Annotated in this window: 105 protein-coding genes and 1 pseudogene (1 of these 106 cut by a window edge); 71 read left to right on the top strand and 35 right to left on the bottom strand. The window is 68.6% G+C overall.

Translation table 11 applies throughout. The features are described from left to right. The first annotated feature begins 319 nt into the window (after positions 1-319). Positions 320-1699: a hypothetical protein gene (locus tag Q0Z83_RS55260; RefSeq protein WP_317791576.1), complete on the top strand. Its 1380-nt coding sequence runs from the start codon at positions 320-322 to the stop codon at positions 1697-1699. An 11-nt stretch (positions 1700-1710) separates the two neighbouring features. Here Q0Z83_RS55260 and Q0Z83_RS55255 read toward each other — a convergent pair whose 3' ends face one another. After that, positions 1711-2544 (bottom strand): alpha/beta hydrolase, encoded by an 834-nt coding sequence (locus tag Q0Z83_RS55255; RefSeq protein ID WP_317791575.1) that lies wholly within the window; start codon positions 2542-2544, stop codon positions 1711-1713. Positions 2545-2620: 76 nt separating this feature from the next. Further along, positions 2621-3079, bottom strand: coding sequence for a PPC domain-containing DNA-binding protein (locus Q0Z83_RS55250; RefSeq protein WP_317791574.1), 459 nt, complete (start codon positions 3077-3079; stop codon positions 2621-2623). A 200-nt stretch (positions 3080-3279) separates the two neighbouring features. Here Q0Z83_RS55250 and Q0Z83_RS55245 point away from each other — a divergent pair, with 200 nt between their 5' ends. Then, positions 3280-3855 (top strand): GNAT family N-acetyltransferase, encoded by a 576-nt coding sequence (locus tag Q0Z83_RS55245; RefSeq protein ID WP_317791573.1) that lies wholly within the window; start codon positions 3280-3282, stop codon positions 3853-3855. A gap of 207 nt (positions 3856-4062) precedes the next feature. Here Q0Z83_RS55245 and Q0Z83_RS56045 read toward each other — a convergent pair whose 3' ends face one another. The 4 genes from Q0Z83_RS56045 to Q0Z83_RS55230 form a co-directional block, all read right to left on the bottom strand. Beyond that, the gene (locus Q0Z83_RS56045) at positions 4063-4623 is read right to left on the bottom strand and encodes a GNAT family N-acetyltransferase (RefSeq protein WP_396349879.1); all 561 of its coding nucleotides are present in this window, start codon (positions 4621-4623) and stop codon (positions 4063-4065) included. Positions 4624-4631: 8 nt separating this feature from the next. Further along, the gene (locus tag Q0Z83_RS55240; protein WP_317791572.1) at positions 4632-6134 is read right to left on the bottom strand and encodes a hypothetical protein; all 1503 of its coding nucleotides are present in this window, start codon (positions 6132-6134) and stop codon (positions 4632-4634) included. Between the two features lie 90 nt (positions 6135-6224). After that, on the bottom strand, positions 6225-6446 hold the full coding sequence (locus Q0Z83_RS55235) for a DUF397 domain-containing protein (RefSeq protein ID WP_317791571.1): 222 nt from the start codon (positions 6444-6446) through the stop codon (positions 6225-6227). 2 nt (positions 6447-6448) lie between these two features. Continuing rightward, a complete protein-coding gene (locus Q0Z83_RS55230) occupies positions 6449-7321 on the bottom strand; it encodes a helix-turn-helix domain-containing protein (protein WP_317791570.1) in 873 nt (290 codons plus the stop codon). Between the two features lie 562 nt (positions 7322-7883). Between Q0Z83_RS55230 and Q0Z83_RS55225 the strand changes: the two genes are divergently transcribed. From Q0Z83_RS55225 to Q0Z83_RS55150, 16 genes are all read left to right on the top strand, one after another. After that, positions 7884-8573, top strand: a complete 690-nt coding sequence (locus tag Q0Z83_RS55225) for a GNAT family N-acetyltransferase (protein WP_317791569.1) — start codon at positions 7884-7886, stop codon at positions 8571-8573. Between the two features lie 112 nt (positions 8574-8685). Further along, on the top strand, positions 8686-9513 hold the full coding sequence (locus Q0Z83_RS55220) for an SAM-dependent methyltransferase (protein WP_317791568.1): 828 nt from the start codon (positions 8686-8688) through the stop codon (positions 9511-9513). A 57-nt stretch (positions 9514-9570) separates the two neighbouring features. Next, positions 9571-9963 carry a hypothetical protein gene (locus Q0Z83_RS55215; protein WP_317791567.1) on the top strand — a complete coding sequence of 131 codons (393 nt, stop codon included), beginning with the start codon at positions 9571-9573 and terminating at the stop codon, positions 9961-9963. A gap of 233 nt (positions 9964-10196) precedes the next feature. Continuing rightward, positions 10197-11639, top strand: coding sequence for an SAM-dependent methyltransferase (locus tag Q0Z83_RS55210; protein ID WP_317791566.1), 1443 nt, complete (start codon positions 10197-10199; stop codon positions 11637-11639). 941 nt (positions 11640-12580) lie between these two features. Continuing rightward, positions 12581-12883 (top strand): hypothetical protein, encoded by a 303-nt coding sequence (locus tag Q0Z83_RS55205; RefSeq protein WP_317791565.1) that lies wholly within the window; start codon positions 12581-12583, stop codon positions 12881-12883. After that, positions 12883-15387, top strand: a complete 2505-nt coding sequence (locus tag Q0Z83_RS55200) for a sensor histidine kinase (protein WP_317797389.1) — start codon at positions 12883-12885, stop codon at positions 15385-15387. The genes Q0Z83_RS55205 and Q0Z83_RS55200 overlap by 1 nt, the downstream gene beginning before the upstream one ends. Beyond that, entirely contained in the window at positions 15384-15782 is a 399-nt protein-coding gene (locus Q0Z83_RS55195) for a roadblock/LC7 domain-containing protein (protein WP_317791564.1), read from the top strand. Before Q0Z83_RS55200 ends, Q0Z83_RS55195 begins: the two co-directional genes overlap by 4 nt. Next, complete coding sequence (locus Q0Z83_RS55190) at positions 15779-16414, top strand: GTP-binding protein (protein WP_317791563.1); 636 nt, start codon at positions 15779-15781, stop codon at positions 16412-16414. The genes Q0Z83_RS55195 and Q0Z83_RS55190 overlap by 4 nt, the downstream gene beginning before the upstream one ends. A 12-nt stretch (positions 16415-16426) precedes the next feature. Beyond that, positions 16427-17629 (top strand): ABC transporter substrate-binding protein, encoded by a 1203-nt coding sequence (locus Q0Z83_RS55185; RefSeq protein WP_317791562.1) that lies wholly within the window; start codon positions 16427-16429, stop codon positions 17627-17629. An 18-nt stretch (positions 17630-17647) separates the two neighbouring features. After that, complete coding sequence (locus Q0Z83_RS55180) at positions 17648-18466, top strand: methyltransferase domain-containing protein (RefSeq protein ID WP_317791561.1); 819 nt, start codon at positions 17648-17650, stop codon at positions 18464-18466. 318 nt (positions 18467-18784) lie between these two features. Then, positions 18785-19648, top strand: coding sequence for a branched-chain amino acid ABC transporter permease (locus Q0Z83_RS55175; protein WP_317791560.1), 864 nt, complete (start codon positions 18785-18787; stop codon positions 19646-19648). Beyond that, positions 19645-20646 (top strand): branched-chain amino acid ABC transporter permease, encoded by a 1002-nt coding sequence (locus Q0Z83_RS55170; protein ID WP_317791559.1) that lies wholly within the window; start codon positions 19645-19647, stop codon positions 20644-20646. Before Q0Z83_RS55175 ends, Q0Z83_RS55170 begins: the two co-directional genes overlap by 4 nt. After that, a complete protein-coding gene (locus Q0Z83_RS55165) occupies positions 20643-22235 on the top strand; it encodes an ATP-binding cassette domain-containing protein (protein WP_317791558.1) in 1593 nt (530 codons plus the stop codon). Before Q0Z83_RS55170 ends, Q0Z83_RS55165 begins: the two co-directional genes overlap by 4 nt. Next, on the top strand, positions 22232-23056 hold the full coding sequence (locus Q0Z83_RS55160; protein WP_317791557.1) for a tetratricopeptide repeat protein: 825 nt from the start codon (positions 22232-22234) through the stop codon (positions 23054-23056). The genes Q0Z83_RS55165 and Q0Z83_RS55160 overlap by 4 nt, the downstream gene beginning before the upstream one ends. A gap of 198 nt (positions 23057-23254) precedes the next feature. Then, complete coding sequence (locus Q0Z83_RS55155) at positions 23255-23932, top strand: hypothetical protein (RefSeq protein WP_317791556.1); 678 nt, start codon at positions 23255-23257, stop codon at positions 23930-23932. After that, entirely contained in the window at positions 23929-24816 is an 888-nt protein-coding gene (locus Q0Z83_RS55150; protein ID WP_317791555.1) for a hypothetical protein, read from the top strand. The genes Q0Z83_RS55155 and Q0Z83_RS55150 overlap by 4 nt, the downstream gene beginning before the upstream one ends. On the opposite strand, the gene Q0Z83_RS55145 is transcribed toward Q0Z83_RS55150, so the two are convergent. After that, a complete protein-coding gene (locus Q0Z83_RS55145; RefSeq protein WP_317791554.1) occupies positions 24813-25007 on the bottom strand; it encodes a hypothetical protein in 195 nt (64 codons plus the stop codon). The genes Q0Z83_RS55150 and Q0Z83_RS55145 overlap by 4 nt on opposite strands. 60 nt (positions 25008-25067) lie before the next feature. On the opposite strand from Q0Z83_RS55145, the gene Q0Z83_RS55140 reads away from it, so the two are divergent. The 7 genes from Q0Z83_RS55140 to Q0Z83_RS55110 all read left to right on the top strand — a co-directional run bounded on the left by Q0Z83_RS55140 (position 25068) and on the right by Q0Z83_RS55110 (position 31415). Continuing rightward, positions 25068-25349: a helix-turn-helix domain-containing protein gene (locus Q0Z83_RS55140; protein ID WP_317791553.1), complete on the top strand. Its 282-nt coding sequence runs from the start codon at positions 25068-25070 to the stop codon at positions 25347-25349. Continuing rightward, positions 25346-26257, top strand: a complete 912-nt coding sequence (locus Q0Z83_RS55135) for a hypothetical protein (RefSeq protein WP_317791552.1) — start codon at positions 25346-25348, stop codon at positions 26255-26257. The genes Q0Z83_RS55140 and Q0Z83_RS55135 overlap by 4 nt, the downstream gene beginning before the upstream one ends. 253 nt (positions 26258-26510) lie before the next feature. After that, positions 26511-27785, top strand: a complete 1275-nt coding sequence (locus Q0Z83_RS55130; protein WP_317791551.1) for an MFS transporter — start codon at positions 26511-26513, stop codon at positions 27783-27785. A gap of 287 nt (positions 27786-28072) precedes the next feature. Continuing rightward, positions 28073-28576 (top strand): hypothetical protein, encoded by a 504-nt coding sequence (locus Q0Z83_RS55125; protein WP_317791549.1) that lies wholly within the window; start codon positions 28073-28075, stop codon positions 28574-28576. Between the two features lie 71 nt (positions 28577-28647). Beyond that, complete coding sequence (locus tag Q0Z83_RS55120) at positions 28648-29532, top strand: hypothetical protein (protein WP_317791548.1); 885 nt, start codon at positions 28648-28650, stop codon at positions 29530-29532. Positions 29533-29623: 91 nt separating this feature from the next. Beyond that, a complete protein-coding gene (locus Q0Z83_RS55115) occupies positions 29624-30640 on the top strand; it encodes an SAM-dependent methyltransferase (RefSeq protein ID WP_317791547.1) in 1017 nt (338 codons plus the stop codon). Continuing rightward, positions 30633-31415 carry an SAM-dependent methyltransferase gene (locus tag Q0Z83_RS55110; RefSeq protein WP_317791546.1) on the top strand — a complete coding sequence of 261 codons (783 nt, stop codon included), beginning with the start codon at positions 30633-30635 and terminating at the stop codon, positions 31413-31415. Before Q0Z83_RS55115 ends, Q0Z83_RS55110 begins: the two co-directional genes overlap by 8 nt. A gap of 22 nt (positions 31416-31437) precedes the next feature. On the opposite strand, the gene Q0Z83_RS55105 is transcribed toward Q0Z83_RS55110, so the two are convergent. From Q0Z83_RS55105 to Q0Z83_RS55095, 3 genes are all read right to left on the bottom strand, one after another. Beyond that, on the bottom strand, positions 31438-33120 hold the full coding sequence (locus tag Q0Z83_RS55105; RefSeq protein ID WP_317791545.1) for an enoyl-CoA hydratase-related protein: 1683 nt from the start codon (positions 33118-33120) through the stop codon (positions 31438-31440). 206 nt (positions 33121-33326) lie between these two features. After that, positions 33327-33689: a hypothetical protein gene (locus Q0Z83_RS55100; protein ID WP_317791544.1), complete on the bottom strand. Its 363-nt coding sequence runs from the start codon at positions 33687-33689 to the stop codon at positions 33327-33329. 640 nt (positions 33690-34329) lie between these two features. Beyond that, the gene (locus Q0Z83_RS55095) at positions 34330-34851 is read right to left on the bottom strand and encodes a hypothetical protein (RefSeq protein ID WP_317791543.1); all 522 of its coding nucleotides are present in this window, start codon (positions 34849-34851) and stop codon (positions 34330-34332) included. A 725-nt stretch (positions 34852-35576) separates the two neighbouring features. Here Q0Z83_RS55095 and Q0Z83_RS55090 point away from each other — a divergent pair. From Q0Z83_RS55090 to Q0Z83_RS54945, 30 genes are all read left to right on the top strand, one after another. Further along, entirely contained in the window at positions 35577-36737 is a 1161-nt protein-coding gene (locus Q0Z83_RS55090; protein WP_317791542.1) for a DUF932 domain-containing protein, read from the top strand. Between the two features lie 115 nt (positions 36738-36852). Continuing rightward, a complete protein-coding gene (locus Q0Z83_RS55085) occupies positions 36853-37503 on the top strand; it encodes a GGDEF domain-containing protein (protein WP_317791541.1) in 651 nt (216 codons plus the stop codon). Positions 37504-37638: 135 nt separating this feature from the next. Next, positions 37639-38436, top strand: a complete 798-nt coding sequence (locus Q0Z83_RS55080) for a GP88 family protein (RefSeq protein ID WP_449701853.1) — start codon at positions 37639-37641, stop codon at positions 38434-38436. 44 nt (positions 38437-38480) lie between these two features. After that, positions 38481-39455: a DNA-processing protein DprA gene (locus Q0Z83_RS55075; protein WP_317791539.1), complete on the top strand. Its 975-nt coding sequence runs from the start codon at positions 38481-38483 to the stop codon at positions 39453-39455. 430 nt (positions 39456-39885) lie between these two features. Then, positions 39886-40827 carry a DUF4192 domain-containing protein gene (locus tag Q0Z83_RS55070; protein WP_317791538.1) on the top strand — a complete coding sequence of 314 codons (942 nt, stop codon included), beginning with the start codon at positions 39886-39888 and terminating at the stop codon, positions 40825-40827. A gap of 160 nt (positions 40828-40987) precedes the next feature. Further along, on the top strand, positions 40988-43111 hold the full coding sequence (locus Q0Z83_RS55065) for an ATP-binding protein (protein ID WP_317791537.1): 2124 nt from the start codon (positions 40988-40990) through the stop codon (positions 43109-43111). Positions 43112-43214: 103 nt separating this feature from the next. Further along, on the top strand, positions 43215-43718 hold the full coding sequence (locus Q0Z83_RS55060) for a DUF5983 family protein (protein ID WP_317791536.1): 504 nt from the start codon (positions 43215-43217) through the stop codon (positions 43716-43718). 256 nt (positions 43719-43974) lie between these two features. Further along, positions 43975-44646: a hypothetical protein gene (locus tag Q0Z83_RS55055; RefSeq protein WP_317791535.1), complete on the top strand. Its 672-nt coding sequence runs from the start codon at positions 43975-43977 to the stop codon at positions 44644-44646. Positions 44647-45190: 544 nt separating this feature from the next. Beyond that, positions 45191-46294: a DNA-processing protein DprA gene (locus Q0Z83_RS55050; protein ID WP_317791534.1), complete on the top strand. Its 1104-nt coding sequence runs from the start codon at positions 45191-45193 to the stop codon at positions 46292-46294. A gap of 258 nt (positions 46295-46552) precedes the next feature. Further along, a complete protein-coding gene (locus tag Q0Z83_RS55045) occupies positions 46553-46870 on the top strand; it encodes a hypothetical protein (protein ID WP_317791533.1) in 318 nt (105 codons plus the stop codon). A gap of 59 nt (positions 46871-46929) precedes the next feature. After that, a complete protein-coding gene (locus tag Q0Z83_RS55040) occupies positions 46930-47526 on the top strand; it encodes a hypothetical protein (RefSeq protein ID WP_317791532.1) in 597 nt (198 codons plus the stop codon). 295 nt (positions 47527-47821) lie between these two features. Continuing rightward, positions 47822-48769 (top strand): DUF4192 domain-containing protein, encoded by a 948-nt coding sequence (locus Q0Z83_RS55035; protein ID WP_317791531.1) that lies wholly within the window; start codon positions 47822-47824, stop codon positions 48767-48769. After that, positions 48766-49779: a hypothetical protein gene (locus Q0Z83_RS55030; protein ID WP_317791530.1), complete on the top strand. Its 1014-nt coding sequence runs from the start codon at positions 48766-48768 to the stop codon at positions 49777-49779. Before Q0Z83_RS55035 ends, Q0Z83_RS55030 begins: the two co-directional genes overlap by 4 nt. Positions 49780-49845: 66 nt before the next feature. After that, positions 49846-52020 (top strand): ParB/RepB/Spo0J family partition protein, encoded by a 2175-nt coding sequence (locus Q0Z83_RS55025; RefSeq protein WP_317791529.1) that lies wholly within the window; start codon positions 49846-49848, stop codon positions 52018-52020. Positions 52021-52252: 232 nt separating this feature from the next. Continuing rightward, positions 52253-52876: a hypothetical protein gene (locus tag Q0Z83_RS55020; protein ID WP_317791528.1), complete on the top strand. Its 624-nt coding sequence runs from the start codon at positions 52253-52255 to the stop codon at positions 52874-52876. Between the two features lie 117 nt (positions 52877-52993). Further along, entirely contained in the window at positions 52994-53848 is an 855-nt protein-coding gene (locus tag Q0Z83_RS55015) for a hypothetical protein (protein ID WP_317791527.1), read from the top strand. A gap of 134 nt (positions 53849-53982) precedes the next feature. Continuing rightward, the gene (locus tag Q0Z83_RS55010; RefSeq protein ID WP_317791526.1) at positions 53983-54459 is read left to right on the top strand and encodes a hypothetical protein; all 477 of its coding nucleotides are present in this window, start codon (positions 53983-53985) and stop codon (positions 54457-54459) included. Positions 54460-54781: 322 nt separating this feature from the next. Then, positions 54782-55705 carry a bifunctional DNA primase/polymerase gene (locus Q0Z83_RS55005; RefSeq protein WP_317791525.1) on the top strand — a complete coding sequence of 308 codons (924 nt, stop codon included), beginning with the start codon at positions 54782-54784 and terminating at the stop codon, positions 55703-55705. A gap of 306 nt (positions 55706-56011) precedes the next feature. Beyond that, a complete protein-coding gene (locus tag Q0Z83_RS55000) occupies positions 56012-56596 on the top strand; it encodes a hypothetical protein (protein WP_317791524.1) in 585 nt (194 codons plus the stop codon). A gap of 39 nt (positions 56597-56635) precedes the next feature. Then, positions 56636-56953, top strand: a complete 318-nt coding sequence (locus Q0Z83_RS54995) for a hypothetical protein (RefSeq protein ID WP_317791523.1) — start codon at positions 56636-56638, stop codon at positions 56951-56953. Between the two features lie 370 nt (positions 56954-57323). Next, complete coding sequence (locus Q0Z83_RS54990) at positions 57324-58028, top strand: hypothetical protein (RefSeq protein ID WP_317791522.1); 705 nt, start codon at positions 57324-57326, stop codon at positions 58026-58028. A 131-nt stretch (positions 58029-58159) separates the two neighbouring features. Further along, a complete protein-coding gene (locus Q0Z83_RS54985) occupies positions 58160-59077 on the top strand; it encodes a hypothetical protein (protein WP_317791521.1) in 918 nt (305 codons plus the stop codon). Then, positions 59077-59373, top strand: a complete 297-nt coding sequence (locus Q0Z83_RS54980; RefSeq protein WP_317791520.1) for a hypothetical protein — start codon at positions 59077-59079, stop codon at positions 59371-59373. Before Q0Z83_RS54985 ends, Q0Z83_RS54980 begins: the two co-directional genes overlap by 1 nt. 799 nt (positions 59374-60172) lie before the next feature. Continuing rightward, positions 60173-60580, top strand: a complete 408-nt coding sequence (locus Q0Z83_RS54975) for a single-stranded DNA-binding protein (protein WP_317791519.1) — start codon at positions 60173-60175, stop codon at positions 60578-60580. A gap of 77 nt (positions 60581-60657) precedes the next feature. After that, entirely contained in the window at positions 60658-61095 is a 438-nt protein-coding gene (locus Q0Z83_RS54970; RefSeq protein WP_317791518.1) for a single-stranded DNA-binding protein, read from the top strand. A gap of 372 nt (positions 61096-61467) precedes the next feature. After that, on the top strand, positions 61468-61629 hold the full coding sequence (locus Q0Z83_RS54965; protein ID WP_317791517.1) for a hypothetical protein: 162 nt from the start codon (positions 61468-61470) through the stop codon (positions 61627-61629). 87 nt (positions 61630-61716) lie between these two features. Beyond that, positions 61717-62262, top strand: coding sequence for a hypothetical protein (locus tag Q0Z83_RS54960; protein WP_317791516.1), 546 nt, complete (start codon positions 61717-61719; stop codon positions 62260-62262). Next, the gene (locus Q0Z83_RS54955) at positions 62259-62621 is read left to right on the top strand and encodes a hypothetical protein (protein ID WP_317791515.1); all 363 of its coding nucleotides are present in this window, start codon (positions 62259-62261) and stop codon (positions 62619-62621) included. The genes Q0Z83_RS54960 and Q0Z83_RS54955 overlap by 4 nt, the downstream gene beginning before the upstream one ends. A gap of 65 nt (positions 62622-62686) precedes the next feature. Then, positions 62687-63883 carry a tyrosine-type recombinase/integrase gene (locus tag Q0Z83_RS54950; protein ID WP_317791514.1) on the top strand — a complete coding sequence of 399 codons (1197 nt, stop codon included), beginning with the start codon at positions 62687-62689 and terminating at the stop codon, positions 63881-63883. Positions 63884-64010: 127 nt separating this feature from the next. Beyond that, the gene (locus Q0Z83_RS54945; RefSeq protein WP_317791513.1) at positions 64011-66329 is read left to right on the top strand and encodes a site-specific integrase; all 2319 of its coding nucleotides are present in this window, start codon (positions 64011-64013) and stop codon (positions 66327-66329) included. A 73-nt stretch (positions 66330-66402) separates the two neighbouring features. On the opposite strand, the gene Q0Z83_RS54940 is transcribed toward Q0Z83_RS54945, so the two are convergent. Beyond that, on the bottom strand, positions 66403-66906 hold the full coding sequence (locus Q0Z83_RS54940; protein ID WP_317791512.1) for a heme-degrading domain-containing protein: 504 nt from the start codon (positions 66904-66906) through the stop codon (positions 66403-66405). Then, positions 66903-67967 carry a Gfo/Idh/MocA family oxidoreductase gene (locus tag Q0Z83_RS54935; protein ID WP_317791511.1) on the bottom strand — a complete coding sequence of 355 codons (1065 nt, stop codon included), beginning with the start codon at positions 67965-67967 and terminating at the stop codon, positions 66903-66905. Before Q0Z83_RS54935 ends, Q0Z83_RS54940 begins: the two co-directional genes overlap by 4 nt. A gap of 57 nt (positions 67968-68024) precedes the next feature. Between Q0Z83_RS54935 and Q0Z83_RS54930 the strand changes: the two genes are divergently transcribed. The 10 genes from Q0Z83_RS54930 to Q0Z83_RS54885 all read left to right on the top strand — a co-directional run bounded on the left by Q0Z83_RS54930 (position 68025) and on the right by Q0Z83_RS54885 (position 77397). Beyond that, complete coding sequence (locus Q0Z83_RS54930; RefSeq protein ID WP_317791510.1) at positions 68025-69149, top strand: ROK family transcriptional regulator; 1125 nt, start codon at positions 68025-68027, stop codon at positions 69147-69149. 18 nt (positions 69150-69167) lie between these two features. Beyond that, positions 69168-69959 (top strand): SDR family NAD(P)-dependent oxidoreductase, encoded by a 792-nt coding sequence (locus Q0Z83_RS54925; RefSeq protein WP_317791509.1) that lies wholly within the window; start codon positions 69168-69170, stop codon positions 69957-69959. A gap of 354 nt (positions 69960-70313) precedes the next feature. After that, positions 70314-70778, top strand: coding sequence for a hypothetical protein (locus Q0Z83_RS54920; protein ID WP_317791508.1), 465 nt, complete (start codon positions 70314-70316; stop codon positions 70776-70778). Between the two features lie 686 nt (positions 70779-71464). Next, entirely contained in the window at positions 71465-72070 is a 606-nt protein-coding gene (locus Q0Z83_RS54915; protein ID WP_317791507.1) for a hypothetical protein, read from the top strand. 345 nt (positions 72071-72415) lie between these two features. Next, on the top strand, positions 72416-72838 hold the full coding sequence (locus Q0Z83_RS54910; protein WP_317791506.1) for a hypothetical protein: 423 nt from the start codon (positions 72416-72418) through the stop codon (positions 72836-72838). Between the two features lie 236 nt (positions 72839-73074). Next, the gene (locus tag Q0Z83_RS54905; protein WP_317791505.1) at positions 73075-73554 is read left to right on the top strand and encodes a hypothetical protein; all 480 of its coding nucleotides are present in this window, start codon (positions 73075-73077) and stop codon (positions 73552-73554) included. A 223-nt stretch (positions 73555-73777) separates the two neighbouring features. Continuing rightward, positions 73778-74236: a hypothetical protein gene (locus tag Q0Z83_RS54900; protein ID WP_317791504.1), complete on the top strand. Its 459-nt coding sequence runs from the start codon at positions 73778-73780 to the stop codon at positions 74234-74236. Between the two features lie 450 nt (positions 74237-74686). Beyond that, the gene (locus Q0Z83_RS54895) at positions 74687-75826 is read left to right on the top strand and encodes an FAD-dependent monooxygenase (protein ID WP_317791503.1); all 1140 of its coding nucleotides are present in this window, start codon (positions 74687-74689) and stop codon (positions 75824-75826) included. A gap of 538 nt (positions 75827-76364) precedes the next feature. Continuing rightward, positions 76365-76535 (top strand): hypothetical protein, encoded by a 171-nt coding sequence (locus Q0Z83_RS54890; protein WP_317791502.1) that lies wholly within the window; start codon positions 76365-76367, stop codon positions 76533-76535. A gap of 517 nt (positions 76536-77052) precedes the next feature. Beyond that, entirely contained in the window at positions 77053-77397 is a 345-nt protein-coding gene (locus tag Q0Z83_RS54885) for a hypothetical protein (RefSeq protein ID WP_317791501.1), read from the top strand. Positions 77398-77787: 390 nt separating this feature from the next. On the opposite strand, the gene Q0Z83_RS54880 is transcribed toward Q0Z83_RS54885, so the two are convergent. After that, positions 77788-78303 (bottom strand): hypothetical protein, encoded by a 516-nt coding sequence (locus tag Q0Z83_RS54880; protein WP_317791500.1) that lies wholly within the window; start codon positions 78301-78303, stop codon positions 77788-77790. A 211-nt stretch (positions 78304-78514) separates the two neighbouring features. Between Q0Z83_RS54880 and mobF the strand changes: the two genes are divergently transcribed. Together mobF and Q0Z83_RS54870 are read left to right on the top strand one after the other, a co-directional pair. Then, the gene (mobF, locus tag Q0Z83_RS54875; RefSeq protein WP_317791499.1) at positions 78515-82816 is read left to right on the top strand and encodes a MobF family relaxase; all 4302 of its coding nucleotides are present in this window, start codon (positions 78515-78517) and stop codon (positions 82814-82816) included. A 45-nt stretch (positions 82817-82861) separates the two neighbouring features. Then, positions 82862-83878, top strand: a complete 1017-nt coding sequence (locus tag Q0Z83_RS54870) for a hypothetical protein (protein WP_317791498.1) — start codon at positions 82862-82864, stop codon at positions 83876-83878. A gap of 234 nt (positions 83879-84112) precedes the next feature. Here the strand turns inward: Q0Z83_RS54870 and Q0Z83_RS54865 are convergent, their stop codons facing one another. From Q0Z83_RS54865 to Q0Z83_RS54765, 22 genes and pseudogenes are all read right to left on the bottom strand, one after another. Continuing rightward, positions 84113-84886, bottom strand: coding sequence for a GNAT family N-acetyltransferase (locus tag Q0Z83_RS54865; RefSeq protein WP_317791497.1), 774 nt, complete (start codon positions 84884-84886; stop codon positions 84113-84115). Between the two features lie 374 nt (positions 84887-85260). Then, positions 85261-86355 (bottom strand): hypothetical protein, encoded by a 1095-nt coding sequence (locus Q0Z83_RS54860; protein ID WP_317791496.1) that lies wholly within the window; start codon positions 86353-86355, stop codon positions 85261-85263. After that, complete coding sequence (locus Q0Z83_RS54855; RefSeq protein ID WP_317791495.1) at positions 86352-91046, bottom strand: coiled-coil domain-containing protein; 4695 nt, start codon at positions 91044-91046, stop codon at positions 86352-86354. The genes Q0Z83_RS54860 and Q0Z83_RS54855 overlap by 4 nt, the downstream gene beginning before the upstream one ends. Position 91047: 1 nt before the next feature. After that, entirely contained in the window at positions 91048-91818 is a 771-nt protein-coding gene (locus tag Q0Z83_RS54850; RefSeq protein ID WP_317791494.1) for a hypothetical protein, read from the bottom strand. After that, the gene (locus tag Q0Z83_RS54845) at positions 91815-93275 is read right to left on the bottom strand and encodes a hypothetical protein (protein WP_317791493.1); all 1461 of its coding nucleotides are present in this window, start codon (positions 93273-93275) and stop codon (positions 91815-91817) included. The genes Q0Z83_RS54850 and Q0Z83_RS54845 overlap by 4 nt, the downstream gene beginning before the upstream one ends. Positions 93276-94168: 893 nt before the next feature. Next, positions 94169-94645: a MarR family winged helix-turn-helix transcriptional regulator gene (locus tag Q0Z83_RS54840; RefSeq protein WP_317791492.1), complete on the bottom strand. Its 477-nt coding sequence runs from the start codon at positions 94643-94645 to the stop codon at positions 94169-94171. Between the two features lie 411 nt (positions 94646-95056). Beyond that, entirely contained in the window at positions 95057-96145 is a 1089-nt protein-coding gene (locus Q0Z83_RS54835) for a M23 family metallopeptidase (protein ID WP_449701873.1), read from the bottom strand. Further along, positions 96142-96636: a hypothetical protein gene (locus Q0Z83_RS54830; RefSeq protein ID WP_317791490.1), complete on the bottom strand. Its 495-nt coding sequence runs from the start codon at positions 96634-96636 to the stop codon at positions 96142-96144. Before Q0Z83_RS54830 ends, Q0Z83_RS54835 begins: the two co-directional genes overlap by 4 nt. Then, complete coding sequence (locus Q0Z83_RS54825; RefSeq protein WP_317791489.1) at positions 96633-96941, bottom strand: hypothetical protein; 309 nt, start codon at positions 96939-96941, stop codon at positions 96633-96635. The genes Q0Z83_RS54830 and Q0Z83_RS54825 overlap by 4 nt, the downstream gene beginning before the upstream one ends. Then, on the bottom strand, positions 96941-97255 hold the full coding sequence (locus Q0Z83_RS54820) for a hypothetical protein (RefSeq protein ID WP_317791488.1): 315 nt from the start codon (positions 97253-97255) through the stop codon (positions 96941-96943). Before Q0Z83_RS54820 ends, Q0Z83_RS54825 begins: the two co-directional genes overlap by 1 nt. Continuing rightward, positions 97252-97875, bottom strand: a complete 624-nt coding sequence (locus Q0Z83_RS54815) for a hypothetical protein (RefSeq protein ID WP_317791487.1) — start codon at positions 97873-97875, stop codon at positions 97252-97254. Before Q0Z83_RS54815 ends, Q0Z83_RS54820 begins: the two co-directional genes overlap by 4 nt. Further along, a complete protein-coding gene (locus Q0Z83_RS54810; RefSeq protein WP_317791486.1) occupies positions 97872-99734 on the bottom strand; it encodes a type IV secretory system conjugative DNA transfer family protein in 1863 nt (620 codons plus the stop codon). The genes Q0Z83_RS54815 and Q0Z83_RS54810 overlap by 4 nt, the downstream gene beginning before the upstream one ends. Then, positions 99731-101305: a hypothetical protein gene (locus Q0Z83_RS54805; protein WP_317791485.1), complete on the bottom strand. Its 1575-nt coding sequence runs from the start codon at positions 101303-101305 to the stop codon at positions 99731-99733. Before Q0Z83_RS54805 ends, Q0Z83_RS54810 begins: the two co-directional genes overlap by 4 nt. Next, positions 101302-102816 (bottom strand): SCO6880 family protein, encoded by a 1515-nt coding sequence (locus Q0Z83_RS54800; protein WP_317791484.1) that lies wholly within the window; start codon positions 102814-102816, stop codon positions 101302-101304. Before Q0Z83_RS54800 ends, Q0Z83_RS54805 begins: the two co-directional genes overlap by 4 nt. A 14-nt stretch (positions 102817-102830) precedes the next feature. Continuing rightward, positions 102831-104924, bottom strand: a complete 2094-nt coding sequence (locus tag Q0Z83_RS54795) for a hypothetical protein (RefSeq protein ID WP_317791483.1) — start codon at positions 104922-104924, stop codon at positions 102831-102833. 98 nt (positions 104925-105022) lie between these two features. After that, entirely contained in the window at positions 105023-105391 is a 369-nt protein-coding gene (locus tag Q0Z83_RS54790) for a hypothetical protein (protein WP_317791482.1), read from the bottom strand. Further along, on the bottom strand, positions 105391-106461 hold the full coding sequence (locus Q0Z83_RS54785) for a hypothetical protein (protein WP_317791481.1): 1071 nt from the start codon (positions 106459-106461) through the stop codon (positions 105391-105393). The genes Q0Z83_RS54790 and Q0Z83_RS54785 overlap by 1 nt, the downstream gene beginning before the upstream one ends. A gap of 847 nt (positions 106462-107308) precedes the next feature. Then, positions 107309-107410: pseudogene (locus Q0Z83_RS56040) on the bottom strand (IS5/IS1182 family transposase); the annotation flags it as partial. A gap of 586 nt (positions 107411-107996) precedes the next feature. Continuing rightward, the gene (locus Q0Z83_RS54780; RefSeq protein ID WP_317791480.1) at positions 107997-108536 is read right to left on the bottom strand and encodes a PLP-dependent aminotransferase family protein; all 540 of its coding nucleotides are present in this window, start codon (positions 108534-108536) and stop codon (positions 107997-107999) included. 63 nt (positions 108537-108599) lie between these two features. Beyond that, complete coding sequence (locus Q0Z83_RS54775) at positions 108600-109502, bottom strand: IS982 family transposase (protein WP_317791479.1); 903 nt, start codon at positions 109500-109502, stop codon at positions 108600-108602. Positions 109503-109576: 74 nt separating this feature from the next. After that, positions 109577-110167 carry a PLP-dependent aminotransferase family protein gene (locus Q0Z83_RS54770; protein ID WP_317791478.1) on the bottom strand — a complete coding sequence of 197 codons (591 nt, stop codon included), beginning with the start codon at positions 110165-110167 and terminating at the stop codon, positions 109577-109579. Then, a complete protein-coding gene (locus Q0Z83_RS54765) occupies positions 110164-111327 on the bottom strand; it encodes a cytochrome P450 (RefSeq protein WP_317791477.1) in 1164 nt (387 codons plus the stop codon). The genes Q0Z83_RS54770 and Q0Z83_RS54765 overlap by 4 nt, the downstream gene beginning before the upstream one ends. A gap of 202 nt (positions 111328-111529) precedes the next feature. On the opposite strand from Q0Z83_RS54765, the gene istA reads away from it, so the two are divergent. The 4 genes from istA to Q0Z83_RS54745 all read left to right on the top strand — a co-directional run. After that, on the top strand, positions 111530-112216 hold the full coding sequence (gene istA, locus Q0Z83_RS54760) for an IS21 family transposase (protein WP_317791476.1): 687 nt from the start codon (positions 111530-111532) through the stop codon (positions 112214-112216). A 174-nt stretch (positions 112217-112390) separates the two neighbouring features. Beyond that, positions 112391-113488: a tyrosine-type recombinase/integrase gene (locus Q0Z83_RS54755; RefSeq protein ID WP_317791475.1), complete on the top strand. Its 1098-nt coding sequence runs from the start codon at positions 112391-112393 to the stop codon at positions 113486-113488. Continuing rightward, on the top strand, positions 113485-113805 hold the full coding sequence (locus tag Q0Z83_RS54750; RefSeq protein WP_317791474.1) for a helix-turn-helix domain-containing protein: 321 nt from the start codon (positions 113485-113487) through the stop codon (positions 113803-113805). Before Q0Z83_RS54755 ends, Q0Z83_RS54750 begins: the two co-directional genes overlap by 4 nt. A gap of 251 nt (positions 113806-114056) precedes the next feature. Next, positions 114057-115343, top strand: the 5' portion of a protein-coding gene (locus tag Q0Z83_RS54745) for a hypothetical protein (RefSeq protein ID WP_317791473.1). It continues 75 nt past the right edge of the window; the window shows 1287 of its 1362 coding nt (coding positions 1-1287); the start codon lies at positions 114057-114059; its stop codon lies beyond the right edge, outside the window.

Here is a 115343-nt window from a genome sequence, read left to right as displayed (position 1 = left end):
CCGCTCCACATTCACACCCACCGCTACGCTGCGGAACGCCATCGGCGAGGGAATCTAAAGGGAATCGAGGGGGGATTGAGGCTTCGAGCATGGGACGGCAGAGGACTGGGTCTAGGCACGGGTCTTGGCCAACAGCGGATGGTGGCCGTGATCATCAATGCCGCGACCGCACCGGCCACTTCGGCGAGCCTCCAGCGCTGCTCTGCACTACGTCAGCTGGGGCCTGCTCCGCGAAGCCGGAGCAACGCTGGTTCTCATATGGTGAGAGGACGTTTACACTCAGGCTTCACGAGACTTCGTCCGGATGCGAGAAGGAGTCATGATCCCGTTGCGGCAGCCCCCTAACGAGCTCTTCCGCGCGGCACGCCTACGCCTCAAATCTGCATTCGGTGAAGGTCCTCCTTCGCGGGAAGAGTTCGCGGATCGAGTCAACAGCCTCATAGATCCTCGAAGCAAAGAGGGGCCCATAACCGCAAACGACATCGGCAAAATCGAGCGGGGACTTGTGTCCTACCCGCGTGAACACCGACGGCAGGCATACCGGGCCGTCTTGGGTGCCAAGACGGACGCCGAAATCGGCCTGGTGAATCGCAGAATCCGGCCGGCCGACACTATGATTGTCAGCCACCCGGATGCGGTTACAGAAGAATCCATCGAAGCCCTTGGCTTCTCCTCCCCACCGACGCCTGGCAAGGCACTTCAGCCTGGGCCGTCAGCCTGGCCAATGGCCGCATTTCAGGATTATGGATCTAGTGCGCCAGGTCTGACACTAGACGACCTCGACCGCATCGATGCCGTCAAACGTGACGCTCGCCGCTATCTCGATGAGACGCTCGTTGCCTTCCTGGACAAAGAACTCAACCGATGTATAGCCGATGACGGCAAGTCTGGGCCTCGGGGTGCTCTGCCCCGCGCTCTCGGCGTCCTATCCCTTGTTCAGCAGAATGTCCGAGTGGTGAAATGGTCCGTGCATCAACCCTTGTTGCAAGTTGGTGCCCGCGCTGCGGAATTCACTGGATGGCTATACCGCGACGCCGGGCATCCCCCAGCAGCCGAATACTGGCGTGATCGTGCTTCAGAGTGGGCTATGGAAGCCACTGACTTCGCCATGCCCGGCTACATACTGATCAAGAAGAGCCAGGCGGCATGGGATGCCCGAGATGCGTCCCGGATGCTCGGCCTTGCCGAGGCGGTTCAGGCAGGACCATGGCGTCTACCCCCACGGGTCATGGCCGAGGCCGTGCAGCAGCAGGCCAGGGGCTTGGCCATGCTCAAGTCGAAACGCCAGCATGTTGATGACACGTTGATGAAGGCACGCGGCCTCCTTGCCGAGGTCTCTGCGGGATCGACCCCCCTCGCGGCTCATTACGACAAGGCACTATTCGAGGCGCAAGTAGCAATTTGTTATGGCGAGTCTGGCCGCCCCGAGGAAGCAGCCGAAATTTTCGAGGCGGTCGTCAGGCCGGACGTTTTTTCGGCGAGGGATTACGCCTACTTCTCAACGTTGCGGGCGCAGACGTTGACGGCTGCTTCACTGCCAGACGCTGCCGCGTCGCTTGGATCCTCGATCGTTCCTGTCGCGGTCACCGCTGGTTCCGCTCGCACTGTTCGAGAACTCGCACGGTTGAGCGCTGGCTTACACCCGTGGCGAAACCGGCCAGCAGTCGCGTCCTTCATGCGACTGATGCGTACGCTTTAGTCAAGCGTTCATTAGGTAAGCAGCCAGTCGCCGATGTCCCTAATTGCGGCCGACTGCCACTGCTGCGTCTGAGGGTGCAGATACTGTGGATCGTCGTGTACTGCGATGCCGTGTTGCGCTCCCTCAATCTCAATAAGCCGGCTAGTCGCAGGGATTCGTGCGGCATAATCGCGTGAGCTCTGCACTGGAATGAAAGTGTCCAGAGTACCGTGCACCACGAGCGTGGTCGTATTTATCTTCTCGAACACCTGGTCGGGCCGCAGGTAGAAAACTTCGTTGAGCAAAGGTCGCCCCAGCTTGAAAGTCGGCGAGTGAGGCAAGAAGCCGTTCTCGTCGAGTTCTCGGCCAGCCGACTCATCAATCTGACCGTTCGACCAGTAAGGCTTGTCGTCAACGAAGCGCTTCTTGTAGTTGATCAGCGGATTAATCAACACTAGCTTCGAAAGTTCGCGCGCATGTGAAGCAGCGTAGTAGGCGCTGATGCCGCCACCGAAACTGGCGCCCAGAAGGCTGGCCGGGGCGTTTCCTGTTAGTTGACGGAGATGGGTAACCGCGGCATGAATGTCGTTCAGCACTCCGGACAACGTCAGGTCCTCCTGGCGACCGCTGCTCTCGCCGTGACCGCGTAGGTCGAACCGCAACGATGCCACGCCGCGATCAGCGAGGCCGGCCGCAAGCCTCGTGAAGAAGCCACCTTCTTCGCGTGTTACACCACCACCGTGGACCAGAACAATGCTGGTTGCCGGGGCCTCAAGGGGAGATTGGAAGGAGCCCTTCAGAAGCAACCCGTCGCAGCTGCGAAAGCTGGTCAGTGTGACCCCTTTGGTGTCGTTCTCGTCGCTCACTCGGCAGTCCTCCAGCCACAGGGGATGTCGTCGGTAGGGTACCCGCGCCGGGTGACGACCGATGGTCCTCCCACCATCAGATACGAAGGAGTGGCACGTCGTAGAGGTCGGACTGCTTGCGCCGAAACATCCGGGGCTCGGTAACCTCGACAATGATCATCTCCGTCAGGAACTGGACCGTTGCGCCGAGCAGGTGGCTGGTGTGGCCAGTGGCGCTGTGTTCCTTGAGTCCGACGGCAACGTGGATGTGGGGCGCTACTCGGTCCGTGGCTTCGTCCCAGGCGAGGGTTCCGCCGCCGACAGCTTCGAGGTTGGACAACTGGACCTTCAACCAGACTGGGGCTTGAGGGTCCTCGAGCCGTTCGCAGGTGCCGACGAGATCGGCAGTGGCGAAGCCGGCGACGAACATGGGGATATAGCCCTGACGGATCTTGTGCTCGATGCACACCTCGTTGAGGGCAGTGTAGAAGTCGTCGCCATGGTCGAAGACCGCGACGATGGTCCGTCCGACAGTGGCCTGCCAGCTGCGTGTCACCTGCAGTACCGCCTCGAGGTAAGGAGCGACTGTACCTACTATCGTTGGCCACCGAACAGGGCGTGGTCCGCGCGGCCTGTGGTTCAGAGGTAGCCGCCAGCACCAGCGATCTTAGATGCGTCGACTCCGCCGCACCGGTCATCACGATGGGCGGAGGCTAGCCGTCGGGAGCGCCTCACTCTCGACGTACGCTGACGGACATGCTCGATCAGAGGTTCGCCGTTCACGTCGGAAAGGCCGATCTGGCGGCTGCGTATCTCGACGGCATCTGCACGATTTACGACGACGTGTTTTCCCGTCCGCCCTTCTTCTGGCGCGACGTAGAGTCCGTGCTGCATCGTGAACGCCTTGATCAGTTGCTTACCGATGCCACCTTCGGTATTACGGCGGCCTTCGCGGGCCAAGTCTTGGTCGGCTTTGCCTATGGGTTCACGCTTCGGGCCACTACCCAACGCTGGAGTAGCCTGACCGAGCCGCTGCCGGAGGAGACCACCAGAGAATGGCCCGGGCGAACCTTCATGCTGTTCGACTTCGCCGTCCTGCCGGAGGCGCGGGGCCATGGTGTGGGCAGAACGCTGCATGACAAGCTGCTGGCCAGTCGAGTCGAGGAACGTGCAACGCTCACCGTCCAGCCGACAGCAGCTGATACCAAGTCCATCTACCAGCATTGGGGCTGGCGCCAGGTGAGCCAAATGGAAGGCGGCCCCACCGCAGCGGCACCCGTCTTCGACGTTTACCTCCGTGACTCCCTGGACGACCTGCGTCACACAAGGTGATACGAACGTGTAAGCGCCAGCGTCTCTGCTGCCGGCTCGTCGAGCCACGGCTCCAACTGGCACAGCCCGCCCTGCAGTGGGTTTGCACGAATCCTGCCGAGCGGTTGGCATGTAGGAACAGTTGGCCGGTGTCTGCCACGGCGAGCGCCCCGCAGCGACGTCGCGGCGCCAGCCGCCGTGAACCGGATCATCCACGTCGCAGATTGGTTAGACAAGGCCGCTATCCGGCTCTGCCGCAGTAGTCAGCGGCAGTGCAAGAGCGTCTAGTACAGGTGAATCTGGACTGTGCTGCGCGGTTCCGGTCTGGATCCATCCCCAACGTTCATACAAGGCGCGAGCTTCGGCGTTAGGCATGGCCGTGAGAATCGCGTATTGTTCGGCTCGTGTGGACAAGAGCGTAGACAGCAGTTGTCTACCGATCCCCAGTCGGCGCCAGTTTTTCCGAACTATCAACTCGATGACTGCAAATTTTGACGCTCTACGTAATTCTGTTGAGGGCTCGGTGGCGCCCCCTGCCCACCAGGATCCTTCTGCGAACGACAATCCGAAGGAGAATCCGATTATCTGTTGTTCGTCCCGAGCTGCATAGAATGAGAATCCCTCTCGCCTTATCTGCCTGCGGGTACGTTCAACGAACGCGGACCGTGACCAAAGTTGACCACTGCTGTATGGGGGCTCGGAATAGACTTCGGCGTAGACTTCAGCGAGCTGGTCGATTCTTGCTTCAACTGTCGAACCCGGCCACGGTTCGATCTCATATGAAGGCATAGCGCCCGTCATCCCTTCGGCGTTGATCGCGAGTTCCGGAGCAGGTCGGTGAATTCTTTTGCCTCGACACGTCGTCGCTCGTTGCCGGGGACTGCCTCATAGACGCGATCAGCTATAGCTAACACGAATTCTTTACGATTGGTCAGATCAGTGCTTGACACCACGGTATTCGCCTGACCCAGTCCCTCTGCGACTTCACCGTTGGCGATGAGACATCGGGCTCGGTGCAGACCTATCTGACCTCTAGCTATCCGGCGGCTTTCTGGATAGAGCTGCAACGCGGCCTGCTGCGCATCGATCGACTCGGCAGTCATGCCGATCATCGAGTAGGTGAACGATGCTGCATGGTGCAGACGGTGTTCGGGCCACCCGAAGAAGGAGTCCCGCAGCGTTGTGCAGGTAGAGGGAAGTCGCGCGTACGTTTCCCGAAGATCTTCTAGCGCAGCTTGCGCCTCGCGCGGTCGGCCGAGCAGAGAAAGCACCTGGGCTTGGCCGCCAAGGAGTTCCGCCTTACCCGCGCTTGGCGGGCTATCGGGGTTACTGGACATAGCCCGCCGCGCAAGCTCTGCAAGAACGGGAAGAGGGCGCCTCTGGTAGATGCCGGACGTGACCTCGTGTCCGCTGACCCATAGGCGTACAGCGCTGTCCTTAGAGAGGTCAGCGTACCGTCGCGCGAAACGCCATAGATGACGGGCTTCTCGGGCATACCCGAGGTCCGTACAGATCAGCGCCATCAGTGAGGTGAGCTGCGCTGCTACGGCGGCCGTCGGTTCGGCCACCGTATTCCCCTCGGCGAGGTGACCGGCTAGTTGACGCCTCAGTGCCTCTTGGTCACGGCCAATGTCGGCAAGGAGCTTCTCTCTGGGAGCAAGGTGGTAGTCGTATCCGTACTCCCAGACAGCCTCCCGCCAGTGATCGACATCGGCGGTGAGAACGTCTCGTTCGCCGCCGAACGCGAGCGACGTGGGCCGTACCGCACCAATCATTGGGCTGCCAGCGGCAGCGGCCAAGGCGAGGAGGACTGTTCGACGGATCATCTCGCCAGTGTCGTCCCGCTCGGGCACCGATTCCACATCACCGGGAAAGTGCTCGGTGGATGGCAACGTTCCAGCCTTGGCGGAACGAGCCGCTGGGGCTGAGGTGCGTGCAGTGTCTGCACGGTTGGACCCAACCTCTCCGACGACAACATTGAGCTGCGGGCGAGCAACGGCGATTGCCTGGTGGTTCCTCTTGTCAAAGAAGCCGAGATCTTCATCGGTGGCAGCCCGCAGCGTTTGCCGGAACGCGTCGCGGCGTGGTTGCCGGGGCCAGGTGACCTGACCACGCTCGATCTTGCCGATGTCGTTGTCCGATACCCGGTAGCCATCCGGGACGAGCTGGTTGACGGCGTCGGCGAGGGCCTGTCTGCCGCCGAACAGCCGGATTCGTGCATCACGGAACCGCTCATTTGGCACCGTGTCCGACTCGGGCATCGCCATCTCCTCCTGCGCGGCGGGGGTGGGCTGCAGCACCTAAGGCATACGTATGGTGATGGGCGGCCTCCCCGGTCCGCAAGGTTCGGCCAGGCCGGCCACCCATCGATGTCAATGCTCGGGCTGCGATCAGCGGTCGAAGTCGCCGTCCTTGGCGCCGCCGACCCAGGCATCGAACTCCTCGTCGGTGAAAATCAGGGACCCGCCCTCCGGACGCTTGGAGTTGCGCACCTCCACGCCACCGCCGGCAAGGTATCGGACCTCGACGCAGTTAGCATCCGGGGCCGAACGGCCGGACTTGAACCACACTCCTGCCGGGCGGGGAGCCGCTGACGCAGCAGAGGTTTGCATACTCATCTCCTTGTTAAGCACTCCTGCGCCAGGGTGGCGAGAAGATCGAGGGAATCGGCCGCGTTTAACGCGTCGTCCTGCAATTCCGATCGCAAGTTGGAGTAAATCCCTACTTGGGTCTCGTCGGTGAGGATAATGTCGTCGATATTGGTGTCGACCGTGACGATCTCAAGATCGGCAGGATCGGAATAGGTGTAGTACGAGAACGCGCTACGGGCCTGCAACCGCTCCGCGAGTGCGACATCGAGCGGCAACGCACGCACGGTCACCGCTCGCATATTCAGCGTCGCACCGATCAGGTGTTCCAATTGGCCGTGCATGACGTCGGCGGGTACCGTACGCCGGCGAAGAGCCGTCTCGTCGATCACCACCTCGTACGGTGTCGCGTCCGGCCCGGCCAGGATGGCCTGGCGTTGCTTGCGCGCTTCGAGAGCGCGAGCTGTGGAGAAGCGGCGACTGCGGGCGGTGCGAGCCGCCTCAGCGCGAGCCCGCGCGAAGTCCGGTGTCTGCAGAAGCCCGGGAATGAGAAACGGCTGGTACTCGAAGATCGAGGCGGCGCCCGCCTCCAGGTCGGCGGTCTGCGCCTGACGAGGACCCATCTCGTCGTCATAGCGCTTCCACCACCCTTGTGCTGCGGCCCGTTCTGCGGCCCGCATGATCTTGGTGTGGCTAGCAGCCCCCACGCCGAGGACATCCAGGATGAGTCGGATGGCAGCAGGATCGACCGGCCGATTAGCAGTCTCGATGTGACTGATCTTCTGCCGCTGTATGCCGGTCTCCTGCGACAGCCTGTCAGTGGTGTATCCCGCTTGCCTCCGCGCATCGAGGATCGCCGCGGCAAGCCACAGTCGATTCACATACGGGCTGAAGTTCACAACGCGACCTTCCCTCTGCGCCGCATTCGATTACGCCGCTCAGCAAGAGGCGGCAATGTCGGCATCGTAACCCACCCCGGACCCGCATCCGCGCCGCCCGGAATCCACGTCAGCGAAGTTTCCGCAGGTCACAGGACATAGTTCCTGCGCCGATTCCCTTTTAAATTCCCCTCGATTCCCATGAAACAGGGATTCCTCTCCCCTCACAGCTAGGCGATTGTGGAGCTACACAGATTGGGCATCACCCCGATTTTGCAGATTCCGCGGTGCCGCGCCTCGCACCGCCCCTGCCGGTCAGATGCCAGAACGACCCACTACCGCCGGCCACAAGACGACGCGAGGAACCGATCATGGCTGAGGTCGCAGCGAGCACCGGTCCTACCGGGCAGTCAGGCACCAGCGACGCCCGCGTCTTTGATGGTCCGCGGCTGCCTGTCGGTGTCGCCGTCTACGGCGGACAGCCGGGTGCTCGCCGGCGCCACGCCCTGCGGCCGAGCGATCCCGCGAGTTGCTCCACCCGAGCAGCCGCTCCTGCTGCTGGTCCAAGGACGAGGTTCAGCTGATGTGGACCGTTCGGGAGGCAACCTATTGGGACATCCGGCCTCTGTCGGGTGTGCTTGCGGCCGCCGCGCTTCCCACGCTGTTGGGCCGTTGGCTGGAGGCTGAGCCGGTCGCTCGCGGCAGGCAGCTGTTTCATCATCATGTGGGCCGGACCGCGGAGGCGATGCAGTATGGCGCCGCGCGCATAGTCGAGGACGGCGATCAGGTGATCGCTGCAGCGCTGTGGCTGCCCTGTGTCACTCCCGGCCCCCCTCGTGCGGTGACCTCTACCGACGGAGGCGCTTTCGCCGCAAGGCTCGGCGAGCTCAATGCCGCATCGGGGCAGGCACACGAACACCAGCCACATCTGCGGCTGGCCGGCCTGGGGGTTTTGCCGCGTTGGCAGCGGCACGGTATCGCCAGCACGCTGCTCACCGAGGTTCTGGCGCCTGTTGCAGCGCGGACACGCTGTCTGCTCGCGGCCGATGACGCCGTCACCGCGGTGGCCGCGCAGTGCGGTTATCGCCCGTATGGCGATCCGGTTCCTCTCGCCGGGGCAGCGACCGTCCAGCCGATGCTCCGTACCGCCGACGCCCGTGCCGTGCATGTTCATGCAGAAACGTTCGCCGGAAGGGGCCGCGCCGGTTGTGCAGGTCGTGACACCGCCCGCACCTTGAGCACAGTGGGCACGCCGGGGCGGGAGGCACGGTGAACGCCGCAGCGACCCCCACCGCCGGCACCCATCGCCCACACCGGAATAGGCGCACATCGGCCCGAGCCGACCGGCCTTCCTGCAGCCGGCCAACCGTGAAAGCGGTGCCGGCATGAACCTCGATCATGGGTCCGGCACCCTGTCGGAGCAAGACGATCACCTGACCCTTAAGACCGACGTGCCGCACTCCGCCCGGATCTACGACTACTGGCTGGGCGGCAAGGACAACTTCGCCGTCGACCGTGCGGTCGGCGAGGCGATGATCGCAGCGATTCCCGGCATGCGTTACATGGCCGGGGAGAACCGCAAGTTCGTCCATCGCGTCGTGCGCCACCTGGCCGGCCGGGGAGTCCGGCAGTTCCTGGACGTCGGCACCGGCATCCCGACCGAGCCGAACCTGCACCAGGTCGCCCAGCAGGTCGACCCGCAGGCCCGAGTCGTCTACGTCGACAATGACCCGCTCGTGCTTGTGCACGCTCGAGCTCTGATGGTCAGCACCGCCGAGGGGCGTTGCGAGTATGTTGCCGCCGACCTGCGCAGGTCGCAGTCGATTCTGGACAGCCCGGCGGTGAAGGACACCCTCGATCTCACTGAGCCGATCGGGTTGACCCTGATCGCGGTTCTGATGCTTCTCGCTGATGCCGAGGATCCCTGGGCTCGCGTCGCCGAGCTGCGCGACGCCGTTGCCCCGGGAAGCTTCCTGGCGATCACCCATCCGACCGCGGACTTCAACGCAGCCGAGGTCGACGCGGCGGTGGCGGCCGCCACGAGCGCCGGGATGACGCTGGTCGCCCGGACGCAGCGGGAGGTGGCCCGGCTCTTCGGTGATTGGGAACTCGTAGAGCCGGGACTGGTGCCCGTGTCGGCGTGGCAACCCGATCATCCCGTCGATGATCCCCACGCCGCGTACTACTGGGCCGGCGTGGCCCGTAAGCCATAACTCACACATCCTGAAGCGCGCCCTTCGGCGGCGAGCATGATGAAGAAGGAGGACGCGATGAGCGAGCTGCCGGCCGGCACACCGGCCAGCACGTCAGGCGAGCGTCGGCACTACCCGCCGGGCGTGGTGTTCCATGCGCCGCACTGCCTTGAGGGTGGCAACCGCGCGGCGATCCCGATCGACAGCGCATATACGACCTTTCCCACGCGTGAGCTGCACTTCTGCTTCGGGGGGATGGTTCCCGAGGGATTGCTGGACGTCGTCGGGATCGCGGAGATCATGCCGTACATCGTGGTCGAGCCCATCGCCTTCGGGGACCACCTGTACCGGCCGTCGACGGTGAAGCCGGACGATTCCCTCGACTATCTGTGTGCTGTCTGCCGCGGAACTCACGGCGACGAAGTGGAAACACTGCTTCAGGCGCTGGCGACGTCCGCCAGCGGCCGGTAGCACCCGGCCTTCCGGCGATAGGCGTCAACCGTTGCCGGCCTCAGCGCGAGCTTCGGTCTGTGCGCTGTCACCGGATGGCACTTGGCGGAGCCTGCTTTCTCGGGCCCGGATCAAATGCACGGCCGCGCCGAGCGGGCGCGTGGCCCACAACGTCGCAAACGAGACCTTGTTCATCGCAGGCCCGCCGGTGGAGCTGAGCCAACTCCACCGGCAGGTATGAGACGGGGAACACCATGCCGAGCCAGACCGCCGTCACCTACCCCACCCCGGCACGCCCGGACGCTTCCGGTACGGGGAAGGCCAAAGCCACGCCGAACCAGAAACTGGTGGGGCGGCTGCTGCGCATGGCCTCCGCGACCGAAACGCTTCCCGACGGCCGGCCAGCACGCATCCAGCGGCCGGAAGTGGTCGCCGCCGTCAACAAGATCATGACCAAGCTGTTCCCTGGCGTGGACCTCGCCGTGGTCAACGGTGGCTTCCTCGACGAACGAGAACTCGGCCGCTACGAACGGGGCGAGGTCTTCTGGCCGTCGAGGTATCGACGGGCGGCCTTCCGCGCGTTCTTCAACGTCGCGTCCGACGCCGACCTCGGCTTCTACCGTGCACGAGTGTTGGAACCGGTGCTCGACGACACGGATCTGGTACCAGTAAGCGATCAGGCCGGTGATGCGCCAATCTCCCGGCGTCAGCAGGGCGCACCAGAGATCGGCGAATCCGGACGCGCCGATCATCGTGACGCCGGGAGCGCCCACATCGCCCAGCTACGGCGCATCCCGGCGCCGCGGACCAATCCGCCGACGCGCTCAGGCGTCGACGACACTACGGTGCCCGGGGACAGGGAAAGTGCGCGGCCATGGCCTTGGCGGCCAAGCAAACTGGACGTGAGCCGGCCGCATTCTGCCCGTCGATACGACTACTGGCTCGGTGGCAAGGACAACTTTCCCGCCGACCGGGACTCCGGCGACGCGATCGAGCAACGCTTCCCGTGGGTGAGGACAGCCGCGCAGGCGAACCGCGCCTTCCTGGGCCGCGCGGTCCGCGCGATCGCTCAAACGGGTGTGCGCCAGTTCCTGGACATCGGAACCGGCCTGCCTGCTCCCGGCAACACCCACGAGATCGCGCAGCAGATCACGCCGGACGCCCGGGTGCTCTACGTCGACAACGACCCGATCGTCGGAACGCACGCCCGCGCCTTGACCGTCGGACACCCGGCCGGGCACACCGCCTACCTCGAGGCGGACCTGCGCCATCCCGAACAGATCCTGCAACACCCGGACTTCGGCGCGATCCTCGACCCCCGCGAACCGCTGTGCATCGTGCTGGCAGCGGTGCTGCACTACCTCCCTGACCTGGCCGAGGCGCAGCGGGCTGTCCGTGCCCTGCTGGACGCCGCTGCCCCCGGCAGCTTCCTGATCATCTCGCACGGCACACACGACTTCATGTGCGCCGATGACGCCGCCGCCTACAAGGCGATCTACGCCGCTGGCGAGATCGACGTCCGCACCCGCACGAAAGATCAGATCGCGACCTTCGCCTACGGCCTACAGATCCTGGAGCCAGGGCTCGTCGCCGTCAGCGACTGGCGCCCGGACGACGAGCCGGCCAAGCGGCCCTCGCCTCGACACGCAGGCCTCTACGGCGTGGTCGGGCACCTGCGGCCGCGGCCAGCGCCGTAGGGGCGAGCGCGGCTTAGGTACGGCAAGGATCGCTGCGCCGCTTTCATCGGCGTCCCATATATGCGGTGGATGGCCTCCGCGCGAATGACGGTATCCCCTGGATCCCTCCGTTTTCGGCTTCCGGCGAGTCATCAGCATGCCGCCACTTCCCGATGGTTTCCCTATGGCCGCCAGCGTCGATAGCAACCCGAGACCGCCAGAGCTTTACCGGCGGTCGTTTTCGGACTGGTCCGCGAGAGAGGATGTCGAGGCGCGGCTACATGAAGTGAACTTCCATGCCCAGCTGAGCGGCACTAGAGAGGGCTTCAGCCTCGTTAAGTTGCCGCTCAAGGCTATATGGATGTTGATCTGGCATCGTGGATGCACCTCATTTTGGTATTTCCTATAGTCGATGCAACTGTGATCCTTAAATGCGCTTGGGATTATGTCGGCACGAAGTGTTGGACAGCTGATACGACTCCGAGCAAGGCAGTGTTCCTCATGCCGGTGTCCCGTGAAGCCGACGTAGTTAATCGGTCCACGGACGCTGACGTAAGAAAGCACCCGAAGCTCGTCGTGTCCGACCGGCACCGTTTATTGAGAGGTTCTTCGTGTTTCCCTGCTGCGGTGAGGCGCTCTGCCCGCGCCGTACCGTCGTATGCCGCGGAGGCGCGTGGAGCAGAAGATCCTGTTTGACGACGTACCCCCGGTCAGACGTCGCGACCTCCCGTCGCCGACAAAGCAGGCTGCACCCGCCCGTCCCCGCATGCGCGGGAAGCCGGAACCCTTGCTGGGTTCCACGACACACGATGCGCCACTGCAACATCGGCCCTCGGGCCTGTTCATGCCCCCGGCTCCTTCGACGAGCCGGCCCAGAGGTCAGGCCCGTACCGGCCAGACCGGGCTACCGCCTCTGTCCGACCGAACGCGAAATCGGTCGGCCCTGCAAGGGATATCTCCTGATGGACCTAACTTTCCGGGCTTCGGTGCCGCATCTGCCGGCGGTGATCCCGATGATCGCGCGCAGCCGCGCCCGCCAGCCGGACCTCCAGCGCGGCACAGGCGCCCGGGCCGATGCGGCCTGGAGCATCGGGTGTGGCGCGCGCGTCGGCCGCGATAGGCGGCCTGCCGATCAGCTCCCCACCATGACCCGCCGCGCGGCCGACCCGATCCGTGATGTCGAGGACTGCGTTTCTGCCGGTCACCGCGTTGCTGTGCAGTCCGGCCGCGAAGGAGCGTCGATGCTCCGGGAGGACCGATCGTGATGTGGTCACGCCGCCGCCAGTCGGCGTTGCAGCCGGACCCGGTGGGGACCGGCACGCCGCGTGCTGGCACCGTGCCCCGCTCGTCTCGCCGCCGGTGGCTGCGCGATAGACGTATCCGCACCAAGCTGGCGATCATCCTGGTCTTGCCGATGCTCGCAATTGGGGCATTGGCGGGGGTGAGCATCATGTCGGCCGCCGACCGCGCCGCAAATGCCAGCCAAGCCCGCGCACTCGTCGCTCTCGGTGGACGCAGCGCCCACCTGGTCATGGCGCTGCAACAGGAGCGGGCTGCCGCCGCGCTGGTGTTCGCCGAGGCCAGCGGCAAGGCCGCCCTGGCTGATTACCAGCGCCAGTCGAGCGTCACGGACGCGGCGAGCGCGGCATATATCGCCGAGCGGGCAGACACCGAGTTGCCGGTCAGCCTGGTGCCGGTGATGAAACGTATCGACCGTGAGCTGGCCGGGCTGCCGGCGCTGCGCAAGAAGGTGACCACGTCCCCGGACGCCGTGCTCAGCACGGTCGCCTTCGCGTACCGGGCGGTCATCGCCGACTTGCTCACCTATCGCCAGGCGCTCGGGCAGATCGGTGTCTCGACGGCCAGCGCGAACGGTTTGCGGTCGGTGGCAGCGTTGAGTACGGCGATCGAGTCCACCAGCCAGCTTCAGGTGGTGGCGGTGCGGGCCTTGGCCAACGAGAAGTTGACGCCCGCCGTGCACCGAGAGATCGTCGCGGCGGGTGTCGGATCGACCGAGGCACTGCAGAGCTTTGTTGATCTTGGTGATCCGTCGTGGCCAGGTCTGCTCAACAGCCGGATCGGTGGCGGGCCGCAGATCCTGGCCGCAGAGCGGCTGCAGGGCCTGGTCACCAGGGCACAGCCCGGCGCGGCCCTGGAGTTGGGCACCGACGCGCGAGGCTGGTCGGCGGCAGTCGGCACCCGGATCAGCAGGATGCACGGGGTCGAAGCCGAGCTCGACAATCAGCTACTGGCTGACGTCACCGCCGACCGCGACGCCGAGGTACGCACCGTCATCGTCTCGTCGAGCGTTGTCACCGTATTGCTGCTGGTCGTCGTGCTGCTCGGGTTGGTGGTGGCCCGGTCGCTCGCCGGGTCGCTGTCGCGGCTGCAGGCCGCCGCGCTGGAGGTGGCCACGAGCCGGCTGCCGCGCATGGTGGAGCACCTGGACGTGGACAACGCCGACCCGTCCGCGGTCGCCCGGCTGCTCGCCACCGCGGCCGAGCCGATCCCCGTCGACGGCGACGACGAGGTGGCCCAGGTCGCCACCGCCTTCAACATCGTTGCCGCGTCCGCTGTGCAGATCGCCGGTGAACAGGCGGCACTACGCGCCGGGGTCGGCGCGATCCTGGTGTCGCTGTCGCGGCGTCTGCAGAGGCGCGCCGACGCGATGATGGCCAGCCTGGACAAGCTGGAGCAGAAGGAAATGAACCCCGATCGGCTGGAGAAGCTGTTCGCGCTGGACCACACCGCGACGTTGATCCGCCGGCTCATCTTCAACCTGCAGATCCTCGCGGGTGGGCGGGGCGGACGTCCCCGCGACGGGAGGGTGCCGCTGGCGGACCTGCTGCGCGGCGCCCTGGGGGAGATCCAGGACTACACCCGGGTGCAGCTCAGCGACGTCGAGCACGGTGTCCACATCTCCGGTGAGGTCGCCGATGAACTGATGCACCTGCTTGCCGAGCTGCTCGAGAACGCCACCCGATTTTCGCCGCCGCACTCCGCGGTGGTGGTCGACGCACGGCATGTGGGTGACCTGCTCCATGTCCAGATCAGCGACACGGGCATCGGCATGTCCGAGGCCCAACTTGCCGCGGCCCGCGATCGGATCGCCCATCCCCGCCGGCTCGACGAGCGCGTCACCCAGCAGATGGGGCTGCCCGTCGTCGGTGCCATCGCGATGCGGCACGGCCTCAAGGTCGACTTCCGGACGCGCCCGGAAGCCGGTACCACGGTGGATCTGACCGTGCCCGGCGCGCTGTTCGAGCACATCGAGGCACCGCTTCCGGAGCAACCGGCCCCGGCCCTGGCCAGAGTGCTGCCATCTGCTCACCAAGTGACCCGGGAGCTGGCCACGGTCCCGGCCGCAGGCGTGACCCGGCAGCCGCCGCCGTGGCCGTTGCCGGCCGGCCACGGCGCGGCGACCGCGGCCCCCGCCGAGACGGTGATCTTCGACCGGCTGCACCAGTCGTGGTTCGACCCGACCAGGCCGAGTCCGCAACCGTCGGTCGCGCCGGCCCGCGGGCCAGCCCCGGTCGTGCGGCCGCAAGGCGCCGCCGAGCCGGTAAAGATCACCGCATCGGGGCTTCCGATCCGGCCCCGCCGGCTCGACGTGGCCGCGCCGGAACCGGTGACACAGCCAATGGCTCCGGTGCAACGGGTGCCGGCTCAAGTCCGGCGGCAGATGAACGCGTTCCAGAGCGGGCTCAGCCAGGCCGGCCGACGCAATTTCCACTCTGTCCCCTTGACACCGGAAGGCAACCCACGATGACCGCCACACGCAACTGGGGCTGGCTGCTCGACCAACTCTGCGACCAAGTGCCCGGAATCAGTCACGCGCTGGCCGTCTCCGCCGACGGGCTGACGATCGCCGCCAGCCGCCACCTGAACAAGGACGACGCCGACAAGCTGGCGGCGTTCACCAGTGGCATCGCCTCGCTGACCGTCGGCGCCTCCAGGATCATGCGGGGTGGCGCGGTCGAACAGAACGTCACCGAGATGGCCCTGGGCTACCTGATCGTGATGGCGATCGGTGACGGATCGTCGCTGACCGTCCTGGCCGCGAAGGACTGCGACCTCGGGCAGGTCTCCTACGAGATGGCCATGCTCATCAACAGCAGCGGTGCGGCCCTGACCCCCGACCTGCGGCAGCCGCAACACGCATGAGCACGCCACCTCACGCCACCGGTGACGCCGCCAGCATCACCACCGGCGCCGACGCCACCCCACGGGCGACCTCCGCGAAGATCATCGTCGCGGGTGGGTTCGGCGTGGGCAAGACGACTCTGGTCGGCGCGATCAGCGAGATCACGCCGCTCACGACCGAGGAAGTCATGACGGCACCCAGTGCGGCGGTCGACGACACCCGGCTCGTACCGGACAAGACCACGACCACGGTGGCGATGGACTTCGGCCGGATCACCATCGACCCCACGCTGATCCTCTACCTGTTCGGCACCCCGGGCCAGGACCGGTTCGCGTTCATGTGGGACGAGCTGTTCCACGGCGCGATCGGCGCCGTGGTCCTCGCTGATACCCGCCGGCTGGAGGACTGCTTCGCCGCCGTCGACTACGCCGAGGCGCGGCGCCTGCCGTACGTCGTCGCGCTCAACCAGTTCCCCGGCGCCCCCACCTATGACCTGGACGAAGTGCGTCAAGCGCTGCGCGTACCCGACCCCGTACCGCTGGTGACCTGTGACGCCCGCAACCGCGACGACGTTCGCCTGACCCTGATCGACCTGGTCGAGCACGTCCTCGACCGGCGCCGCCGGCCGGCGCTGGCACTACCGATTTCCTGACGGAGGAGAACCGTGATCCGACGACGAATACCTCGCCGACTGGCCGCAGCGTTCACGGTCGCGGCGGTGCTGACCGCCGCTGGCTGTTCCGGCTCGAGCCTGGACGACGATCAAGAGCGCGCCGGCGGACCGATCCGCATCGGCCTGATGTGGCCCCAGTCCGGGGTCCTGAAGACCGTCGGCGACGACTTCGCTCAGGGCTGGAAGCTGTATCTGGACACCCACGGTGGCAAACTCGGCGGCCACGAGATCACGACCACCTTCGTCGACGAGGCCGACGGCAAGCAGGCCGCCCAGAACGGGATCAAGAAGCTCGTCAACCAGGATCGCGTCGACGTCGTGGTCGGCACCATCAGCTCCGACGCCGTCGAGAACGTCCACCCGGTCATCACCGAGAAGAAGATTCCCTACATCGCGACCGGCGGCCGACCCGACACCCTCAAGGACCTCACCTACACCTGGCACACGTCCTGGCAGAACCGTGACGCCGGCCAGGCCATCGCCGACTACATCAGAACCAACGTCGACGGCCCGGTCTACGCGATCGGTCCGGACTACAAGGGCGGCTGGGACCAGGTCGCCGGGTTCGTCGACGCGTACAAGGCCGGCGGCGGCACGCTGGCCAACCCGGGCGGCAAGGCCACCTTCACGCCGTTCCCGAACACCACCAATTTCGTGCCCTACCTCAACGCGATCCAGGCCACCGACGCCAAGGCGGTTTTCGCGTTCTTCGGCGGCACCAACGCCATCGACTTCGTCAAGCAGTACGCAACATCGGGGTTGAAGGGCAAGGTGCCGCTGTACGCGGGTGGGTTCCTGACCGAAGGCGCCGTCCTGACCGCCCAAGGCAGCGCCGCCGACGGCATCTACTCCTCGCTCAACTACGCCCCGGACCTGGACAACCAGGCCAACCGGGACTTCGCGACGGCGTTCGATGCCGCCTACAAGACCATCCCCGACCTCTACAACGTCACCGCCTACGACGCGGCCCTCGTCCTCGACCGGGCCATCGCCGCCGCCGGACCCAACCCCACCTCAGCCTCGATCAACGAGGCGATCAAGAACCTCGGCGCGCTGCCCAGCCCCCGCGGCGAGTGGAAGTTCGGCACCGAACACACCCCCATCCAACCCTGGTACCTGCGCCAGGTCCGCAGCGAGTTCGAGCGGGGCCGGGCCAACGTCCGGGTGCAGGACCTCACCACCCTCGGCAAATAGACCTTGAGGAGAACCCCCATGACCAGCGCCACCACCGAGGCCGTCGGCACGCCCTCGCAGTACACCTTCAGCAACACCTTCGACGCCGGAGCCCAGCTGCAGCTGCTGGCCGCCATCCTCGATCAGCACACCGAAGCCGTCCTCACGGAGACCGGTATCGAACCCGGCTGGAAGTGCCTGGACGTCGGCGCCGGCGCCGGCACCATCACCGCGTGGATGGCGGACCAGGTCGGGCCGGACGGCCACGTCACCGCCCTGGACACCGACCCCCAGCACATCCGCGGCGGCGGCAACGTCGCGGTCCGACAGGGCGACGTCCGCACCCTGGAGCTGCCCGAGGCGCACTACGACCTCATCCACGCCCGCCTGGTGCTGCTGCACATCGCCGAACGCGAGGCCGTCCTGCGGCGGCTGGTCGCCGCACTCGCGCCCGGCGGGGTGCTGGTGCTCTCCGAATGGGACGGGCAGCGCCGCGACTGGATGCTGCACGCCCCCACCCCGGAAGGCGCCGAAGCGTTCGACGCCTTCCAGGACGCGCTGCTCGCCGAGCTCACGGCGCACGGCGCGGACCTCGGCTGGGCACGGCGGGTGCCGTCCGCGATGGAGACCGCCGGGCTGAGCGACGTCAGGGCCGGAGTCCACAGCCAGTTGTGGGCCGGCGGTGAGCCTGGCTGCCTGCTGCACCTGTCCAACGCCCAGCAACTCCAGGACGCCCTGGCGGCCAGGGGTCTCACCGCCCAGCAGCTCGCCGTGCTGGAGGCGACCATGCGTGACCCCGCGACGCGCGCCTACTGCTACTGGACGTTCACCACCACCGGCCGCCGGGCCGAGAACTAACCCCCGAGAACGGTTTCCCACCCGCGTGAGGACGGCCATGCCACACCCCGATGACCAGCGGCAGCCGCCGCTGTCCCCGGGTGATGCCGCCAGCATCACCGCGACCGCTGCAGCCCGGTCCGGGCCGGTCTGGGCTCTGGCCGACACCAGCCACCTCCGGGCTGATACCGACCCCCCTCACGCGGGTGTGGCCGTTGCCTCGTGCACCAGCCGACCCCGGCCGGGCGCTCGAGGAGACAACCCGCACCACCGCCCGCAGCGACGCCGACCGTGGCCGCACGTCAGCGACAGCCGGCCCGGCCAGGCGGGAGGTCCGCGATGGGCGTGACCGCCGCGGTGACCGCCCTCGACGGGCTGGCCTTCGGGCTGCTGCTGTTCGTCGTCGCCACCGGCCTCACGCTGATCTTCGGCGTGATGAACCTGCTCAATCTCGCTCACGGCAGCCTCTACCTCGGCGGCGCCTACGTGGCCTACCTGTTCAGCGACGGCGGCCTGCCCGGCCTCGCCGTGGCGCTCGGCGTCGGCGTCGTTCTCGGCACTGCCGCCGGCACGACCCTCGGCGCGGCTCTGCGCCCGCTGGCCGGCCACGGGCACCTCGACCAAGCCCTGGCCACCCTCGGCATCGCGTTCCTCGCCGCCGACGCCTACACCACCGGCTTCGGCGGAGCCCCGCTGCCGATCGAGCCGCCCGACCTGCTCGATGGCAGCATCACCCTCGCCGACCACGCCTACCCGACGTACCGGCTCGTGTTCATCGCCGTCGCCGCCCTGCTCGCACTGGCGCTGCACCTGAGCGTCACCCGCTCCCGCTACGGCGTGATCCTGCGCGCCACCGTCGCCGACCGGGCGATGGCGGCAGCCACCGGCGTCAACACCCGCCGGGTCCAAGCCCTGGCGATGGGCGCGGGCGGCGCGCTCGCCGTCACCGGTGGGGTCCTCGGTGCCCCGCTGCTCGGACCGGCGCCCGGCGTGGACTCCACCGTCCTGGTGCTCTCGCTGATCGTCGTCGTGATTGGCGGGCCCGGCTCGATCGGCGGAGCCTTCGTCGCCGCCGTGCTGGTCGGCCAGGTCCAGACCGTGGGCGTGATCCTCGCGCCCACCACCGCGCCGTTCGCGCTGCTCGCCGTCCTGCTCGCCGTGCTGACCCTCCGCAGCCGTACCCAGACAGTGGTGCACGCATGACGACTCCCACCACACTCACCGGTCCGCCCACCGCCGACACCACACCGGCCCCCGGCACCCGGCGCCCCAGCCCTCGCGCGGCGGCCCTGCTAGCCGGCGTCGTGCTGGCCGCCGCGGCGTTGCCCTGGACCGTCGACGCCTACACCGTCTCCATCGCCTCCACCGCGCTGGTGCTGGCCACCCTGGCGATGAGCGCCCAGCTCGTCACCGGGATCGCCGGACTGCCGACGCTGGGCCAGGCCACCTATCTGGGCGTCGGCGCCTACACCGCCGCGCTGCTGGCCAGCACCGGACTCAGCAACGGCCCGCTGCAGCTGCTCGCCGCCGCCGGTGCCGGAGCCGTCGCCGCCGTGCTCACCGCGCCGCTGGTGCTGCGCGCTCGAGGCACCACCGTCCTGATGGTCACTTTCGCGCTCGGCGAGCTGGCCCGCACCGTGGCCAGCCAGTGGGCCACCGTCACCGGCGGCGACGACGGCCTGCACACCCCACCGGTCACCGTCTGGCCCGGCACCGCCCCGTTGCGCGCCGAGGGCTACATCTACCTGTACGTGCTCGCCTGCTTCCTGTGCCTCGCCGCCGCCGTCGCGGTGCTGCTGCGGACCCGGCTCGCGCTCGTCCTGCACGGCGCCGCCGACCACGAAGCGCGGGTGCGGGCCCTCGGCCACCACGTCACCCGGTCCCTGCTCGCCGGGTGGGCCGCCGCCGGCGCGCTGGCCGGCGCCGGCGGAGCGCTCCTGATCGCGGCGAACCACTACGTCTCCCCGGCCGACATGCATCTCGACGTGTCGGCGCTGGCCCTGCTCGCCGCCGCCATCGGCGTCGGCTCGATGCGCGGCGCGGTGGCCGGCGCGGTCGCCATCGTCGCGATCCGTGACCTGCTCGGTGCGGAGACCGGCGGCCACGCCCACGCCCTGGTCGGGGCGGCGTTCGTGGTGATCGCCTACCGCCGCCCCGTGACCGCATGGCTGCACGCCCGGACCGCACGGAGGCACCCATGACCACGCTGCTGCAGCTGAACGGCATCAGCCGCCGATTCGGTGGGCTCACCGCCCTGCACCCCATCGACCTCGACGTCACCGCCGGCAGCCGGCACGCCGTCATCGGCCCCAACGGCGCCGGAAAGTCCACCCTGCTCAACCTCATCGCCGGGACACTGCGTCCCACCGGCGGACGCATCACCTTCGCCGGCCGTGACATCACCCGGCTGTCGCCAGCGGCCCGCGCCCGGCACGGCATCGGCCGGACCTGGCAGCACCCTGCCGTCTGCGGCCGGCTCGCCGTCGCCGCGAACCTCGAGCTCGCCCTCACCCACCCCAGCGACCGCGCCGCCCGCACGGTGCTGCGCCGCCGCGCCTTGCACGCCCGCGTCGACGAGCTCATCGACGACGCTGGCCTGACCGGTGACGCCACCACCCGCGCCGGACAGCTGCCCTACGGCCTCCAACGGCAGCTGGAACTCGCCATGGCCCTGGCCACGCGACCCCGGCTGCTACTGCTCGACGAGCCGTCCGCCGGACTCGACCCCGACGAGATCAGCCGCCTCACCCACCTTATTTCCGCCCTCGACGATGACGTGACCGTGCTGCTCGTCGACCACAACCTCGACCTCATCTGGGACCTCGCGCACACCGTCACCGTCCTGCACCACGGCCAGCACCTGGCCACCGGCAACCCCGAGCAGATCCGCAGCGACACCCAGGTCGCCGACGCCTACCTCACCACCGACCGGCCCAACACTGCCCGCCGCCGCGACGCGCCGGCCGGGCCGATCCTGCTGCAGGTGCGCGATCTCCGCGCCGGCCACGACGGTGCACCGGTACTCGCCGGCGTTGATGTCGACATCCGGCAGGGAGAGGCCGTGGCTGTCCTCGGCCGCAACGGCACCGGTAAGACGACCCTGCTCAACACGATCGCCGGGCTGCTGCCCGCGCACGGCGGCCGCGTCGAACTGCTCGGCCACCCGACCGGCCGGCGACCCCACCAGCTCGCCCGCGCCGGACTCGCCATCGTCCCCCAAGGCCGCCGCCTGTTCGGCCCGCTGACCGTCGCCGAGCACCTCACCGCCGCCCACGCGGTCTCGCGCCGGGTGATGCCGCCGCCATCACCCGGCGACGTGTGGACCATCGAGCGCATCCTGACGCTGCTGCCCGCACTGGCCGGCCGCACCCGCCACCAGGCCCGGCAGCTGTCCGGCGGCGAACAACAAATGCTCGCCTTGGCCCGCGCCCTGCTCACCAACCCGCGGCTGCTCATTCTCGACGAGCCCAGCGAAGGACTCGCCCCCGCCGTCATTGCCGAACTCGCCACCATCCTCACCGACCTGACCACCGGCGGGCTGGCCGTACTCATCGCCGAGCAGAACCTCGCCCTGGCCACCGCCGTCGCCCACCGGGTCATCGTCCTGAACAGCGGGCACGTCGCCATGCGCAGCACCACCCACCGCCTAGCCGCACCCGAGCAGCTGCACCGCCTGCACACCCTGCTCGGCGTCGCCGGCCCCGTCGGCAATACGGCGCAGGCCGGCGAGGACCGGTTGGCATCCGTGATACCGGCCGAGGACGTTTCCCCACCCGGAGGCCTGCCGTGAACCGACTTCGTCGGCTGGCGCACCGCGCCCGCGTAGTGCATCTGAGCGGCGGCGACAACGGTCCCGAGCAGGCCCTTCTGATGCTCACCGATGCCCTGGCAACCATCGACCCGATCACCGCACCGGCCGACGCCGATCTGATCGCCGTGGCCAGTCAGTACGCCACGTGGGTCACCGATCCGCAAGACCAGCTGACCTGGGCCCGCTACGCCGAACGCGCCGGCCGGGCCCTCTACGGCACCGAGCACCCCCGCTACTTTCTCCTGGCCGAGGACTATGCCGACATCCTCATCGCCCAGGGCTTGGCGTATCCGGCCATCACCCTGTACGAGGCGGTTCTCGGCGCTTGGCTGCGCAACGGCAGCGACAACGAGCAGATCATCAACATCCACTACCTGCTCGCCCAGGCGCTGCACGCCGACGGCCAGTGCGCCGAAGCCGACGAACACAGCACCGCGGCGCTGAGCCTGCGCCTCGCCGTCGGCCGCGGTACCCACCGCGGGACCGAGGACGTCCTGACCGCCGCCGCAGCGGTTCGCGCCGGCTGCGGCCGCTTCCGCGAGGCCGTACAGCTGCTGCAAATCCACGGCCCTCAACTCGACTGGCGCGACTACCCGCCCGAGGCGGCCGCCGAGCTGCTCGCCCGAACCGAACGCGACCACCGGCGCATCTGCAGCCGCGACCGCACCGGCGACCCCGCCCCCGGCCCGCAACGCCGTGACGGATGGCTGGTGCTGCTCCAGAAGATCACGGCCCGCGGGATCGCACCCTTGCCAGGTGGCAGCAGCACTCCGCGCCCACCACCGAGCAGCTCCCCGTGATCGAGCTGCGCAGCAGGCCGCCGGTGCACGCCGCGAGCCGCCCCGCAGACATACCCCACCGGGTGCCTGCCGCGACCGCCGCCCGGCGGACAGCGCCGAGCGGCCGTATCCCGCCCCGGCCACGGAGCCACGCCTCGGCCCAATTCGCCAAGTCCCACCGTGTCGCCAGGCACGCTACCGATCAAAGGACATCCTCTGGTGACCGTCACACCCATCAGCACCGCCGCGGCGGCCGTCTCCCGGCTGCAGGCTTTACGGGAGCGGATCCGCACCGACCCCCGCCACGGGTTGCAGACGTTGCAGGACAACCCCGGCCTCGACACCGTGGACACCCAGATCCTGCTCGCCGAGACCTACCACCGGCTCGGCCAGCACCAGGTCGCCTACACCGTCGCCGGGCAGGCCGTCACCGCCGTCTCGCGCGCCGACACCGTCCGCCTCCTCGCCGCCCGCGCGGTCCGGGCCGACCTGGCCTGCCGGCTCGGCGACCCCACGGCAATGACAGCGTGTCACGACTACGCCCGCCTCGGCGCCCGGCAGAGCGACCCCGCCCGGATCGTCCTCGCCGGAGCCGTCTACGCCGTCGCCACCTACGGCCTCATCAACTGCGTCGAGGGAGGCACCCGCCTCGCCCGGCTCCTCCAGATCACCGACGACCGCAAGTACCGCGACCATCCCGTCGCGGTCGCGATCTTCCATGCCTACACCGTGATGCACGACATCTGCCGGCACCGTCGCCACCCCTACCCCGGCGAACCGGACCCGCTGCCGGGCGGGCTGCTCACCCCCGACCTCACCCAGCTGGCGCCCGCCGCCCTGGCCCAGCTCCTGCGGCACACCGCCATCACCCACCGATGCGCGAAAGGCCGCCGATGAGCAGGACACGCCCGAGCCCGGGCCGACGCCGGCCCATCGTCGTGCTCGCCGCCACACTGGTGACCCTGACGGCGTGCGCCACCACCGAAGCGCCGAGGCCTGAGTCGCAGCGACACCCCTGTTCGGTCGATCAGCCGTCACCGAGTACCACGGCGGTGGACGGCATCGTCAGCACGCAGGCGCGGCTGGCCGCGATGGCAGACACGATCACGGCCATACCCGCCGACACACGAACGGCCGCCGCCTACCCGTACTCCGCCGTACACACCCAGCAGTGGTCCATCACCGGCGACACCATCGAAGCCCACGACGTCATCATCTGGCGAGCCGCCGACGGCACCGCACGCACCAACACCCGCAAGCTGGCCCTGCACCGCGATCCCGCCCACTTCCCGGACCGGGCCGAACGGCAGCGCCTCGCCACAGCACCGGCTCAGATCGTCGACTACCCGCTGGCCAACGGCGCCCGGCTCGACGCTGTCATCACCGAACCCGTACCCCACGACCCACGAGCCATGGCCGACGCCCTCTCCACCCAGCACGGCACCGTCTGCCGGCGGCACGTTCTATTCGACCGATACCTCCAGCTCGCCGACGGCTTCTACCTCGACCAGCCGGCCCGCGCCGCCACCCTGCGCCTGCTCGCCACCATCCCCGACCTCACTTTCGACGGCATCGCCCGCGACCTGCTCGGGCGTACCGGCTGGGCTTTCGTACTCACCCGGCCCGGCCAGCACACCACCGACACGATCGTCATCGACCCCGCCACCGGCGTTCCGCTGACCGCGGCCACCGCCGAGGCCAACGCCCGTCATCCCCGGCGTATCACCCTCTACCTCGAACGCGACCGCACCACCACCCGCGAGCAACCACCCAACCCCTAACCCGACCGGCGCACCGGGTCGCACCACCACCAGCGATCCCACTGCGCTCCCTCGACGACCGCCATGCCGGCCTCACCCATGCGCCGTCCGGCGTTGCGCGGTCCCGGCAGCACGACCTTCCCGGTCGCGTTGCCGGGGCGGTGCGCTGACGTCTCCCCAGAACCCAGCGCACCGCCCACCAGTCCTGCCACGACGCCCCGAGCCGGAACGCGCCACCGTGGTCCGCCTCACCCACGTCAGGAGCCCTCGTGATGACATCAATCGCCAGCGAACCTGTCCCGGCACCCGCCACCGAGTCACCACGGTCCCGTCCCCGCCACGTATCGCCCCCGGTCACCGGAGATGCCCGCGAGGAGATCCGCCAGCGCGTCGTTCGGCTCTACCAGCCCGCCCCGGGCTCGGAGGACCGGCCGCTGTCGATCCGGGCCATCGCGAAGCAGCTGAAACGCCCCTACGGATTTGTCTGGAACCTGCTCAACGAAGCCGGCGTGCCGCGCCGACCCGCCCACGGCCACAAGCGCACCACCCCATGACCGGCCCCAGCACCCCGCATGACGGCACCACCGTCGACGAGCTCGGCAGCCTCGCCATGACCGCGTTCGGCCTGGCCGTCACAGGACACCCCGCCGACGCCGCCGCCCTGCTCGCCCCCGCGGTCAAAACCCTGGACCACACGGAAGTTCCCTCCCCGGCGCTGATCGACGTCAGCATCCTGTACGCCACGCTCACCACCGGCCCCGCACAGCTGCGCGCGGCGCACTACGCCTACCACGCCAGCCACCGCCTCTACCAGTGCGGGCATCCCCGCCGCCTGGCCGCCGCCGACGCCTACGGCATCGCCCTGCACCAGCACGGCCGTTACACCCAGGCCGTCGCGGTCCGGCGCCGACTGCTCGCCGGCTACCGCGTTCACCAGCCTCAAGCGTCGTTGTCTGCGGCCGTCGGGTTTGCCGCCAGCCTGCACGCTGCCGGCCACTGCCGCCAAGCGCAACTCACCGTTTGCGAGGCCTGGGACACCTGGCGCCACCACCCCGACGGCGACCTCAGCACCGGCACGACCCTCCTGCGCGCGATCATCCGCCTCCTGCGGTCCTGTCGCCGCGACCTCGACCTGATCGCCGTGATCTGTCAAGCCCGTGACACACCGGCCTGGGACGACCTGGTCATCACCCACACCACCACGCTCGCCGCGGCCGATGCGGATTACATCGACACTCACCGCGGCACGTTGTGCACCCACACGCCCCAGCAGGTCACCCGCACATCAGCCGCGGCGGCCAGCAATCTCCGGGCCGGCGGTTCATCGCCAGCAGGCACCGACCCGCGAGCCAGACCCGGCACCGGTTCGGTGGCCTACCAGCGACCGAGCTGGCACCCCGTACTCCGCGCGGCTGCGATCTTGCTGCCGGCCCTCGCCCTCGTCCTGCATCTCGTCACGTGACGACCACCGCCACACACGGCGGGCGCTGTTCCCGCACCCTCTTCCCGCACATCTGATCGGAGGAGTTGATGGATCCGCACCAGCGCACCGGTCGCATGCCACGACACCGCGGCATCGGGTGGTCGCCGCTCCCACACCTCACGACGACCACCCGATGCGGCCGTCCCAGTCGGCCGACAGCCAGGACGCCCGCCTCCGGCATCCCGGTCCACCGCCCGCGCGGCGCCGGACACGCCGAGCCGCAGGATCTGCCATGACCAGGGCGTGGCGGCCGCTGGCCGCGCTGCTCGTCTCCCGGTCCGGGGCGCTGACCGGACACCGGCTGCTGATGCTCGCCGTCCCGTGGCTGGTCATCACCACCGGAACGCTCACCGAGGCCGGCACGGTGGCGTTGTCCCACACCCTGCCGTACGTGATCATGCAAGGACTGTCCGGACCGCTACTCGACCGCGTCCCAGCAGCCCGGGTCGCTGCCGGCGGAGACCTAATCGGCGCGGCCGCAGTCGCGACGCTCGCCGCCGCCGGGACACCGCCCCTGTGGCTGCTGATGACCGCGATGGCGGTCGTCGGCGCCGCGGACGGCCCGGCCGCTGCTGCCAAGAACGTGCTGTTGCCGGACGTCACCGTTGCCGCACGTCAGCCGTCCGATCGTGGGCAGGCCCTCGCCGTCGTCGCTGAAAGTGCCGCCAGCACCCTCGGCCCCGCCGTGGCCGGTGTGCTGATCAGCCTCTACGGCACCTCGCGCACCCTGTGGCTGGTCAGCCTGCTGTTCAGCGTCGCCTCCGCGCTCGCCTGGCGCATCCGAGTCGCCGACCGCCGGACCGTCGCCAGCAAACCGGACTCCTACCTGCGACAACTATGGGCGGGTGTCCGAGTGGTCTTCCGCGATCGGCCACTGCGCGCCATCACCGTCATGTATGTCGTCACCAACTGCCTCGACAGCGGCCTGATCGTCATTCTCATCCCCCTATGGGCGCGAGAAAACGGGCACGATCCCACGTTCACGGGCCTCTTGCTGAGCGCCGCCGGCGGCGCGGCGGTCTGCTCCGCCATCGCTGCCGCCTGGCTCGGCGCCCGGCTACCCCGCCAAGCCGCCTACCTGGCCGGCGTGATCATCAGCGGTCCCACCCGCATCATCGTGCTCGCCGTGGACTGCCCCCCCGCGGTCATCATCGCGGTCTACGTGATAGCCGGCGTGGGAAGCGGGATCTTCAACCCCGCGCTGAGAGCCACCATCGCGGAGGTCGCCCCCGCTGAACTGCGGGGGCGGGTGTTCGCGCTGGTCGACGCGCTCAGCTGGATCGGCCTGCCCATCGCCGGCCTGCTCGCCATCACAGCGGTCAACGCCGCCACGCTGACGGGCACGTTGTGGGCGTTCGGCATCGCCTACCTGCTCGCGGTGCTGTACCCGGCCCGGCGTATCACCCGGCACCCCACCCTTCCGGTGGTCGCCGCGATCCCCGCACCACGCCGCCCCCGCGAACCCGGCACCACCAGCCGCGACATCACCCCGCAATGGAGCACCTGACATGCCCCACCGGTCCGCCAATCGCCGCCGTCCCACGTCGCCCGGGCCGTCAGCAGTGCGCCGATCGCCAGCCGACGCGTCATCTCACGTCTCGTCCCGGAGGGCGACGTCCTGCTTTGCGGCGGCGATCCGATCCAGCACCGAGAAGTCCTGCACGCCGGCGAATTGTCACCCGCTCCCGTCGCTGGCAGCCGACGCCGGACAACGCCGCGCCTGATCTGACCACACGATCACCAGGCCCACAGCTTGCTCTGCACTCGCATGACAAAGGGAAGGCGACTCCGTCGATGAACCGTCGCACTGCCGTCGTCGCCGCACTCATCGTCGCGGCATCGCTCGCCTCCGCCGCGTACGCGGCCTGGCCCACTCCTCGGCCTACGCCGCCGCCGGCCTCGCAGCTCGACAGCACCGGACAAGGCACCTTCCACCGCAAGGACGGTGCGCCCCTGCTGACCGTCACCAACGCACCGGCCACCACGGCAAGGCCTGACTGCCCGGCCGACACCCTGTGCCTGTACGCAGCCCCCGACTTCGGCTATCCCCGGGTCACCACCACAGCATGCGGACACATCGATTTGCGCTGGATCGGATGGGAACGCCGCCCGCGTTCCATCCACAACAACCTGCCCCCCGGTGGCCACCCGAACGAGACCGTCGGCTTCTTCCGCTCCGATGCCGGCGGCGGCCCGCCCAGCGAGGCGACCGAGCATCTGCTCCTCACGCTCACCGCGAGCACCCGCACCGCAGAGAACGCGCCGCCGGACATCGACTGGCTGCACCACCGCTGCTGAACCTCAGCCCTTACCCGAGCCGCCCGGCCCGAGGCCCGCCCTCAGCAAAGCACCGCCAACCGAGAGACATCATGACCACCACCGGCACGACTACAAGGCACCGACTGCTCTGGATCGCCGGAATCGGCATGGTGACAGCTGTCGCCGTCGGCCTGCTCATCGTCGTTCTGCCGCACCAGGAGCCCGCCCACGCCGCCACGCCCGCCCCGCTTCCGATCACCACCGCCGCGGCGGGCGTCGCCCCGGTCACCCTCACCGACCTCGCGCGTACGGCCCTGACCGACACCACCGGCTCGGCCGGGACTGTGGATCACCTCATCACCGAGCGCTGGGACGTGCACTCAGCAGTCGCCGACGGAGACGTCACCTCGGCCATGTTCCCGTCCCGGCGAGAGTTGTGGCGCGCGAGCGACGGCCGGGCCCGAACGATCGACCTCTTGCTGGCTCCGGGCGCCTCCACCGCCGACATCCACGCCTTCGTCGGCCCCGACGCCCCCACCGGCCGCTCCGTCCGCAACGACTACGCGGCGGGGACCTTCGCGGTGGCGTTCGCTGGCCGGCCACCGACCGACCCTGACGAACTCGCCGATTGGCTGGCCCGCAACTCCACCCGCGACGACGCGGTCATCGTCGGCGTCACCGACCTTCTCCTGGAGAGGGTCCTGACCGGCCGCGAACGCGCCGCCGTCCTCACCGTCCTCGACGGCCACACCACGCTGACCTATGCCGGCACCAGCACCGACCGCGCCGGCCGCCCCGGCGTCGCCTTCACCGCAGCCAGCACCGCGTCCGGCGGCCAAAGCCAGTACGTGTTCCTGATCGAGGCGGCCACCGGCCGGTTCCTGGCCTCCGAACAGATCTCCACTGGCGGTGCGCCCGCCCTCAAGCTCACCTATCCGGCCGTGCTCAGCTACCGCACCTACCGGCAGGCCGACACCGTCGCGGCCATCCCTTGACCGACACCGCAGGGCCGGCAGCAAAGCGACCGGCCCGTGCCACACCCCGCTGTCCGACCCTAGCGACCATCCGATCTCGAGGAATCGACCGATGACCGAAGCTCCACCGCCTGGACCCCACGCCTCCGGCGACCCGAGCCACGACACAGCACCTCGACGCCAACCGGGGTCGGCCGAGCCCCGCTGGATTCCGGAGGAGACGGAAATCGTCGCCGCAGCACCAGCGCGGATCTACAACTACGCGGTGGGCGGCATGCACAACTTCCAGGCCGACCGGGACCTGTGGGACCGCATCGAAGGCGTCTACCCACCGGCCCGGCGGGCGGCCCGCGCCAACCGTGAAGTCCTCGAACGCGTCACCGAATGGCTGAGCACGTGCGGCATCCGCCAGTTCCTCGACATCGGGGCGGGGATCCCCGTTCTCGGCGCCACCCACGAGACCCTCCACGATCTCGACCCGGACGCTCGCGTGGTCTACATCGACATCGACCCCATCGCAGTCGAACAGGCCCGGCAGCTACTCCGCGACCACCCGCGCGCCCACGCCGTCCGCGGTGACCTGCTCGACCCGGACCACATCGTCTACCACGACGCCGTCATGAGCTTCCTCGACTTCGGCGAGCCGGTCGCCGTAGTCCTCGGAACGGTCCTGCAGTTCATCACCGACGACGCGACCGCCGCCCACAGCATCACCGGCCTCGTCGAGGCCCTGGCTCCCGGCAGCCTGCTGGTCATCACCCACGCAACACCCGATCCCGACCAGCGGCGACGTCAAGAAGTCGCCTACCAGCTGTTCGAGCAACACACCCCGACACCCGCCGTCCTGCGCACCGCCGGCCAACTCGCCGCCCTCATCGATCCCCGGTTCACCCTGCTTTCGCCCGGCATCGTCACTGCAGACCAGTGGCAGGCCGAACCCGGCGGCTACCACCACCTGCGCTGGCTCGACGGCCAGCCTGCGCCCAGTGTGCTCGCCGCTGTTGCCCGTCTGCGATCGGCGCATCAACCAGCCGGCGACCACACACCCCCCGCCGCATCACCTCCAGCCTCCGCGCCGGCCGCCCCCGAGGCCGGCGCGTACACACCCGGGACTGCACAGGATGTATGAATCCATCGAAGACTGGAACACGACGGTGCCCAACGCCGGCCGAATCTACGACCACCTGCTCGGCGGCGCCAGCAACTTCATCTACGACCGCGAGGCCGCCGAAGACATCCTCACCGCGTTACCGCAGGCCCGCAGCATCGCCCGCGCCAACCGCGCCTTCCTGACAACCGTCGTCCGGCACCTGCTGGACCTCGGCATCCGGCAGTTCCTCGACATCGGCTCCGGTATCTCCGCCGTCCAGCCCATCCACGAGATCGCCGTCGACGCCCGCATCGTCTACGTCGACCGCGACCCCACCGCGGTCGCCCACAACACCTTCGCCCTGTACAACCGGTGGGACGCCACGGCCGTGCGCTGCGACCTCCGGTACCCCGACGATCTGCTCTCCAACGACGGCGTGCGCGACGTGATCGACTTCGACCAGCCGGTAGCTCTGCTGCTCATGGCTGTGCTTCAGTTCGTCGCCGACAGCGACGCCTACCCCGCGGTCGCCACCTTGCGAGATGCCCTGGCTCCCGGCAGTTACCTCGCCCTGTCGCATCCCGTCGCAACTCCAGCCGCCGCCGAGTACAGCGCCTCGATTGTCCAGGTGTACCGGCGCACGACCACTCCGATCCTGAGCTGCCGCGATCGTACGCAGATAGCGAGGTTCTACGAAGGGTGGGATCTCGTGCCGCCGGGCCTGGCCTCGGTCGCCGCCTGGCGTCCTGGGGCGGATACCGGCACCGATATCGGCGACTTCCCTGTGGTTGGCGCACTGGCACGCAAACCCTGACCACAACAGCGCAAGCGGTCACTCACGGGGCCAGAAGGTCAGGCACGGGTTTGCCGAGCTTCGACACGAACACACGGCGGGCAGCGGCGAAGCCCGATCGATCGTTGAAAAGGTCGTAACTCATTTCCCCGAGTTCCCGGGCCTCGAAGACACCGAGGGGTGGTGACGCGGCAAGTCGGCGCTGCTTGGCCTCAGCCCGAGCGCGAACCAGGGCCGGGTCTGCTTCCTCCGCCGCCAAGGTGGCCAGCCATTCGAGGAAGCGGCCGGGGTGTCGGGGTCCGACGTCGTCAACGAGTCCGATCCGGGATGCGTGGTCGGCACTGATCGGGACCTTGTCGGACAACAGGCGTCGCGCGTGTTCGACGCCGACTCGGGCCGGCAGAGTGTAGGTGTGCAGTTCGGACCCGAAGAGGCCGATGTCGTAGTAGGGGTTCAAGACGATGCCGTCGCGGGCGGCCACCACGTCGGCGCCGAGCCCGAGCATGGCTCCGCCTGCTCCGGCGGAACCGTTGTACGCGGAGACCACCGTCTGCCTGGTGCAGGTGATGATCTCCTTGCAGACTTCGTTGATGGCCCGGATGTTCGCCCAGCCCTCGGCGGCCGGGTCCGGCGCGTTATCGATCACGTTGAGGTGGATGCCGGTGCTGAAGGCCTCGGTGCCGCTGCACAGCACCACGACTCGGGTGTCCTGCTCCACGGCGTGCCGCAGCCCGGACAGCAGGCGGCGGCAGTGCCCCGCGGCCATGGCTCCGTTGTAGAAGTCGAACCGCAGCCAGCCCACCGCGTCGTCGCGCCGGTAGCGGATCTGCCCGTACCCGGAGACCGTGTCCGGGGCACGGCCTGACTTCGCGGCCGCGTGTGCCACCCCGCGCACGAGCGAGCCGAGTGCTGTCACCGCGGGCAGCTTGATACCGGGCCGTCCATCGGCGGTGACCGGCCGCAGGTGTCCCAGCCACACGCTGCCGCCACCGGCAGCGATCAGCACTGCACCTTCGCGGCGCAGCAGAACCTCGCCGGGCCGGCCCTTGCGGACGGGACCGCGATGAGCGTCGTAGGCGTACACCGGCAGGCCGGCGATCTCGGTCAGTACCCCCGGTGCCCCGTCGGCGGCCCGGACCCGGCGCAGAATGTGCTCGACCGGGCCTGCCCAGTCGATGGCCCGGTCGGCCTGCCGCATCGCCGGCCGTGGTCGGGCGCCGGGGATCTCGGCCGGAAGGTCCTTCGCGGGCGTCGCGATGAACATCGGATCGCTCGCCTTCTCGACTACCTCGAGGACGCACTCCAGGGCGGCGTCAGCGACCGGCCCCGCATACAGCGCTGACTTACGCATCGCGGTCGCCGGCATGGCGAAGGTGCGTGTCGCCCAGACCGGGCCGGAGTCCATCTCTTCGACCGCCTGCAGGGCGGTCACACCCCAGCGGGCCATCCCGTCGCTGATCGCCCAGTCCAGCGACGACGGGCCCCGGTCACCGACCGGGCCCGGATGCAGGATCACGGTCGGCCAGCGCTGCCATACTTCGGCCGACACCCGCTTGGTCAGGTAGGGGCAGAGAATCAGGTCTGGTTGTGCCGCGGTGACCCCGGCGATGATGTCCGGGCCGTCGCCGGCGAGGTGCACGCCGACGTCGTGCCCGAGGTCACGCAGCGTGAGCCAAACGCGCTGGCTGAGGCCGTTGAAAGCGCTGACAAGCAGCAGGATGCGCACGATTCCTCCGTGCAGTCTCAGACAGAAATGGGGGCGGCCTTGGCGTCGTTTCTTCGTGCACCCGGAACGTCGGAGCCCGACAACGCTGTAGGTCAGGCGGACCACGGAGTGAGGACGCGGGGCCAGGAAATGACCGGGGTGCGGTGGTACCCCGCCCTGGCGCTCCCGGCCGACACGTTCACCCGTGCCGGCCGGAGCACAGCGGCTCAGTTGCTGATGTAGATGCTGTCGCGCCAGCACGCGTCGGTCAGCTTGGCCTTGTACGTGCCGTAAAGGCCGCCGACTTTGCGGCTGTCGGTACCGGTGCCGGAGGCGATCGTCACGCCGGTTCCGGTGTCCCAGACCTTCCACGGGCTGCCCTTGCAGGCCGAGGTGGAGATGGAGATCTCGTGCTTGCTGTTGGCTGAGATCGTGCCGGTCGTGCATGTCCGATACCAGGGCTTGTACCAGTACGGGGCGGTGCACGATGTGCCGGCCGCGAAGGCCGGGGAGGCGCCTCCGCCGATGAGCGCCGTGGCCGCCACTGTGGAAGCGGCCATCACCATCAGAGTCTTCTTCAGAACATTCAACGTCCGCTCCATTTCGCGATGACGGCATTGCGTCAAACCGATGGGTCGTCGAACGGCCGGCGCCTCTACTGACGCATCGCATCAAATAACAGCCATTTCTACCTATTGACGCTTGCGACTGTTCTTTATTGCCCACAGCTTCCCAAGCTGCGGTAGGACTGTGCCGACATTTTCTTCCAGCGCGGCGAGTGCTCTCATGCGCGGAGGAACCGCTCGATGATTCGATGCTGCCGAATAGGTGAATGGCGGGATAGTTGTCTGCGGTTGTCTCCGGTCGTCCCTGGTTGACTCTGGTTGTCCTCGCAGGTCCCGGCATATACGGGATGCTTCTAATACCGTCAGTCAACGGTTGATCAGCAACGGCAGGTGCCATGAGTCCGGTCGAGCGGGCATCCCCGCCGTGTTCGCTGGGTGGCTGCCGCGACCTCACCGCCATGTCCTGACCACCAGCGCGCCGGCCACCGAACTGTTGACCGCGGCCGGCGGTCACTGGTGCTAGCTGCGTCCGGTCGGCGTGGCAGCGTCAGGCTGTCTCGCAGCGAACGCTTGCGGCCCCGCGAGGTGCAGCCCTCCAGCGGATCGGCCTTCTCGGAGGCAGCCAGAGCCCCTGGAGGGTTTCTACGAGCGGATCAACTTGAGATCAGGCGCAAAACTTCAGCCGGGGCAGGTCGCCCTGGCCTTTGATCTCCAGACCGATGCCATACCGGTTGGCGTAGGTGTAGAGCTGCGCACATGCTTTCTCGTTCGGCGCGTAGAAGATCCGCGAGTTGTAGGCCCCGGCCTTGAAGTAGCGCAGCCCGCGAACCTTCATGTTGTACTTGTGGAAGCTACTGATTCCGCGCCCCCACGGATCTTTCTTGTAGTAGATCTCCCAGGACTTGTAGTTCGACTCATGCGTCGTGAAGCCGAGGTTGCGGGTGAAATGCATGCGGACCCACTGATAGCCAGCGCACGCACCGGTCCGGCTCGCCCGCCACTCCACCCAGCCGTAGTCCGCTCCGTTCTCGGCAACGAGCCGCGCGGTCTTCCCGATCCGGTAGTTGGACTTACAGCCCGAGACCTGACTCATCCACTTGCCGTGGTACTTCGACACGCTCGCGGACGCCGGGCTGGTAACGGCCAGAACGCCGATACCCACGGCGACCGCCGTGACCACTGCCATCAGAATCGTTCTGCGCGAGCGTCTCGCCGTGGTTACCGCTCCATGGGACATGGGATGCCTCCTCAGCAGCTTTTGAAAGCATCAGGAACATCGATCGAAGCCACGCGATATGACGATTCGGGAAGTGCATCTTTCAATTCCGAATCGGTAGTTTCAGTGATTTCGAGTGTCGGATGCGGAGACTGGTAGTCCGCGTGACCTCAACCGCTGGCCTTTGCTTTCGAGATATTTGATCCGCTCCTCCGCAGTTGAGGATGCCGGGCGCAAATCAGCTCGAATAGTTGTCTGCGGGTGTCTGCGGTTGTCCTTGGCCGACCACCTCAGCTCGAGACCTGCCCCGGGAGGCTGGCCCGGTCACAGCCCCGGCAACTGCCGCCCGGCTCCGCGCGCCTGTCGCGGGATCAGTTGAGGACCCGGCGTCCTGTCCGGCGAGGCGCCGGGGGTGAGACCACGCCGAGCGGGCCGAGCTGGCCCGGCTGGGCGGCGGTGCTGGCCGGGCACGTTGGCTCGGCCCGGCGCCGTCCGCAAGGCGCGCCCGAGAACATCTTGGCCTTCGGCCAGAGATCTTCTCGTTCTCGCCGTGCCGTCCGTCCAGCCGGGCCGGCCACGGGCACCGGGGCCAGCACGCGCTCGCCCGCCGGTCGTCTCGAACCCGGCTCGGGGCGGGAGCGTCCCGTCAGCCACCGCCGCGGTGGTGGCTTCTGTGTTCGTGGAGGACGTGCCTCATGTCTCAGACGACTCTGACCGTCGCACCGAACCGTCACATCCGACTGCCCCGTCTGATGGAGATCTTGAACGACCAGAACACCCGGGCGATCGACGTGATCGCCGGGGCCGGCTCCCTACATTGCCAGGACGGCATGTTGCTGCTCGACGGCACGGAGCCGGTTCTCGGCGACGACGGCGTCACCCTGACGACGGGCGCTTACACGCTCAGCGACATCGCGCTCGGCGGGGTCAGCGAGAAGCTCAACATCCCGTTGCAGTACATGCGGCGGATGGCTGAGGAGAACGTTCCGGCGCTCGATTACAACGTCAACACCTGGATGGAGCGTGACCACCGGCGTTTCCTCGTGCGCTGCCTGCGGCACACTGCCGGTGGCAGTGACGGCGGGATCGCGCGGGCGTTCCTGTCCGACAGTTTCCTGCGGCTGGACAACCTCGAAGTGCTGCTTGCCGTCCTGGCCGGCATCCGCGACACCGGCGTCTCGGTCAATATCGATTCGTGCGACCTCACCGACCGGCGGATGTATGTCCGGTTCATCTCGCCGGAGATCGAGGTCCTAGCGCCGGAGTTGCTGCGCAACTATCGCTCGCCGTTCGACGGCCGGCGCGGCAGTGACCTGCCGGTCATCAACGGCGGATTCATCCTCACCAACTCCGAGACCGGGTTCGGCCGGTACAGCCTCGCCCCGTTCATCCGGGTCCAGGTCTGTATGAACGGCCAGACCATCGACAAGCCTCTGCTCGCCCGCACCCACAAGGGCGCCAAGATCACTGACAATGACGGGATCATCGACCCGTCACCGGAAACGCTGGTCAAGCTCCTCGAGCTGATCACCGCGCAGACCAAGGACGCCGTCCGCGCCTACCTGGACGTCGACTTCGTCACCCGGGCCGTGCGCGAGATGGAGGCAGCCGCCGGGATCGTGGTCGCCCGGCCGGACGAGACGATCAAGATCGTGGGCAAGGAGCTCAAGTACACCGAGGAGCAGCAGAAGGAGATCCTGGCGCACTTCATCACCGGCGCCGACCTGAGCGCCGGCGGAATCATGCAGGCCGTCACCTCCTTCGGCCGCAGCGTCGCTGACGCCGACGTCGCCTACCGGATGGAGACCACCGCCACCCAGGCGCTGCACCTGGCAGCCAAGGCCGCCGCGGCCTGACACCGTCGACCCCGTAGCCGGCGCGCTCACCCGGCATTCACTTCAGTCCCTTTCCCGGATCCCGCGGCCGGCTGCGGCCGCGGGATCCGGGTGTTCCCGTGTGGAGGCGCCACTCATGCACTGGATCCGCGCCGCCGTGCCGTACCTGGCCGCCGGGGCGATCGGCGTCGTCGCCGGACGACTCACCGCGACGCCGGCAATCCGGCGACTACACGCCCAAGTCGACACGCTGACCCACCGCGTTCTGCGTGACCCACTGTCCGGGCTGCTGAACCGCTCCGGGCTACAGGACGCCTACACCCGCGCAGCCGGAGAACCCCGCCAGGTGATCCTGGTCGATCTCAACGCCTTCAAGCTGGCCAACGACCAGCACGGGCATCCCGTCGGCGATCACATCCTGTCCGCCCTCGGCCGCCGACTGGCCACCCTGGCATCCCAGCACGGTGGCTGGGCAGGACGCCTCGGCGGTGACGAATTCACCGTCATCCTGCCTACGGCGACCAGCGCGACAGCCGAGGCGGTTGCCACCGCGGCAACCGCCGCCATCACCATCACTGACCTGCCGACCGGCCCGCTGACCGTGTCCGGCAGCGCCGGCCTGGCATCCGTACCCGCCGGCTACCCGTGGGACAGCGCGCTGACCAACGCCGACATCGCTCTCTACCACGGCAACCACGCCGGCAAGCCGGTCGTCTTCGCGGCCGGGATGACCTACCCGCGACCAGAAACCGACCGCCGCCGAGCCCGCGACACCACCGAGCAGTAACGGCGGGCCGGCTCGCACGGCGTCACCCGACCCGCCAACGCCTCCGCCGCTGAGTCGCCACCCGACCTGGCACAGCGCACGCCCCGGACCGGCGATCAGCCTGCTGGCCGATACACGAGAAGGGTTTCACTGCCCATGGACTCCGGCTTGTCTGCTGCCCAGCGTCTCGCTGTGCGCCCAGACCGGCTCCTGACCCAGAATCGCAACCTGCGCCGTGACGGCATCTTCAACTGGTGCCTGCCCGCCTGGGCAGGCCGGATGGCCGACGGGCGCACCTACAACGCCTGCCCCAGCGCGGGAATCTGCGCGAAGGTCTGTTACGCGCGGGCAGGTTCGTACCGGTTCCGGCCTGTCCGGGAACGCCACGAACGCAACCTCGCGTACGTGCTCGACGACCTGCCCGGTTTCACCCAGCAGATGATCGACGAGATCGGCCGTAAGCGCCGCGGCATCATCGTGCGCGTCCATGACGCCGGCGACTTCTTCTCCGACGCCTACCTGCAAGCGTGGCTGACGATCATGCAAGCCCACCCCGGCAGCAGGTTCTACTGCTACACCAAAGAAATCCGCCGCTTCAAGAAGCTCGTGGAACCGTGCCCGCCGTCCAACTTCTGCTGGGTTTACAGCTACGGCGGCACCCAGGACGACCTGCTCGACCAGTACCGGGACCGGGTCGCCGACGTCTTCCCGACCGTCGAGGCACTACGCGCGGCCGGCTATCACGACCAGTCGGCATCCGACCTGCTCGCCGTCGACGGCCCGGCACCGGTCGGCATTCCCGCCAACCGCATCCCGCACCTTCTCAAGCTGCAGGGCCAGCACACGTTCCGTAGCTGGCAGATCGAGGCGGACGCCGCCAGAACCCCACGCCGCCGGCAGCCATCGCCCCGGTCACGGTCGCCGGGATCGCCGCAGGCCAGGCCAGCAGCGTGAAGCGCCGCTGCTCCACTTCTGCTCACCGCCTTTGGGAGGTTCACATGACTCAGCACGACAGCTCGGCGACGAACTCGTCTGCGGCCGACGCGGACCGGTCTGCGCGGGTGGCGCTGACCTGTCTCTCCGACCCCGGCAACCGCAGCGTCTGGTCGATGGTTCAGCAGTTCGGCGCGATCGCCACGTTGGACCGGCTGCTCGCCGGGGACGTCGCCGACCCCGTGCTGCGGGCCGCCGTCGCAGCGCGCACGCGCACGGTCGATGCCCGGCGGGCCGCCGAGATCGCGATGCGGCGCGCGGATCGTTCAGGCATTCGGCTGGTCACACCGTCGGACAGTGACTGGCCCACGTCCCTCGACGATCTGGCCACCACGGACGTAGCAACACTCGGCGTTAGTCGTCGCGACGTCATGCCGCCGCTGTGCCTGTGGGTGCGGGGTGCCTGGTCGCTGGGCGATGCTGTCACCCGGTCCGTGGCCCTCGTCGGTGCCCGTGCCGCCACCGATTACGGCATTCGCATCAGCACCGATCTCGCCTTCGGTCTGGCCGAGCGCGGATGGACTGTGACCTCGGGAGGCGCGCACGGCGTTGACGCTGCGGCGCACAGAGGCGCGCTGACTGTCCCTGGTGGGCGCACCGTCGCGGTGCTCGCCGGCGGACTGGACCGGCCGTATCCGGCCGGGAATGCCGCCTTGTTCGACTTGATCGCCGACCGCGGCCTGCTGGTCAGTGAGTGGCCGGTCGGCGCCGAGCCGCTGCGTCACAGATTTCTCCTGCGGAACAGAATCGTCGCCGCGGTGACCGCGGGCACGGTCGTGGTGGAGGCCGCGCCGCGCAGCGGTACCAGCACGATGCTGGGCTGCGCCCTCGACCTGCAACGCCCGGCGATGATCGTCCCCGGCTCGGTGGAGTCCGTGTTGTCCCAGGGCTGCCACGTATTGCTGCGCCGCTACTCCGCCACCCGGCTGGTCACCTCGGTCGACGACGTCCTCGAGGACATCGGCCAGCCCGCGGTTTGAGCCTCTACTGCATTCGCGCCGACGAAAACGCCCGTCAGCGGTGTCGGTAGGTGCTGATGCGGCTGCCATAGGTGCAGGGCAGTTACTCGAAGGGCCGTCAGGTTGCTCGGTCGCGGCCGGCCAGAGGGGCGGTGGCCGCACTGCCCGCAAGCGCTTATACCGGCCCCGTCCCGGACCGGGCAAGGGCACGGCGCCCCGTGGCGGCCCCGGCGTTCCCACCACAGGGGCGCTGTTGCCGCTGGGGCCGCCCGGGGGCTTGGCCCTGGCCGGCCCTTGGGCCGCCAGGGCCGGTCCGCGCCCGGGGTCAGTGCGGCCCCGCGCCCATCCCGGACCGGTGTCCCGCGATCGGTGGCCTCTCCCGATCGCGGCGCACCCCCGGTGGGTTGATGCCTCGGGCCGCAGCCCGTTTGCGATCCCTAGGGGTGATCACATGCTCGAATCGGCGCCGCCTGTCGCCCGTGGCCCTGCCGATCTGCTCGCCGCCCTGCCGTACGTGGTCGGTGTTCATCCCGAGCAGTGCGTGCTCGTGCTGTTCCTCAACCTGGACGGCCGGCTCACCGACGGCTTGGTCTTCGACCGGGACGCCTCGCTGGCTTTGATGCTCGAACAGAGCATCGCCATGGCCTCGGCCACGGACGCCGCCGCGGCGTTCGTGGTGGGATACGGGCCGCTGTCAGACGCCGACACGCTCACCGAGATCGCGGACAAACTACACACGGCGGTGCGGGTCGGCCACTGCCTGCTGGTCTGTGACGGCCGCTACTACTGTCTCGGCTCCGGCTGTCCCTGCACGCCGGAACACGGCGCCGTTCTCGATCCCGACAGCAGTGTCATCCCCGCGGAGATGACACTGCGCGGCCGGGCGGTGCTGCCGTCGGCGCAGGACCTGGACGCCATGGTGGCCGCCGACACCGACGCCCAACAGCGCACCACCGCGGCGCTCGCGGCACTGCCGGAACAGCTTGCGGATCCGGTTGACGTCGTGTCTGCCAGCCTGGCGATCGCGCGAGCCGGCGGCCAGCTCGCCGATCAGCAGGTAGCCGAGCTGGCGGTGGCGCTCACTGCCCTCGACGGCTGTTGCGCGGCCTGGCGGGCCACCACGGATCAGCAGTGGCAGCACGACCTGTGGCGGGATCTGACCCGCCGGGTTCCCGACGCCTACGTGACGACGCCGGCGAACCTGCTGGCCTGGAACGCCTGGCGGCGCCGCGAGTCACTGCTCGCGTGGACCGCGCTGACCAAGGCGGCGACCGCGTCACCGGACAACGCCCTGTCCGTGCTGATCGCCACGATCCTGACCACGCCACTCAAGCCGGAGCAGCTGCCCTGGCCGCTGCCGGAGAACTTCCCGATCGAGCGGCTCCTGGGCTGACCGCCCGACCAGGCCGGTGCCCCGCGCATGCCGGGGCACCGGCCACCGCCGCGCCGTTTCTCGCCGGCTGTTGCTTCCCTCGCCGGGACACACCGCCTGCCTTCAGCGAACAGCGATGTCCCGCGCAGCCCACCTCTCGCATTACCGAAGGAGAGCATCCGTGGACAACTCCACGGCCACCGCCGTCACCGGCGACCGCCCCCACACCACCAGCAGCGCGGACGGATCAACCGTCAGCACCCTGACCTACCCCATTTCTCCGGATTACGTGAGGTCCTGGACTCCGGTTCGGGCCCTCTGCGAGTTGATCTCCAATGCCTTCGACGAGGACCCCGACGCTCGGGTCAGCTGGGCCGACGGCGTACTGATCATCGCCGACGACGGACCCGGCATCCCGGAGGAAGGCCTCGTGCTCGGCCACTCCACGAAGACCGCCGGGCAGATCGGCCAGTTCGGTGAAGGCAAAAAGCTGGCCGCGCTCGTCCTGGCCCGCAGCCCGCAGATCGGCGAAGTCAGGTGCGAAACGGTCGGGTACGGCTTCACCCCGAGCGTGCAGCGGCACCGGCTGCTCGACGGCCTGGTCCCGTCGCTGTCGCAGCAGGGCGCGGAACTGCTGGTCTACCACCTGTACCGCACCGGCCGAGTCAAAGGAACGGTCTTCACCGTCGAATGTGCCCGGGAACTCGCCGAGGAGGCACGCAGCCGGTTCCGGGCGCTGAACGAGCCCGGCTACCGGCCACCTGCGGCTCCAGGCCAGTGCGTGCTCGACGGTGAACCCGGCCGGGTCTGGATCGGTGGGGTCCTCGTCAACGTTCAACCGGACCTGCTGGCCTCCTACGATTTGCCGCTGGATGCCAAAGGCATGCAGAACCGCGACCGGACCGTCGTCGACGCCGGTGCTCTGCGCACCGCCGTACGCACGATGCTCGCCACCAGCCAGGACGAGCAGATCATCGGCCGTTTCGCGCAGCACGTGCTGGCCGGTGGAAAGCTGGCAGAGCCTGAGCAGTTCTTCGGCGACGTTCACCAGCCCTACCCGCGGGCCGCCTGGCGCCGCTGGGCCCGGACCCATCTGCCCGAGAACACGTACTACACCACCACCGGCAACGAGCAGGCGGCGCTGAGCCTGATCGACAACGGCTACACCGAGATCACCGCGAACGGCCTGTCCAGCTACCTGCAACGGTCCCTGATGGATCTGCTCGGCGTCGAAGTGGCCAAGACGCAGCAGACCCGCCACTACGAACGCGCCCGCAACAAGACCACGTGGGTGCCCGACCGAGAGCTCACCGCCGCCGAACGCGCCACCCTCACCGCGGGCAGGGACCTCGTGCGCCAGGCCATCGGGCCGTTCGCCCTGGACCGGGTCCGTGTCTACTCCGCCAGCGAGAAGTCACCGTGCGCCGACGGCTTCTACACTCCCAGCACCGGCGACACAGCGATCCACCGCGATGTTCTCGCCGACCGGCATCGCACCCTACTGGTGCTGATCCACGAGGCCGCCCACCGCGTCGCCCACCGGGGCGGCGGACCCTGGCTGCCGACCGCGGACTACCAGGACCGCACCCGCGGCTTCGAGTACCGGCTCAGCGACTTCGCCGCGCTGCTGCTCGGCTACCTCGCCGACAACACACCCCTCCCCGCCGCCGTCGACGAACCGGCGCGCACCGGCCGGCAACCCCGCCTGGCACCGGCCGACGATCCCGCGGTACCCGGGGTGCGCCGCGAGCTGGCACACCTGCTGGCCGACCGGCTACCTGGCGCCCTCGCCGATGGCGGCTTCCGCGACGCCCAGGACCTGGTCGCCTCCACCGGAGTCCACCCGGACTACTGGCGCACCCTCACCCACCCGAAGGTCGCCGGACACCGTCAGCAGCGCGGCGGCCGGGCCTGGGACTACGACAAGAACGCGCTGCTCGCCACCGCGGCCGGGCTGCACCCGCCGGTCGTCTGGCTCGGCTATCACCTGTGCGAAGGACCCCTGCACGGCCGTCCCCGCGCCAAGTGGGGCCAGCCCGGACGCTGGGCGAAGAAGATGCGCGACGCCATGGAGCAGGCCTGCATCGACCTGGAGAAGCTCGGCGAACCCTACGCGCAGCACATCCCGGCCCTACGCGATCTGGCCGAAGGCCGGACCCCGACGGTTATGGACGACGACAGTTGGCATGCCCCGGCCCGGTCCCTGATCGCGGCGGAACGTCGCCGACTCGGTCTCGACAGTCCTCCGCCTTCCGATGCCAACGGTGCCGGGCCCGCCGTCGCCGAGGCCGACGACCACGGCTGACCTAGGGCCACGCGCACCGGCCGTCGCCGGGCACGGCGCTCACTGCGATGCCCGGCGCTGGCCGTCGCCGATTCCCCCTCCACGCCGCAAGGAGAACACCAGCATGTCGATCAGGTTGGAACGCGTCGAAGCAGCTCATGACGTCCGTGTCCTGGACAGCGCCGAGACGTTCGAAATGTCCAAAGACGGTGACGCGCCTGAGCCCGAGGGCACATTGTCGATCATCACCCTCAACGGTGAAGACGGCATCCAGATCGCCGGCACCGCGACCGCACTCCACGACTGGCTCCACCGCGCCCAGGACCACCTGACCGCCAAGACCGGCGGCCCGCGAATCCTGTGTGTGCTCGACCTTTCCACCAACCACCTGCCCCGCAACGTCTGCGACGCCCTCGACTCCTACTACGGTGTCACCGCCCATGACACTGAGTACGGCTGGTTCCTGCACGTCCCGAGCACGCTGCCCGAGCACCGCGATCATCATGCGGACACCGTGCCTGACGCGGTATGGCGGCTGTGGGAGTACGCGAACACCTTCGGAGCCCTCTACATTCGGCTCGACCGCGACGCAGACCGCGTCGACGCGTTGCCGTCGTGGGACTGGTGAAGCCGGTACTGGCCGAGGCCACGGTGGATTCTGCGCTCGACGCCGGCTGCGGCTGCAGCCTGATTCTACTGAGACTCCCGGTTCGACGACGCCGGCCTCGGCACTCCGCCGGAGGCTGAAGGCCGGCGTCCATGATGCGGCTGACCGCCGGAACGCCTTTCGACCATCCACAAGGGGGCCATACCGAACGCTACGATGATCGCCGATGTCGTCGAGCGATTTCCTACGGGGAGGAATGATGCGCGCAGGACGTTGGATGATCGCGGCAGCGGTGACAGCGACCGTTCTCGCCGGATGCAGCGACGCCGGGGACGAGCGTGCCCGCACCGTCGATGACACTGTCCCCGTCGCACCCGCCGGGCAGGCGCCACTGCGAACGCTGACCGCCGAGCAGGCAAAAGGTGCGCTTCTGGCCGCGAGCGATCTGCCGACTGGCTGGGTGGCCGAGCCCGATACCGGCGCGGTCAAAAAAGACTCGTCCGGGGACTACGACGAGTGTCCTGCGTACGACGCCGCCATGCAGAAGGTGAGCCGGGCCGACGACATCGCTGCTGACTTCACCGCCCCCGACGGATCCGACTTCAGCGAGGCGCTGCTCCCGCTTGCCGAGGACGACGCTAAAGACCTGTTCACCGAATTCTCGGCCGCCGTGACGGCATGTAAGAAGCTCACGACCAAGACGGACAGCGGCGTCACTTTCGACATGCATTTCGTGGCGCTGTCGTTTCCTCAGCTCGCAGATGAGACGTTCGCGTTCCGCACGACCGCCACCGTTCTCGGCCGGACCATGAATCTCGACATGGCAATGGCGCGGCGCGGTGGCGTGCTGGCCTTCATCGTGCAGCAGGCCAGTGAGACGATCGATACCGCCCTGACCGAAGAGGTGGCCCGCCGGGCCGTCACAAAGGTTGACGCTGCGTTGTCCTGACCGGCCAGTGGTCGATGCCGGTACGTCAACGTTCGACGGACAGACCCAGACGGTCACCGACGGCCATCTTGCTGAGGACGAGCCGGTGAGCTTCACCTAACAGGAGCCGGCTCCGAGAAGCTGCTCTTCTACGTGGGCAGGAGCTATTCCCGATGCCGCCGTTCCTCGCGGTGGTAGAGCGGGCCCGGCCCCGGTGGTGATCGACGTGGTGGAGTGCCCTCAAGGCAGACGCCGGAGGGCAAGCCAGCGAGTCGTCGCCGATCGCGGTGCGCCTCACGATCGGCATGTTCGCGAGAACGAGCAGGTGTCGCGCCGGCCGGTATGGGACGGGGCACGGTCCCGCCCGGGCCCCTCCGTCGTCAAGCCACCGGCCGCCACAGCAACTTCGTTTCTCATCGTGCGATGTCGCCGCGGATCGGGGTGAACGGGGCCGGGGCTGGACACCGGCTGGGCACCGGGTGGGCCGATCTCGTGCCGTCCCTCCCGGCGGCGCCCGCATCACCGGCTCCGCCGGGTCCACCGCCAGTGGTGACGCGGAGGCCGCATGAGCACCGACGATGATCGCACCATCCGAGCGGGTCTGTCCTACTACACCGGACGCGCCCTGCCCGACCACCTGATCGACGCCGTCCATGCCCTGGGTTTACAGCCGGGGTCCTGGGCGTTTCCGAAGCCCGCTGCCGGGCTTCCCGTCAGCCGGCAGCAAGCACTGGACAACCTCCAGGCTTTGGGTAGCTCGCTGCGCGAGCGTGCCGCGGAGGCCTCAGCCAGCCTGATCGTCCCGGACGATCCTGGCTGGCCGGCCGGCGCCGGCTGCGACGACCTGCCGTGCCTGTGGATCAAGGGCAACCGGGATCTCGCTGCCCGTCTCGATCAATCGGTAGCACTCACCGGCTCCCACGCCGGCAGCGAGTACGGCCTGCGGGTCGCCGAAGAGTTCACGGCCGCTCTCATCGACGGGCGGCAGACGATCGTCACGAGCCCTGCACCTGGAACTGACCGGCGCGTGCTGTCCGCGGCGCTGTCGATGCCAGGCGGCAGGACGGTCGTGGTCAGTGACCGGGGGCTCGACCAGCGTTTCGGTCCCCCGGTCGCCGAGGTAGTAGCGCGGGCAGTGGCCCGTGGGGCGGTGATCAGCCCGTTCCCGCCCGGCTCGAGCCCCACGCCGTCCCGCAGAATCTTCACCGACCAGCTGCTGTTCCGGATCGCCGCTGGCACCGTCGTGGTGGAAGCAGCGCTGGGCAGTCAGATCATGCTGGCCGCCCGGCACGCGGCGCGCGCCGGCTTTCATGTCTTCGCGGTGCCGGGACCGGTCACCTCGGCCCTGTCAGCCGGCTGTCACCAGCTCATCGGGGAAGGCTGCGCGCAGATGGTCACCGACGCCGATGAGGTGATCAACGCCGCCGGCTACGACCGGCCCTCCTTCATCAAGCCGTTCACCGTGACCGCCGACGTACACCGCGGTGAGGCCGCTGTCGGCCGCCAACGGTTCGGGCCGTTCCCGGTGTGGGCCGCGTCGGTCGCGCACGCCGCGAACACCGCGTTCGACATCGTGGTCGGCGCACCGGACGTCCCGGTCGACCTCACCGTCTGGGTACACAGCGCCGACGGCGGTCGCGAGGCCATCACCATCAGCCGCGCGAGCTGACACACCACACCCGTCCCTTCGCACTTCTTTCCCTCACTGGTTCCGGGCGCTCACCTGCGGGTGGGCGCCCTTTCGCTGTCTCTGGAGACGTTGATGCCTTTCTCCCTGGTGGGGTTCTTCTCCTCGCGACGCGACCGTCGCCGACAGACCTGGTCATTCGTGCATGCTGATGACACCAAGCTCCCCGCACCCCGGCAGGCTGATTCGGAGCCGGAGGCCGCCGATGTGCTTCAGGCGGCCGTAGACACGCTCGACCCCATGACGCGCAGTTTCGGCGGCGATGTGGCCGATTTCGTCGAGGCCTGCATCGGTGCGCAGGTCCTCACCTTCGACGCCCCGATTACCGGGATCCGCATCGAGCCGACCGTGCTCGGCGAAAGTCGGGACGGCGGATTTCTGATCCTGGTCACCGTCGGCGAATCCACCACCGTGGCCTCCGGCCGGCTCGGCGCCGACCTGTTCCGCGACGCCGACGACATCGCCGCGCACGTGCTGGGTGCCGTCCTGTCCACCGCGAACAGCATCTACCGCACCCTGCTGTCCACCGCCGCCGAGCTATCGCGGGACCAGAGGTGAGCGCGGCGAGCACACCACCGTCTACCGGCTGCCCGTCTACGTGGACGCAGGCACACGCGGTGGAGATTGTCACCGATGGGCTGCTGCCGGACCGGCGTGCGCTGATCGTCGTCGACGGTGACCCTGCTGCGCCCTGGGGTGACGCGTTCGCTCCCGCCTTGCTGATCGATCTCAACGGGCGGGCTCGACTGGCCGGCGACGTGTTTCAGCCGGCCGGCGGGGCCCGGGTGGTGACAGCGTACGAACGTCTCGCCGATCCGGGCCGGTTTGAACGCTATCTGCGGCAGTGGCACGGCACCACGAGCGTGGCGTGGCTGCGTGACGGGCAGAGCACCGTCGCCCTGTTCGACACTCGCGAGTACCGGGCCCGGTCCGGTGCGCCGCACCTGGCCGACGATGTACGGCAGTGGCGGTGCTGGCTCACCGGCGAGGTGTACGGGGTCATCCTGCAGCAACGTCTGAATCTCCCGGCGTGCCCGTACTGCGGCTCTGACCAGCACGGCCTGTGGGTCAAGGCGGACTCCTGGTGGGACGTCTACGGGCTCGGAGAGGCCCGGCTGCTGGCGGCCTTTCTGCTCGGCGAGTCTGCTTCCGCAGGCGCGGATCCAGCCGAGGAGGACGACGGGCTGATAGATCCAGGAACCTCAGAAGGGTGATACGCCACGGCTGCCCGGCCGCATAGCCTCAGCCGCGTCTCACGGCGCCGCCCGTATGCCGGCTCCTCACTGGCGACGCCTCTCCGGCCAGCTGTCGTGACCAGGACGATCCCGGCGTTTCGCTACCGGCGCACAACACCTTTCGCCGTCGTCTTCAGCGGTGCCGCATCGCCTGCGACCGGCGCTGTGTCCTGGCCGAGGGCACCTTCTTGATCGCTTCCCCCATCACTGGGTCCCGCCGGGCGCTGATGGTGCCCCGGCGGGCACCCGACCCTGCCCGAAGGAGCCCACCATCATGTTGGAATCCGCTTTTCCTCGGCGACAAGGCGGCGCTGATCAGCTGCTCGGGATGGTGCCGTATCTGCTCGGCTACCACCCGACCGAAGCACTGGTCGCGATCATCAAACGGCCTGATCGGCCCTTGCCGCGGGTCGTCAGCTTGCCGCTGAGCGAGCCCAGCACGGTGCTGCTGAACCACCTGATGTTGCAGATACCCGAGAAGGCGTCCGGCATCGTGCTGATCGGTTACGGCCCGGCCGCCCACCGGGCGAAGATCGCCGCCGTCAGCGAAGTCCTCCAGCTTCTGGCGCCCGTCGTCGGCCGGTTCCTGTACACCGACGGCATCCTGACCTGCCTGACCCCGGAGTGCACCTGCTCGGCCGCCGGAGGTGTGGCTGTCGACCCTCGCAGTACCCGCCTCGCTGCCGAACTGGCCATGACCGGTCGGGTGGCCTTGCCCTCGCGGCAAGACGTGCACACGCTCGTTGCCGCCGACCCCACTGCCCAGGCTGCGACCGAGGCGGCACTCGACAGCCTCGACACGGCCGTCGCGTCTGGCCCGGCGGACCTGGCGTCGCTGATGGTGCCCGCCCCCGCTGGCGATCGGCTCACCGACGAGCAGGTCGCGCGGCTGTGCCTGGCACTGCACGACCAGGACAACCTGGTCACCGCGTGGCACCGTACCCGCGGGCGCCGCCGGCACCTCGAGTTGTGGCTCGACGTCACCCGCCGTGCCCCCGAGCAGCACGCTGGTGCGCCGGCTGCTCTGGTCGTCTGGTCGGCCTGGTGCCGCGGCCAGGAGGCGCTGGCCGAGGCCGCCCTCGACCGGGCCCGCGCGGTCGCCCCCGATCACGGGTTCACCCGCATTGTCGGGTATCTCGTCGACGCGCACCTGCCCGCACACCGGCTGCGCTGGCCGCTCACCCCGCGTCTGGACGCACCGTCGTCGGGGAACCACTCGTGAGCGGCGCCGTGCTGATCACAGGCGACCCCGACATCACCACGGCGGTGCGTGAGCTGGCGATCCGCGCCGGCCTTCCCCTGAGCGTGCACCAGCAGCACGACCTCATGGCGAAGCGGGACACGTCGGCGCTGATCGTCGTCGGCGCCGATCAGGTCACCGCCATCGACGAGCAGCCGGTATCCCCGGATCAGATGATCATCGTCGCGGCGGGGACATCGCCGGTCACCGCGGACCAGGCAGTAAGCGGGCGGCCCGTGCTCCGGTTGCCGGACGGTGAGCAGCACGTTGTCCACCTGTTCGAGAACACCGCTGCGCCCGTTCTCGACCGGCTACGCGCCGCGGGCTGTCGCATCGGGTTCACCGGCCCCCGCCATCGCCGGTCCGGGTACGTGCCGCCGTTGGAGGTCACCGACTGGCGTCGCGATCCGGGGCAGGGCGTTTACGTCAACTGCGGCCAGCTCGCCTGCGGTGATGCGGACATCGGACTGGCTCATCTGGTCCGGCGCAGCAACTTCCGCACCCTTCACCGCCGGTTCCCTGCGGTGTGGACCGACACCGTCGCCGACGACCTGACCGAGCTCGGCGCGTTCGTCGCCGACCTGCCCGCTGCTGCCATCGACGCCCTGTGCTCATTGACCGGCCGGGAAACAGTCCTCGACGCCGACGATCACCGGTCAGTCCACGAGGACGACATCATCGAGTCCTGGGCGCTGGGAGCCGCCGTCGACGTGTACTCGCGGCTACCGCCCGCCTGTCGGCGGGTGTGGGACCGCACCTGGCCGCACCGGGTCACCGAACTGCTGCGAGAAGTCGTCGACGACACCGGTGTCGGGCCGGTTCATGACGGCTGGCAGGTGCGGTGGCCGATCACCGAACTGGCTCCGCTGCTCGCCGCCCGGCTGATGGCCGAACAACGACGCACACCGCCCGGCACACCATCGGCGATCACCGCGCTGCAGGACCACGCGGCGAGGCACCGATACCCCCGTGCACGTCGACCCAACCGCTGACGCTTAACCAACGGTAGTTCCCCACTCAGCATCTCAGTTCCGAACAGCTCATCGAGCTGCCAGGAGATGGCTCGACCTGGGCGCCGAACAGCGGTATGGCGCAGCTTTTCGAGCGTTTTGAATTCGCGTTTGCCGAGAAAGCAATTCTTCGGCACGAACGCCTTTTCGGCATTTTCGCTGGCCCTTTTCAGGCTCGCCGCCGTGGCGGCGGCCCCGGGCTGGCGCTGGCCCTTGATCCTGGCCGACCGCGTCTGGCCCCGCAAGACCCACCGGTCACCGCGCCCACCGGGCTGCGCTGTTGCCGCCCGGTGGGTCTTGCGGGTCTGCGCCGATCGGCCGGCCCGAACGGATCGTGCCAGCACCGCTCAGGGCCACCCAGCCCTCGGCGGACGTATTTGGCCCTTTTCTTTCTCTGCATGGGAGGACGGATCCATCGTGACTACTGTCGCTATCAGCACGGAGAACTCCAGCGAGGTCGCTGAGCGACCGGACACCGGCATCGATGAGGTATCGGTGGAGACCGGCCTCGAACCGGCATCGCCCGTCGTTGTCGGGGAGATCGTCACCGGCACGATCCGGCTCAACACCGGTGAGGACGTCCAACTGCCGCCGTTTCGGGCCGGCTACCTCGATCCGCGGCACCTGCGTGACAGCCCGCTGCACCCTCGCAAGGAACTCGGTGACCTCGCCGAACTGGTCGCATCGATCAGCATGTTCGGTGTTCGTGATCCGCTGGTGGTCGTTGGCCGCCCGGCACCGGTCAACGAGCTTTCCGCCGAGCCGACGAACTTTGCCGACAGCGGCGAGACGGATGAGCCGGTCACTGAGGTTTTCGAGGTTCTCGGCGGTAAGCGCCGCCACTACGCGGCGATCGAAGCCGGCCAGGCTCTGGTGCCGGCCATCATTGTCGAGGACGCCGGCGCCGCGTTCGAGATCCTGGCCATCCTGGAAGCCAATGCCCACCGTAAGGACCTCGAAGCCATCGAGGAGGCCGGCGCCTACCAGATGCTGCTGGAACTCAACTGGGACGTCGACGCCATCGCCCAGGCCCGCAACATCGCGGTGGAGCAGGTCCAGACAGCGGTCAAAGCCTTGACGCTGCCGGCCCGGGCGCAGCGTGCCCTCAATTCGGGCGCGCTGACGTTCGACATGGCGCAGGGCCTGGAGGAGTTCGCGGACTCCCCGGAGGACCAGCAGCGGCTGCTCGACAAGATCGGCAAGGGCGAGTACGAGTTCAAGCACACCCTCAGCGCGCTGCGCGACAAGCGCACGTACCGCCGCAACCGGGACCTGGCGAAAGCTCAGCTTCTGCTCGACAGCGTCGACGTCACGCCCAAGCCGCGCGGGTTCGGCTACGACAGCCCGGCGGTGGCCGCAGACCGGCTCGTCGACGCCGACGGCCAGCCCCTGGACGTCGACAAGGTCAAGACCTTGCCGGGGTTCCACGCGTTCGTGGAGAAGAACGGCGGTCAGGCCCGCACCGTCGTCTACTGCGAGGACCCGGCCAAGTTCGGCTACCAGCGCCTGGAGGCCGACGAGCACGAGGGCATGAGCCCGGAGGAGATCGCCGAGCAGCAGGAGACGGAGCGGCGCCGCGAGGAGCTGCTCGACGGGCTCCGCGCGGCCGTCACGGTGCGGCACGAGTTCGTGCAGCGCAGCTATGGCACCGTGAAGGGCTGCCGCAAGCTGGCCACCATGGCGCTGCGGGCGGCCAACAACGGCCATTCCATGTACCGCGGCGGCGGTCTCGAGGACCTGTACCGGGCCCTCGGTGGTCTCACCAGCGCCGAGATCGCCACGGCGGGTGAGGACCGGCTGCGCCGCAGCCTGATCGCGAAGTACGCGTGCGCCCAGGAGAACAACCTCGACGACGCGCTGCGGCGCAACCTGAGCTGGATCAGCAAGGAACCCGCGGTCGCCTGGTTCGACCGACTCACTGCCGACGGCTACCCGATGTCCGAGGCGGAGAAGGAGCTCTACCAGAAGCTGCTGCCAGCCACCGTAGCCGCCGCCGACGAGGACGAGGACGAGGACGACGCGCAGGCCACCGCCGCGGACGAACCGGACGCGGACGCCGACGACGATCACATCGGCGGCGACGCGGAGCTCGATGGTGAGACGCCGCCGACTGTCTCCGACGACGGTCCCGAGGGTGCGCAGGCATCCGATCCTCTGGCTCCGCGATTCACGATGCTCGACACCGAGCAGGACGACGACGCGGAGTACGCAACTGCTGCGTGACCGTTGCCGCTGACCCACGGTGGGGGCTCTGCGCTGTCCGGGCAGAGCCCCACCGTGTCCTGGCTCCAGCCGCGTCCACGTCAGCTCACCGACACGATTCACCGTCCCGGTGAGGACGGCGAATCGCTAGTCCAGCACCGGCGCACGCAGCTTCCGGCGGCCACGGATCGACCGGGCCGGCGGTCGGATCCGCCCCCCTTTCCATCCCTGCATCACCGAAAGCGAGCACTCCATGCTTCCGCTTCTCCGGCGGCATACCACCGCTTCCACCAGTAACGACGTCGCACGACTGCATGCGCAGCTGGCGGTAGTCACCGCAGAGTCAGAGCAGCACCGGCAGCTGGCCGACGAGCGTCTTCGGCTTCACGAGGCGGACATCGCGCGCATCGGCGAGCGGCTACGCGCCGAAGCCGACAGCCGCCGCTGGTGCCATGAATTCGAGGAGGTGGTCGACGCCCTCAACGAGCAGCTGACCGTCGAACTCACCCATCGTGGCTGGCCATTCCTCGTCGACACCACCCTCACCGTCAATCTTGAGGTCGCCGCCCGCGGTGACCTTGCCGCACGTGAGGCAGCGCTCGTCACGCTCCGGCAGGCCGAGGACCAGCTTCGCCAGGTCAAGGGCGTCCACGTCTACTACACCCATCCGGAGGACCTCACCGTCACCGCCAGGCTCCGGTCGGCCTCGGTCACGGCCGACGTGCAGCTGAGGATCGACCTGATCGCCACCAACGAGCGGTGCGCCCGCACCGAAGCCGTGCCGCTGCTCGCTGAGGCCGCGACCGTTCTCAGCCGGTTCCCGGGAGTCACCACCACCGTCCCGGACCCCGGCACGTTCGACATCTCACCCCGCTGAACGCGGCGACGGTGCGCACCCGACAACGGCCTTCACGTCGTCACGGTGCGCACCTCACCACGGCGTACGCCGTCGGACGCCCTCAACGGTTGGTCTCGGATCTGCAGGAGGAATCTTGTGCGCGGGCTGAACACCGCCACCGTCATCGACCTTCTCAACGGTTTGCGGGCCGACCGCAACCCTGAACTGACCGCCACCGCGGCCGGGCGCAGCACGGGGATTGCTGCGGCAGCTGCCGCTACGCAGTCGCTCGCCTCGGCGATCACCGACGTCGCCGACACCATCTGCACGCTGCGGGCCGACCCCAGTCGGCGCCGTACCGGCGCGCACTGGCGCGACGTCCGTCACGCGTGTGACCTGGCCGCCGAACGTACCTCCGGGCTCGCCGACCAGCTCACCGGGCTGGCAGCCGAGGCGCTGCTTCTGGTCACCGACATGGAACCGGTGCACTACCGCGGCAGCATCCCGTCACGGCACGGACCCCACGTCCTCGCCGGCCCCTGCGGTTGCCGGCATCACCAGCACCGCGGCGACCGCCTGCGCCTGTCGCTGCTGCTGGACGATCTCGACGATCTGCGCTGCGTGCGTCCCCGCAGCATCACCGCGGCCCCCGATGAGCCGCACGATCTACCGCTGGCCGCGTTCGACACCGCTCTGCGGGAGGCGATCGCCGCCGTGGCGCCGGTTCCGGCCGCCCACCACGCGATCTGCCTGGTCCAGAACCTCTCCCTGTTCACCGGCCGCACCCGGACCGTCGTCTCCTCGTGGGCTACGACGATCGACCAGCGCCTGCACGGCCGGTTCGTCACCAGCCTCGACGGCACGAGCCCGGCCGACCGCCACCACAGCCTGACCAGCGGTCTCGTTCAGGCCGGCGCCACCCTCGCCAGGGTGCAGACCGACCTGCACAGCGCGGTGACCGCTCTGCGCGCCATCGACGCCGAACCGCCGCGCCCGGCCGCGCCGCACTGACTTTGCTCCGCCTGCCCGGTCCTTCTTTCCCCAGGGTCCGGGCCACCAGGGGCGTGATCGCCCGTTACTCCCTGCCACGGGCGATCACGCCCCACTCCCACCCTGACCGCACTTCTCACTGGAGTTGATCCGCCGTGGGCCACACCCACCACTGGCGCTACCAGCCGAACGATCCCGCCTGGGCCGCGGTCTGGCCGTCCCTGATCCACGACACAACCCGGATCGTGCAGGAGGTGTCGCGCACCGTCGCCCTGGCCGGCCCCGGCCGCAACGGCCGACCGGTGATCGATGCGATGTCCGGCATCGCGTTCAACGGCGCCGACGACGCCGGCTGCGACAGCTTCCTGCTCCCCGCACCGGGCCCCCAGCGACGGCACTGGTTCTACTGCAACACCCGTCGGCTGCCGTACGACCTGGCTGTCACCGCGACGCTGCTGCGCTGCCACCTGCTGGCACCGGACACGTTCGTCATCGGCGGAGACGGCTCCTGGCACCGCGACTGGCGACCGGCCCGCAGTCTCGTTCAGCACCTCTTCGGCCACGACACCGACCGCGTGCCGCTGACCGACACGACAGCAGGGCTCACCGTCGAGCAACTCCTCGGCCTGTGACAACACCTCGCCGACCAACACCACGGCAGCAGCCCTCGAACCGCCACTGCTGCACCCGTGCTAACCCCACGGACCGGCCGACCCGGGCAACGCGTTCGAGGTCCGGCGGCCGTCGTACTCACCATGACGATCCGTTCCCTTCCGGGTGCGAATCCCTTTCCGCTCAAGGACCACGATCATGACCGTCTCCTGGCCACCCCCGAACTCTGCTGCCATCCCGGCCATGTCGCGGCATCCCGCGCCCCTAAACAGCCACCGGCCACTCCTGGATGTCTCCGGCGCTGCCGGTGTCGCGTCACGTCGCCAGCGCCGGTGACCGCCGATGGCTACCGCGACCAACTCCCGCCGACGCTCCAGGCTCACAGGCCGACCGGCCGATCCGAACCTACGTAAAGCAGCCCTGTGGTACGCCCGCGCAGGCATCCCTGTGCTGCCCCTGCACACCCCGGCAGCCGACGGCACCTGCACCTGCCGCAACGCCGACAGCTGTGAGTCCGCAGGCAAGCATCCACGGCTGCGACACGGCCTGCACGACGCCTCCCGCGACCCCGGCCTGATCGACTCCTGGTGGCGCCAATGGCCCGACGCCAACGTCGGTCTCGTCACCGGAACCGCCCTCGACGTCTGCGACATGGACACCGGCGCCGGGCTCGCCGCCGTACTCGACACCCTCGACGTGATCAAACCGGCCGCGCCGCTGGTCCGCACCGGCAACGGCTGGCACCTGTGGTACGCCTCCACCGACCTGCCGAACCGGGTCGGCCTGCTACCCGGCGTCGACTGGCGCGGCACCGGCGGCCTGGTCGTCGCCCCACCATCGGTCCACGTCAGCGGCGCCACCTACCGCTTCCAGCAACCCTGGAACGGACGCGCCCTTCCCGACTGCCCGCCACCGCTGCGTGCCCTCGTCGCCGCACCAGCCACCCCCGTCACACTCACCGCCGAGACGATCACGCGGTTCGACCGGTACACACGATCAGCGCTCGACGGTGAACTACAACGCATCCGCCAGGCACCAGCGCCGGTGTACTCCGGCGGCACCCGCATCACCGGCGGAGAACGCAACAACACCCTGCACCTGGCGGCATTCCGCCTGGGACAACTATCGGCTCGCGGCCACGTCGACGAAGCCGCCATACGCCACGAACTCACCGCGGCGGCCGTGCAGACCGGACTGAGCCTCGCCGAGGCGCAGCGCACCATCGACTCCGGCTGGCGGGCCGGGCGCGATCGACCACGCCGATGACAGCTGGCCGCCTCACAGCATCAGCATGCACAGCGGCACGCCGGGCGCCGACCGGCGGCAGACACGACAGCGGCGCGCGGCACACCACCGCCTGACGGCCGCGCTTCATGACCACCTCTTGTCGCCGCCGAACTCCAGGGCGACGCCGATGACGGCCCCGCCGATACCGGAGATCAACGGCCCCCGGCACAGGCCAGAACGGCTACAACGCCAGCCGCCCTCGTCCGCAAGGGCTTCAGCGGATCCCGCCGCTCACGCCGAACCGAACGGTGAGCCACCAGTATCCACACATAAGGAAGTCCGCATATGACTGTCCTCGACGCTTCCCGTCACCAATCCCTCGGGGTCGACCCGGCAGTCCTGGCAACCGCACTTCAGACGGAGGTCGCCTCGCTGCTGACTCCCGTCGAGTGGGCCGAAGACGAAATCGCCGCAGCGAGCCGCCGCCACCCCGGCCAGGCCGACCTTCTCTTCCACACGTTCGGCCTCCTGAAGTCCCGCAACATCGGCTCCGGCATGGGCACCGAATTCGTCTACCGCGGCCACGCCCGCGAACTCCTAGAACGCGTCGCCGCCGACACAGACCTACGCCCGGCAACCGCTGCCGAGATCTGCCTTCTGCTGTCGAAGGTCAGCCTGCAGGTTCCGATACACGGCGCAGGCGCCGGCCTGTACTTCCGGATGGGGCAGGCCGCTTTCGGCGACCATCCGCTCTTCGCTGAACTCATGGGTGACCAGAGCGCCTATCAGCAGCTGCACGGCTCAGAGATCGACGAGTTGGAGGCCATGCTGCGACGCAAAGCCGCCGACCCCGCCCGGCAACTCGGCGGCATCCAGTGCCGGGGATTGCATCACGGCAGTCGCGTCACCTGCCGCTTCGGCAACAGCTGACCGACCCACCCACACCCGTGGAAGGACGGCTCCAGCTCCATGGCTCCCAAGATCGTTCCTGGTGAGCTCTGGGTGGGCATGCACGTGTGGCCCACCGCACGAACCCTCCTGGCCCCACCGATCTGCTATCAGCGGCCGCGATGCGCCATCATCGCCTTGCACTGGCCGTACGTGGAGGTGCGCCGCATCTCGCGCCGACCCGGCACCAACGGCATCCGCTACCCGCAGACCGGCCCCGGCCACCGCATCCACGTCGACAACCTGCTGCGCCGCGATCCGCACCTGCGGCGCACGACTTCGTGCAGGCGAGCCCGACCGATGCCGTCTGGCGGCCATGAGCAGCTGACATTGTTCTGACCTCTCGCGACGCCCGGGACGACTGCTCTTGCAGACCGCTCGGCGCCCGGCACGACGTTATTGGTCCTACGGCGGTCGCACATCCGGCCGCTCTTCGGGCTCGGTCACCCAGACTGCCACGCTGCACTGCGCCGCGCGTACGTGCGGACTCGGCGCCCCCGGTGGGTGACATGCGATCCGGCGCACACCGACACAGGTCTACGCCGACGGCACCCGCATCGCCCAGTGGCAAGCACAACACCACGCAGGTCTAGCGGGCTCGATATCCACGACTCCTCGAGGGAATCCCGATATGGACAACGTAGTAACCGTCAGTGGCCCTTTCCCCGCCTCACCTACCGTGCGCCATTGCGATGTCGGCCGGCATAGCTTGAACCAGCGCGAGCAGTGGTGGCTGATCACCGACGCCGGCCGCGGCTGGGCCGGCGGCCGGGGCGCCGCGTGCGCTGCACATCGGCGCGAGGTGGAGGCGACGTTCACCGACGGCCACGCCTACCGCGTCGACGGCCCGTTCGATCCCGACCGGTCTGTCTGGCCGCAAGGACCGCACCTGTGGATGGACGCCGACCACATCCGGCTGGCGATCTTCCTGACCCGCCCGACCCTGCGCGAGATAGCCGCCGTACACACCGGCAAGGCCCGATTCGGGTGGACCGAACAGGGCATCAACGGATTCCTGCTGTTCCAGTACGGCGACTCGCCGTGGAACGACGCACCGTTCAACCCGCAACGGCTCACCGAACCGTTCACCCTGCAGCCGGCACCCCGCGGCACACACACCCGAGTGTCGACGTTCCTGGTCCACGCCGACACCGGCCGCACCGCCGCGATGCGCATGTTCACCTGGCCGGCCTACTTCCTCAACCACATCATCACCTCGGTACACCGGCTCGCCGCCCAGCCCTACACCGAAGCGGCGGCCCGCTCCGCGCATCAGGACTTCTACAACCGCTACCCCGACGGCTCGTCGCTGTACCGGCTGGCGTGCTCCCTGCCGCCGGAAGCGCTCTGCCTGGGCGGACAGCGCGACGACCGGCCGCTGGCCGGCACAGGTCCGCGGCCGGAACCAGCCTGACCCTGCTAGGCAAACACCGTGACAGGCCGCCGGTCACCGCGGTTCTCACCCCGTCCCGCATCGGCACCCCGGCTCTCCCTTCCTCTCACCTGTGGCATGCCCACACTCGCCCCCCTGGAAGTGCCCTTCTCATGGCAGAGACCTTCGCCGACTACCTCGACCGCATCGGCCACCACCCCACCATCGATCTCGACACCGCCGATCAGCAGCGCCACATCGTGATCGTCTCCTTCGCCGGTGGCGTGAAGAAGGCAATCGTGGAGCTCGCGGGCGTGGCCGCCGGCGACCGCAACGAGTATCTGAGCGCGGATATCTACGCATTCGTCGACGGCCAGGTGGCGCGCTCCAGCGTGATGGGCCTGGAAGACGGCAGCATCTACCCCGCCTTCCGGCAGAACGCCCCGGGCCGCTCACACGGGCGACCCGCGGTACGCGCCGTCACCGTCTTCATCGGCGCGCAGCAGAACACCGAACCGCTGACCCGACCTGCGGACTCTCTCCCGGACGGCCCAGGCCCGGCGGAATCACCCAACTCCTCCGCTCAAGCCAGCAGCCACCTATCGTCTCCGGACGCCCCGAGGAATCACATGACTGACGGCAACAGCCATCCTGACTTCCGTCAGCTGGCGCAGCAATACGCCCACCGCTACGCCCAACTCATCATCGACGCCCTAGGCGGCCATGTCGGCGCGGACGCCGCCGCGGTCCTGCACCGGGTGGGGTTCGAGCTCGGCCACGACGCATGCCAGGTCATCGCACGCGAGATTCAGGCCCGCACGACCGTAGGCACCGACGCCGATCCGGCCCTACTGCTCGACCTCATCGGGCCAGCCGCCGCCGAGCTGCGGACGGCAGCATCGACGGTGGCCGACCGGCAACCGCCGCGCAGCGAGATCGTCGACGCGCGGACCGCTGAACAGCTGTCGCTGCAGGAGCTACTCGATCGAGCGCGCCAGGCGATGCGCGCCGAAATCGACGCCGACAGCCCTACCGGCCGAGCTTTCGCAGCACTCATCGCCCGGCTGCACCGCGAAGGGCTGGTCCGCTGATGACGGCCATCGCATCCGCTGGCAGCGACGACGAGCCGATCGACTGGAGCCGCTTCGACAGCGACGCCCACCGCGCAGCGCAGAACTCCTGCCGACACTTCATTCGCTGCGCCGTCGACGGCACCACCCGCAGCGCGGTCTCGCAAATGCTCGGCTACGCCCGCACCGTCGGCGACGGTAACGCCATCGCGGTGACACTCGCCCAGCTCACCGGACCATGCACCCTTGCTCCAGCACCGCCCGATGCCAACGGGTCTCCTCGACTGTCCGACGCGAAGAGGCAGACACCGCTGTAACCCGCAGCTGTGCTGCTACCTCCGACAGAGCAGCGGTCAGGTAAGCCGTCCTGCTTTGTGCCATCCCTCGGTCGCTGCGACGCCTCAGCAGCCCTCCGGCGGGATCAACGTCAGGAGTGGCGCCGCCGGTACGGCGCGACGCAAGCACCGACGGCACACCCGCTCCCCACGCAACCACGGCGCTCGGCGTGTTGCGATCTCCTCGCACATGGCCAGATGTTCGCCAGTTCCGGCATAAGCGACGCGCGCCGCAGCCCCGGCGGAAGCAGAGCAGCCACCTTGCCGACGACGCTCAGCGCCGGCCAGGCCGCCTTGCCCCGCGGGCGGGCGGCGCCGTGAACGCCCATGGGAGTGGGGCGCTATCGGGTCGCACCTCCGAACCGCTTCGCAGCGGCCAAGAGCCGCCACCGCCGTCATGTCGGCGCCTGCCTGGTCCTCGATCCACCGGCCCCGGACGGCCACGCTGTCGTCCGGGGTACTGGCCGCCGGCGTGCGTTCACCAGCTTGCTCACGAGTTCGGCGCGAGATCCGGCGGCGGCCGGAGATGTCCGCCGCTGAGATGGCCCGTAGGTCAGCCCACCCGCGCCGAGGGCGCTAAGCCCCCAGCAGAACATCTTGGCAACCAGGTCAGCGCTGCGCTCGACCGCCAAGATCTTCTGCTGACCGGGGGCTTGCACCCCCAGGCACATGGGCGGGCTCTGACCGGCCCCGTCAGCGCGGCACCCCGGCGCTCCGGATCACCCGATCCGAGAACCGGGGGCTCAGCCGCACCGCACCACACGACGGGAGCCACCCCATGTTGTTCAACTTCACGTTCGAGGGCAACCTCGGCGAAGACCCCGAGCTGCGCGAAACCCGCGACGGCAAGAAGGTCGCTCAGATCCGCGTCGGCCGCACCAGCCGCCGCGTCAAGGACGGCGAATGGGTGGATGCGCACACCACCTGGGTCACCGTCACTGCCTGGGAGGGCCTGGCGGAGCGCTGCATGTCGCTGAAGAAGGGCGACACCGTCGTCATCACCGGCCGCGACGACCTTCGGCCCTGGGCCTACACCCGCCGCGACAACGGCGAGGCCGACGCCGCGCTTCAGGTCACCGCCAGCAACATCGCCCTGAGCATGCGGTTCAAGAGCGCCGAGTCGCTCCAGCCGGAGAACGCTCCGTGGTCCATCAGCGACCTCAATGTCCCGGAGCCCGAGTACGCCTGACCGATTCTCGCCCGGGGCCGGCACCGCCGGCCCCGGCCCGGCCTCTCGCACATTCCTCGTCATGGCAGGAGCCGCCCATGTTCGCGCAGTTCATCGTCGAAGGCATCATCACCCGCCGCCCCGAAACCGGTGTCACCCGTGACGGCCGCGAGTACACCCAGTTCGAGATCACCCACTACCGCACGTGGATGGACGGCAACACGACCCGCAAATCCCCTCCGCAGGTGCTCGACATCCTCTGCTGGGGCCGGCTGGCTCAGCAGGCCCGCAAGTTGAGCCTGCGGACCACCGTCACCGTGCACGGCAACGCCCCGCAGCCGTTCGACAACAACGGTGTCCTCGGGCTGAAGATGTTCGCCCGTGGGCTGAGCGTCGACGTCGGCGACCTCGGGAACCGCTCCACCACCGGCGAGCGCAGTGGTCACCTCGTCACCAGCCCTGAAGGCGAGCAGATTACCGCCGAGGCGTGGCCCGAGGTCGTCGGCAACCTCGAAACCGTCCACCGCCCCCGCTGACGCGGGCCGTGCATGGCCCGGTCCCGGGCACAGCCCCGGGACCGGGCGACCTCCCCCGCGCATAAAGGAGCCCCTCGCTGCGCGACACCGATTCATGTCCGCTCACCACCTGACTGCTGCACCGGCTGGTACTTCGAGCACACCACCGAATGCCCCGACCCCGGGCCGGCCCGGCCCTGCAGTGACTGCGGCGCCGATCCCGGCACCAACCACAACCCGCACACCTGCTCCTGGTACTGGAGCGACGACGACACGAGCGCCTTCATCGGGATGAGCCCCGACGCGGCCCGATGGCCAGGCCGTGCATACGACAACCAGCCCGAGGACTACTGACCTCACTCATTGCTTTTCATCGATCGAAAGGTGACGTCCATGCCCGAGAACGACGGCAACGAGCCCAAGAGCGTTCTGCGTAAGGTCCGCGAGCACCTCACCCACGACATCGCCCACGTCTCCGGTCTGATCGGCCTGCACGTCGTCGCCCTCGCCATCCTCGAGCACTCCCCGGCGCTGACGATCATCGGCCTGCACTGAGCCCTTCGCTGGTGGGCCACCCCGGTGGGGGTGGCCCACCAGCGTCTCGCCTCAGCACACCGCGCTTCTCAGCAAGGACAACTAGACATGAGTGCCTGGATCGTCGACCGCGACCACCTCGACCTTCTCCTCACCGCCGCCGTGCAATGGGACCTCATCACTGCCGACCAGGCCGACGACACCGGCCGGATGCTGTGGAAGGAAAACCTCGCCAGCGTCGCCTACCGCTATCCACACGACCGCGACGGCGGCAGGCCGGGCCCGCACGGCTTCCGCGACCGCGACGTCGACACCTACCGGTACCGGCCCTACCCCGGCCGCATCGACCCTGAAGTCATTGAGGCCGCCGCTGCCTCGCTGCGGTACCAATCGTGCGAGCACCCTGGCTGGCACGACAGCACCTCCGCACAGTGGGTGAACCGCCTGCACCAGCTCGCCGCTGACCGCATCCCCGCCTACCTGACCGAACACGGCCCCGTCGACCCACGACGGCAAGCACCCGACGAAACAGGCTGGTATGTGCTCATCGACCTCGCCGGAAAGCGGCAAACCCGATCCGCCGACGGCTGGAGCGTCCCCGACCGCGATGTCCTGCACCGCGCCGCCGCACTGCGTACCGGGGCTACGCCATGACCCTCAGTGCCGGCGCGGTGCCAACCTCCGGTGCAACGCATCAGCCCCGTGACCACGACATGACCCGTGGCCCGGAATCCGCGCCACCGAATGCCGCGGCGATGAAGCATGTCGTGCAGTTCTCCGGTGGCATCGGCAGCTGGGCCGCCGCGATGCGCGTCGCCGCCGAATACGGCACGGACAACCTCATCCTTCTGGCCGCCGACACGAAGGCTGAAGATCCTGACCTGTGGAGATTTGTTGCCGACGTCGGTTCGCTACTCGGGGTCGAGCCGATCGTGGTCGCCGACGGCCGCACCCCGTGGCAGGTCTTCGCCGACCAGCGCTTCGTCGGAAACTCTCGCATCGCCCCGTGCTGAGTTATCTGCACCGAGGAGCCCTCATAGGTTTCCGGTGCTGTCGATGATGACTCAGGGAGCCAGGCGTGGATCTGCGTGTTCTGTTGGTGGAAGGGCGAGGCACCGTGCCCTCGGCGGGATCGGTGGTCGATACCGGCCTACTGCATCCGCCGTTCGTCGTTCGTGACGATGCGGGAGCCGAGATCGAGCCGGTGACCGGCTACCTGCGCCAACTCGCTCTCAGCGACTGCAGCCAGCTCACTTGCCGCAGTTACGCGTTCGGGATGCTGCGCTGGTTCCGGCTGTTGTGGCTGTTGCAGATTGACTGGGACCGGGCGACCGAGGCTGAGGTCGCGGTGATGGTGGGCTGGCTGCGGTCGGCGCAGAACCCTCAGCGCCGCCGCTCGGACCCCAGGACACAACCCGCTGGTTCGGTGAACGCGCGGACGGGCAAGCCTGCTCTGCGTGCAGGCTACGCACCCTCGACGATCAACCATGGCCTGTCGGTAGTCAGCGGTTTCTACCTCTTTCACGCCCACGAAGGTCGTGGGCCGGTGCGTAATCCGGTCCCGGTCGCCTCGCAGCGCCGCCGGGTCCTGGCACATCGCAGCGCGCTGGAGACGCCAGCGCGATTCGGGCGGGCACGGTTGCGGCAGCGAGTCATCGATCCGTTGCCGCGCTCGATCCCGGACAGGCTCTGGGATGAGCTGTTCGCGGCGATGGGGTGCGACCGGGACCGCGCGCTGCTGGAGTTCTTCGTCTCCAGCGGTGCCCGGGCGGCGGAACTGCTCGGCCTGACGGTCGAGGATCTGGACTGGGCCGGCCAGCGGATATGGGTGATCTCGAAGGGCACGCGGGCCCGGCAGATGGTGCCCGCCTCACCGCAGGCGTTCGTCTATCTGGCCCGCTACCTGGACGAGGCTGGCGTCCCAGCTGCGGGCGAGCGGCTCTGGCGTACCCGGCGGGGTGACACCCGCCCGCTGGCCTACTGGGCGCTGCGGCGGATCCTGCAAAGGGCCAACGCGACGCTGGGCACCAACTGGACGTTGCACGACCTGCGGCATACCGCGGCGACACGCATGGTCAACGGTGGCAAGCTGACGTTGGCGGAGGTTCAGGCGATCCTGCGGCACGCCGACATCCGCGTCACCGGCCGCTATCTCACCGCACGCGTCGAGGACCTGGTCGAGAAACTGGCCGAGCACTACAGCCGGCCACGGCCGCCCGTCACCTACACCGCTGGATATGACGCGGCCGACATCGCGGCGGTGTTCGGTGCCTAAATCCGCGTCTACGTCCACGACCGGGCTGAGCCGTCGTCATCACCGCATCGGCCCGGTCCTGGAGGAACTCGGCTTCCCGAGCCGGTTCGTTTCCGGCCGGATTTCCGCGCAGCCGGCGACCGCGGCGGTGCCTGCACGCCCGTTTGGTGAGCTCGCCACGGCACCGGCCGGACACGTCGGCGAGGTCGCCCTGACGGCCTGGGACGGCGGCCCGCGCGAACGCGCCCAGCGCCGCACCCAGGTGCTGGCAGCCCTGCGGTACCTGCAGACCTTCCCGGGATCAACGTGGCAGCAGCGATGGGACGCCAGCCCTCTCGGCACCGGAGCGCTGCCTGCCTGCAGCATCCTGTCTGAACTGGAGCCGAGCCAGACGATCAGCCCGGGCGTCAAGATGCTGTTCTGCCTGCGAACCGTCCAGCCGTCACTCATGGCCTTTCGACGCAATAAGTTCCGGGACTTCCCGTCGCCGTTCGTCGCCGCCCAGTCCGATTCGCTGCTGGACAAGTACGTCGCGTATGTCGACGGGCACGAGGCCAGCTGGGTCCACCGGCGCCGGACCCTGTTCGACGCGTGCTGCCTGCTCACCGTTCAAGGCGTCACTCTCGCCGACGTCACCCCGGCCGCGATCCTCCACTACGCCCACGAGACCCGCCGGGTGCTCACCGTGCTGCGCGAAGGCAAGAAGGACGCCAATCTGTTCTGGGGCATCGGCCTGTGGAACGTCCTGCACGCGATGGGCCACTTCCCAGCCAGCACACCGGCCACCATGCGCGCCGCGATGCTGCGCGGGCAGCTCAGCACCACCGAGCTGGTCGACCGCTACCCCATCGCCCACCAGGGCGTGCGGCAACTGCTGATCGACTACATCACCCGCCGCCGAGCCGAGACCGACTACGCCACCATCAACAATCTCGCCCGGTCGCTGACCCACCACTTCTGGGCCAAGATCGAACGGCTCAGCCCGGGCCAGGCCGACTTGCGCATCGATCCGCAGGTGTACACCGTCTGGCGTGAGCAGCTGCGCACCCGCGACGACGGCCAGCCTCGTACGAACGTCGACGACATCACCATCGCGATCCGCAGCTTCTACCTTGATCTGCACACCTGGGCCGCGGAGGAACCCGAGCGGTGGGCGGTATGGGTCGCGCCGTGCCCCATCTCGCCGACCGAGTTCCGCGGCGGCGGCAAACGCCGCCGCCGAATCGAGGAACGCTCCGCCGACCGCACCCGCCTGCGCCAACCCTTGCTGCCGGTGCTCGTCGATCACGTCGAGAGCCAGCACCAGCGCGCCAAGACCCTGCTCGAACACGCGGCCGCCGTCGCCGAAGGTGAGGCGTTCTCGGTCGCCGGCCGTGTCTACCGCCGCTACGTCTCCAAGGCCGATCACAAACGGGCCCGGTACGAAGACCGACCGATCCGGGCGATCGACGAGAGCACGGGCGCGATCCTGCATCTGAGCACTCTCGAGCAGGCGACCTTCTGGCAGTGGGCGATCATCGAGACCCTGCGACACTCCGGTGTTCGCATTGAAGAGCTCGTCGAGCTGTCTCACCTGAGCATCCGCCAGTACCAGCGCGCCAACGGCGAGGTCATCGCCCTGCTGGTGATCGCCCCGTCGAAGACCGACCGGGAACGCGTCATCCCGATGTCCGCCGAGCTATTCCACGTTATCGCCCAGGTCGTGCGCCGGCACACTCACGACGGGCAGCCGATCGCCCGGCTGAGCCGGTTCGACGCCCACGACAAGCTCTGGAGCACCCCACTGCCGTTCTTGTTCCAACGTCAACGCGGCACCAGCCGGCACGTCATCACCCCGGCCACGATCGGTCTCATGCTGCGGCGCCTGTGTGAAGCCGTCGCCGAGCACCATCCCGCCTTCCGCGGGCTGAACATCACGCCGCACGACTTCCGGCGTATCTTCGCCACCGAGCTGGTCAACAGCGGCCTGCCGATCCACATCGGCGCCGCTCTGCTCGGGCACCTCAACATCCAGACCACCCGCGGCTACGTCGCCGTGTTCGACGACGACGTTGTCCGTCACTACCAGCACTATCTCCAGCAGCGTCGGACCCACCGGCCCGCCGACGAATACCGCGACGCCACCGCCACCGAATGGACCGAGTTCGAGGAACACTTCGACAAGCGCCGCGTTGAACTCGGCTCGTGCGCACGGCCTTACGGCACGCCGTGCCAGCACGAACACGCCTGTATCCGCTGCCCGATGCTCAATATCAACCCGAAGATGCTCGACCGGCTCGCCGAACTTGAGGAGGACTTGAAAGCCCGGCGGGAACGCGCCCAGGCCGAGGGCTGGCTCGGCGAGATCGAAGGCCTCGACTTGACCCTGCGATTCCTCACCGACAAACGGCAGCAAGCCACCCGACTCAACCAGGTCACCGGCACTGTCGGACTCGGCATGCCTGGCCTACGCCCACTCACCCCATAGGCCGCCACAGCCTGGTGGCCGGAGCCTCAAATCCGTCCACCAGGCTGCCACGCTCCCCGAGAACGGACACAACTCATCCAGCGATTCGGTCACTGTGTGCGGCGAAGCGGCGTAACGCCTCGACGACCAGTGCATGGTCCTCGGCCTGCGGCAGACCAGACACCGTCACGGCACCGATGGCACCGACTCCGGCGATGGTGATCGGGAACGATCCGCCGTGATCGGCGTGATGCAGGGGGTCCATTCCCCGTTCCTGCAACGATCGGCCGGCCAGTCTGCCTCGTGCGCCGACGAGGTAGGAGCTGTCGCCGAAGCGGGCGACGACCCTGCTCTTGCGTTCGATCCAGGCGTCGTTGTCGGCCGAGGTGCCAGGCAGCGCGTAGTGGAACAACTGGTGGCTGCCGTGCCGGATGTCGATGGTCACCGGAGCTCGCCGCTCGTGGGCCAGGTCGACCAGGAGCTGACCGAGCTGCCACGCGTCGTCGTGATCGAAGTGGGTGAGAACCAGTTCCCGCTGCTCGGCTTCGAGCTGGGCGATCAGCTCGGTAGGCGTGGACGGGTTGTCGGCTCGGGTCATCGGGCGTCTCCGAGAGTGACCACGCGCTGCTCACGGGCGGATCGGCGGGCGGCTTCCAGGACGGCGAGGGCGGCGATCGCCTCGGCGGGATCGACCGGCGGCGGGGCGTTGTGACGCAGCATCGCAACGACGCCCTCGTAGAAGGCCGGGTACGCCCCGGGCTCGCTCGGCACCGGCTCGCTCTGGCCGTCGACGATCAGCCGGCCCCACCGCTCGGCGGGTTCGCGTCCCCAGTCCGGCCCGGTCGGCAGCCCGCCAGCACGCAGGGCCTCCTCCTGGCTGTCCATGCCGTGGATCACGAAGGTGCCGCGGTTGCCCAGCAGGCGCAGTCGTGGTCCGGGCTCGGCGGCGACGACGTTCATCCACAGGTGTGAGCGGGCGCCTCCGGCATGGTGCAAGGCCACGAACGCGTCGTCGTCGACGCGGGCTGCGGGCCGCCGCTGGTCGAGTTCGGCGTAGACCTGCGTGACGGGTCCCAGCAGTTGAAGGGCTTGATCGACCAGGTGGCTGCCGAGGTCGTACAGCAGGCCGCCGGCCTCGGCCGGGTCGTCGTGTTCGCGCCATCCCGCCTTGAGTACCGGCCGCCATCGTTCGTATCGGGATTCCAGGCGCAGCACGTCGCCGAGTCTGCCGTCGGCCACCAGGCGTTGGGCGGTGCGGAAGTCGCTGTCCCACCGCCGGTTCTGGAAGACCGTCAGCGGCACGCCGCGTTCTGCGGCGAGCCGGGCCAGTTTCGAGGCTTCGGCGGCGGTTGCCGCCAGCGGTTTGTCCACCACGACGGGCAGGCCGGCCTCGACGGCGGAGGTGGACAGCGGGACGTGACTGCTGTTGGGGGTGGCGACCACGACCAGGTCGAAATCGCCGGCGTGGGCCCACAACTCGTCGGCTCGTGCCAGCACCTCGGCGCCGGGACGGTCACGGCGGACCTGGTTCTGCCGGTCCGGTTGCGACGTGACCACTGCGCCGAGGGTCAGGCCGGGGGTCGTACTGATCAGGGGGGCGTGAAACATCGAGCCGGCCAGACCGTAACCGATCAGACCGACCCGTAGCGGCTCGTTCATGAGCCGAACTTAATCAACAGCGTTTACTTATGGCAAGAGATCCGCGAGAATGACCACATGCCCAGTTCCGCACGACGCGCCGCGGGCGCGAACCTGCCCCAGGTACGCGACCACAACACCGCCCTGGTGCTCGACCTGGTCCGCCGGGGCGGCGCCATCAGCCGCGTCGAACTGGCCGCACAGAGCGGTCTCACGGCCCAAGCCATTACCAAGATCGTGCAACGGCTGCAGGCCGACGGACTGGTCACCGACGCCGGCCGCACCGGCTCCACTGGCGGCAAACCACGCACCCTGCTCCGGCTGGACCCGACCGCCCGCTACGCCGTCGGCGTGCACCTGGACCGCGACGACACCACCGTCGTGCTCACCGACCTGACCGCCCAGAAGGTGACCCGCCACCACCTGCCCCACGGCATGACCGGCGACCCCGCCGGCACCCTCGATCGGGTCGCCGATGCGGTCCGCGCCGTCGTGACCGGCATCGCCGACACCAGCCGTCTGGTCGGCGTGGGTATCGCCTGCCCCGGGCCACTCGACCACACCACCGGTGTCTTGCACCGGGTGACCGGGCTACCACAATGGAACGGCTACCGCCTCGGCGCCGAAGCGGCCGACCGGCTCGGCGTGCCAGTCATCGTGGACAAGGACACCAACGCCGCCGCGCTCGGCCAAACCCTGTCCGTCCCGGATGGGCCGAACGACTTCGCGTATCTCTACCACGGGCGAGGACTCGGTGCCGGTCTCGTGCTCGGCGGCCGGGTCTACCGAGGCCGGCGGACCAACGCCGGCGAGTTCGGCCACCAAGTCCTCGATCTCAACGGGCCACCCTGTCGGTGCGGCAACCGCGGCTGCCTCGAAGCACTGTCCCGAGCCGCCCTCGACACCGGCGACCCGGCCCACGCGGCGCACCTGGTGGGCATCGCCGCCGCCAACCTGATCCACCTGCTCGACATCGATCACATCGTCGCCGGCGGCCCGGTAGTGCTCACCGACCCAGAGCAATACCTGTCGCAGGTGGCGACCACGATCAACGCGCTTCTCCCCGAACCGGACTGGCAGCGCATCAGCGTCACCCTCGCCGCCGACCCCACCGACGCCATCGCGACGGGCGCGGCAGCGCTGGCCCTCGCGCCCCTGTTCGACACCGCCACCACCGACACCGGCGCTGACCGCGCCGCCTGAAACGGGTAAGGACCTCTCATGACCGCTCAACGACCCCTGGCACTGGTGACCGGCGGATCCGCCGGCATCGGCTACGCCCTGGCCCGGCAGGCCGCACAGCACGGCCACGACGTCATCATCACCGGCGCCGGGCCCCGGGTGCACGAATCCGCCGACCGCCTCGCCGACGCGACCGGCGTCACCGTCACCCCGGTGCAGTCCGACCTGCGCACCGCCGACGGCGTCGACCAGGTCTGGGCCGCCGTCACCAGCACCGGGCAACCGCTGGCCATCGCCATGCTCAACGCCGGCGTCAGCCTCGGCGGAGCCGCCTTCATCGACACCGACCTCGACGACGAACTAAACGAGATCAACCTCAACGTCATCTCCCAGGTCCGGCTCGCCAAACCGATCGCCCGCGACATGGCCGCCCGCCGCACCGGCCGGATCCTGTTCACCAGTTCGCTGTCCGCGACCACACCCACGCCATACGAAACGGTGTACGGCCCGACCAGGGCATTCGTCTACTCATTCGCCCAATCCCTGCGGCAGGAACTGCTGGACACCGGAGTCACCGTCACCGCGCTGCTGCCCGGCGCCACCGCCACCGAATTCCACGAACGAGCCGGCATGGGCGGCACCCGCTTCGGCGACAACTCCTGGAAGAACGACCCCGAACTCGTCGCCCGCAAAGGCTTCGCCGGTCTCATGGCAGGCCGCGACCACGTGATCGGCGGCGACCGCGCCACCTGGCGCGCCGCCATCCGCCAGCGCATCCTGCCCGAACGCATCAAAGCAGCACAGTTCGCCAAATCCTCGAAACCAGCCTAGCCAACAAGACCGGCCTCCTGATCACCAAGGTGCCAACCACCAGGCCAACCCAGGTCCCTCGCCTCACGACCAGCACCGGACGGAGGGTGCTCGTCACCACCAGCTCCGTCAGTCTCTGATCCTCCACCGAATACAAGCGGCGGTGCCCTACCGGGCACCGCCGCTTCGGCTCTCACTACAACCACACATCTCGGCCATCCAGCGCCGCGCACCCAACCAGGGTGCGCGGCGCTTTCCATCTCCAACGGGAGTTTGCTCTTGACCGCAAGTCACACCCACATCAATCCGCCCACATCAACCCCGCGGGGCACCGCTGCTTCCGCCCAGAACCAGGTGCAGATAAGCTCAGTCCACTTGAAGCAGCGGCCCTGCCGCGCGTGGCTGACCGCGAACGCCGACCCGGCGACCACGATGCTCTACGTCGGCATCGACTGGAGCGAACAGCGGCGGGTGCCTGCCATCGAGAAGGGCTGGGCACCGTGGCCGGTGCGGTTCCCGATGTGCGAACCGCCGCACCTGAGCAAGCAGGACATGCTCGACTGGGCTCGCGCCGAAGGGCTGCGGCCGCCTCGCCTTTATGAGCAGGGCTTCGCCCACAACAACTGCTTCGGCGTCTGTGTCCGCGCCGGCCAGCGCCAGTGGCGGCACCTGCTCACCGTAGCCCCCGAACGATTCGCGGCCGCCGAAGCCGAGGAGGAAAAGCTGCGCACCCAACTCGGCGACGTCGCGATCCTCAAGGAACAACGCCAAGGCGTGAGCTATCCGTTACCACTCAGCGAGCTGCGTCGCCGAGCAGCTCTGCCGCAGGCCCCTGCCTGACGCGATTCAACACAGGGTCTCTTCAGACAACCCGTAGCCTCGCCCGCAGCCCGGACGGCGACCGAGCGGGGCGAACAGCGGTGCCGTCGAGCCGGCCAGCGCGACGTTCGGATCGGAAGCCAGCACTCTGCCGCCGCCGGAACGGGGCAGTGCCAGGCAGTCCTCCGGCCACGTCACCGGTGGTGCAACCTGTCGCGGCCAATCGCGCCGGGCCAGTCCACGACCGTGGTCGTCGGCGTGGACGGGAAACCCGGCCGGGCCCGGGCGCACCGCCGGAATGCCGTGGACGCCTTCGCGTACGTTGCCGACGCCCGTGGAGCGCAATTGGCCACGGCGGTGACCGTTGTCCGCGTCACAAGCGTGATTCTCATCCGCCGCCGTCGCGCGTACTCATCACGACGCCGGTCGTGCTCCGGTGATCGATTACTACGGCGTCTGGAGCCGCTTGCTGAGGGACCCGAGGTCAGCCCACCCGCGCCGAGGGCGCTAAGCCCCCAGCAGAACATCTTGGCACCCAGGTCAGCGCTGCGCTCGACCGCCAAGATCTTCCGCTAACCGGGGGCTTGCACCCCCAGGCACATGGGCGGGCTCTGACCGGCCCCGTCAGCGCGGCACCCCAGCGCCGGGATCACCCGATCCCGGCGCGGGGCTGCCGCATCAGCAACAGCCTGATGGAGGCATGCACCATGACGGACAACGTCATCGCCCAGATCACCAGCGCCACTGCGGACGCCCAGGACTCCACCGGCGCCGAGCGGCCGGCCGCTCCGGAGGGCTCGGTCTACCTCTCCGACGTCCTCGCCCGCATCCGCCAGCACGCCGCCGACAACCACTGGTGCAGCACCGCCGAGTCCATCACCCTGCAGGCGCTCAACGACGGGCTGTCGTTCAAGCCGCTGCGCCGGGTCAACCAGGGATGCAGCGACCCGTCCTGCCAGACCTGCGACGCTGTCGCTGACCTGGCCGACGAGCGGTTCACCCCGGCTGACTCCACCGATCCGTTCATCACCAAAGCCCGCCTGAAGACGGCCATCCGCAAGGCCATCAACCTCGGCTACGACTACGACGAATACTGCGCCCTGTACCGCGAGTTCGTCGAGGCCTACGACCTGGACGCGGTCCCGCTTCCGGTCCGCACGTACACGGTCACCTTCACCGTCACCGAGGAGCAGCTGCGCGGGCGAGCGGCTGACGAGGCGGGCATGGCGTACGTCCTGCGCAACGCGCGCGCGGCGGACTTCGCGGTCTCGGTCGAGTCCACCGAGGAGGCTACCGCCACCCTGATGCGGTAGTCATGACACGCTGCCCGGCCGATCTGAATCGGCCGGGCAGCATTGTGCCTGAACAATCCCGCATCCCACCGCCGGCCTCACCGCCTCGGGGCGGCGATCAGCACCAAACGCTTTGGGCTCAACAGAGGTCACCCAAACCGGAGCATTCCCGGATTCACACGGGTGATCTTCGCCGCGCAGTGGCCGGCGCCCGCGGTGTTGCCTCGTCTTTTGCGGCACCGGGACCCGGCATGCTGCTTGGCCTCGACCGGCTCCGCTGTGACGCCATGGCCCGGTCTGCAAGCCGTCGGCCCTCCCGCCGATCCCGGCATAAACGCCGCTCACCCCTCGCCGAAGGGCATCGTCGTGACGCTGTACTACATCGCGATTTACCACAACACCGACAGCCAGTTTCGCCCCTACCAGCCTCACCACGCGCTGACCAAGGTCATCAGCCACCGCCGCCACCTGCCCGCCGCAACAACACCGGAGCAGATCGCCGGCTGGGCGTTCCATCTGTTCAACGCTGACCTCGGCGATCTGCAAGCCAGCCGCGGCAAGACCGACGCCGACGAGCTGGACTTCCTGCTCGCCTGTACCTACCGGCTGCTCCACCTGCGATCACTGTCCGTAGGTGACGTCGTCGCCGTCACCACCGCCGAGTGCACCACCTGGCTGGCGTGCGACCCGATCGGCTGGCGACGCATCGCCATACCGCAACATCGCACCGGCACAGCGCTCAGCGCCGCCACCGTCTACGACCACCTGCGCCACGGCGACGATGAGTGATCATCCGTGCAGCCAGCACCCGCCGGGTCGCCACACCGATGCCTGCCTGACCGGCGCCTGTGGTTTCTGCGGCATCCCACTCGACAGCGTTGCTTCCGGCGAATGCCGGAACTGCCTGCGCATCGTGTGCGAGGCCTGCGACGCCGGCTATCGGGCCGACCTCGGCCCGATCTGCCGTCCGTGCAACACCACCAGCGCCCTTCGACCACCACTGAACCAGTAAGGACATGACCGCCATGTCGCACGATCCCGTGAACTGGAATCGCATCGCCGAACGACTCCAAGCCGAGATGGCCAACCTGATCCACCACGAGCAGGAGAAGCGGTACGGCAACGACTTCTACGCCGAAGCCTTGCGCCGAGCGCTGGGATTCCGGCCGGCTGAGGGGAACTTCCGGGAGCACCTGGTACGCGGCGAAGGACTCACCACCGACAGCTACGCCCGCCACCTCTACGACACCAGCGCGCTCGACCGCATGCAGCGCGAGTCCGCCGAGCAGCAGGTCAAGGAGGCGCGAGCCGAGACCCGGCGCGTCTACCGGGAAGCCGGCAAGGACTTCGCGGATCTCCTGCGAGCCCGCTGCAACGAGGTGTCGTTGCCGTCGCGGTACCGGCGCGAAGGCGTGGCGTGGGCCGCCGACCTCATCGATCCGACTGTGCCGAAAGACCAGTACGGCAACGTCATACAGCAGGCCGATGCGAGCGACGAGCGGTGACCCGTCCGAGATCGAGCTGGCCGCAACAGCCGAGCCGATACCTCGGAGCCGTCACCAGCCTGCACCCAACGTCTCACCACCAGGTGCCTACCGGGCGGGACCGCGGCCAGCAGCTCTTCCGGCGTGACGACGGACCGGCCGCTCTGCCTCTAGCTCCACTCATCTACCTCCAGTCCGCGAACTCCTACACGAACTGACCCGCGCCAGAAAGCCGCCATCTGCCATGTCCGACAGCATCGCCATACACCTTCACATCGACAAACCCGAGACGCTGCCCGAAGGCTACGCCGACGCCATCGGCGCCATCTTCGACGAGCACGCGAGCGACGTCACTGACGATCCCTCGCTGGACGACATCAGTGGTGTCGCCTTCGTCGGTACCCGCAACGACATCGCCGACGACCTGTGCTTGCTGATGAAGGGCGGCACCCTGCCGGCGCACCAGTTCAGCTTCACCGTCTACGAAGAGCCGCACCACGAGGCGCTCGGCACGCTACTGCGCTATGCCCCCGGTGCCGGTGACTTCGAGGCTGCCTGCACCAACACCGGCGAGGTGGTGCGCTCATTCGCCGACATCGGTGAAGCCATCGCGGCGACAACCGACCGCGCATCCCTCATCGCCGCACTCGAGGCCATGTACGGCGAAACCAACAGCCACCGTCGAAGGATGACCGGCGAGTAGCGCTGTGAATCCATCAACATCGCGTCGTTCCACTCACGGCAGCCAGGCAGTCTCTCTCCGCCGCCCAGCAAGCAACGTGGTGCCACGCACCGGGCCGATCCCGGCAGCCGTCACCTGCACCCAGGGGGTCAGCCGATGATGCGCGTGCACCGCACCTTCGAGATGCCAGCCGGACCGGCGAACGCGGCGGCCATCACTGCGGGCCGCCGCGTTCGCCGGTCCTCAGTGATGACCGACCCGGCCGCGACCGGCAAACCCGGCAAAACATCTTGGAAGCGCAGCACCCATGGTCAACGAGCGGCAGCAGCGCTGCGCTTCCAAGATCTTTTGACCGCAGAGTCTGGCTTGCCCGCCACCCGCCGGGCCGATCCCCCCGTGGCCTCGTCAACGCGGCAGCGCCGGTGCAACCGGCGCGAGCCGCCCAGGGCTCGCACCACGGAGGCCACGCCTATGAACACGCCTACTCCCAGCCGTCTCAACCCCAAGCTGCGGATCGCCGTCGTCGGCGGATCACTGACCGGCCCCACCACCGCGCTGCTGCTGTTGCACGCCGGCTTCGACAACGTCGCCCTCTACGAGGCCGTGCCCGCCAGCGCCCCGCTCGGCGGCGGGCTGATCGGCCTGGAACACTCGGCGCTCGACGTCCTCGACCAGCTCGGCGTGCCGCAGGACGAGTTCGTCCGCTACAACTCCGAGGCCGTGGTGGAGTTCGCCGTCCACGGGCGCCGGCCCGGCGCCGAGCAGCGCCATCTCTACGCCGGCCGTAACACCACCTGGTCGTTGCTGCACCCGGCGCTGACCCGCCGCCTGCCCGCCGAGGTGCTGCACACCGGCAAACGGGTCACCGGTCTGGACACCGCGCACGGCCGGCCGCTGCTGCACTTCGCTGACGGCGACACGGCGCCCGCCGATCTGGTGGTCTTCGCCGACGGCCGCGCCTCCACCGGGCGGCGGCTGCTCGACCCGGACCGGCAGCTGCACTACGCCGGCTACGTCGCCCATCGCGGCCAGACCGACACCATCCTGCCGGGTCTGGCCGACTTCCTGCGCTTCGAACCGGACCGCAGCGGGATGCAGTTCAACGTAGCGCCGATCCCCGGCGGCACCGACTGGACCTTCTACCTCGGCGCCACCGCCGCCCAGTACACCGACTTCTTCGGCGCCGCACCGACCCGCAGAGTCTTCGCCCTGCCGCAGCACGTCACCGGCACGGCCCGCGCCGCCGTCGACGACAGCGCCCAGCGCTACCTGCCCGACGAGCAAGCCGCCCTCGTCCACGCCACCGGCACCCGAATGGCCGCCGCGGTCATGGACATCGACCCGCCGACCCGCATGGCCTGGCCGGTCGGCGACGGGCACGCCGTGCTCATCGGCGACGCGCTCGCCCCGGTGCGCCCGCACACCGCCCGCGGCGCCAACAACGGCATCGAACAAGCCGCTGGCCTGGCCGCCGCTCTCACTCAGCACCGTAAGTACGGCGCTGACCTGGCGACCGCCCTGCACGGCTGGCAGCACCGCCACCTACCCGCCGCTGTCGCCGCGGTGGAACTCGGTCCGGCCCTCGCCCGTCAGCACGGTCTCGGCGCCTAACCCTGGATGGTGCCGGTCCAGGTGCAACCCCACCTGGACCGGCACCACCCGGGCCCGCCACACCAAGAACGTTGAGCTTGGGAACTGCCCGGCGCATCGAATCCACTAGCTGCCGCACCAGCGGACAACACCGGTAGCGCGCGACCTACTTGTGCCGGGCAGCGTTGCCGTCCGGCGTTGCCCCGGGAAGAGGTTGGCGGCACGGTGGCGGTTGACCCGGCCGGCGCCGCAACGCGTAACCGCGGCGGTCGTGCGTCGAGGGCCGAACATGGCGCCCCTGGCGGGAACGGATGCGGACTGGCCGCCGATGCCAGACAGACGCACATGCCAGTCCTCATGGATGGCCGACCCGTCCGGCGGCGGTCAAACCGGCAAAACATCTTGGCCGGATTGCTTCGCTGCACCGGCCAAAGATCTTTTGACCCGAAGTCTGGCTTGCCCACCGGCAGGCCGCGCCGGCCCCACCTGGGCCCGTCAGCGCGGCTGCCCGGCAAACACCGGCGGCAGCCGCACCGGTTCACCGCAGGGAGGAAGCGCCATGTTCCAGCACCTCGACTTCACCGACCGCCGCACGCGCCGCGACACCGGCCTCAACCGCCCCCGCGCCGCCCGTAAGTTCGTCCTGGTCGGGGAGAAGGAGTTCTACGACACCGCCAGCCCCGCCGACTACCGGGAGTACCGGATCGTCCGCGACTACAACCAGCGGTAGAGCTCGGGGTGCGGAGGACCTGCGGGTCCTCCGCATTTGTTGTCGCAGGACTGGCGGTCCGGTGCGGGCTCAACCCGGCCGGCCGTGGCCGGCCGGTAGAAAGGAGCGGCCTACGGCCGCGCTGTCAAAGCCCCTTTTCCGGCCGTCGGCTGACGCTACGAGTGTAGGTCGCTCACGGCCTCCACCAAATGCAGTGCGGGCTCATAAAACATCATGCAGAACCCGCATGATGTTTTAATCGAAACCCCCGCACTGCATTTGGCTCCAGCCGCTCCCGACCTGGCGAGCAAGCTCGCCCCCCACGGCCGAAAAAGCGGCCAGCCGCCGTGCGCGCGCCCGTGACCAGCGGGAACGCTTACGCAATGCGTCTCAGCGGGCGCGCGAAACCCAAAAAATGCTCATTCTTAAATGCGCCAACCATAGATATCAGTCGTTTAGTGTTATACCATTAATGCAGTCAGGGAGACCAAGCCCCGACTACCACTGGTCAGAACAATTCAACAGGGAAGGCTTAATCGTGAGCCGTTACGAATTCAAGCCCGTGGACCCGAGCGTGTCCTGTGCCGTCGCCGGATGGGAACGCACGTTCGGCACCTTCTTCGCTCAGGTCTGGCTCACCAGCAACAACAACGAAGACGACGCCCCCGACCACGACCTCGGATGCGACTTCCGGGAGATCACCGAGGCGAAAGTCATCATCGACATGCTCAGCGAGTACGCCGAGATCCCCGATGGCCTCGTCGACACGCTCAACGCCGACGCCGCACGCGAAGGCATGTGTGAGGTTCCCGCCGCTGTCCAGATCATGAGCGGCTACGCACCCGCCCCGATCGACTGGGACAACTTCGAGCCACCGTTCTAACCACTGCGATCCCGGGGCGCGCACGCAGCGCGCCCCGGGGCACCATCAGTGAGCCGCGCGCCGCATGGCGTCCGCGTCGGCGCGCATCGAGCACGCCGCCCCGGGCTGCCGCGCTCGCCGCTCCCGCCCGCACCGCCACGGCCAGGAAACCCCCGCGCGCATAAAGATGGGCCGACGGCCCCACAAGGGGGAACATTCCCCCGGAAGGGAATGCACGACCAAGTCCGTCGGCCCAACACTGGCCAGCACATCGGCGCGAACGCCGAGGAAGGCTGAGTCCAACCGTAGCGCGCGCATTGGCCGCGATCAACGCTCTACCCGCAGGATGACACCCTCACCCGAGCACCCCCGGGAGGCCCGCCCACCATGCCGCTCATCAACAACGACCGCTTAGGCCGCTCCGTCGTCGGATGCGGCGGGACTCTCGCGATCATCGGCGTCACTCTGGCCGCTTTCGCCGTCCTGCTGGTCGTGATGCTCATCATCGGTCGCTGATCCTCCCTCTACGCGGACCCCACTTCGCCGCGCCTGACGAGGCGCACCCGTTCCAGGTGGACGACCCCGCCGCCGCACGACCGCAGTCTCACCCGTCAGCGCCTCCAACCTTCCGGTTACGGCATCCGTCGCGGCACGGCGCAACGCCTGCTGCATCCGGGCAGGAGTAACGCCCGCTAGGCGGCCCGCACGATCAGCAGGCATCAGCGCGCCTAGCACCGCCAGCGCCAGATCCTCGCCCGCCTCAGCCTCACTCACGGCAGCGTCGAGCGCCGCGAGCTCCGCCGCCCGGCGCTGGCGCGTTTGCTCCACCGTGCCGCTCGCGCCGAGCACGGCAAGCAGCGCGGTTTCTTCCGCCTTCTGCTGCCGCCGGAGTGCCTGCACTGCCTCATTGCTCGTCTTACTAGCCATGCTGTTCAAAGTACCTTCACATACAACCATCACGCCATTCTCTAGAATGGTTTAACCATCGTCCTAAAAAGTTCCTCCATCGTTTAACAATCGTCGCACCATATGCATGCTGCACAAACGAGAGCTCACCCTCTTACTCCTTCCACGACTTAGCACACCCCCTGGCATTCAAATGTCGAAAAGAGCCGACCAGCGCCCTACCCTTGGCGGCATGCTCACGGTTACCCGCATCGCACCCGGGGCCGGGATCACCTACCTGACCCGGCAGGTAGCCACCGGCCGGCACGACTTCCGACCAGCTCAACCCCACTCCGTCGTCGCCTACCACGCCGACCCGGCCGCCCACAGCGAAGCACCCGGCTGGTGGGCCGGGCAAAGCAACGCATTGTTCGGAGTCCACGGCGACGTCACCGAACAGCAACTACAACGACTGCTCGCCGAGGGAAAGAACCCCGTCACCGGTGAACAACTCGGCCGCCTGTGGCGGCAATACCAACCGATGGACGACACCGCCCGCCAAGCCGCCGTCGAAAAAGCATGGGCCAAACTCCCAGCGGACGCCACCTACGAGCAAATCGCCCGCGTGTGGCTCAACATATGGACCGCCCCGGAACGGCGACCCGTAGCCGGTTTCGACGTCACCGTTTCCCCGGTGAAAAGCGTCAGCCTGCTGTGGGCTTTCGGCGACGACACCGTCAAGCAGCAGGTGATGGCCGCCCACCACGAAGGGGTCCGCGCCACCCTCGAACACCTGCGTGCCCACGGCGCGTTCACCCGGCTCGGCACCAACGGCCTGGTGCAGGTCGACACCGACGGCCTCGCCGCCAGCGTCTGGGACCACCGCATGTCCCGGGAGAAAGACCCGCAACTGCACTCGCACATCATCGTCAGCGCGAAAGTCCGCGTCACCCGCAACGGCCGCCAAGACTGGCTGTCACTCGACAGCCGCGCCTTCTACCAGGCCAGCATCGCCGCCCGCATCGCCTACGAACGCGCCGTCGAAACCGAACTCGGCCGCCGGCTCGGCGTGCGGTTCGCCGCCCGCGAAGGCTCCCCGATCCGCGAGATCATCGGGTTCACCCCGCGCATGCTGGCGCACTACTCCAAGCGCCGCGCCGCCATCGAAACCGAGATGGACGAACGGCTCACCGACCCGGCAGCCGGTCGAGAACGCGTACGGGCCGGCCGGTGGCGGCGCCGCGCACAAGACGCCACCCTGCGTACCCGCCAGCTCAAGGACGGCCCTGAATCGACCCGCGACGCCGTGGCTCGCTGGCATCGCGAAGACCGAGCCGCCGGTCTGAACACCTCGACCGCGGTCCGGCACATCGTCGCCGGCACGGTCAGCGACCACATCGGCCACGCTGCGCTTCAGATCCTGCGCGAGGCCGAACGCACCCTGGCCGGACGCCGCCTGGACCTCGACACCCTGCATCACGCCGCTGTTCACCTCGGGATCCGCGACGATGCGCAGCGCCAGCTTGTAGTCGATGCCGCGGCCCGGCGGGTTCCTCACCTGGCGGTCGAGCAGGCGATCCACGACCTCAGCACCGAACGGGCGGTGTTCACCCTCGACCACCTCGAGCTGGCCATCGGCCGGGTCCTGCACGTGCCTGCCGGCACCGCACGCACCGCCGACTGGCAGCACGTACAGCACCTCGCCGCCCACGCCGTACGCACCCACGCGGCCGGACTGCGCGTCCTCACGCCGCCAGCGCTGATGGAATGGGGCGACACCCTCGTGCGCGGCAGCGACCGGCAGAGCATCTACACCCGCCACCGCGACCTGCAACTGTCTACCCAGCCGGTCCTGGCCGCCGAAAAGGAACTCATCGCCTACGCCACCCGCCGCGGCGCCACCCCGGCCGCCCGCGCGCTGCTCGCCGAGGTGGCCGGGGAACTCGACTTGAGCCCGGAGAAGCGGGAAGCGCTGCTGTTCGCCGTCGGCGACGACCGGCGCGTCACCGGCATCGTCGGGCCGGCCGGCACAGGCAAGACCTATCTGCAGCGGGCCGTCGGCGTCGCCGCGCACCGGGCGAACATCCCGGTGCTCGGCCTGACCGTGTCGCAGAACGCCGCGTACGTGCTCGCCGAAGCCACCCGCGAAGGCGGATCGCCGGGGATCCGGACCGAGAACATCGCCATGTGGCTGCACGCCCAGCACACCCCACCCGAAGGCACCACACCCGCGGATTGGACCTTCGCCCCAGGGCAGTGGGTCATCGTCGACGAGGCATCCCAGGCGTCCACCCTCGACCTCGTGCGCCTCACCCAGCTACTCGACGCCGTCGGCGGGAAACTGATCCTGGTCGGTGACCCCGAGCAGATCTCCGCCATCGGGCCCGGCGGCATGTTCCGCTACCTCGCCTCGCTCGGCAACACCACCACCCTGACCGAGGTCCGCCGCTTCGCCGAAACGTGGGAAGGCCCCGCATCGCTGCGGCTGCGTGACGCGGACACCACCGTGCTCGCCGAATACGACCGGCGCGGCCGCATCCTCGGCGGCGACCGCCAGCACCTCACCCGGCAGGTCCTCGACGGGTGGGCCGCCGACATCATCCAAGGCCGCTCCAGTCTCATCATGGTCGAAACCGAAGCTGAAGCCGCCGACCTCGCCGCGCAGGCCCGCCGCATCCTCATCAGCGCCGGACTCGTCCAGGACGGCCAGGCGGTCACGCTGGCCAACGGCACCCGCGCCAGCGTAGGCGATCTGATCGTGACGAGGCGCAATAACCGCGACCTGATCGCCGACGGTCGGTTCGTCGCCAACCGAGACCAGTGGCAGGTCGTCGACGTGAGCGAAGGCGGCGCCCTGCAGGTCCGGCACACCACCACCCAGGCCACCCTCATGCTGCCGACCGAATATGTTGCCGAGCACGTCCAGCTCGCCTACGCCGCCACCGTCGACTCCGCCCAGGGCCGCACTGTCGACGTCGGCCGCGCTCTGGTCGACTCCGCGACCAACCGGGCCCGTCTCTACGTCATGGCCACCCGCGGTCGGCTGCTCAACCAAATCGCGGTCATCACCAGCGAAGAACCACCGGAAAGCCATCCTCCGCAGCCGCCCACCGCCGGGATCACCGTGCTCGCCGACATCCTGCGCACCGACACCACCGACCGCTCCGCCACCGAAACCGAGCAAACCCTGTGGGCCGACGTCGACGCCCTGGCCCGCTGGGATGCGATCTACGACGACCTCACCGCCCGCGCCGCCACCCCCCGCTACACCAGCGTCATCCGCCGCGTGGCCGGCGACACCGTCGCCGCGAACCTGGCCGCCGACCCCGCCATGCCCGCCCTCGCCGCCCGCCTGCAGGGCCTCGCCGCCGCCGGATACGACCCCGAACAGGTCCTCGTCGCGGTCGCCTCCGAACGAGAACTGCACAGCGCCCGCGACACCGCCGCCGTGCTCGCCTGGCGCATCGACAACGCCTACCGCGACATCCGGCCCGACCCGACCATCGCCATCAGCGGCCCCCAAACCGGCACCTACACCGACCGGCTACCCGACATCGACGGCGACCTCGGCACCGCCCTCGCCGACGTCGCGGCCATCTGCGACCGCCGTATCAAAGCCCTCGCCGAGAACGCCGCGCAACACCAACCCGCCTGGAGCCGCGCTCTCGGACCCCTGCCAGAAGACGAAGCCGGACGCCGCCACTGGCTCTCCGGCGCCGCCGTCGTCGCCGCCTACCGCGACCGCTACACCATCACCGGCGACGACCCGATCGGCCCCGAACCCTCCGACCGTGACCCGGCACGGTGGGGAGCCTGGCACCGCGCCCAACTCGTCCTCGGCATCGCCACCCTCGCCGGCAAAGTCACCGCCGCCTCCGACAGCCAGCTGCGCACCCTCATGGAAGCGCAACGCGCCGCCGACCGCGCCGCCCCGCCCTATGTCAGCGGCGAGCTCCGCAACGCCCACACCCGTCTCGTCGCCGCCGAACAGCACCTGCGCGACAGCCGCATCGCCCTCGCCGCCGCCCAGCACCACGCCACCACCCTCACCGCCCCGCCACCGGCCACCCCGACACCGGCCTGGTGGCGACCCACGGCAACCCGGGCCCGCACCGCCACCGAACAGCACGCCGCCGCGGTCGACTCACTGCGCGCCCAGGTCCTTGTCGACGAGCTCAGCGCCCGTCTCGACCACGCCCGCGCCCGCGTCACCGCGGCCGCCGACGACGTCGCCGTCCTCGAGGAACGCCACCGCGACTGGAACACCTGGTACCAGCAGGCCCTACCGATCCGCTACGCCGGCCTCGCCGCCGCCGCCGAATCCGCACGCCGCGCCCACAACCTGGCCACCAGCACCCGGCGCCTAGCCGACGCCGCCCGCCAAACCGCCGACCGCGTCCACGCCGTCGACGCCAACCGTCCTAACCGGCACACCACCGCCGTCCGTGAGCAGCTCGCCGACCAGGCCGTCAACAGCCAGCGCCGCGTCACCGACACCACCGACCCGGATATGCCGCAGACCGAAACACCGGACCTGGACCTTGGCCATGACTGACCAACACCGCGAACCAGGCAACCCGCCTCCCGGTGAGGTGCGCTGATGGCGGACTACCGTCTCGCGTTCGTTGACGAAACCGTCATCGAACGCCGCAACCGCACCGGCGTTTACCTCTTCGCCGGCGTCGTCATCGATGGCACCGACCTCCCCGGCACCATCACCGCCGTGCGGCAGGCCACCGGCAACAACAGCTTCCACGCCACCGACCTGTACCGGCGCGGCTTCCACTCCCGGATCACCGCGCTGCTCGACACCATCACCGAGCACGCCGGCTGGACCTTCTACGTCGCCCAACCCATCGGCCCCCGCGACCGCGAACAGTCACGACAACAGGCACTCTCGCGGATGCTGCACCAACTCGACGAGCAGAAAGTCCACGACGTCATCGCCGACACCCGCGCCGGCCCCGACGAACAAGCCCAGACCCAGAGGGAAGGACGCAAAGTCACCGTCGCCGACACACCCGACATCGACACGTACAAGCGGCTGGTCCGCAGCCGGCAGATCAACGCCCGCATGCGGATGCTGCACCGTGACGACCGGCAGCACCCCGGCCTATGGATGGCCGACGCCGCCGCCTGGGCCCTGCAACGCGCCGTCGCCCACGACGACCCGCAATGGTGGTCCCGGATCACCGATACCGCCACCATCATCGACGCACACACCGGCCGCGAACTGACCGTGGAAAGCAACAGGGCCGCTCCACCACAACCTACAAGTGGCGAGCGCGGCCCCGAACACCTGAGCCAGAGTGCTCAAGCATCCTTGTTGTCATCACCACCCTATCCGCAATCTCACCGACCAGCGAACCAACAGACCACGCCCATCCACCCCCTGGCCAATCTGCTACGCCAAATCGAAGCAGCCGCCACCCACCACACCCAGCAACAGATGATCCGCAGCATCCGCAGCCTCAACCGCGTCATCACCGCCGTAGCCGACGCCGTCGACGCCTCCACGCAGTCGATGCCACCACGGCCCGCTCCTCCACCGCGCACGCCCGACCCCGGACTGGAGCCTTCGGCCGCAGCCGTCGACGCCGACTTGACCATCGAATAGGCAACATGCGGCAACGACAATCGAGAGCTTCCACGCAGCATCGCCACCCGAGAAGGCAATCGGAAAGTGGCATGATCCGTTTCGTGATCGGTGTTTCCCGTCCTTCGGTTAGGGTCTCGGCGGCCAGCCAGTGGTCTCCAAGGAGATTGCGAAGGCGTTCGGTACGGGCTTCCAGCGCATCGTCAATGCCAGAGCGCGGCCAGGCCCTCGCACCTGACCTCGAGCGCGGGTCCCCTAGCTGGCGTTTGGGCTGGTCGACGTGAGGTCGTAGGCAGTCCAGTCTGCGATCGGAACGTATCCGATGCGCTGGTAAAGAGCGTTGCTGGTGGGGTTGGCGGCGTCCGTGAAGAGGACGACGTCCGTCGCACCGGCGGCGAGCGCGGCTCTGCTCACCTCGACCGTCACGGCGGCCGCGTAGCCGTGACCGCGCAGATCCGCCGGGGTGTAGACGGGGTCCACTCGAACCTGGCCAGCGACCATCGGGGTCACGCCCGCCATGGAGACAGGCGTGCCATCCGGAGTTACCCAGAAGGTATAGCGCTTCTCAGCGAAGCGGGTACTGGGCCAGGAAGCGGCGTTGATGGTAACAACTTCCCCGACGTCTGCGGCGAACTCTCGGCACCAGCCGATGATGTGCTCGTGGTCCCGTTCACCCGCGAGTCGGCCGCGGCCGACTGGTGTGGATTCTGGCGGCGCCAGGACGCTGAGACGGTGCAAGCGAAGCTGGGCACGCAGTGTCGATTTGACACCTGTCTGCTGCCGCCAGGCCTCGGCAAAGGCAGCGGCGGTGTGGTGCTCCGCGCTGACGGAAGGAAGCGAGTGCCCGAAGGAAGTCAACTGGGCGACGAGGATCTCTGCTTGTTCAGGCGTGAGGGAGGTGACGCTCAGGCCGCGAGGGGGGAGACGGTAGAACGCGGCCTGGACCTCGCCGGCCTGCTCCAGGTAGCCGAAGATAGGGGCCGGAGTTCCGTCTCGTGCCGGCCCGAGCCTGCGCAGTTTCTCGGTCACCGTGAGTGCCATGGTGTGCAGGGCGGGTCGAGAGCGTAGGAAGTCTCCGGCGTGAGCGAGGAAGTCGCCGATGTCTTCGGTGAGGTGCCAGCCGTCCGGGCGCATACCTGATGATGCCCGGCGCGCTCGGCGAGTCGAAGGTGTCGGGGTCCTCGTTGCAGTGACTCTGGCAAGATTTTTAGTATCGGAAGATCATTTAGAGCGGCATCCGTCCTGAATCAGGGCGCCGTCACGCGACCGCTTGCCAGAGCCAATGGAACCCGTACGCCCAAAGATGACTCACCGACAGAAATCTGTCTCTCCATAGGCTGATCGGCTCGGTGTTCCCGGCCGCTTTTCGCGGCCGGGAACCCTCTTCGTGCATCTAGCCGAGCTCAGCCTGGCGCCCACCACGCCACATCAGCCAAGCCCAGGCGATCGATCCGTTCCTGGGGCACTCGTACTCGTGTCCGTAGCCGGTGAAGGACGATTTCGGGAAGACGAAGCGATTCGGCGGTGGCTACGGCGCCGGATGTTCTGGAGGGATCTGCTGTGGTGTCCTCACCGGTGGGCTCGGCTTGGGCCACTGCTTCCCACAGCGGAATCGCCATCGAGGCTTCAAGCCCAACTGCTGCAGCCTTGGTGGTGAACAGGTGCGCGGCCTCTATACCGGCGATGTCGACGTCGCCGGCGTAGAAGCAGGTGGTCGGTCGTACCCCGACCAGCTCGTTAAGCATCGCCAAATCGTGGACCAGAGGACCGACCGCGTCCCCGCTACCGAACAGGATCGCCGCATACGGGGATTCCGCTATTGCTCGCAGCGCTCTCCAGGCGGAGTCGAAGGTGGCCTTGTTCTCCACGACGAGCACGGGGCCGGTCGAGGCGAATCGGGCGACGCGCAGGTGGCCCGCTGGCGCGTCGCAGGCCAAGTCCTGCAGCGTCAGCCGGCCGGGGGCGAAGAGCGCGCCGTCGGTCAGGTGGGCCAGTCGCTTCTCGTCGCCGAAGATATGCAGCGAGCGTTCCTCGCGGGCCACCCAGCCGGGGGCGGCGCCGAGGGTGCTCTGTAGCCATCGGTTGATCTCCACTGCCGCCTCCCGCAGTCCCGCGGGCGGCCGTGAGGTGCGCATCCATTGGGGTGCCCAGCGGCGCATCACCGGTACCCAGAGCACGTCGGCGGGGTCGATCTGGGTGACCGAACCGCGTCGGTTCGCGGGGACGTCGATGCGGGCGGGAAGCGGTGGCAACGAGCGGTCCCACAGCCGGCCGGTGACGGTGGGCAGCGTGATGACGCCCTGTTCAGCGAGCTGCTGGAGGGCGTGGGCCAGGCGTGCCCGGCTGGCCCACGTGCCGGCCCAGGGGGCGTCGACCCGATTCCATAGCTGCCACAGTGTGCGGTTATCCACGCGCACCGCCCTGGCGCCGAGCAGTGCGGCGCTCAAGCCGTTCACCTGTTCGGCGCCTGGCGGTGGGGCGCCGTCGGCCGTCGTCACGCGGCGTCCTCGTCCTCGGTGAGCTCGTCGTTCGGGACCATGCCGGTGTCCGTCGGATCGGCCAGGTCGAGGGTGAGCTGTTCGTCGAACGCGACGGTGGCACTCGACATCACCGGCCACACGCCGGCTTCCCCCGTGTCGTTGTGGGCGGCATTCCATTCGACGGCGGAGGCGTACAGGGCGCCGTCGCGCAGTAGGTTCTGCAGGCGGCTGTCGTCGACGCCGGCGGGGACGACGAAGTTCGCGGTCGAGCGTCGGGAGACCCTCAGCTGTACGACGGTGGGGAACACTGTCAGCGCGCCGTTGTCCTTGATCCCGGTGAGCACGACCAGGGATACGTTCAGCGAGGTGGCGACGTCGCGGGCCAGTCGCAGGAACGCCGGTTTGGTCAGCTTCGCGAACGCGTTGTCCAGCAGCAGGGTGGTGCGGCGGTAGCCGTGGGCGGTCGCGCGGCGGGCTGCGAGGAGGCCGGCCAGGATCAGCGCGACGGTGACGCCTTCGCCGCCGGAGGTTTCCATGGCGACCTGTTCCACCGGCTTGTGTTCCGGGTCGAGCGGGTCGGATGGGATCAGGATCTTCGCCGAGAACCTGGGGGTGATCGCTTCCAGCAGTTCGAACATCGTCTCGTCGGTGTCGAACGCCCGCCGTCGCCCGTGCAGCTCGGGATCGAACCAGCGGGTCAGCGTGGAGAGGATGGCAGCGCGGCGCTGTTCGGTGGTCAGCGCGTCGAGCCCTGAGAGTCTGAGCAGCGGAAGTCCCGCCCACCTGCCCATGGCCGGGGTGTCGGGAAGAACCGAGTCCCGGACGGTTCCGATCACCGAGCGGCGCAGCCGTTCGATGCTGCTGTGCGCGATGTCCGCCAGACGACCGAGACGTTCCTCGAACGTCGCGACGTGGTGGGCAGTCGAGTCACGCCGGTTGACCAGGTCATGATGGTGGCGCACGGCCAGCCGGGCGAGGCTGGCGCCGCGGTTACGACGCAGGGTTTGCGCGATCTTCTCGCCAGCCACGACCTCGTCGGCGATGGTGTCGAGGGAGTAGGCCAGCCGGCCGAGCCGGTCCTCAGCACGGGCGTGGACCTCACGGACGGCTTTGACGATGGTCTCCACCGACGCTGCTACGGCCTCGACGCTCGCCTGGGTCCTGGTGCGCAGGTCCTCGGTCGAGCCGCCGGCTCCCACCGCGCTGATCAAGGTGGCGACCGCGGTGGGGGCGGTCGCGAGCACCGCCTCCGCGTTCAGTGCGAAGCGGCGGTCCTCCAGGTCGATGGTCTCGGTCAGCAGCTGGCCCGCGGCCAGCAGCGACACCTTCCCGTCGATCGCCGACGCCACGTTCGCCAGCACCTGCTGTCGGGCCGCGATGGTGGTGACGGTATTCGCCACCTGCTTCTCGATCTGCTCGGCCGTCGTGACGGCGTCCTTCGCCACCGTTTCCTGATCTGACAAGGCTGTCAGGATGGCTTCGGCGGTGACCGGATCGTCCGACCGCTCCTCGCCCGTCAGCGTGTCCGGGAAGGAGAGCGTGCGGTACTTCTCCGTGGTCGTATCGAACTGGGCCTTGCGCTGATCTCGGTTGCTCTCGCGTTTACCGACGAGGATGCCCAGGCGTTCCACGTCTCTGCGCAGACGCTCCGTCTCGGTGTCGAAGTCGGCCGAGGTCCGGGTGGGATGCTGCTCGATGAGGGCGGCGGCAGCGGCGCGGATCTCCTCGGGTTCGGACTGCAGCCGCTGTTCGACCGTACGCAGCTGGAGGGTGGCCAGGTTGAGCTGTGCGGTGAGCTGATCGTCGGTGAGGGCGCCCTTCCACCGGTCGATGGCGTCGCGGGCCTGCTGGGCGAGGGCAGCACGGTCGAAGGTCACCTCGACGTCGCCCTCGTCGTCGCCGGGCTGCAGGACACCGGTGGCCGCCGCGTCGGCCTCGGCCAGCTCGTGCCGGAGCTGGCCGACGGCCAGGATGCGTTCCTCGATCTCCGCGAACCGGGCCTGTCGCATCTCCTTGGCGGCTTCGAGGTCTTGGGCCGCCTGGTCCTGGAGCTTTCGCGCCTCGGCGAGATCGGTACGGCTCTTATCGAGCGCGGCGCGCAGCGACGGTTCCTCGGCGAGGGAACTCGCCAGCGACGTCAGCCGTTCCAGGCGTAGATCGCAGGCCCGCTGCAGTTTGCTCGCCTCGCTCAGGCGAGCGGCGACTTCATCGCGGTGCTTGCCCACTCGGGTGCGGTGGGTCTCCGCTTCGTCGAGCTGGCCTTTGATGTCGTTGGTGATGGCCTGGGCGGTCCTGACGCCTTCTTCGGCCTGTTGGAGCCTTTCTGGGCCGATCTCGGACTTCCATCGGTTGACCTCGCGCCTGAGTTGGACGGCCTGGTCGTACAGGCGCCGCGACGTGACCGTTGCCCGCTCGTGCGCGGACTCGTCATCTCGGCGCTCGGCGAGCTGCTGCGCACCGGCGGCGGCCGACCAGAACGCCTCGTGCGGGAGGACGGCCTCGATCGCCGTCTCGGGCTGCTGGTCCTGCCCGCCAGCATTGAGGTCGAGGCCGAAGGCGTCTGGGGCGCCGACCACGATCGGGCCGCCGAGCGCCTCGCGGTGTCCTTGCAGGTAGGTGACCACCTTCGGGAGGTCCTCCGGGACCACCACCACGATGCCGTCGGCGAGCCCGGGATGGGCGGTGGCGCCCCGTAGCGCCACCGTCTCGTCGAGGGTGGCCAAGAAGTCCCAGCCGGGCCGGGCGCCGAGCCCTCGGCCCCGCAGTTCCTCGCAGAGTTCGGTGATGTCGGCGCGTGCGGGCAACAGTCCGCGGCTCTCCAGCGACTGCGTCGCCCGGCGGGCCGCGGCGACCCGTTCGGCGGCCCGCAGGTGGTCCTGGTTGGCGCGTTCAGCGACCGCCTGCAGGACGGAGACGACGGTGTCGGCGTGATCGTTCAGGACGACGGGATCGAGATCGACCAAGCCGCTGGATTCGATGTCGCGGGCGAGTTTGTCGGTGGCGTCCTGCACCTGCTGCCGGATCTTGGTCGCGGCATCGAGGGCCGATTTCGCGTCCTTGTGCTGACCGGACAGCTTACGCACGGCGCTGTCGGCCTGCGTGAAGTCGTTCTTGGCTTCGGTAAGGGCGGCCTCGATGGTCTCGCCCGTGTCGCGCAGGCCTTCGGACTCCTGCCGCGTCCGGTCGAGAGCGTCGGCTGCCGGTTCACCGTCGCGCAGGTCGCCTTTGGCGACGGCGGCATCGCGCTGCCGCTGGATGCGGTCGAGCTGGCTGATCGCGCTGGTCTCGCGGGCGCTCGCGTCGCTGATCGCGGCCCCTGCTGCGGCACTGGCCTTGGTGGCGTGATCGACGGCTCGGTCGGCCTGCTGGTGGCCGGCCCGCGCTGCGGTGACGGCCGTCTGTTCCTGGGCGATGTCGTCGGTGACCCGGGCGTGCCAGGCACGCACGGCGGCTGCGGCAACCCGGCGCAGGGGTTCCGACTCGCCGGCGCGTTCCCGCAACATCCGCTGGATGCCGTCGATGTTGGTGTCGTGGGCTCGTTTCTGCGCGATCAGGGCGGCGATCCGGGCCGCCTCGACACGCTGCTGCGCCGCGGTGTAGTTGCCCCGTTCGGCCTCCAGTAGCGCTTCGGCTTGGTCATAGACGACGCGGTCGCGTTGCAGTTCGGCCTGTCGCCGCCGGCCCACGGCCCGCCGGTACTCACGTTCGGCGGTGGTTCGCTCGGCGGTCGCGGTGGCTTGCCGCTCTTTGGCGGTCGTCAGGGAGATGTCTCCGACGCGCTGTTCGCTCTCGATACGAGAAGTGGTAGCGAGCAGGGCGTCCAGCATCGCGAGCCGGCGACCGTCCTGCTCGTCGAGCGTGCCCATGAACTGCGTCAACAACTCGGTGTGCCCGACCACGTCGGTGAAAAACAGCTGCCGGCGCCGGTCGAGGCTGAACGAATCGGCGTCCCTGCCCATCCGGACCAGGTTGGCCGCCAGCTCCTCCTTGAGCGTCGGGTCCGCGACCGCCCCGACGATGCTGTTGAGGAACGACCGCGAGGAGGCGTAGGTGAACACGTGGTCCGCGGCGCCCTCGTCCTGGTTCATCGCCAGCAGCCAGGTCCGCACGAAGTCGACGTCGATGCGCAGGGTTTCCCGCAGGTGCTTGCCCCACTCGCCCTGATCGGTCTGCGTGGTGATCTCGGCGTCCGGGTGCGCGAGTCGCTGCTCTTTGAGCCAGGCCGCCCACTGCTTGGCGTCGCGCAGCTGGCCGTCCTCGCCCCGGACGGCGAGTCCGGCAAGGGTCAGGTCGGCGTGCATCGAATGGGCGGACCAGAGCAGTTCCTTGACGTCCTCGTCGGGCCCGGCGCCGGCCGGCTTCCACAGGCAGGCGCCGAGCAGGACCTTCCGGTGTCCGCGGAACGGGTCGTTGTGCGGGACCTCGACCTCGAGGATGACGTGGGTCGGGTCGCCGCCGGGCACGTACTGCTGGACGCGTTTTTCGTCGCCCTTCTTGTTCTGCCGGCGCAGCGACAGCCTGGGCAGGAACTGCGCCTTGTCCGGGAGCAGGACGTGGATCAGGAAGCCGAGCAGGGTGGACTTCCCGCCGCCGTTCTCCAAGCCGATGATGACGTGCCGTCCGCTGCCGAGGTCGACGACGAGGTCGGGATAGGCGACCTTGTCCCGGACGCGGAGGTTAATGATGCGAAAGCCGGTGATCGGTCCCATGTCAGGACTGGTTCTCCTCGTTGATGCTGGTGTGCTCGGGGCGCTCGTAGCCGGTGGCCGCGAAGTTCTGCAGGTCGGCGAACAGCTCCTCCAGGAACAGGTCGCGGTAGTGGGCCATCAGCCGCCGCCGCGGCCGGTAGACGGTCTCGGTCAGCGGGCGGCTGTCGCGCCGGACGGCCAGTGACTGCTGCTGCAGGAAGTCCAGGACGTCGGCGACCAGGTAGGTGGTGGTGGTGCGGGCGGTGCGCTCGGCGGAGCGGACCTGGGGAAGTTGCACCCAGTGCCACCACAACGGCCGGTCCTCACCGACCGGGTTCGGGGTGGCGGCCTCCTGCTGCAACGCGAACTGGCGGATGAAGTCCTCAAGGTCGGCGACCGGCACGTCCGGCACCAGTCGGGTGTGGTCCTCGACGTAGTCCTCAAGGTCGCCTGCGGTGGGTGCGAGAAACGCCAGCAGGGCGGGCACGACCAGCATCCGGGCGGCGCGATGCTCTTCCTTCTGCTTCTTGCCCCACGGCAGATCGGAGGATTTGCTGGGCCATGCCCAGGCGCTGTCGGCCTCGGCGAGCAGGACCAGCCCGGTCTCCGCGGAGGCGTGGGTGACGCTGCAGCCGGTGCCTTCGAGGATGTCGTCGAACAGTTGCCGGAACGTCTCTTCGCCGAGGTAGCGGGCCACGAGGCGGGCGTATTCGGCGGACTGGCCGGTGCGCCCGGGTGTCGCCGTGACGTCGAGGGCGAACACGAGCAGCCGGCCTGCGTCGATGCCGTTCATGAGGGGTCCTTCTCCTTGTCGGGGGCGGTCAGCGGGACGACGATGAGGTCGTCGCCAGTCACCGCGTCGGTTGCCAGTGGTGTGCTGGGGCGCACGACGCCGAAACGGGTGTGGTCGAAGATCTGAGGTGCATCGCTCTCGGCGGGGTCGTTGCCGCCGTAAGCGCCGGCGACCGCGACCGCCAGCGCCCACGGCACCCGGGCGCGCTGGGCCGCCGTGAGCTCCGGCATGGACCGACCGGCGGCCGCGGTGATCAGCTGTGACAGTGACGTCGGCGTGGTGATCTCCGCCAGGATCGCGGTCACCTCGGCGACGATCAGCATCGTGTCGTCGGCGTTCTCGTCGCGGCTCTCGCCCAGATCGAACGGGTCGACGGGGTCACCGGTGCCCGGTGAGCGTTCCTGGGGTTGGGTCCGGTTGATGACCGCCTGCAGGTTCAGCACCCGCGGAACACGCGGGCCGAGCAGAGCAGCCAGGCGTTGCTCCAGCAGTCGGACGACCGCGTGCGGCGGGTACTGCAGCAGCGGCTCGAATAGATCAGCCTGCGGGTTGATCGTCAGCCGGCGGAACGTGAACAGCTGGCGATCCTGCTCCTGCTCGTAGGTCTCCTTGACCGTCGACAGCATCGAGTACAGACGCGAAAGTGCGCGCAGCAGGTCGTTGAGGTGCTCGGTGATCCGCTGCAGCCGCGTCACGTCCGGCGCCCGGTGGTGCATGTGGTCGTCGATACCGGCGGCGAGCTTCTCCTCGGCGAGGATCTGCTCCCTGATCAGCACGAGCGCCTCGTCGACCTGCGGGATGACGTCCCGGGAGTAGTTAACTTCGCGGACGTTGCTGGTCATGCGCCGCAGCAGCCGGTCCAAGTTCGCCTGCACCGCATGGATGCTGGTGGCCCGCCGCTGAACCGACGCGGCCACCTCCTCGTAGTCGCCGCGCTTGAGCATCCGTTCCGACCGGTAACGCTCGGCCGCGGCCCGGTCGAACGGATCGAAGTCATGCAGGTTCTGGAAGACGTTGATGCCCTCGGGAGTCACCTTCACCCGCGGGTCCGTGGTGTCATCCCCACCGATCGCATGCACGAAGGCGAAGGTCTGCTCCGGGTGCTCCGCCCGGCCGTCGCCATCGAACGACAGGTACCGGTCCCGGAACCGGGTCTCCCGATTCCGGGCATTCATAAGCACACCAAAAATCGCCTGAGCGATATCGGCATGCCGCTGCGGCGGGTCCTCCGGGCACTCGAAGGCACACAGCGTCGCCAGCTCCGCGATCAGCTCACTCAACGTCCGCGACCCAGTCAGCCGATTGTTCTCGATCGCCAGATGCAGAGCCGCCAACAGGTGGGTGTGCAAGTCGTAGTCCGCCCACTCCGGATGCGCCCGCCGCAAAGCCCCGAGCGCGTCGAAGAGCGCCGCGAGCAAACCTGCCGTGACGCGTTGCCGTGGCTGCCAATCAGCCATGAAAGCGCGCAACGTCCCGCTCAGCGGAACGCCGCCACCTGTGTTCGTTTCCTGTCCTGACACGGCGGCAGATGTTAGGAGCGCCCTCTGACAAAAATGCCTGGCCTACGGACGTTCGGTGTCGTTGTCCACAAACGAAAGCACCCACCCCAACTGCAGGTTCTATGTTCGATATAAGCGCTCGGCATATCGGATTTTGGGCCTGAATGACTCCATGAACGCCCAAAGCGATTGCGTCAGTCAGCAGCTTTTCTAACGAAATGGTCAGACCTGACGAATGGGTCGAGGTGCACGTCAGCGCAGACGAGATCAGATTGCCCGAAGCAGCCGTCGTGGGCCGACATATTGGCCTGGGAGCCGAATCGGGGTTCCACGGACTTCGTCGAGGAGATCCTGGAGCGCATGTGGGTGCGGGGTTGGCGAGCCCGGCGCCCGGCTCGGCGGATCGCCGGTATCGGCCAAGGTGCACCCAGCTACGAACCAGGTCGTCCACCCTGTGACGGTGGTTTGGGGTGTGAGGCCCGTGGGTCAGAAGGGCGGTGGAGCGGCGACCTGGCGGGCCTGCCGGGCGTGGCGGATGACCTCGCCGAGCTGATCGGCGCGGGCGGCCGCGGCGACCTCTGCGGTCAGCGGCTTGAGTTTGTCTGCGCTGACCGCTGGTCCGGCTCCATCATCGAGGCGACGTGCACGGTGGTGAGTCCTTCGCGCTGGCGGCCGTGTTGTCCCTCGACTGTGGTTGATTTTAGGTCTCAGTACCAGCGAGGTTGTCGACCGGTCAATGAACGCGAGCACATCAGTGACGTCGGTTGGGAACCGAGGGATGGCGAATCTCCGACAGCGGCCTCGCGATCAAAGAGCCGCGTCCTTGGTCGCTGCTGTGTTGACTTGCCCTGCTACGCGGCGGATTCCAGCGTTCGGGTGATGTGCAGGATCAAGGCGACCGCATCGCGGCTGACTCCATCGGGTGGATTTTGGAGGAGTCGTTGCGCTTCGGTGATGAGCCGGGGCCGGACATCTGTGATGAGGCGCAGTCCTTCAGCGGTTGGGTGCAGCAGGATTCGCCGTTGGTCTTCAGCGTGGCGTCCGCGTCGGATCAAGCCGCGATTCTCGAGGCCGTTGGCGCAGATCGAGACGGCGCCCTTGGTCAGGCAGGAGATTTCGGCGACGGTGCGGGTGTCGATGGGGCGACGGCTGATCGCGAGTTGGAGAACGTCGTAGCTGCTCCAAGTCAGCTCAGCATCGCTGAGGACGACGCGTTCCAGTTCCCGGCGGATCAGGTTGCTGGCCCGGCACAGCGCGGTGATGCCGCGCAATGTGGCTGGTGCGTCGGCGGCTTCTGGGACATGGTCCGTGTGGTGGCCGGTAGGCACGTCGAGCTCCGTCCTGCTTGAAGGGGTATGCCGCGCTGACGGCGAGACCGGTGTGCTGAAGTAGGTGCTCGGTTGGTATGTGTCCACGGTGTGTGCTGTGGGTTGTCATCTGATTCGGTGCTCGTCGGAGGGCAGTTCTATCGCCGCGTGCGTCGGCTTCGGCGATGTCGGTGGTCTACGGGTAAGCGCTGTGCGGTGTTGCGCTGTGACGAGTTGGCAGGATTACCGGCGAGGATGCGGCTGTAGCGTGCCGGCCGGTCGGTCATCGCGACGCTCAGCCGCATCGCGAACTCTTCTCTCGAGCCGCTCGTCTCTGAGGAGGTCTTATTGGCCCTTGTGAGCGATGCTTCTGGATAATGGGCGTCGAGCGGAGCAGAATAGGCGGTGAGGGAATTGTGTCGTGGAGTTCAGTCACTCGGATTTACCTAGCGGTGCGCCTGCGTTCTTCATGAATTCGACGGGGTCCGTCGCGTTGTACGACCGCAGCTGGCAGCGGACTTTCCCGCAGCTGACATCGAGGTGTACCTCGTAGTGCAGGTGGGGCCCGGAGGAGTGGCCGCTGCTGCCGGTCAGGCCGAGCGTGTCTCCGGCCTGGACCTGCTGGCCGTATTTGACCGACGGTCGCCGGACCATGTGGCAATAGCGGGTAGCGACGTTGTCAGCGTGCAGGATTTCAACGAACCATCCGCAGCCTTTGGTGGTGTCCGGGTTCCCGTCGATGTTGCAGTTGCCGGTCGAGCCGTCGCAGTCGGCGTAGACGACTTTGCCCGCGGCGGCGGCGCGGATGACGTCGTTGCGGTCGGAGCCGAGATCGACGCCTTGGTGCGTGGGTCGTTGCGAGGTGCGGAAGCCGGAGACGACGCCGTCGGGTACCGGCTGGGTCCAGCCACCGGACGTGATGATTGCGGGTGTGCCGCAGTCGGCGAGGCTGGCGCCGGGAAGGTCGGTGATGGAGGCGGCACCGGTCACTGCCGCGACGACGTCTTCGGCGTCGTTCTCGAAGTTCGCGTACCGGTCGGGGAAGGCGCTGCGCTGCACTTTCTGGGCGGCGACCGTCAGGGGCAGCGTTTGCCAGTCCTTGACCTTGACCAGCGCGTTGTAGAACTTGGTAGAGGTGTAGACCGGGTCGATGAGCTGCTGTGGCGTTCCCCAGCCTTGGCTGGGCCGCTGCTGGAACAGCCCGACCGAGTCGTGGTCGGTTACCTTGCTGGTGTTGATCAGCCGTGATTCGGTCATGGCGGTGGCGACGGCGATGACCCAGCCGCGGGCTGGGATCTGCTTCTGCTGGCCGACGGCGACGATGATCGCGGCGTTGTCGACGGCGGCCGAGTTCCAGGTGCCGACGGCACCGACATGGTCGCGGATGTTCGCCTGACCGGACGCGGCGACCGTGGCGCAGCTGGCTTCGGCGGGTTCGTCGCTGGTGGCCACCAGGACGCCTCCCACGCACAGCAGCAGCGGCAGGACCGCGATCACCGCGATCCACTTGAGCGTTTTCATGACGGCTCCGGGGCGGGGGCTGCGGTGGCGATCAGCCACCGGCCGCTGGCGGCGACCACGGTGACCCGGATCGGGCCGGCGTCGGTGGGTACGTCCACGACTACGGTGTCGGTGGTCGAGGACACGGGGCGGGGTGCGCCGGTCAGTGTGGTGGCTGCGACGTTGGCCGGGTCGGTGTCAGCGAGCATCGGGGCGTAGGCCGGCAGGACCAGCGGTTGCACTCCGGCGAGCCAGGTCGGCTGGTCGAGGGTGGGCCGTGCCCACGCCTGCACGTAGCCGGTCGCGGCGTCGATCGCGGCTGGTGCTGGTGGGGCGCTGGGTGCGGCGCCGGGCCCGTCGTCATGGTCGTGGTCGCCCTCGTCCACCGCGGGTACGGTGCTGCTCGCCGCCGTGTCGGCCGGTACGGGATGTGGCGTGTCGGAGCTGCTACAGCTGGCGGCGAGCAGCAGCGTCAGGATCGCGCCTGATGTCGACAGCGACGCGGTTTTCATCGCGGTTCCTGCCGCTCGTTCATGGCGCCGAGGGCGTCGTTGACGATGCCTGCCATGCCGCGCAGCAGGTGGTGTAGGTCGACAAGGGCTGCTGTCCGCTGCTGGTGGGTGACGGCCAAGTGCGCGTCCAGCATGGCGGCCTTAGCAGCCACCGCTCGAGCGCTGAGAGCCCTCAGCACAGCGAAGTACCGCTCATCGCCGTCGGCCGGCAGTTGATCGCTGTGCTCGGCGGTCGCGTTAACACTGTGCGGTCCGTACGCGTTCGGGGTGTCCGGCGCGGCCACGGTTGTATGGGTGACGGTCATCAGGCGCCCATCTCCGGGTCCTGGGGATCGGCCTGGTCGCGGTCGTAGTCGCCGTCGGCCTCGCCGTCGATTTCGTATTCCAGGCGCTGCTGGCGTTCGTCCTCGTCCAGGTGCTGGGTGTCGGTGTCGTCGGCTGGATCGAGTTCGTACTCGGGTTCGGGCACGATGTCCTCCGTCGTTTCGGGGTCGGTTTCGGGTTCCTCGTCGCCGCTGATGCGCTGGTAGAGGTTGTTGATGTCTCTGCCGATCAGCCGCAGGGTGCCGTTGAGGCGGTCCCAGTCGAGCTCGGTGGTGACCGGCGCCGGCTGGCTCATGACGCCTCCTCACTCGGTCGCCCGGCAGCAGTGGTTTGCGGCCGGCCGGCCAGATCGGCGTTGGCGGCCGTCGTGGCGGTGTCCGTCCAGTCGTCGGGCCAGCGCAGGTCGAGGGTGTGATCGGTGTGTTCGCCGTTGCGGCAGCGCGTGAAGTCATCCCAGTCCCGCAGCCGAGCCCGGCTGCGAGCGAGGCGTTCGTGCCAGATCAGCGGTTCGTCGCCGCGGGCGTTGTCGTCGTAAGCGGTGTGCCACCCAGCCGCAAGCGCGGTCAGCTCTTCAATGAGTGGGCCGTGCCGGTACCAGCAGGTGGGGATCTCTTCGGCGATCTCGTAGCGGTCGACGAGCCAGCCGACCCAGTCGATCAGCCACGCCCACGCTTGAGCGGCGGCGTCGCGGTCCAGGTCGTCCCAGCGCAGCGGCCACGGCATCCCGGCGGGTGCCTTGCGCTGTCCGCCTCCGGCTCCGCCGGGGCGGGCGGTGACAGCGTCGCGTAGTTCCAGGTGCTGCCGGTGCAGCGTGTCGACGGCGGCGGTGAGCCGGTTGAGGCCTGCGCCGAGTTCGGCGATGGCGACCATGTCCGGCGGGGCGTCGGGTGGCAGCTCGAAGTCGTAGCCGCTCATCGGCTGCCGCCGTCGGCCAGCATCCGGCGAAACGCCGCACGCCCTTGCTTCAGTTCGCCGGCGTCGGGGCGTTCGTACCAGGCGGGAATCGTCAGCTCGATCGGCGGCAGGTTGCCGATCAGCGCGATCGCCCGGCCTTCATCGAGGGTGCGCAGGTCCGCCAGGTCGAACAGGTTCTCCCGGCGGGCGGACTCGTTGACACTGGCGCGGCCGCTGCCCCAGGAGGCGCCGGAGGTGATGTCGGTGATCTGCCCGGCTACCGCCTGGGCGTCGCGCAGCGCGGCGGCATCGGTGGAGGCGCCCATCAACAGCCACGCGTTGGCGGAGTCGGCGATGGCCTGGCCGCCTTTGTCGCCCCACCGCTGGCGCAGCTGATGCCGGTTCTGCGCGAACACGTCGACCGAGATTCCGGAGCCGCCGCCCTCGCTCATCAGCGACGGCAGCGACGGGATCGGGGCGATGTTGGCGATCTCGTCGCCCACGAAGTACAGGGCGGGTTCGATGCGGTCGCCGTCGCTGCGCAGGGCGAGCCGGCGGGCCTGGTAGAGGATGTCTTCGCTGACCGCGGCCATCAGTGGCGCTATCAGGGCTTGCGCATCGCGGGTGCCGACCAGGTAGAGGGTGCCGGATTCGCGCAGCCAGTCGACCGGCTTGAACTCGGTGCCGCGCGGCGGGGAGCAGGCCAGCAGCACGCGCGGGTCGTTGAAGGCGTCCAGTGCTCCGGATACCACTGATTGGATGGTGTCGCGGGCGCGGCCGGTGGTTTCGCGGTGTCGGGTGAGCCGGTCGGCCCAGTTGTGTACGCCGTGGTGGCGCAGGATCCGCTCGGGGCGGGCGTTGTTGGGGTTCTGCGACCAGGACAGAACGTCGATCATGGTGGCGTTCTCGTCGAGCGCCGCCGCGTGCAGCAGGCCGCGCAGGATCGTGGCGGCCTGGTCGCGGAACCAGCGGCCGTTCTCCACGCTCTCGTCGCCGATGCCGGACCCGTCGGCGAAGCCCTGGGCGCGCAGCATCGCCACGATCTGGTCCTGGGCGCCCTCGATCGGTGACCACCGCAGCCGGGGAACGCCGGGGATCTCGCCTTGTGGTTCGAAGATGTGCGTTGGGCCGATCTTCGACCGGTGCTGGTAGGTGATGGAGGCGACGTCGAGCCGGGTTGAGGTGGTCAGCACCGCGCCGCGGGCGTCGACGACGGTCGGGATCACCAGGCGGGTGGTCTTGCCGCCGTAGCGTGGGACGGCGGCGGCGAACCTGGTGTATTCGTTCGCCAGGTAGAGCGGCTCACCTGATACGGCATCGTTGCCGAGGAAGCGGGCGACCTCGAGGGGGTCGGTGCGCCGCTGTTGTTTGGCGGCGCGGGTGGTGTCGTCGTCGGCTTCGGTGATGGTCAGGCCGGGCCGCACGATGTCGACGCGGGCCAGGACCGCTGTGGCGGTCAGGGAGGCGTCGATGGTCTTCTTGCGGGCGAACCCGGCACGCCGGACCCGGGGCCGGGCGATCCGGGCCAGGCCGAAGAACCAGCCGAGCAGCATGCTCAGCAACAGCAGCAGCCACAGCGGGTAGAGCAGCCAGGCCGGTGCGACATCGGCACGGGCCGGTGCCGGCCAGGCCTGTGCCGGGTCGCCCAGGTGTACCAGGATTCGGAAGGCGATGCCGGGCGCATCCGCCGGACCGGAGTCCGGCCAGGCCAGGTGAGCCAGCAGACCGCCGATCTGCCCGGCCAGCCACAGCGACAGCATCCCGGTGGTGGTGACGATGACGGTGATGACCAGCAGCACGACGCGGACCCAGATGTCGGCGCGCATGTGGCCTTGCTGCGGCGGGCGGTGTCCGGGCGCGGACAGCGGTGCTTTGCTCATCGGCCGGTCCGTTCGCCGGCGGCGACCGCTTCGAGGCGCTCGTCGAAATCCTGCGCGGTGAGGTCGTCGGCGGGCTCGGTGGCCTCCATGCGGCTGTCGGTGTGCACCATCGCCGTTTCGATCGATGACAGCTGGTGCTTGACCACGTAGGAACGCACGCCGATCTTCCACAGGCCGACGCCTTGGCGCAGGTAACGCAGCAGGCCGGTTTCGGTGTCGGAGGTGCCGAGGAATTCGCGGGCTTGTTCCAGGCTGCCGGTGGCCTGCCGGTAGGAGACCCGGACACCACAGTCCTCGATCAGCCCGCGCGCGATGCGGACCTGCTCGGAGTCCGCGGCCCCGGAGGCGGCCAAGTCGCTGAACCGGTGGAAGGCCAAAACGTTGGCGATCCCGAACGCGCGGGCGAGTTTCAGCTGCTCGCGCATCCGGCGGATCAGTGGCAGATGCCGGGCCACGAGGGCGAATTCGTCGTAGACGCACACCCTCGGTGGCGCGTCCGGCGCCGACAGTTCGGTCTCCAGCCACGACTGGGCACACGTCATCGCCATCGCGGTCATCGCGTCGGATGCGCGGATCGTGCGCAGATCCAGCACCGCTCCCGGCTGCCCGAAGTCCAGCCTGGCCGACGATTCGGCCGGACCGTCGAAGACGCCGCCGAGCGCGCCGCCGATCAACCGCTCCAGGGCAAGCCGCACCCGGCGGGAGTCGGCGACAAACACGTCCGTCGGGTAGTGCAGCTGGTCGAGGCGGTGCTGCCACAACTGCGGGTTCCCGGCCGCGGCGAGCACCGTGCTCAAGGTGGGGGTGGCCATGCGGCTGGTGGTGGCGTCGCCTTCGCGGGTGACCGCGTCGACGGCGTACTCGATCAGGCTGCGTTCGGCTTCCTGCAACGGCCCGCCGAGCTGAATCTCAAGGAGTCCTTCCAACAGCAGCAGGCGCCGGGAGCGTTGCAGTTGCAGCCACTGCTGTTCGGTCTGCTCAGGGTGCCGGCGGATCCCGGCGAGGGGGTTCATGACCACCCCGAGGCCGGGACCGAGCCGGACGGGGGTGATGCCCGCGGCGGTGGCGAGGTGTTCGTATTCGCCTTTGACGTCGCAGCAGTAGAACTTCGTGCCGAACGGTATCCCCCGGAAGGCGAGGGTTTTGAGCAGGCTGCTCTTGGCCGTGCCGATCTCGCCGGTCACCGCCATGTTCGGCGCCGACAGGGCTTTGTGCCGGTACAGCTCGTGCAGGGAGAAGGTGAAGGCGCTGCGGCTGTAGACCTCCATGCCGATCAGGGGGCCGTCGATCGGCAGGCCCGGATCGGTGACGAACGGATACACCGAGCACAGCTGAGCGCTGGTGGTGACCAGTGGCGGCAGTCGCAGCCGCCAGGCGACCCTGCCGGCCGCGCGGCCGCTTTGGCCGCGCCAGCCGGTGCGGGCCGGGCCGAGCAGTCGTTCGGTGTCGCGGTCGACGGCGCGTTGCTGCCGCTGGTATGCCTGTTCGGCGTGGGCCAGGTCGCGGGCTTCGGCGACCTGCTGGATCTGGTCGGTGAGCGATCCTTCGCGGCGCAGCCGGCGGGTGCTCATGCGAACCACCCCCGCATCGGCTTGAGGCCGCGGGCCAGCGGGAGTGCTCCGGCCAGGAAGGCCTGGTCCTGTTCCCCGGCCAGCGAGACGGCCTCGCAGCCGGAGCGCGACAGGATCCGCTTGACGGCGCGCACGTCGCGGTCGAGGTCCTTCTCGCTGGCGGCGGTGACGGTGACCAGCAGCGCGTACCGGTAGCGGACGTGGCCGCGGGCCTGTTCGGCGTCGATCTGCTCAACCGCGCGGGCCTCTTCGCGTTCGGCGGCGGTCTGTACCAGTCGCAGCTTGCGTTTGGTGAGATCGTCACCGGCCTTGGCGACCTTCTCCCGGCGGGTCGCGAGCGCGGCGAGCTGCGCCGGGACCGGCTGGGCGACCAGCGTGACCGACCGCCGGCACGTGGTGCGCATATAGAGAGGTGTCAGCCAGGTCGGTGGCACCTGCTGGCGGGGCATCTGCGCCACCCACAGCGTTCGCGAGTAGCCGGAGTCGTGCTGGTAGGTGTGCCAGCCCAGGGTGCGGGCGGCGACCGGGCCGGCCAGGCGTGGGGCGACACCGGCCGGGGTACGTCCGCCACCGGCGGGGGTGCTGCCGCGCAGGTCGATGACTTCTTGGTCGTCGGGGTCGAACTGGGTGTGGATCACCCCGGCGTAGCCGCGCGGGGAGAGCCAGCCGCCGGTGGTGACCCCGGCCTCGGCGACGGCCGCCTCGATGCCGGTGAGCCGGTCCAGGATGACCGTGGCGATCGCGGTGTCGGTGCCACCGGCATCAGCGATCTCCCCGGACAGCCGGGCGATGTCGAACACCACGCTGAGATGGATCTCGTGGCGTTGCGCGGCCGGTGCGGCGGCTGCGGTCAGCTCGGCCAGCGACTCGTACGCGGCCGAGGTGGTATCCACAGCCCTGTGGATGAGGAACCGCTGGGCGCGGTTGCCGGAGTCCGGGACCGCGCGGGCGGTGACCGCCCACCGGATCAGGCCGGAGTCGGCGTACTCGCTGCCGAGGATGTTGAGGACCTGTGCCCAGTCGGTCAGCCGCTGAGTCTGTACGTCGCTGTCGGCAAGGATCAGGTTGGTGCCAAAGCACAGCAGCGCCGCGGTCACCGTCTTCTCCTTGCGGTGGTGCAGCAGGCCGATCTCGGTGGTGCCGTCCGCCGCCACCGCGGGCAGCCACCGGTAGGCGGCGGCCGGGCCGGGCAGCTCCAGGTGCTCGCCGACGGTGTTGGCCCCGTACGGGCCGCCGCGGAATTGGTGCTGGCGGGTCCAGCGCTGGATGAGTGCAGCGATCACGACCGGCGTCCACTCAGTGATCCGTCGGCCTTTGAACCGCAGTAGACCGAAGGTGACCAGCAGCAGACCGAGGGCGAACATGCCGATCGCCGCCGGCTTGTTGAACGCGAGCAGGTTCAGGCCGGCGACGGTGGCGATCAGCCCTGCGACCACCATGCCGATCTGCGACCAGGTGAATCCCAGTACGGCGCCCCGCGACGAGCGCGGCGGAAACTCAAACTTCGTCATGGATGTCTCCCAAGTCAGAGGGGCACGATCGGGGCGTCCGCCACTGCGGAGGCACCCCGGGCACCGCCTGCTTTCGCCGCCCCGCCACCGGACTCGCCGGACCCGGAGGCCTGCTCGTTGCTGTGCTCGCCACCGGAAGCCGGTGCTGACGTGTCGTCGTTGTGCCCGTGGGGTGCTGTCCCGGCCGGGTCGCCGCTGGCCGCAGCACCCGAGGACTGCCCGTCTGCCTGGCCACTGCCGCTGGCAGCCGGATCACCGGAGGCCGCGGTGGTGCCCGCATCGGTGCTGCCGTCAGCGCCGTTACCGCCGGAGCTCACACCCGTCGGGTCAGACCCGGCGGCCGCCTGCGGTGTTAGCGGAATCGATCCGCCACCGCCGTCACCAGGTGGAGTCAGCTGGCCGCTGGACAGGGTGTGTTGGGCGCTGCTGTTGGCGGCTCGGACGCCGTCGGCTTCCTGAGCGTTCGGGTTCTGCTGGGACTCCGCGCCGGACTGGTCGTCTTGGCTGCCGGGTGCGTCGGTCACTGGTTCACCGACGCCGCCGCCGTCCTGTCCCTGGCCGGCCGCTTGCGCCACATCGCGGCCGGGACCGGCGCCGATGCCGGTCATCTGCCCGGCCGGGTTGGTCGGCATGCTGGAGGCGTTCGCGTCCATCACGCCGGCGGCGTCATCGCCGCCCCCGCCCCCGCCGCCGCTGTCATCGCCTCCGCCGGCGCTCTGGGCGCCCTGGCGGAATCCGTCGATGGCGTTCGCGCCGATCATCAGCGGTCCGCCGAGCGCGGACAGCATTCCGTGTGCGTTGACGTCGGACAGGTAGCCGTCCCACATCGACGTGAGCTTGAGCAGGATGAACGGTGCGAGCACCATCAGCCAGATCAGCAGCATCGACTGAAGGACGGTGCTGAGGTCATCCGACTCGTAGGTCGAGCGGCCTCCGTAGATCCACAGCTGGACGATCCAGTATTTGCTGCTGGCCAGTGCGTTGACGGTCCAGAACCAGCGGCGTGGCCAGTGCCGGGTCTCGTCCATGACGAAACCGGTCATCGCCATCGCACCCAACAGCGCAGCGCCGGTGGTGAGCACGCCGCGGAACAGCATGATGATGAACAGCAGGATCAGCCCGACGATGCCCAGTAGCCCGAACAGTCCGGCCAGCAGCAGTGTCCCGGTGCCGGCGGTCAGGTTGGTAAGGGCAGTGACCGGTTTGGAGGCGTCCCACGGCTTATGGGCGTTGGCCTCGAGTGCCGCCACCGCTGCCTGGTCCCAGGCCGCCACGATGACGTAGGCCAGACCTCCGGCGAAGGTGATGCCGAGTACGGCTTTGACCAGGCCGCCGAGTGTCGCCAAGGGCGTTGGTCCGCCGCGTAGCCGCAACCCGTTGACGATCGTCGCGATGATGAAGAACACGAAGATCAACATGACGAGGGTGCCGGCGACGGAGTTGTAGACGCCGTAGAAGGCCCGGTCCGGGCTGGCGATCGACGTTTCGGTGAAGACCAGCTCAGCTAGCTTGCTGAGCAGGTACACCTCGGCCTGTACGACTGCGTCGACCAGACCTTGGATGCCGGATCGGATCCCGTTGGAGATCGCTTCCTTGGTGCCCTCGGTGATCTGGCAGCCGACTTCGACCTTCCCGCACTCCTTCGGCTGCGGATTGGGGTCGTAGGCTGCCGCCGTCCACGTCGCAACCTGCTGGGAGCATTGGGTGTGTTTGTCACGCCACAGGCCGAAGCGGGTGGCGTCCTTCTCGTTCTTCATCTGCTCGCCGAACAACCCGCATTTGACGAGGGCGGTCAGACCGTCCTTGTCGCTGGGGCCGTCCATCAGCACCGACGCGGTGCCATCTGCTGGCGGCGAGTCCACGGTGACTGAGGCGGCCGCACACGAGGCACGGTCCTCATCGCTGGTCGCCTTGCTGCACTGGGTGACCCAGTGCGATGAACTTCCAGCCGGCGGCGTCTCGACACGGACCGCCCACGGCATGCACCAGGCGACCGATCCGGGTGCTTTCTGCGCACACGCGGCGTCCACCGGCGCCCGGGGGGCCGCATCGACGGCCTGGGCCGACCCGAGGAGAAGTGCCACACCGGCCAGCGCGGCCAGCAGCACCCGCCACACGCGTCGGCCCGCAACCACACGCGCCGAGCCGGGCCCGCTGCTGCCCGCCGGCGGGCAGGACCGGCTTTGGAGAGTGGACATCGCGGCCATCACTTGGCCAGCAGCACGGCGACGATGGTGGTCGCCGAGCCCACGATCACCGCGACCAGCCCGGCCTTCCACATCATGCTTTTGCCGCGGTCGGAGATGATGTGGGCGCCGAAGATCGGCCCCACGCCGAAGGCGATGGCGCCCGCGAGCAGCCCCGACAGCGCCGCGATCACGCCCAGGAAGAGCAGGGCGTTAGCCATGTCGTAGAAGATCCCGGTCTTCGGAACCGCGCCCGGGTCAGGCCGGATCTGGTCCCAGTCGAAGTCGAACGGCGTGCCCGTCGGTGTGGGCGTCGGGTCAGCCGGTGCCTGCACCACAGCCGTGTGCAGCTGGGCAGCAAGGTCGTAACCGATCGTCGTCAGCGGCATCAGGCACGCTCCTCGGAGAAAGGAGCCAATACAGGGCGACCGGCGGTGCACCGTTGCAGCACGGCGTCAGCGACGTGCACCAGCGCGGTACGCGTGCGCCGGCGCAGCAGCCGCGGATCGATCGGCTCCGGTTGGGCAAGGCGCGGGTCGTACGGCACGCAGAGCACCGCCCCCGCGACGTCATCGGCCTGCCGCGCCACCGCGCGCACCTGACGCGGTACCGATGGTGAGGTGGCCATGATCACCAGCACGCTGTCCCGGGCGACGCGAGCGTTACCGGTAGCGGTCAGGTGGGTCAGCAGCCGCAGCGAATGCCGCAAACCGTCCGTGGTGGCCCGGCTGACCAGCACCGGCACCGTCGCCGCGGCGAGGCTGCGCCACACCAGACCCGTCGCCGCTGGGGCGAGATCCCAGATCGTCAGCGCGAACAGCTGCCGCAGCCGATCCGCCAGGGCGGTGGCCTCGTCCGGGCGCGGAGGTCGCCGCTCCTTGCCTTCGATCTCACCGACCAAAGCCAGAAGCCCGGACGGGCCGCGCTGGACCCACCGCTCGACGTCCGCCCGACTGTTGAGCGAGCCGAAGTCGCGCACGGTGTCCCAGACAGTGGCCCAGTTCTGCCGGCCGACCCGGGCACCGAGACCGTTCCACGGCGCCGACACCATGTCCACGGCCAGCACCGGTTCCGGCACTGCCAAGGCAAGCAGCCCACCCAGCGCCGCTGCCAGAGTGGAACGGCCTACGCCGCCGTCGGCGGAAGAGATGGCGATCGCCGCACCAGGACGCAGTGCAGCAGCATGCCGCCAAGCCCGCTCGGTGACATCCGCGGGCCCGAACTGATTCGGGACCGGCCGGGGCTCGTGCACAGTCGCTCGCTGCACCGGAATGTCCGAGACACCGCCGGCACTCGTCGCAGCCTTAAAGGGAAACGGCGGTGCGGGAACAGCCGCGACGGCGCGTGCCGGCGGCACTGCCGTCGGAAGATGATGCGTCGTTGTGGCCGCGCCGACGCCAGCGCTGGGGTCGAGATTGCGGTCGCGGGTGAACTCAGACGGCGGGTCAGGCAAAGGCATGCGTTTTCCCCCGGAAGCTGATCGATGACCGGTGGCGGGCCGGCAGCATTCCGATGGGGTCGAATGCCGCCGGCCAACTCCCTGGCACGACCGCCTTCAGCGGCGGCCGGTGATCGGCTTTGTCAGCACGCCCGAGGCGAACCTCCTCGCGTCATGGCGTCCCGTCGGGCAGCCCCGGCGCAGCTGCGCACCCATACGGCACAGCTACCTGGCACACCGCCAGCGCGCCCCCCCGCGCGTCCGGTGACCGCCATCAACGGGCGTTGATCACGTGATCGACGATGCCGCTCGGAACAGCTCGCGAATAGTTGTCTGCGGTTGTCTGTGGTTGTCCCGCACTCGTCCGTATCGCTTCTGACCTGCTCTTACGGCGACTATCTGGCATCCATGGCGCGGGGCCGGTAAACGCCCCTTCACCGAGTGGGCAGGAGCCGCCGGCCCTATGATTCGACTCATCAACGGCTTCGCCGTGGGCGCGATTCGCACTTCCCGGCGATGGATGATTTCCTCACGCAGGGAACGGCCGGCACACAGCCATTACGCGAGTTCGGCGGCTTCCGCCGAACCTAGCGAGGCGAAAGATGTACCGGATGCAGAATCGAAGCAGCAGCGGTCGTCCCGTGTGCGCTGTCGGTCACGGCCAGGCCGACCACGGCGACCATCGCCGACGCCCCCCGGTACGCGACCGGCGGGTTCCGTTGGCCTCGACTGGCTGATTGATTTACCTGCCATGCGCCGCCTTGTCGCTGCAAGAAACTCACCTACTCAGCGGGCAATGTGACCCCTCGTCGTGGGTGTCGTGGCGACGCGGCGAATCGTCGATGTAAACCGCGTCTCTTCATCCTGCTTAGCGGTTGTTTTCGACGTGGCACAGGACGATGATGACCCGCACGATTGCGGTCGCTCGGCGTGGGCAGCAACGCTGCTTGACCGGGATCCTCCAGGTTTTACTGTCCTGCCTGGAGCCTCGCCTCATCGATCACTCACACCACAACGGCAAGGACTGCCTGCAAGATCAGATTGAGAAAGGCTCAACGAGCGGGGCGTCATTGTGCTGGGGTTGCTTCCTCTATCCGGATGGCGAAACGGATTGCGCAAAGCAGAACTAACGACACCCACGATAGAACGGGCCGACCCCAATAGATCAACCATCCGCCCATATCCATGATGGCGACTGAGGGAGGATCGTTCGCGAGAGTGCTCCTAATACTTAGAATGAGACAGACGGCAAGCGCGGCCAGTAGGGGCCAGGGGAGCATGACGAGGGCGATTGCGGGCGGTCTGAGAATGCCGGGCAGGAGCAAGCTGATGAGCATGCTGCCGAGCACCCCACCTAACAGAACAGGAGTGAGCTTCCAGCCTTCCTCGGTGATGAAGCTGGCGATATCTCCGATCCCCATTTCAAGTCCCCTTCGCGGTCGCCAGCTGCGAGCGTGTCCGTCAATTCCGAAATTGACGGTCTGATAGGTTCGGTCAGCTTGAAGGTGGGCTCCAGAAGCGGCACGTGGGTTAGCATTCCACTCATCGGACCCCCTTCAAGGTCTTGTGGCAGACCGTTGCTCGCCGAGCTCATCGGCGAACTCATCGATCTGGCGGATGGTGACTCCGGGCATGCAGATGAGGTGTGACCATCCAGCGGTGCTTGGCAGCCGCCATCGAGTGCGTACGGCGTCCGGCGGCTCGCGCAGCATCACGGTGAACGCGCCGGGGTTGCGCCAGTGGGGCCAGCCGAGGTGTTGCAGGCGTCGGCAGGCGTAGGTGGCGACGTCTCTCGCACGGTGGGTGCGGTCCGACAGCCCTGCTGTGCCGAGGGTGTCGAGGGCGTAGGCCAGCATGACCGCGCCGAGGCCGTTGCGAGATCCGCTGATGGAGGTGTCGGGTGCGCCGGTGTAACGGATCGCCGCGGGCAGATCGTCGGGGCCTCGCCGGGTGAGGACGACGCCGCAGACCAGGGGTGTGCCGAAGAATTTGTGGCCGCTGATGCTGATGCTGTCGGCGCCGTCAGCGAGGTCGAAGGCAGGGCGGTTGGCGGTGACTGCCAGCGGGACGCCGGCGAGGGCGGCGTCGCTGTGCACGTATCGGTGGGTGATCCCGGCGGCGTCGAGCGCCTAGATGATTGAGTCCTAAATCTTTGCTGGTCAATGGTCGTACGCGATGAGTGATCGTGGGTTGGGTGCGTTGATGTTGGTGTTGTGCCAGATCACCGCTGCCAGAGCCAGGAGACGCTGACCGACGCGGGCGAACAGGCCGTCGTGGCGTCGGGCTCCGTGGCGTTCCAGGGAGAGCTGGCCTTTCAGGGTTTGGAAGATCGACTCGATCCATTGGCGGCAGCGCAGCAACGCCTGTTCGGCCGGGGTGCGCGGGGCGTCGGCCTTGGCGTTGGCGCGTTTCGGGCGGACCAGGTGAATGCCGGTCAGGTCGCAGAACCGGTCGAACTCCGGACTGGCGAACCCGCGGTCGGCCAGGATGACCTGACCGTCGGCGATGAGGTGGTGATCGGCCTCGATCAGGGCGGTCATCACCTCACGCTCGTCGAGTTTCGGGTGGGCCAGACACCACAGCACGGGCATGCCCTCGGCGGTGGCCAGGAGGTAGAGGCGCATGCCCCAGAAGAATCGGGAGTGGCTGGCGCTGTAGCCGTAGCCGGCGTGACCGGCCAGGTCCGAGCGTTTCACCGTCTCCCGCGAGGTGCCGCAGGCCACCGGGGTCGAGTCGATCAGCCGCAGGATCGGGACACCCGATCCGGTGACATCGGCCAGGGCCCGCAGCACTCTCGCCAGGAGTGGGCCGCTGGCCCGGACGCGTTTGCCGTACCCGGACGCGGTCGGAAGGTAGGGGAAAGCGCCGCGCAGATGGGCGTGTGCGTAACGGATCCAGTGCCGTTCACGAGGGAAATCGAACAGGACCTGCGTGATCATCAGGCAGACCAGTTCGGCGTCGGACAACTGCCGGGGCCTGCCAGGCCTGCGCCGGTGCGGGACCAGATGATCGTCTACGAACACGTACAGTGCGGTCAGAAGGGTGTCGATGTCAGCAGTCACGAGCAGACAACGACACCCTTCCCTATATCGGTACGGCCAAGCCCTCCACCAGCCCAGATTTAGGACTCAACCATCTAGTGGATGCGGTGCACGTCGTCGACGGCCTCGGTCATAGTGGTGCCGATGTTCGCCGTCACGATCGCCGGTCGGCTGCGGCGCTGGCCGGCCTGGCGCTGCAGGTCAGCGTAGTCGATTTCCCCGTTGGGCAGGATGGCGACGGTGACGCTGGGCAGGCCGAGCAGGTGTTCGGCTTTCGCGACGCTGTAGTGGGCGGCGGCGCTGTGGAAGGCGACGGCGTTGGGCAGTCGGGTCCGGCCGAGCCACAACCCGTAGTGGTTGCCTTCGGTGCCGCCGCTGGTGACGTATCCGGTCCAGCCCCGCGGGGCGCGGAACAGCTGCGCGAAGTAGTCGAGCAGGTCGCGTTCGATGCCTTTGGCGTGCATCGGCTGCAGGCCGTCGGTCCAGGGATCGCCGAGGTTGTTGAGCAGCACGCCGAGCAGAGGTCCCAGGGGCCGGTAGTCGATGTCGGTGGCGGCGGGGAATCCGATGCTGGTCTGCGCGGCCGTGGTGAGCTGTTGCAGCAGCAGCTCGAAGCGGGGCGTCATCGTGGGCTGATGCGTGGCGGCCCGCGGCCACCGACGGGGCCGGTTCAGGTAGATGGTCATGGCTGTTCTCCGATATCGGGATCGTGGCTGAACGGGCAGACGGTGACGGCCGGCAGGCCCGCATGGCTGAGCAGGCGGATGTCCGGCGCGAACCGGTGGCGGCTGGCGGCGATCCGCTGGTACGGCAGCCGCCGGGCGAGGACACGCAGGGTGGCTCGCAGTTGCAGGCGTGCCAGGGCTGCGCCGAGGCAGTGATGTGGTCCGGCGCCGAAGCTCAGGTGCTGCGACAGCCTGGCCCGTCCGGGATCGAACTGGTGGGGGCCGGGGTAGATGCGCGGGTCGTGGTTGGCGCTGCCGATCAGCAGCAGGCAGCGGCTGCCAGCGGGAATGGTCGTCTCGTCGAGGGTGACGTCGGTGGTGGTGACGCGCAGCAGACCGGCGAGGGCGGACGTGTGTCGCAGGCTCTCTTCGACGTGGGTGGTCAGGTAGTGGTCGTCGTCGGCGAGCCGTGCCCACCGGTGCGGGTCTGCCTGCGCGTGGTCGATGGCGTAAGCGAGGGCGCTGCTGGTGGTGTGCCAGCCCGCGACGGTCAGGTGGAAGGCCAGCGCGGCGATCGTGTCGACGTTCAGCCGGGTGTCGTCGCCGTCGCGGTGGCGCAGCAGCTCGCCGATAAGTCCAGGGCCCGGGTCGCCAAGGTCAGCGCGGGCGGTGACGACGGTCCGGCACCAGCCTAAGAACCCGCGTGGGGCGTGTGCCCTGCCCGGCGATGCCGCAGCTGCCAGACCATCGGCGGTCGGCTGCCGGAGCCAGTTCGCCCAGTCCGGAAGGCTGTCGGCGGTGTCGCTGGGCAGCCCGAGGACATCGAGGATCACCAGCAGGGGCAGACGGGCGGCGACCCCCGACACCAGGTCGACGGGGTTGCCGGTGAGGTTGGCGGTGAGATGTTCGGCGTGGGCCGTAACTGTGGCGGCCCACTTCTGGCCGGCCCGCTCGGGGGTGCTCGGGAACATCTCGCGTAGCAGAGCGCGGATGCGGGTGTGTTGTGCCGGATCGGCGCCGCCGAACAGGGCGGGCACGTCGAGGCCGGCCCACACGGCGGCGGCGTCAGCCAGCGGGCGGATCGGTGCCAGGTGCGTGGAGGTGAAGAACAGTTGCGGTTCGGTCAGGGTGATTTGAAGAGGTAGTTCTGGCCCCAGCAGTCCAACTTCTTTTGGCTCCACCGGCGAGCGTGAGGATTGTGTTCCAACTTCTGTTGGCTCCACACGGTCATCGATGAAGTTGGTAAGGACTGATCCGGGTCGGAGAGCTTGTTTGGCCCCACCGGGTGCGGGTGGTGAGGCGTTCCCTCGGCCGGGTGACTTGGTGGCGCATCGATTGGTGTGGGTGCGACTGTGCACCGTCGGTCATGTCGGGAGGCCGTTGGTGTTGTCGCGTGTGGAGTTGTTCGAGCGGATCCGCCGGGATCGCCGGTTGGAGCCGGAGATTTCCCAGCGGGAGTTGGCACGCCGGTATGGCGTTCATCGCCGGACCGTGCGGGAGGCGTTGCACTCGCCGGTGCCGCCGCCGCGCAAGAAGCCGTCCAAGACTCGGGCTTCGGTGCTGGGGCCGGCGATGGACTGGATCGACGCGATGCTGCGTGAGGATCTGAGCGCGCCGCGCAAGCAGCGTCACACCGCCCGGCGGATCTACGACCGGTTGCGGGTCGAGTACGACTTCAACCTGGCCTGCTATTCGACGGTATGCACCTACGTCAACAAGCGGCGCGCGGAGATCCTGGCCGATGCTCGTGAGGGCCGGGTGCACCTGGAAGGCACGGTCCCGCAGCTTCACGCGCCTGGCGCCGAGGCCGAGGTCGATTTCGCTGACGTGTGGGTGCGGCTGGCCGGTGAGCCGATGCAGTGTCACCTGTTCACGCTGCGGTTGTCCTACTCCGGCAAGGCCGTGCACCGCGTCTACATTTCCGAGGCGCAAGAGGCGTTCATGCAAGGCCACGTGGAAGCGTTTCGGGTGCTGGGCGGGGTTCCGACACGGCACATCCGTTACGACAATCTCAAGCCGGCGGTGAACCGGGTCTGCTTCGGCCGCACCCGGGTGGAGTCACAACGCTAGACGGCGTTCAGATCGTTCTAAACCCGTGTTGCCGTGAGTTCCCGCAGCCGGATGTCCACCGTGGGCAGCCTGGTGACCGGGCTGACCTGGGCGCAGGGCTGGACTCCTGATCTTCGATGAATCTATGATCCAGTCTCGGAATTCCTGAGATATCCGTCGGGAAGCCGATGGTCGTTGGGGATTCTCGAGCTGGAGGCCGCTGTGTCGGTGGCAGTGGTCAGGGACCTGCGGGCGCATCAGCGCCTGGACGGACCCGGCCAGATCGCGGCGTTCGAGCAAGATCTGCTGGCCGAGTTCGTGCTGGCCCGCTCGTCAGCGGGGATCACCGACGCGACGATCCGAGCCGATGTGGCCGCGGTTGAGGAACTGCGGGAGTGGTTCGGCCGGCCGCTATGGGAGATGACGCCCCAGCACCTCGACACCTTCTTCGGTCGGCATCTGCGGCAGGCGATGCCGGGCACGAAGGTTCGCAAGGCGGCCGGGTTCGCTGTCTACTTCGAGTTCCTGGAGCTGCGGCACAAGCCGGACATCCACGCGGCTACCGGGTTCGTGGTCGAGTCACCGCTGGACGAGATGAACCGGCCGCGCGGCGGCACCCATGGCCGGTTGCGGATCCCTCCGACGCCGCGGGAGGTCACGCAGCTGTTCACCGGCTGGCAGCACGGGCTGGACAGTGCGCGAAAGTACGCACCGGCTGTCCGCAACTACACCGCATTTCGGCTGGTCAGCTTGATCGGGCCGCGGGTGTCGGAACTGTCTCTGCTGCGCATGGGTGACCTGCGCTGGGAACTGGGCCGGTTCGGCAAGGTACTGCTGCGCGGCAAGGGCAGCAACGGCCGCGGGAAGAAGGAACGTCTGGTCCCACTGATCAACGGCTCCCGGGAACTGCTGGACTGGTGGGTGCACGGACCGCGGTGGGAGTTCGACGACCGGGTCAACGACCCGATGGCGCCGTTGTTCCCGTCCGAACGCCGCCGGGCCGACGGCAGCAGCGGTTTCGCGACCACCGACACGCTGCGCGACGGACTCGCCGAGGCCGTCGCTATCCACCTGCCAACGCAGACCGGCCGGTTGTCGCCACACCTGCTGCGTCACTTCGCGGCCTCCGACCTCTACCGCAACGGCATGGACGTGGTCGCTATCCAGGAGATTTTGGGGCATGCCTGGCTCAACACGACGATGATCTACGTTCACGTCGACAAGACCCACATCGAAGACGCCTGGGCCGGTGCCGGCCAGCGGGCCGCGAACCGTTTCGGGAGCCGACGATGAAGTGGAATCTGCGCCTGGCCGCCGCGCAACGCGACATCTGGAAGGCCTCGCAGCTGCAAACGATGCTCGCGGACGCCGGTCTGGTGATCAGCGCCGGGAAGATGTCGCACCTGTGGTCGGGTCAGCCGGTGACGATCCGGCTGGAAGACCTGCAGATCATCTGCACGGTCCTCGGCTGCACCCCGAACGACCTGCTGGTGCTGGAAGACATTCCGCTTTCCATATCGCGTCCGGCCGAGGCGGTGCCGTTGCGGGCCGTCGCGGGCGAGGCACCGATCCAGCGGCGGCACGCCGGCCGCAGCAAACCCCCGGTATGACGACGACAGCAGGATCACCGCGTCGCCGCGGAAAACGTGTCTACCGGGGCCCGGCCCGCAGCTGCGAGCAGTGCCTGGCCTGGGGTGTGTTACGTCAGCGGGTCTGTCGTGGTTGCGAAGCTTTCGCCCGCAAGAATCCGCTCGGCACCTGCCGGACCTGCGCTCGGCGAGCCGTCGCAGTCGAGGACGGAGTCTGCCGGCTCTGCCGACGGCAGGCCAGCTTGATCGCCGGACCCCACTACAAGACTGCCTTGGATCTGACCGTTGCGGCCGAGACCGGGCAGCAACTGTTCCTCGCCGGCTTCTCTCCGCGCGCAGCCAGGACGCGCTCAAGGCCGGCAATGTCGTCGGCGGCGCCACCGCCCCCGGTGGCTGCACCGGCGCGGTCGGCGGGCTGGGAGCAGCCGGTCCTGGTCGACGCGCCGCGCGACTGCCGACACGCCAGCAGCCTCGACCCGCCTCGCGATCCCGGCTTTCTGCGCGTGGTGCTGCGCCAAGCCGCTGTCCTGGCCGAGCACAACGGCTGGCCGCCACGCACCCTTCAACAGGTCCGCCGCGGCCTGCGCATGATCGCCAGCTGTCACGAACCTGGTGAGACCGTCAAAGCCAGCACCGTCACCGCGATGAGCCCGCACGGCGTTCCCGGCCTGCGCGTACTCGAGGTCTTGTTCACCGCCGGCGACCACCTCGTCGTCGACGACCGCATCGACTCGCTCACCGTCTGGATCGACGCCAAGTTCGCCACGCTGCCCCCGCGGATGCGCGACGAGCTCGACGCCTGGATCACCATGCTGCGGCACGGCACCGCACGCCGCCGGGCCCGGCCCCGTATCACCGCCTTCACGCTGCTCGCGGCCGCCCATCCGTTCCTGATCGAGATCGCCGACCGCTACACCACGCTGCGGCAGGTTACCCGCCAGGACGTGCTCGACTGGCTCGACGGTCGCAAACATCAGACCGGCGACGCCCACGCCCTGCGCGATCTGTTCGGCGTGCTCAAAGCGCAACGCCTCGTCTTCGCCAATCCGCTAACCCGGATACACGTCAGTGGCCGGAACCCGAGCACACCGGCCGCGCTGACTGCGGAAGCACTGCACGCCATCGGCGATGCGGCCCGCAACGACCCGGCCCTGCAGACTGTGGTCGCGCTCATCGGCGTCCACGCCCTCCGCCCTCATCAGGTCCGTGACTTGATGCTCGACCAGGTCGATCTGCCCAACCAGCGCATCGACCTCGGCGCTGGCCGCCGACTCCTTGACCCGTTCACCGCCACCGCGCTAACCGGCTACCTGGACTATCGGCACGAGCGCTGGCCGGACACCGGGAACCCGCACCTGTTGCTGACCCGACGCACCGCCCACGAACGCGGACCGGTCAGCGCCTACTGGCTCACCCGCCTCTTCGACGGCCTGCCAGCCACCGCCGCCCAGCTCCGCGAAGACCGAATTCTGGAAGAGGCCCGCGCCGCCGACGGCGACCCACTGCACATCGCCGCGATGTTCGGCCTCACCGCCAAGCCAGCCCTGCGTTACGCCAAG

Source organism: Actinoplanes sichuanensis, assembly GCF_033097365.1.
Lineage (GTDB): Bacteria > Actinomycetota > Actinomycetes > Mycobacteriales > Micromonosporaceae > Actinoplanes > Actinoplanes sichuanensis.
Note: the sequence above shows the minus strand (reverse complement) of the source record. Positions and strands in the feature narration are given on the sequence as shown.

What these genes read in the sequence shown, in the direction of transcription:
- Q0Z83_RS55260 (WP_317791576.1), top strand. Translation starts at nt 320, where the DNA reads ATGATCCCGTTGCGGCAGCCCCCTAACGAGCTCTTCCGCGCGGCACGC.
- Q0Z83_RS55245 (WP_317791573.1), top strand. Translation starts at nt 3,280, where the DNA reads ATGCTCGATCAGAGGTTCGCCGTTCACGTCGGAAAGGCCGATCTGGCG.
- Q0Z83_RS56045 (WP_396349879.1), bottom strand. Translation starts at nt 4,623, where the DNA reads ATGCCTTCATATGAGATCGAACCGTGGCCGGGTTCGACAGTTGAAGCA.
- Q0Z83_RS55235 (WP_317791571.1), bottom strand. Translation starts at nt 6,446, where the DNA reads ATGCAAACCTCTGCTGCGTCAGCGGCTCCCCGCCCGGCAGGAGTGTGG.
- Q0Z83_RS55225 (WP_317791569.1), top strand. Translation starts at nt 7,884, where the DNA reads ATGTGGACCGTTCGGGAGGCAACCTATTGGGACATCCGGCCTCTGTCG.
- Q0Z83_RS55220 (WP_317791568.1), top strand. Translation starts at nt 8,686, where the DNA reads ATGAACCTCGATCATGGGTCCGGCACCCTGTCGGAGCAAGACGATCAC.
- Q0Z83_RS55215 (WP_317791567.1), top strand. Translation starts at nt 9,571, where the DNA reads ATGAGCGAGCTGCCGGCCGGCACACCGGCCAGCACGTCAGGCGAGCGT.
- Q0Z83_RS55210 (WP_317791566.1), top strand. Translation starts at nt 10,197, where the DNA reads ATGCCGAGCCAGACCGCCGTCACCTACCCCACCCCGGCACGCCCGGAC.
- Q0Z83_RS55205 (WP_317791565.1), top strand. Translation starts at nt 12,581, where the DNA reads ATGGACCTAACTTTCCGGGCTTCGGTGCCGCATCTGCCGGCGGTGATC.
- Q0Z83_RS55200 (WP_317797389.1), top strand. Translation starts at nt 12,883, where the DNA reads ATGTGGTCACGCCGCCGCCAGTCGGCGTTGCAGCCGGACCCGGTGGGG.
- Q0Z83_RS55195 (WP_317791564.1), top strand. Translation starts at nt 15,384, where the DNA reads ATGACCGCCACACGCAACTGGGGCTGGCTGCTCGACCAACTCTGCGAC.
- Q0Z83_RS55190 (WP_317791563.1), top strand. Translation starts at nt 15,779, where the DNA reads ATGAGCACGCCACCTCACGCCACCGGTGACGCCGCCAGCATCACCACC.
- Q0Z83_RS55180 (WP_317791561.1), top strand. Translation starts at nt 17,648, where the DNA reads ATGACCAGCGCCACCACCGAGGCCGTCGGCACGCCCTCGCAGTACACC.
- Q0Z83_RS55175 (WP_317791560.1), top strand. Translation starts at nt 18,785, where the DNA reads ATGGGCGTGACCGCCGCGGTGACCGCCCTCGACGGGCTGGCCTTCGGG.
- Q0Z83_RS55170 (WP_317791559.1), top strand. Translation starts at nt 19,645, where the DNA reads ATGACGACTCCCACCACACTCACCGGTCCGCCCACCGCCGACACCACA.
- Q0Z83_RS55165 (WP_317791558.1), top strand. Translation starts at nt 20,643, where the DNA reads ATGACCACGCTGCTGCAGCTGAACGGCATCAGCCGCCGATTCGGTGGG.
- Q0Z83_RS55150 (WP_317791555.1), top strand. Translation starts at nt 23,929, where the DNA reads ATGAGCAGGACACGCCCGAGCCCGGGCCGACGCCGGCCCATCGTCGTG.
- Q0Z83_RS55140 (WP_317791553.1), top strand. Translation starts at nt 25,068, where the DNA reads ATGACATCAATCGCCAGCGAACCTGTCCCGGCACCCGCCACCGAGTCA.
- Q0Z83_RS55135 (WP_317791552.1), top strand. Translation starts at nt 25,346, where the DNA reads ATGACCGGCCCCAGCACCCCGCATGACGGCACCACCGTCGACGAGCTC.
- Q0Z83_RS55130 (WP_317791551.1), top strand. Translation starts at nt 26,511, where the DNA reads ATGACCAGGGCGTGGCGGCCGCTGGCCGCGCTGCTCGTCTCCCGGTCC.
- Q0Z83_RS55125 (WP_317791549.1), top strand. Translation starts at nt 28,073, where the DNA reads ATGAACCGTCGCACTGCCGTCGTCGCCGCACTCATCGTCGCGGCATCG.
- Q0Z83_RS55120 (WP_317791548.1), top strand. Translation starts at nt 28,648, where the DNA reads ATGACCACCACCGGCACGACTACAAGGCACCGACTGCTCTGGATCGCC.
- Q0Z83_RS55115 (WP_317791547.1), top strand. Translation starts at nt 29,624, where the DNA reads ATGACCGAAGCTCCACCGCCTGGACCCCACGCCTCCGGCGACCCGAGC.
- Q0Z83_RS55110 (WP_317791546.1), top strand. Translation starts at nt 30,633, where the DNA reads ATGTATGAATCCATCGAAGACTGGAACACGACGGTGCCCAACGCCGGC.
- Q0Z83_RS55095 (WP_317791543.1), bottom strand. Translation starts at nt 34,851, where the DNA reads ATGGCAGTGGTCACGGCGGTCGCCGTGGGTATCGGCGTTCTGGCCGTT.
- Q0Z83_RS55090 (WP_317791542.1), top strand. Translation starts at nt 35,577, where the DNA reads ATGTCTCAGACGACTCTGACCGTCGCACCGAACCGTCACATCCGACTG.
- Q0Z83_RS55085 (WP_317791541.1), top strand. Translation starts at nt 36,853, where the DNA reads ATGCACTGGATCCGCGCCGCCGTGCCGTACCTGGCCGCCGGGGCGATC.
- Q0Z83_RS55080 (WP_449701853.1), top strand. Translation starts at nt 37,639, where the DNA reads ATGGACTCCGGCTTGTCTGCTGCCCAGCGTCTCGCTGTGCGCCCAGAC.
- Q0Z83_RS55075 (WP_317791539.1), top strand. Translation starts at nt 38,481, where the DNA reads ATGACTCAGCACGACAGCTCGGCGACGAACTCGTCTGCGGCCGACGCG.
- Q0Z83_RS55070 (WP_317791538.1), top strand. Translation starts at nt 39,886, where the DNA reads ATGCTCGAATCGGCGCCGCCTGTCGCCCGTGGCCCTGCCGATCTGCTC.
- Q0Z83_RS55060 (WP_317791536.1), top strand. Translation starts at nt 43,215, where the DNA reads ATGTCGATCAGGTTGGAACGCGTCGAAGCAGCTCATGACGTCCGTGTC.
- Q0Z83_RS55055 (WP_317791535.1), top strand. Translation starts at nt 43,975, where the DNA reads ATGATCGCGGCAGCGGTGACAGCGACCGTTCTCGCCGGATGCAGCGAC.
- Q0Z83_RS55050 (WP_317791534.1), top strand. Translation starts at nt 45,191, where the DNA reads ATGAGCACCGACGATGATCGCACCATCCGAGCGGGTCTGTCCTACTAC.
- Q0Z83_RS55045 (WP_317791533.1), top strand. Translation starts at nt 46,553, where the DNA reads ATGACGCGCAGTTTCGGCGGCGATGTGGCCGATTTCGTCGAGGCCTGC.
- Q0Z83_RS55035 (WP_317791531.1), top strand. Translation starts at nt 47,822, where the DNA reads ATGTTGGAATCCGCTTTTCCTCGGCGACAAGGCGGCGCTGATCAGCTG.
- Q0Z83_RS55025 (WP_317791529.1), top strand. Translation starts at nt 49,846, where the DNA reads ATGGCTCGACCTGGGCGCCGAACAGCGGTATGGCGCAGCTTTTCGAGC.
- Q0Z83_RS55020 (WP_317791528.1), top strand. Translation starts at nt 52,253, where the DNA reads ATGCTTCCGCTTCTCCGGCGGCATACCACCGCTTCCACCAGTAACGAC.
- Q0Z83_RS55005 (WP_317791525.1), top strand. Translation starts at nt 54,782, where the DNA reads ATGGCTACCGCGACCAACTCCCGCCGACGCTCCAGGCTCACAGGCCGA.
- Q0Z83_RS55000 (WP_317791524.1), top strand. Translation starts at nt 56,012, where the DNA reads ATGACTGTCCTCGACGCTTCCCGTCACCAATCCCTCGGGGTCGACCCG.
- Q0Z83_RS54995 (WP_317791523.1), top strand. Translation starts at nt 56,636, where the DNA reads ATGGCTCCCAAGATCGTTCCTGGTGAGCTCTGGGTGGGCATGCACGTG.
- Q0Z83_RS54985 (WP_317791521.1), top strand. Translation starts at nt 58,160, where the DNA reads ATGGCAGAGACCTTCGCCGACTACCTCGACCGCATCGGCCACCACCCC.
- Q0Z83_RS54980 (WP_317791520.1), top strand. Translation starts at nt 59,077, where the DNA reads ATGACGGCCATCGCATCCGCTGGCAGCGACGACGAGCCGATCGACTGG.
- Q0Z83_RS54970 (WP_317791518.1), top strand. Translation starts at nt 60,658, where the DNA reads ATGTTCGCGCAGTTCATCGTCGAAGGCATCATCACCCGCCGCCCCGAA.
- Q0Z83_RS54965 (WP_317791517.1), top strand. Translation starts at nt 61,468, where the DNA reads ATGCCCGAGAACGACGGCAACGAGCCCAAGAGCGTTCTGCGTAAGGTC.
- Q0Z83_RS54960 (WP_317791516.1), top strand. Translation starts at nt 61,717, where the DNA reads ATGAGTGCCTGGATCGTCGACCGCGACCACCTCGACCTTCTCCTCACC.
- Q0Z83_RS54955 (WP_317791515.1), top strand. Translation starts at nt 62,259, where the DNA reads ATGACCCTCAGTGCCGGCGCGGTGCCAACCTCCGGTGCAACGCATCAG.
- Q0Z83_RS54940 (WP_317791512.1), bottom strand. Translation starts at nt 66,906, where the DNA reads ATGACCCGAGCCGACAACCCGTCCACGCCTACCGAGCTGATCGCCCAG.
- Q0Z83_RS54935 (WP_317791511.1), bottom strand. Translation starts at nt 67,967, where the DNA reads ATGAACGAGCCGCTACGGGTCGGTCTGATCGGTTACGGTCTGGCCGGC.
- Q0Z83_RS54930 (WP_317791510.1), top strand. Translation starts at nt 68,025, where the DNA reads ATGCCCAGTTCCGCACGACGCGCCGCGGGCGCGAACCTGCCCCAGGTA.
- Q0Z83_RS54925 (WP_317791509.1), top strand. Translation starts at nt 69,168, where the DNA reads ATGACCGCTCAACGACCCCTGGCACTGGTGACCGGCGGATCCGCCGGC.
- Q0Z83_RS54915 (WP_317791507.1), top strand. Translation starts at nt 71,465, where the DNA reads ATGACGGACAACGTCATCGCCCAGATCACCAGCGCCACTGCGGACGCC.
- Q0Z83_RS54905 (WP_317791505.1), top strand. Translation starts at nt 73,075, where the DNA reads ATGTCGCACGATCCCGTGAACTGGAATCGCATCGCCGAACGACTCCAA.
- Q0Z83_RS54900 (WP_317791504.1), top strand. Translation starts at nt 73,778, where the DNA reads ATGTCCGACAGCATCGCCATACACCTTCACATCGACAAACCCGAGACG.
- Q0Z83_RS54895 (WP_317791503.1), top strand. Translation starts at nt 74,687, where the DNA reads ATGAACACGCCTACTCCCAGCCGTCTCAACCCCAAGCTGCGGATCGCC.
- Q0Z83_RS54890 (WP_317791502.1), top strand. Translation starts at nt 76,365, where the DNA reads ATGTTCCAGCACCTCGACTTCACCGACCGCCGCACGCGCCGCGACACC.
- Q0Z83_RS54880 (WP_317791500.1), bottom strand. Translation starts at nt 78,303, where the DNA reads ATGGCTAGTAAGACGAGCAATGAGGCAGTGCAGGCACTCCGGCGGCAG.
- mobF (WP_317791499.1), top strand. Translation starts at nt 78,515, where the DNA reads ATGCTCACGGTTACCCGCATCGCACCCGGGGCCGGGATCACCTACCTG.
- Q0Z83_RS54870 (WP_317791498.1), top strand. Translation starts at nt 82,862, where the DNA reads ATGGCGGACTACCGTCTCGCGTTCGTTGACGAAACCGTCATCGAACGC.
- Q0Z83_RS54855 (WP_317791495.1), bottom strand. Translation starts at nt 91,046, where the DNA reads ATGGGACCGATCACCGGCTTTCGCATCATTAACCTCCGCGTCCGGGAC.
- Q0Z83_RS54850 (WP_317791494.1), bottom strand. Translation starts at nt 91,818, where the DNA reads ATGAACGGCATCGACGCAGGCCGGCTGCTCGTGTTCGCCCTCGACGTC.
- Q0Z83_RS54845 (WP_317791493.1), bottom strand. Translation starts at nt 93,275, where the DNA reads ATGGCTGATTGGCAGCCACGGCAACGCGTCACGGCAGGTTTGCTCGCG.
- Q0Z83_RS54835 (WP_449701873.1), bottom strand. Translation starts at nt 96,145, where the DNA reads ATGAAAACGCTCAAGTGGATCGCGGTGATCGCGGTCCTGCCGCTGCTG.
- Q0Z83_RS54830 (WP_317791490.1), bottom strand. Translation starts at nt 96,636, where the DNA reads ATGAAAACCGCGTCGCTGTCGACATCAGGCGCGATCCTGACGCTGCTG.
- Q0Z83_RS54825 (WP_317791489.1), bottom strand. Translation starts at nt 96,941, where the DNA reads ATGACCGTCACCCATACAACCGTGGCCGCGCCGGACACCCCGAACGCG.
- Q0Z83_RS54820 (WP_317791488.1), bottom strand. Translation starts at nt 97,255, where the DNA reads ATGAGCCAGCCGGCGCCGGTCACCACCGAGCTCGACTGGGACCGCCTC.
- Q0Z83_RS54815 (WP_317791487.1), bottom strand. Translation starts at nt 97,875, where the DNA reads ATGAGCGGCTACGACTTCGAGCTGCCACCCGACGCCCCGCCGGACATG.
- Q0Z83_RS54810 (WP_317791486.1), bottom strand. Translation starts at nt 99,734, where the DNA reads ATGAGCAAAGCACCGCTGTCCGCGCCCGGACACCGCCCGCCGCAGCAA.
- Q0Z83_RS54805 (WP_317791485.1), bottom strand. Translation starts at nt 101,305, where the DNA reads ATGAGCACCCGCCGGCTGCGCCGCGAAGGATCGCTCACCGACCAGATC.
- Q0Z83_RS54800 (WP_317791484.1), bottom strand. Translation starts at nt 102,816, where the DNA reads ATGACGAAGTTTGAGTTTCCGCCGCGCTCGTCGCGGGGCGCCGTACTG.
- Q0Z83_RS54790 (WP_317791482.1), bottom strand. Translation starts at nt 105,391, where the DNA reads ATGCCGCTGACGACGATCGGTTACGACCTTGCTGCCCAGCTGCACACG.
- Q0Z83_RS54785 (WP_317791481.1), bottom strand. Translation starts at nt 106,461, where the DNA reads ATGCCTTTGCCTGACCCGCCGTCTGAGTTCACCCGCGACCGCAATCTC.
- Q0Z83_RS54770 (WP_317791478.1), bottom strand. Translation starts at nt 110,167, where the DNA reads ATGACCATCTACCTGAACCGGCCCCGTCGGTGGCCGCGGGCCGCCACG.
- Q0Z83_RS54750 (WP_317791474.1), top strand. Translation starts at nt 113,485, where the DNA reads ATGAAGTGGAATCTGCGCCTGGCCGCCGCGCAACGCGACATCTGGAAG.